Source organism: Kribbella sp. NBC_01484 (assembly GCF_036227145.1).
Classification (GTDB): domain Bacteria; phylum Actinomycetota; class Actinomycetes; order Propionibacteriales; family Kribbellaceae; genus Kribbella.
Genome location: NZ_CP109437.1, coordinates 690,876 through 802,086, shown reverse-complemented (window position 1 = coordinate 802,086; position 111,211 = coordinate 690,876). Strand labels below are relative to the sequence as shown.

Sequence of the window (111,211 nt, the reverse complement as noted above, 5' to 3'; positions counted from 1 at the left end):
GAGACGCCGGATCTACGCGCGACGTCGTAGATCGTCGTCATGCCCGCTCCCCGCTGGAGGTCCGATGGTCGTCCGGATCGCACTCTAGTCCCGATCCAGAGCAGAGCGGTCGGGGTTCAGGGCCAGGGGAGTAGGTCGGGGGTGGGGCCCGTGATCAGGCCGGGGGGTGTGCGGCCGGCGTACCAGGCGGTGAGGTCGGTGAGGGTGCCCGTGAGGACTCGGTCCTCGCCGGTGCCGGTTTCCCAGGTGGGGCCGTCGTCGGGGTGCAGGACGAGGTGGATGGCTTCGGGGGTGCGGGGGCGTAGGAAGTCCAGGAGGTGGAGACAGAAGGCGGGAGACCAACTGGCCGGGGTAATGCCTAGGTCCAGGTCGACGGTGTGGATGGCTAGTTCGCGCCAGGTGGAGTCGAGGCCGGCGGAGAGGTTGCTGTTGCGGTGCAGGATGGGGCGCGTCCAGTCGTCGGGGCCGACCTTGTCCCAGGCGGTGACCAGGGCACTGGTCGCGCGCTCCAGGTGGGTGGTCAGCTCGACAGCGGGGCGGTGGGCGCCGGCTTCGATACCGGCGTTGCGGGCCGGTCGGCCGCCGTCGTACACCTCGACAACGCGGCCTTTCAGAGCCTCTTCGACCTGGCGGGTCATGGCCTCGGAGAAGTTGGCGATGTGGGTGATCACGTGACCGCGGGACCAGCCGGGGAGGCCGGACGCGGCGCGGGCGGTGGCGTCGTCCAGGTAAGTGAGCAAGGTGTTCAGCCGGGCGACAACGGTCTTGACGTCGGTCAGGGCCACAAGCGCTCCTTGATCCAGTGATTCGGTTCGTCCAGGCGGTAGCGGAGGCGAAGGTGCCGGCGGTCCGGATCCGCCTGCCAGAACTCCATTTCGTCGGCCCGCAGCGTGTAGAGCGTCCAGTTCGGCGCTACGAGCCCGGGGTCAGCAGCCAAGCGCTCGGCCTGCTCGGCGTACGCCGTCGCGAGATCGGAGGGATCCTCCAGTACGCCGCTCTGCCGCGCAGCCAACGCCTCGGCGCGAGCCGGCGTCGGGCGAGCCAGGAAGTCGCGTGCGGAGTCCACAGGGTCGGCGGGCGTGACACTGCCCATCACGCGTACCTGGCGACCCAGCGGGATCCAGTAGAACGTCAGCGCGGCGTACGGGCAGGCAGCGAGCTCTTCACCCTTGCGGCTGGCCGCCGACGACGCGAACTGCAGCCCGTCCGCCGTGACGTCCTTCAGGATCAACACCCGGCCGTTGGGCCGCCCGTCCGCACTCACTGTCGACAGGGTCACGGCGCACGGCTCAGGTATCTGCCGATCGACCGCGGTCAGCAGCCAGTCGACAAACAGTTCGTACGGCGAGTCCGGCGCGCGCGTGGGGTCGAACGGGGGCGGAGTGCCAGTCAGCGTGGGGACTGCGCGCAGCCTGGTCCGGAGGTCGGTCACGAATCGAGACCCTAGGCCACTAACTCATATGGCAGCAACCATGTATCCCATTAGACTGTCCGCATGAGCACGTTGGCTTTCGCTCTCGCGGCGACGATCAAGCACGACGGTCAGGGCGGCGTCGCCGACCTGCTGGCGACCCCCGCCGAGACCACTGCCTGGCTTGACCAGCACCACGACCTGGTCACCGAGGTGCTCGGCCGTCCCCTCGAAGCCGTAGACGACAAGGGCTCGGACGACGCGGCCGTGGACGACGGGGGCTTGGACGACGCGGCCGAGGACGACGCGGGCGTGGACGACGAGGGCGTGGATGCGCGGGATGCGCAGGCCGTCGTGCGCGATGAGTTGGTGCGCGTTCGGCGTGCGGTGCGGGCGCTTTTCGCCCGAGCAGTCGCGCCAGAACCGCCGAGTAAGGCGGACGCGGATCGGTTGATGGACGCCGACGCCGCGCTGCGGTTGGTCAATCGCGCCGCCGACCGGCTCGGCACGATGCAGCTGGACTGGCCCGACGACAGCCCGCCCGTCACGCGCTGGGCCGGCCGGACCGAAGACCCGGTCGCGCTGCTGGTCGCTGCGGTCGGGCGGTCCACGATCGACTTCCTGTCCGGCCCGGACCGGGTGCGGCTCCGCGCATGTCCGGCGGCGCGGTGCGTCAAGTACTTCCTGCAGGACGATCCGCGCCAGCTGTGGTGCTCGCCGTCCTGCGGTAACCGTGAGCGCGTCAACCGCCACTACCGCAAGCGTCACGGCCTATAGCCTTTCCGTTATGACCATCGCGCGTTTCAAGGACTTGTGTGTGGATGTGATGTGTCCGAGTCCGATGACGGCGTTCTGGGGGCGGGTGATCGGGCTGACCTCGCCGGCCGACAACCCGAACGTGCTGGTCGGGGACACGCCCGGGAAGACGATCTGGATCAACAAGGTCGACGAACCGCGGACGGTGAAGCAGCGGGTGCACCTGGACGTCCACACCGGCGCGATCGCGGACCTCGAGCGGGAAGGGGCAACGGTCCGATCCCCGATCTCCGCGGATCGGCCCTGGGCGGTGATGGAGGACCCGGAGGGCGGTGAGTTCTGCGGACTCGTCCGCGACACGGTCCCGGCGTACCGGCTGATGGAGCTGGTGGTGGACTCGGCCGACCCGGAGGCGCAGGCGCGATGGTGGCAGGGTGTCGTCGGCGGGGAGCTCGGCAAGGCTCCGGACAACGCCTGGTACTGGCTGGAGAACGTGCCGGGTGTCCCGTTCCCGTACTGGGTCTTCTTACCCGTGCCGGAGCCCAAGACGGTCAAGAACCGGATCCACTGGGACGTTACCGCGCCCGCCCTGCAGCCGGTGCTCGACGCGGGTGCGACACTACTGCGGCCCAAGGACCAGGGAATCGGCTGGCACGTCTGCGCCGACCCCGAGGGCAACGAGTTCTGTCTTTTCCTACCACCGGCAGAGGACGCCTGATGAGCAAGCTCGACCTGACCCTGTCCGGCGCCGATCTGACCGAGGCGCTGGTGAACATTTCCTCGGTCAGCGGGACCGAGGAGAAGCTCGCGGACAAGGTCGAGGCCGCGCTGTCGGCGTACGCGCATCTGAAGGTGTTCCGGCACGGCAACACCGTGGTGGCGCGCACCGACCTCGGCCTGGACGAGCGGATCGTCCTCGCGGGCCATCTCGACACCGTCCCGCTGAACGACAACCTGCCGGCCCGCCGCGCCGACGGCCTGATCCACGGGCTCGGCGCCTGCGACATGAAGGGCGGCGTCGCGGTCGCGCTCCGGCTCGCGGCCACGCTGGCCGAGCCGAACCGGGATGTCACCTACGTCTTCTACGACTGCGAAGAGGTCGAGGCCGCGCGGAACGGCCTGTTCAAGCTGACCCGATCCAACCCGGAGCTGCTCGAGGGCGTGTTCGCGGTCGTGATGGAGCCGTCGAACGCGGTGGTCGAGGCCGGCTGCCAGGGCACCATGCGGATCGAGGTCACCGCCCGCGGTGAGCGCGCGCACTCGGCCCGGTCCTGGATGGGTAGCAACGCCATCCATACGGCGGGCGAGATCCTGGGGCGGCTGACGGCGTACGAGCCGCGGCGGGTGCCGATCGACGGGCTCGAGTACCGCGAGGGGCTGAACGCGGTCGGGATCAGCGGCGGCGTCGCGGGGAACGTCGTACCGGATATGTGCACGGTGACGATCAACTACCGATTCGCGCCGAACCGGTCGGAGGCGGAGGCCGAGGCGCATCTGCGCGAGGTGTTCGAGGGGTACGACGTCGTCGTGATCGACTCCGCGGCGGGTGGGCTGCCGGGGCTGGAGCGGCCGGCCGCGGCCGCGTTCCTGCAGGTGGTCGGGGGTGAGCCGAAGCCGAAGTTCGGGTGGACCGACGTTGCCCGGTTCACGCTCCTCGGCGTACCGGCGGTGAACTACGGGCCGGGTGACCCGCTCTACGCGCACAAGCAGGACGAGTTCGTGCCGGAGGCGGAGATCGCGCTGTGTGAACAGCGCTTGAGGACTTGGTTGACGGATCGCGCCTAGACAGGTCCAGACTCCGGCTAGGTCATAACCTGGAGTCATGGCAGAACCCTCGATCCACCCCGACCGTCCGATCGGCCAGCAGCAGCGCGGGCCGGTCGTGATGCGGCGCAAGCAGGTGCAGCAGTCCACGTCCGAGCAGCGGTTGCTGGACAGCCGCGGGCCGTCGGACTGGGTGCACACCGACCCGTGGCGAGTGCTGCGGATCCAGTCGGAGTTCATCGAGGGATTCGGCATGCTGGCCGAGCTGGGCCCCGCGATCAGCGTGTTCGGCTCCGCCCGGACCAAGCCCGACGACCCGATGTACGCCGCCGCGGAGGAGTGCGGTCGCAAGCTGGTCGAGGCCGGGTACGCGGTGATCACCGGTGGCGGGCCGGGCGTGATGGAGGCGGCGAACAAGGGTGCCTCCGAGGCGGGCGGCGTGTCGGTCGGGCTGGGCATCGAGCTGCCCTTCGAGAACGGCCTGAACGAGTGGGTCGACATCGGCATGAACTTCCGGTACTTCTTCACCCGGAAGACGATGTTCGTGAAGTACGCGCAGGGGTTCGTGGTGATGCCGGGCGGGTTCGGCACGCTCGACGAGCTGTTCGAGGCGCTCACGCTGGCTCAGACGCGGAAGGTCACGTCGTTCCCGGTCGTGCTGTTCGGTACGTCGTATTGGGGTGGGCTGGCGTCCTGGCTGCGGGACACGATGCTCGCGGACGGGAAGATCTCGTCGGCCGATCTGGAGATGTTCACCATCACCGACGACGTGGACGAGGCGATCAGCTACATCGTCAAGGCCGGCGAGGTCGCCGACGCGGCCGCGGAGGAGGCTGCCGCGGCGGCCGCCCGCGAGGTGGCCGAGGCGGACAGCCCGGAGGCGCGGGCGCGGCGCGAGGCGCACCGGCTCGGGTCCGACGGGAGCTGAATCCCCGGGCATCTGTGCGGTTGACTGGTGCGGCATGGCACGATCGGTCCCGTGATGTGGTTCTTCGGGCTGATCGTGGTGCTGTTGATCGGGGCTGTCGCTGTCGTGGCCTCGGGTCGTTGGGGTGCCATGAGTACGGCGTACGACGACCGGCCCGACATGACTGTCCCGGCCCGGCAGGCGCTCACCTCCACCGACATCGAGTCGGCGCGGTTCGGCGTCGGGCTGCGCGGCTACCGGATGGACGAGGTCGACACGCTCCTCGAACGCGTCGCCAAGGAGGTCGCCGAACGCGACCGCCGGATCGCCGACCTCGAACGCGCGGTCGCCCCGATCGTGGAGGCGCCGGACGGGGCCGGCTTCACGTCCCGCGGCACCTACGACCCGGCCGAGTTCGACGACACCGGCGTACAACCGCCCATCCTCGTAGGCGGCGACTTCCCCGAATCCGCCACCGCCGAGCCGGCACCCACGGCCCCAATCACCACCGAACAGCCCGCCCTAGACCAGCCCACCCCGTCCCAGCCTCCCACCGCCGAGCAGCCCACCACGGCTCAGCCGCCGACTGCCGAGCAGTCCACCGCGGGGCAGCCGTCCACAGCCGAGCAGGCCGCCGCGGGGCAGGCGTCCGTACAGCAGTTCGCCGCCCAGCAGCCCGCCGCGGGACAGCCAGCCGCCGGGGAATCCACCGGCAGGCCATCAACCGCCGGGCAGCCCACGCTCGGACACCCGACCGCTGACCCGCTCACCGCGGAGCAATCCGCCGTCGGCCAGTCCGCCCTCGGGCAGCCAACCACCGCGCCGGCCAAGCCCTCCGCCGAAGCCTCGGCCGAGGACGACGACGAGGACACCCGAGAGGTCCCACAGACCAGTCACGCCGCAGCCGCCGACGAATACGAGCGCCTGCAAGCCGAAGCCCGAGCCCTCCTCGAAGCCCAGTCCCACCCCACCACCCCCCGCCGCGCCCCCGCCGACCCGCCACTCCAACAGCCCGAGACTCGTGCCCAGCAGCCAGAGACCAACACTCCCCAGCAGCCGGAGGCGTACGCGCAACAGCAGCCCGAGGCCTACGTGAGCCAGCAGCCTGAGCCGCGCACTCAGCAGCCGGAGGCCAACGCACTGCAGCAGCCGGGGGCGTATCAGCAGCCTGAGGCGTACACCCCGCGGGAGCCTGAGGCTCGTGCCCAGCAGCAGGAGGCCTACTCACCGCAGCAGCCGCAGGGACCCACTTCGGTGGCAGATCCGGCGGAATCTGCGGCGTGGTTCCGCGGGGATGAGCCGCGGGCGGTGCAGGAGCAGGTGGCTCCTCCGGCTGAGGCTCAGCAGCCGAGGCCTTCTGTGCCACCGGTCGAGGCGCAGCCTGCGCCGACCCCGCACTGGGTGCTGCCCACGCCGGCTCCGCAGTGGCAGCAGCCGTCAGCTCCGGACGCACAACCGCCTGCGCAGCAGCCAGCCCAGCCCAGCTACCAGCAGGAGCAGCAACAGCAGGCTGCGCAGCCCGTGTACCAGGAGGAGCAGCCAGCGACGCAGCAGCAGGCAGGACAGCCTGGCTACCAACAGCAGGCGGCCCAGTATCACCAGGGACAACCGACGGCGCCGGAGCAACAGCAGTCGGCTCGTGCCGCACAGCCGCCTGCGCAGCAGGCAACCCAGCCCAGCAACCAGCAGGAACCGCCGGCTGCCGAGCAGCAGGCGGCCCAGCCTAGCTATCAGCAGCAGGCAACCCAGCCCAGCTATCAGCAGCAGGCGGCTCAGTCTGACTACCAGCAGCAGGTGGCGGCCGAGCAGGAGCAGGCCGGCTATCAGCAGGCGGGGCAGCAGCAGGAGGGGTGGCAGTTTTGGCCGCCGGCGGGGGAGCAGGGCGGGCCGGTGTGGCCTCAGGCGGCAGGGAATGGGCAGGCGGGGGACGAGGGCGATGAGGGTTCGCAGGGTCGGCACAGTGGGGCTTCTGATGAAGGTGCTTATCAGCGGCCCAACTGATCTACTCGGGTGATGGGATCCGAGGCTAGCTGTCACGCGGAGGCGTCGATCGAGCTGCGGCTGGAGCCGCAGGCTGCGTGGGACGTGGTGATGGATTGGGAGCGGCAGTCGCGGTGGATGTTGTTGACGCGCGTCTGGGCGACTGAGCAGGGCGGCGCCGGGGTGGGCGGTGGCGTCGCGGCGCGGACTTCTGTCGGTGCCTTGGGGTTCACTGACGACATGGTCATCACACACTGGGAGCCACCGCGCGAGTGCACGGTGAAACACCTGGGCAAACTCGTCCGCGGCACCGGCACCTTTACGATCACCCCCAGCTCCACCACGCCCCACGGATCCACGACGGCCCCCGATTCCGCCACCACCCCCGGGTCCGCCGGGACCTCTGGATCCGCGACGACCACTGGATCCGCCGGGACCTCTGGGTCCGCCGGGACCTCTGGGTCCGCCGGGACCTCTGGGTCCGCCGGGACCTCTGGGTCCGCCGGGACCTCTGGGTCCGGTGCGGCTGGAGCGAGGGCTGGGTTTGGCGGGGCCGGCAGGTGCACGTTTACGTGGGCTGAGGATGTGGTGCCGCCGTTGGGGCGGATCGGGGTGCTTGGCTGGCGTGTTGTGCGGCCGGCTTTTGAGGTGATGATGCGGGTCTCGTTGCGGCGGTTGGTGCGGGAGGTAGAAGGATGACGGTGATCGGGCCGGATGGGCAGCCGCGATGTGGGTGGGCGACGTCGGCGCCGGAGTACGTCGAGTATCACGACAACGAGTGGGGTAAGGAGATCCGCGACGACCTCGCGTTGTTCGAGCGGATGACGCTGGAAGGGTTCCAGTCCGGCCTCTCGTGGATCACCATCCTGCGCAAGCGGGAGAACTTCCGCGCCGCGTTCGCGCACTTCGACCCGACGATCATCGCCAAGTACGACGCCGCCGATTTCGACCGGCTGATGGCCGACCCTGGCATAGTCCGCAACCGGCTGAAGATCAACGCGACGATCACCAACGCCCGCGCCTTGCTCGAGCTCGACGACGGCGAGTTCAGCGACTTCCTCTGGTCCTTCCGGCCCGCCGAGCACAAGGCCCCGAAGACCCTCGGCGACGTGCCTGCCACCACGCCCGAATCGGTGGCCATGTCCAAGGCCCTCAAGAAGAAGGGTTTCGTCTTCGTAGGCCCGACCACCGCCTACGCGCTGATGCAGGCGACGGGCATCGTCAACGACCACCTCTCGACCTGCATCGCCCGCTGATTCGTGGTCGATCGCACGTGCAGACGGGTGCTCTTCGAGCGCCGCGAGCGCCTGCACGTGCAGGTGATTTGTGCATCTGCAAGCGTCCCTGAGAAGTCGCTAAATTGCCCAAACACAAACGGCTGAACGAGTTGTGCTTTGGGCACTGAACGTGATGAAGTGTTCGGCGGGCACCCCCGACTGTCAGGTGGTTGTCCGGCCGTGACTCGCCCGGCCGGAACGCGGTCGGGGGGCCCACCAACGTTTACGGGGACTCGTTCTGACCCGCCGGCGTGAAGGTGGTGTGGAAGACGTCGGTGTTGGTCAGACCGGACAGGTGGACGTGGGTCGGCGTCGCGGCCAGATACACGTTTGCTTCAGCGAACGGATCGGCCGCGTCGTCGTCGGCCGTGCCGAACTGACGTGTCCACATCCGGGTGCGGTCGGGAGAGTACGTCGTGAGTACAGCGTCGAACTTGCCGAGTGGAGTTACCAACGCTCCGTCCGTGAAGCCGGCAACGTAGAGGTTGCCTGACGGGTCTACCGCAACTGCGGCGCCCTTGTCGTTCCCCGGCGTACCGAACTGATCCCGCCAGGTGAGTACGCCGTCCCCGTCGGCGCGCGCGACGAGGAAGTCCTTGTCGCCGGCCAACGTGCCGGAGAAGTCGCCGGCGGTATAGCCGGTCAGGTAGACGCCGCCGGAAGGATCAGCCGTCAGCCCCCACGCCTCGTCGGAAGCAGGTGTGCCGAACTGCCGCATCCACAGGGGTTCACCGGATGGCGAGTAGCGCGTGACGAAGCCGTCGACCCCACCCGCCGACGTACCGAGGGTGCCGGCCGTCATCCCCGCCGCATACACAGCCCCACCTGAGATCGCGACCGCCATCCCCTTGTCCTCGCCCGTGCTCCCGACCTGCCGCAACCAGACCTGCCGGCCGTCACCATCGAGCCGAGCGACGAACACGTCCTTGTCGCCCTGGTTCGCCCCACCCAACGAACCCTTGGTGTAACCAACGACGTAGATCGCGGTCCCGTCGACAGCCACCGAGTAGCTCCGATCGGCCACCCCGGATACGCCGAACTGCGTCAGCCACCGGCGATTCCCGTCACCGTCGAACTGGACCACGAACCCATCATCCGAGGCGTTCCCCGCATGCGCGCCGTCGAGATCACCGGTTGTGTACCCAGTCACGTCGACACGCCCGTCGGCATCGACGGCAACGCCGTACGCGCGTTCCGTCCCACTGGTCCCGAGTGATCGCGTCCACTCGCGCGTCCCGTCCGGTCGCGACTTGATCAGCGCGACGTCCTTCCCGCCGGCGTACGGCTGACCATCCAGCGGCCCCTCCACCGCGACCGCCTGATAAACATTGCCTGAGGCATCAGCCGCGATCCCGCCGGCCCGGTCCTCACCCGCCGTACCGGTGATCGTCGCCTGCATCGGCGTCGCCGGCGGCTTCCCGATGTACTGGAAGATGTACTTCGCTCCGTCCGCGAAGGACGGCCCCCAAACGTCCCAGTCGTGCCCGCCGTTGACGACCCGGAACTCCGACGTAAGGTTCGGCACCCGGACCGCCTGGTTGAACAGGATGTGCGCCTCGAAGTCGAGGTCGTGTGTCGCGTCGACCGCCTTCGGGTTCTTGTACTCGTCGTCGCCGACCGCGATGTACATATGCGACTGCAGCCCAGTCGATGCGAACGACTTCAACGCCGCCGGCCAGTTCAACCGAAGGTACGTCGACTCCGAGAACGGATCCGTACCCTTGCCGAAGGCACCGAAGTCCCGGGTGCTCGAGTCCGCCGGCGGCAACGGGACGTACACCGCCGGGCTGAGTACGATCGACGCACCGAACACGTCCGGATGCGCCAGCGAGTACCGCAGTGCGCCCGCGCCGCCCATCGAGTACCCGGCCACCGCGCGCCCGCTCCGGTCCGCGATCGTCCGGTACGTCGCATCCACGTGCGGCACCAGGTCCCGGAAGAACGCGGTCTCGACCGGCCGCCCCGGGTCCGCGCCGCGATACGCGGAGTCGACGTACCAGCTCGCGCGGCTGCTCCACGGTGCGTCCGGCATGATCGCGATCGTCGGCGGGATCTCGCCGGAGCCGATCAACTCGTCGAGCCGGCTCTTCACCTGCGTCCAGGCCGCCATCGAGTCGCCGCGACCGTGCAGCAGATACAGCACCGGGTAGCGCTGCGTCGAGTCGGCGTACCCGGCCGGCAGGTAGACGTTGTAGTCGATGTCCTCGCCCAGGGTTGCCGACCGCACGGCGGCGGGGGTGATCACTCCGGGCGAGGCGGTCGGTTGAGCACTCGAACCAGGCACGACAAGACTCCCAACCAGCGTGGCGACGGTCAGGGCGGCAGGCAGCAGCAGTTTCCTCACAGCAGCTTTGTAATCGCTTACGTAAACGATTACAAGATCGAGTATGTACCGAAGAACGGGTAGTCCTCGGCGCCGAGACTGACGCCGCGGCGTACCGGCGGCGTGGACGGCGCGGTGGAGGGGACTACTACCCGTCCGTCGGTACGGAGGTCACCGGCCTTCGAAGGTGGGCTTCTGCTTGGCGACGAAGGAGGCGACCGCGTTGCGGTGGTCGTCGGTGTCGCCGGTGAGCTGCATCTTGCCGGCCTCGAACGCCAGCGACTCGGCCAGCGTGTGGGTCGCCGAATACCCGAGCGACTGGCGGACGGCGCCGTACGCGACGGTGGGTCCGGCGGCGAGCTTGCCGGCCAGGTCGGCGACGGCGCTTTCGAAATCAGCGACCGGGACGACCGACGTGGCAAGGCCGAGGTCGAGGGCCTCGGCGGCCGGGACGGTGCGGGGGAAGTACAGCATTTCGAGGGCCCTGGCGTGTCCGATCAGCCGGGGGAGCGTCCACGAGATCCCGGTGTCGCAGGACAGTGCGATCCCGGTAAAGGCGAGATTGAACCCAGCCGTGTCCGCGACCACCCGGAAGTCGCACGCGAACGCCATTGACGCGCCGGCGCCGGCCGCGACCCCGTTCACCGCCGCGATCACCGGCTTGGGCATCTCCGCCAGCGCGAGCGCGATCGGCGCGTAGTGGTCCGGCACCGTGCTCCACAGCGCGGCCGTGTCGTTCGCCTCGAGCAGCCCGATGTGCTCCTTCAGGTCCTGGCCGACGCAGAACGCCCGCCCGGTCCCGGTCAGCACGACCACGCGTACGGCGTCGTCCTCGGCGGCGGCCTGGACGGTGTCGCGGAGCAGGACCTTGGTCGCGATGTCGAGCGAGTTCATCGCGTCCGGCCGGTTCAGTGTGATGGTGGCCACGCCCTCGGCGACGGCGTAGGTGACGGAGTCACTCATCGTGGTCAGCTCCTTGACAGTCGGTGAGAATTTCAGTGCAGTGTCAGGCAGTCGTCGACGAAACGCCCGGCCGCGGGGCTCAGTCGTTCGGCGTGGAAATCGAAGAACGCCGCGGCCCGCGTGCCGGCCCAGTCGTCCGGCAGCAGCTCGGCCGGCAGCCCCGGATCCCGGAACAGGAATTTGCGCCATTCGTGCACGAGCTCGGACCGGACCGCGAAGGCCTGCTCGTCGGTCGTGTCCGAGGTGGGTTCGTGGCCGGCGCCGTCCACCAAGGCCTTGGCCTCGATCAGCCAGGCGTCGTACGACGCGCCGAGCTCGTCCAGCCGCCAGACCCGGCGAGCGAACTCGACGGCACCGTCGTCCACCGGGGCGCGGAACCGGTCCGCGGCGATTCCTTCCACACCGAGGATCTGGTCCACCTCGGCGTCGTTGCGCAGCCCGACCCAGGCGCCGTCGGACAGCGGAGCCCAACCCAGGAAGGCGAGTTGGCTCGCCAGCTGTTCGCGGCGGCGCGCGTTCGGGACCTCGCGGAGGATGCCCAGATGCCAGTGCCGATCCCAGTCGCCGGAGCCCTCCGCACCGGCGCCGACCGGGGTGCCGTCGGGGGCGGTGCGGTAGATCCGGGCGGCCGCGTCGTCGAGCCTGCGACGCGCCCGGGAGGTCAGCGCATAACCGGGCTGGCCGTCGAGCCGGACCGGCTCCAGCCAGCCCTGCCGGACCATCCGGGACACCGCGGTCCGGACCGCCGGCGGATGGACGCCGAGCGGCGCGAGCAGCCGGACCAGGGCCGCGACCGGGGCGCGCGCACCACGCGCGCGCAGGTGGTCGCCGTACAGGTCGAAAAGGGCTGAACGGGCGTGCACAAGACTTGAGTCTGCCGTATGGTGCACGGCTCTGGCCTGCGATCGGGAATAATGGGGTCCGATACACACTGCGATACGCGCCGACGGCGCATCACCGCAACGGCGCCGGCGACGGTTCCCCGCGCGGTGTCGTCGCTCAACACCGAGACTGGGAAGGGGTGCGCGCATGGCGGCGATGAAGCCGCGGACGGGCGATGGTCCGCTCGAGGTCACCAAGGAGGGTCGGGGGATCGTGATGCGGGTTCCGCTCGAGGGCGGCGGCCGGCTCGTCGTCGAGCTGAACGCGGACGAGGCCACCGAGCTCGGCAACGCGCTCAAAGCAGTCGTCGGCTGACCGAATCCTCCGGGGGTGCCCTCGCACCTCAGCCAATCACTTCGACCCCGGTGGGTGCCCTTTTCGGCACCGGCCGGGGTCGTTACGGTTGGCCCGGCCAAATACCACCTTTTGATCAAACCAGTGAGGTCGTCCTAGTGGCTCGCCGCAGCATCACTCCTCCGTTCCCGACTCTTCCGGCCGTGACCTGGCAGCCCGGTCTGCCGGTGCACGGCGCCCCGACCTGGGTGATCGTGGTCGGCGAGGGCGGCCTGCCGGCCGCCGGGAAGGAGGCCGGTGAGCGCCTCGGCGTCGACCTCGGCCGATTGCTCGAAGCCCAGCAGGCGACCGGCTTCACGCCATCCGCCGGCGCGACCGCGGCGTACCCACTGCTGTCCGGTGAGGTGACCGAGATCCTGCTGGTCGGTGCCGGTGACGGCAGTGCCAAGGACCTGCGACACGCCGGTGCGGCCATCGCCCGGTTCGGTCGCGGCAAGGACGAGCTCACCGCGGTCGTTGCCGAGGGCATCGATGATGCGGCACTGCAGGCGTTCGCCGAGGGCGTCGTGCTGGGATCGTTCACGTACACGCTGAAGACGGTCGACGCGGGCAAGCCCGTGCTGACCCGGCTCGTCCTGACCGACGGTTCGGCGACCGCGCGGCAGCCCGTGCTCGACCGCGGCGTGGTGATCGGGCGTACCGGCTGGCTGGCGCGGCAGCTCGCGATCACCCCGTCGAACGAGAAGGACCCGGCCTGGCTGGCCGGACGCGCGACCGAGCTGGCCGCGTCGACGGGGCTGCAGGTGACGGTCTGGGACGAGAAGAAGCTCGCCGCGGACGGGTTCGGCGGCATCCTCGCGGTCGGCCAGGGATCGACCCGGCCGCCGCGGTTCATCCGGCTGGACTATGTGCCGGACGGTGCCACGAAGGACACGCCGTACGTCGTCCTGGTCGGCAAGGGCATCACCTACGACACCGGCGGCCTGTCGCTGAAGCCGCGCGAGGGCATGGTCTCGATGAAGCGCGACATGACCGGCGGCGGCTCGGTGATCGCCACCCTGTCCGCACTGCGTGAGCTCGGAGCGCAGGTCAAGGTGACGGGACTGATCTGCGCGGCCGAGAACATGCCGTCGGGATCGGCGTACCGGCCCGATGACGTGATCCGGCACTACGGCGGCCGCACGACCGAGGTGAAGAACACCGACGCCGAGGGCCGGCTGGTGATGGCCGACGGGCTCGCGTACGCCGTCAAGGAGCTGAAGCCCGATGTGGTCGTCGACATCGCCACGCTGACCGGCGCGATCAAGGTGTCGCTCGGATCGATGCTGTACGGCGGAATGTTCGCGACCGATGACGCCCTCGCCGACAACCTCGCCGACGCGGGCCGGGTCTCCGGTGAGGAACTGTGGCGGATGCCGCTGCCGGCCGAGTACGAGGAGCTGATCGCGACCCCGATCGCCGACTCGGTCAACAGCTCGAAAGGCCCGGGTTCGATCACCGCCGCCCTCTTCCTGAAGGCCTTCACCGGCGGCATCCCCTGGGCCCACCTGGACCTGTCGTCGATCGCGGAGTCCCCGGCCGACCGCTTCGAGTACTCAACCGGCGCCACCGGCGCCGGCGCCCGCCTCCTCACCACCTGGCTGACCTCCGACACCCCAACCTCCGGCATCGGCTGACCCACCCTCCGCCCTCCGCCTCGCCGCCGCGGACCGTGGCCCGTCTGATGGGCTGACCCACCGGTCCGTCCTCCGCCCCGCCCCCGCGCGCCCCCCTCTGATGGGCTGACCCACCGGAGGGTGGGTTGGCCCATGGGAATCCGATTGGCTAACCCACCCTGTGATGGGTCAGCCCATCAGAGGGGGATCGGTCCGCTGCGGAGTGAGTTGTCCACAGGGATGGAAAGTGGGGTGGGCACGGGGTTGTAGTTGCTGGATGCTGGCCGGGTGAATCCAGAGTTGAAGCGGATTGCGGCCGGCCAAGGCGGCGTTGTCAGCACGCGTCAGGCGGTCGATGCCGGATACACCCGCGAGCAGATTCGTGAACGTCTGGCGGACGGCCGGTGGGTGCGAATCCGGTACGGGCAGTACGCCGAGCGCGCAGACCTCGTTGCGATGGAGTCCTGGGATCGGCAGGTGTTCCGCCACCGGGAAACTCGTGCACGCCGCAATGAACTCGATGCAGCCGGGAACGGCGGTCGTCAGTCATCACTCCGCCCTGGTCATGCACGGCGTACCCGTCTGGAACGCCGATCTCGCCGAGGTTCAGTTGACGCGGACCAGCGGTCGCAGCGGTCTCACGGCCGGAGTACGGCACCATCGCGGGGTGCTCGATCACCTGGATCTGACCGAGACCGCCGGCATGGCGGTGACGTCGGTCGCTCGTGCACTGGTCGAGACCGCCGGCCGGGCCACGTTCGAGGCCGCCGTCGTGAGTGCGGATGCGGCGTTGCGCCGTACGGACGTCAGCGTCGAGGACCTCAAGCGCCTTCGGGAGGTGGTCGAGTTCTGGCCAGGCGGTCCGGCGATCCGATCGGCCCTGGACTTCGCCGATCCGCTTGCCGAGTCGGTGGGTGAGTCCCGGCTCCGGGTGCTGATGCGCAACGAAGGGATTCCGGCGCCAGTTCTCCAAGCGGTGTTCGTGGACGACGCAGGGGTGATCGGGCGGACCGATTTCTGGTTTCCGGAGCTGGACACGATCGTCGAGTTCGACGGCATGCTGAAGTATGTCGACGGACGGCGAGAGATCCTGATCCGGGAGAAGCGCCGGGAAGACCGTCTCCGCGCACTCGGCCTGGAGATTGTCCGGACCACGTGGCCCGATCTCGATCACCCGGGCCGTACCGCCCTGCGCATCCGCGAGGCGTTCACCCGCTCCCGCCGTACCCAGCTCGCAGGTTGACCCATCAGGTGGTGGGTTGGCCGCTTGGGTTCCGGCTGGCCGAGCCACCTTCTGTTGGGTCAGCCCAGGGTCAGCCCATCAGGTGGTGGGTTGGCGGCTTGGGTTCCGGCTGGCCAAGCCACCCTCTTCTGGGTCAGCCCATCAGATGGTGGGGGAGTCGGGGCGGCGCTGGGTCGGCCATCGGAGGGTGGTGGCGGAGTCTGGGGCGGTGCTGGGTCAGGTGCTGATTGTGTCCAGGTCGGCGACGGCGTCGGCCGGGAGGAGTAGGTCGGCGGCGGCGACGTTCTCGCGCAGGTGCCCGACTGAGGACGTGCCCGGGATGACGATGCTCGTCGACGAGCGCTGGAGGAGCCAGGCCAGGGCGACCTGTTGCGGTGTGGCGTTCAGACGGGTGGCTACCTTTGCCAGAGTTTCGGATTGGAGTGGTGTGAAGCCGCCGAGGGGGAAGAACGGGGCGAAAGCGATGTTCTGGTCGGCGCAGTAGTCGGCGACGTCATCATCGTGGCGGCGGACGAGGTTGTAGAGGTTCTGCACAGTGACGACCGGGGCGATGGTCTGCGCCTCGTGGATCTGGGTGATCGTCACGCCACTCAGGCCGAGGTGCCGGATCAGGCCCTCCTGCTGCAGTTCGGCCAGCACGGTGAACGACTCGGCGATCGAGTCCTCGCTGCCGCCGTCGTGCGCGGCCGTCCGCAGGTTGACGACATCGAGGACGTCCAGGCCGAGGTGCTCCAGTTCTCGTGGACCTGCGCCTTCAACGAGGCCGGCTCCTCCGAGTGGATCCAGCTCCCGTCGTCGCCGCGGCCGCGACCGCAACCCGTCTGTGCAGGTCCTCGGGGCACTGGCCGACGTACTTCGGCTGGACGCGGACGCGACGGCGTACCTCATCGGCCTCGCCCAGGAGCGTCCGCGCGCTGTCCCGGCACCGCGCCAGCGGGCGAAGACCGAGCCGGTCCCGCCGAGCATCGTCGAACTGATCGACGGGTGGCCGAACGACCCGGCGTACGTGCAGAACAAGTACACCGACGTACTCGCGGTCAACGCACTGTGCGCCGCGTTGTCGCCGAACTATGCGGTCGGGGTCAACCTGCTGACGTCGGTCCTCCTCGACCCGGCGGAGCGGGCGCTGCGGCGGGACTGGGACGACCTGACCGAGGACGGGGTCGGCATCCTGCGGTCCGAGCTCGGGTCGGACGTCGACGACCCGCGCCTGATGGAGCTGGTCGGCGAGCTGTCGGTCCGCAGCGAGCGATTCCGGCAGCTGTGGGCCCGGCATGACGTCCGGCCGCGGCGTGGCCGGGTCAGCTTGCTGCCCCATCCAGAGGTGGGTGACATCGCGCTGCAGAGCGACAAGCTGACCATCGGCGGCACCGACAGCATGACGCTGGTCGTTTTCCACGCCACGCCGGGCAGCCGTGACGCCGAACTGCTCGCCCTACTGGGAAGCCTCACCGCGTCCAGTGATGAGGCGCCGCAGCGGGACGACCGCAGCGCTAGGCCCAGTGACTGAAGGTGCGGACGATCTGCGGGTACGCCGCGAACGCCGTACCGAAGTGGTCGACGGCGCCCATCGAGTGCACGGTGACCTGCGCGCCGCGAGCCCGGAGCCCGGTGGCGCAGGCATCCGCGTTCGCGGCTACGACGTCCGTGTCCTTGGTGCCGCTGTAGAGGTGGATCGGGACGCGCGGGGTCCAGTCGTGGCAGATCTGGTCGGCTGCCTGGAGGGCCCGCAGGAAACGGCCGGTCGGGTGCTGCAGCCGTTGGGCGAACTCTGGCGTGAACAGCTTGTCCGGCGAGTCCGGTAGCGCGGCGGCGATCTCCTCGTCGGGGTGTGAACCGTCGAACAGCCCCTCCACGGTCTTCGCGTACGGCGCCTGGAACGCCTCGCGCGGATCGTTGTACAACCCGACGGTCCGGTTCCAGGCCGTGACGAAGTACGCGAGGTAGAACGCGGCGGTCGCGGGCGCGACGCCGCCGTCGAAGGTCGCGGGCAGTTCGCTGCCGAGCAGGTCGTACGGTCCGGCGACGGCCTGCAGCGCGCCGAGCCGGAACGGCCCGGCCTCACCCCGGCTCAGCGCCCGCCCGAGCGCGATCGAGGCCCGGCCGCCCTGCGAGAAGCCGGTGACCAGGACGTCCCGCTTCAGCGCGACACCGTGCCGCGCCGCGAAGGTCCGGGCCGCGAGCAACATGTCCGCCGAGGCGGTGGTCTCGGTCTTGGTGTCGATGTATGGGTGCGGACCCGGGCCGAGCCCCAGCCCGAGGTAGTCCGGCGCGACGCCGACGAGTCCAGCGCCGGCGAACAGCGCGGTGACGAGCCGGTCGGTCGAGGTGTCGTCGACCGAGGCCGCGTAGGCCTTGGTCGCATTCGTGCCGTGCAGGTACTCCACCGCGGTCAATGCACCCCGGCGCCCGTCCGGCAGCACGACGATGCCGCTTGCGGTCGTCGGCCGGCCATTGTGATCGACCGTCCGATAGATCAAGCGGTACGCCGTGACGCCGTACTTGGCCGGTGGTGTGTCCGGGAAATCGGCCGCGGCGGCGTCCAGTTGAGCCGCCGTCAGGGTGGCGATCGGGACGGCGGAGACGAGCGCGCCGCGGAGGGCGTGGACCCTGGTGACGGCAGCCTCGGACAGCGTCGGTTGGTTGACGGAGGCGTATGCCGACAGTGGGAAGGTGAGCAGAGCAGCGCCGGCGAGCGTCGCCGCGACGGTCTTGACCAGGCGAGATGTCATACCTCAACCCAACCGTCGCGTGACCTCCCCGGCCATGGTGCTCACACCCGGCTCCGGGGTGGGGTTTCCCCTACCCGAGCAGGCTGTTGTAGAGCCGCACGGTCCGGTCCGCGACGGCGTCCCAGCCGAACTCCGACACCGCGCGCTCACGACCGGCCTTGCCCATCGCCTCGGCCTTCGCCGGGTTGTCGACCAGCTCGTTGATGCCCGCGGCCAGACCGCGCTCGAACGTGTCGATGTCGTTCTCGTCGTACGGGACGAGGATGCCGGTCACGCCATCGTCGACCACCTCGGGGATCCCGCCGACCGCGCTGGCCACGACGGCCGTCTCGCACGCCATCGCCTCCAGGTTGACGATGCCGAGCGGCTCGTAGATCGACGGGCAGCAGAACGCCAGCGCGTGCGTCAGGACCTGCCGGACCTCCTCGCGCGGCAGCATCTCGGAGACCACGAACACGCCGTCCCGGGCCAGCTTGAGGTCGTCGATCAACGCGTCGGTCTCCGCCTTCAGCTCGACCGTGTCGGCCGCGCCGGCGAGCAGGACGAGCTGCACGGACGGGTCGAGGCGCAGGCCGGCCCGGAGCAGGTGCGGCACGCCCTTCTGCCGGGTGATCCGGCCGACGAACGTCACGTACGGGCGGCCCGGGTCGACGCCGAGCCGCTCGAGCACGTGGGTCGCCGGGTCCGGCTGGTAGAAGTCGGCGTCGATCCCGTTCGAGATCACGTGCACCTTGGCCGGGTCGATCGCCGGGTAGCAGGCCAGGACGTCGTCGCGCATCCCGCGGCTCACCGCGACCACGGCATCGGCCGCCTCGTACGCCGTCTGCTCGGCCCAGCTGGACAGCCGGTAGCCACCGCCGAGCTGCTCGGCCTTCCACGGACGGCGCGGCTCCAGCGAGTGAGCGGTCACCACGTGCGGTACGTCGTACAGGAGCTTCGCCCAGTGACCGGCCATGTTCGCGTACCAGGTGTGGGAGTGCACGAGGTCCGCGTCGCCGACCCCGGCAGTCATGGTGAGGTCGGTGGACAGGATGCGCAGGGCCGCGTTCGCCTCCGGCATCCGCGGGTCGTCCTCGGAGTGCGCGGTCGCGCCGAGCCGTGGCTCGCCCATGCAGTGCACGTCCACGTCGATCAGGCGACGGAGCTCGCGGACCAGGAAGTCCACGTGCACCCCCGCCCCGCCGTACACATCCGGAGGGAACTCACGCGTCAGGATGGCGACCTTCATGAGCCCGACGATAGGACATCAGGTCATCCGTGTCGGTACCCAGAAGCGGAGCTTTCCGTGTCGTTCGTCTTCCAATTCGCCACCGGCCGACTCGATCACGCGGCGCGAGCCCTCGTTGTCCAGGTCGCAGGTGACCAGTGCGGGATCGATTTCGAGGGCGGCCGCGATCGGCAGTGACTGAGTCAGCATCTGGGTCGCGTGCCCCTGGCGCCGGGCCGACGGGCGGACGTAGTACCCGATGTGGCCGCCGAGCTCGGTCAGGGCAGGGGTCAGGTCGTGCCGGATCGACAACCGGCCGAGCCAGTCGACGCCGTCGACGAACCAGAGCACGGTCTGGTGCACGATGCCCGGCGGCAGCGCGGTCTCCGGGTCCGCCTCCGCCCGGATCGCCTCGATCATCCGGGCGAACTCGGCCGGATCGGCCGCCTGACCGCGGCTCCACTCCTCCTCCGCGCCGGCCACCGACCGGGCTCCCATCCACCGCTCCTCCTGCGGCCCCGCTTCGTCCCAGGCAGCCAGGAACGAACGGTGAACGGCAGCAGTCGGTACGACGAGGATCGGCATCTTCACAGTGTGGCGACACTCGCAAGCGCATATGCACGAGGGTTTCTCGGAGCTAAGGTGCGGACATGGCAAAGGCGCCCAGAGTTCTCGGAATCGTGCTGGCCGGTGGTGAGGGCAAGCGGCTGATGCCGCTGACGGCGGACCGGGCCAAACCGGCCGTCCCGTTCGGGGGCAGTTATCGCCTGATCGACTTCGTGCTGTCGAACCTGGTGAACGCCGGCATCCGGAACCTGTTCGTCCTGACGCAGTACAAGTCGCACTCGCTGGACCGGCACGTCACCGTCACCTGGCGGATGTCGACGCTGCTGGGCAACTTCGTCAGCTGTGTGCCGGCCCAGCAGCGGCTCGGCCCGCAGTGGTACCAGGGCAGCGCGGACGCGATCTACCAGTCGATGAACCTGATCGACGACTTCCAGCCCGACATCATCGTGGTGTTCGGCGCCGACCACGTCTACCGGATGGATGCCTCCCAGATGGTCGCCGCGCACATCCAGCGCGGGAACGGCGTCACCGTGGCCGGGATCCGGGTGCCGCGGGCCGAGGCGTCGGAGTTCGGCGTGATCAAGACCGGCGCGGACGGGCACACCATCGACGAGTTCCTGGAGAAGCCGGCCGATCCGCCGGGCCTGCCGGATTCGCCGGACGAGACGTTCGCCTCGATGGGCAACTACGTGTTCAGCGCCGGCGTCCTGGTCGAGGCGCTGCGCAAGGACGCCGCGAACCCGGCGTCGCGGCACGACATGGGCGGCGACATCGTCCCGATGATGGTTGCCGAGGGCAAGGCGGGAGTCTACGACTTCCAGGAGAACGACGTCCCGGGCGCGCTGGACCGGGATCGCTCGTACTGGCGCGACGTCGGGTCACTCGATTCGTACCACGAGGCACACATGGACCTGGTCTCGATCCAGCCGGTGTTCAACCTGTACAACTCGGACTGGCCGATCTTCACCTCGCACCCGCAGTTGCCGGGCGCGAAGTTCACCGACGACGCGACCGTCGGCGAGTCGATCGTCTGCCAGGGCTCGATCGTGTCCGGTGCGATCGTGGAGCACTCGGTGCTGGGGGCCAACGTGATCGTCAGCGCCGGTGCGAATATCGAGCGAGCCGTCATCATGGACAACTGCAAGATCGGCGCGAACGTCGTGCTGAAGAACGTCATCCTGGACAAGAACGTGGTCGTCCCCGACGGCGTCGAGATCGGCGTCGACCCGGATCTCGACCGGGAGCGGGGGTTCACGGTGTCCAAGGGCGGGGTGAGCGTGCTCGGCAAGGGGCAGGTGATCGAGCCGCCGGCGGTGGCCGCCAAGCCGGAGCACGCCGCGCCGGCGACGTCGGACGAGGTTGCCGAGGCGTGACCGCGGAGGATGACGCGCTGGAGCTGGATGTCGCGGATCCCGGGCACCGCGACCTCTTCGACGTACCCCCGGCCCAGGGTGGCGACTACCCGGACGTGGCGTACTTCGCCGGCAACTCGCTCGGTCTGCGGCCGCGAGCGACCCGGGTCGAGCTGCTCGAGGATCTCGACGCCTGGGCAGCGCTCGGGGTCGAGGGGCATCTCGACGCAGCCCGCCCGTGGCTGCCGTACCACGAACTGCTGACCGGTCCCGCCTCCCGCCTGGTCGGCGCGTTGCCGAGCGAGACCGTGGTGATGAACTCGCTCACCGTCAACCTGCACCTGCTGATGGTCTCGTTCTACCGCCCGACCCGCTCGCGGCACCGGATCGTCATCGAGGACTCGGCCTTCCCCTCGGACAGCTACGCCGTCCGCTCGCAGGCTCGGTTCCATGGGTACGACGCCGACGACACGATCATCCGCCTGCGGCCCCGGCCGGGTGAGGACAGCCTGCGTACGGCGGATGTCGTCGAGCAACTGGGTGGCGATGTGGCCCTGGTGCTGCTCGGTGGGGTGAACTACCTGACCGGTGAACTGATGGACATCCCGATGATCACCAAGGCCGGTCATGCGGCCGGTGCGATCGTCGGGTGGGATCTCGCGCATGCCGCCGGGAATGTCCCGTTGGCGTTGCACGATTGGGGTGTGGACTTCGCTGCGTGGTGTTCGTACAAGTACCTGAACGCGGGCCCTGGTGCGCTCGCGGGCGCCTTTGTGCACGAGCGGCATCTGGGCGGTGACCTGCCGCGGTTCGAGGGGTGGTGGAGCACGGAGGCGTCGACCCGGTTCGAGATGACGCCGGAATCGCGACCGCCCGCCTCCGCGGACGCCTGGCAGGTGTCGAACCCGCCGATCTTCTCGATGAGCCCGGTCCGGACCTCGCTGGAGATCTTCGACAAGATCGGCATCGGGGCGCTGCGTGAGCGCAGTCTCCGGCTGACGGCGTACCTGGAGGAGCTCTTGGCGTCGGTGACAGATGGACGGCCGCTGCGCGTGATCACACCGGCTGACCCGGCCCGGCGCGGCGCGCAGCTGTCCTTGCGGGTCGACGGGATGCGGGCGGGTGAGCTCGCGCGGCGGCTGCGGTTCGAGTACGGCGTCATCGCGGACTCGCGGGAGCCCGACGTACTGCGGCTGGCACCGGTGCCGCTGTACTCGACCTATCACGACTGCTGGCGGGCCGTGTCCGCACTGGCCGGGGTGGTGCCGGCATGAGGGTCGCGATAGTCGGAGCGGGGCTGACGGGGAGTCTGCTGGCGTGTTTCCTGGCACGACGTGGGTTGCCGGTGACGTTGTACGAGCGGCGCCCGGATCCGCGGGCCGGTCAGGCCGAACGCGGGCGGTCGATCAACCTGGCGATCTCCGAGCGTGGGCTGGACGCGCTGCGCCGGATCGGGCTGGTCGATCAGGTGATGGCGGACGCGTTGCCGATGAAGGGCCGGATGATCCATCCGGTCTCCGGGCCGCTGGATTTTCAGGCCTACTCGGCGTCGGGTGATCGGGCGATCAACTCGATCAGCCGGGGCGCGTTGAACAACGCTCTGCTGTCTGCGGCTGCGGATGCTCCGGGGGTGACGGTCGAGTTCGAGCACCGGTTGGTGGAGCTGGACTCGCAGGCGGGGCGGATGGTGTTCGCGACGCCTGCCGGGAAGGTGTCGGCCGCGGCGGACGTGGTGCTGGGGGCCGACGGGGCCGGGTCCGCGGTGCGCGAGCAGTTGCTTGCCGAGGGCATCGTTGCGGAGGACGTGGACTTCCTCGACTACGGCTACAAGGAGCTGTCGATCCCGGCGGTCTCCGGTGACTTCGCGCTGGATGCCGGGGCGCTGCACATCTGGCCGCGCGGGACGTCGATGATGATCGCGCTGCCGAATCCGGATCGGTCCTTCACCTGCACACTCTTCTGGCCGGCCGGATCCTTCGACGCGCTGACCGATCCTTCGGGGATCGAAGCGCATTTCCGGGAGAACTATCCGGATCTGTTGCCGTTGGCGCCGGACCTGGTGGACGACTACCTGCACAACCCGGTCGGCGTACTCGGCACAGTGCACACGCTGCCCTGGCAGGCTCACGGGCGTACGGCGCTGCTCGGCGACGCCGCCCACGCCATCGTCCCGTTCTACGGTCAGGGGGCCAACTGTGCCTTCGAGGACGTGGTCGAGCTGGACCGTTGCCTGGACGACACCGGCGGCTCATGGGCCCGGGCGCTCCCGCTGTTCGAGGCGCGCCGCCGTGAGAACACCGAGGCGATCGCCGACATGGCCCTCGACAACTTCGTCGAGATGCGCGACAAGGTGTCGTCTCCGGTCTTCCGGCTGACCAAACGCGTCGAGCACGCGCTGGAGCGCCTCCTCCCCGGCACCTACGTCTCCCGCTACGAACTCGTCTCCTTCTCGACCACGCCGTACGCCGAGGTCCAGCAGCGGGTACGTCGTCAGCACCAGGTGCTCGGGCTGGGTGCGGTCGCCGCGGCGGGCGTACTGATGGGGCTCTTGCGAAGGAGGGGCCGGCGATGAGCCTGTGGACATCCGAGTTGCTGACCGGGCAGCCCAGTTCGGTCGGGCTCCTGCGGCACTTCATCGACGGCGCGTTCGTGGAGAGTCCGTCGACGTTCGCGAAGATCAGCCCGGTGACAGGTAAGCAGATCTTCGACGTGTGCGAGGCGGACTCCGAGACTGTCGACGCGGCGGTGAACGCTGCCCGGGCGGCGCTGCGTGGCCCGTGGGGACGCATGAGCGAGCAGGAACGGGCGGCGGTGCTGCGGCGGGTCGCGGACGAGTTGGAGCGGCGGTTCGAGGATCTGGTCGCGGCCGAGGTGGGGGACACCGGGAAGTCGATCAGCCAGGCGCGGACGCTCGACATCCCGCGCGGCGCGGCCAACTTCCGGGCGTTCGCCGACTTCGCGACCACGGCGGCAACCGAGTCCTACACCACCGTGCTGCCGGACGGGCGGCGGGCGTTGAACTACGCCGTACGGAAACCGGTCGGTGTGGTGGCGATCGTCGTACCGTGGAATCTGCCGTTGCTGCTGCTCACCTGGAAGGTCGCGCCGGCGCTTGCCTGTGGCAACGCGGTGGTGGTGAAGCCCTCCGAGGAGACGCCGGCGTCGGCGACCGTGCTGGCCGAGGTGATGGCGGCGGCCGGCGTACCGCCCGGTGTCTTCAACCTCGTGCACGGATTCGGTCCGTCGTCGGCGGGGGAGTACCTGACCCGGCATCCCGGCGTCGACGCGATCACGTTCACCGGCGAGTCCGCGACCGGTACGGCGATCGCCAAGGTCGCCGCGGATCGGGTCAAGGCGGTGTCGTTCGAGCTCGGCGGGAAGAACGCCGGGCTGATCTTCGCCGACGCTTCGCTGGATGCCGCGGTCGAGGGGTCGGTGCGGTCGGTCTTCACCAACGGTGGGCAGGTCTGCCTGTGCACCGAGCGGTTGTATGTCGAACGGCCGATCTTCGACGAGTTCTGCTCACGCCTGGCTCAGCGAGCCTCCGAGTTGACCTACGGCTGGCCCGCCGACGAGGCGACGATGAACATGCCGTTGATCTCGAAGCAGCACCGCGACAAGGTCCTGTCGTACTACGACCTCGCGCGGGCCGAGGGCGCGGAAGTCCTCGCAGGTGGCGGCGTACCGTCGTTCGGCGACGCCCGCGATGGTGGTTGCTACGTGCAACCAACCGTGGTTGCGGGGCTGCCGCCGGACGCGCGGACGAACACGGAGGAGATCTTCGGCCCGATCTGCCACATCGCGCCGTTCGACACCGAGGAAGAGGCGTACGGGCTGGCTAACGACAGCGACTACGGTCTCGCGGCAACGGTCTGGACCCGGGACGTCGGCCGCGCCCACCGCGCGGGTCCGGCGCTGGACGTCGGCATCGTCTGGGTCAACACGTGGTTCCTCCGCGACCTGCGTACGCCGTTCGGCGGGATGAAGCTGTCCGGGGTCGGCCGCGAAGGCGGCAGGCACTCGCTCGACTTCTACTCCGAGCCCACCAACGTCTGCGTGGAGCTGACATGAGCCGGGAAAAGAAAGACCCGGCCCACGAGGGACCGGGTGCATTATGCAGAGCAGTCTACAGCATCTCACCAGCCTGGTGGCCGCGTGTAGTTACCTGCAGGGTCAGGGAGTTGATGGTCGAGGAAGTCGGCCGGCGTGAGCTTCCGCCACCAGTGGCCGCCAGCGCCCTCGGTCGGCTCACCGGTCAAGTCACCGGCGAAGTAGCCGCCCCGGGGGTTCACATGGCCGACCGGCACGACCTGCCGTGCACGCCGGACCGGCAGCTTCAGATCCGAGTCGTTCGAGATCACTACTGCGGCGTCCACCGACCTGCTCAGCACATCGGTCAGGAGATGGGTCGCCAGGTTGACATCGGTGCCCTTCTCCTCTTGGTGCAGGGTCGAGACCATGAACACCGCGCCTGGAAGGGGCGAGCCGAGTGTCGACTGGACCATCACCGGCCACTGCGACGTCACCACCTGCGGCGCACTGCGCGGTCGAGGACCCTTCACCGCGAGCGGCCGATTGCGAATGCCGGTCACGTACTTCCCGTACTCCACCAGGTCGACGCTGGCTGTCGTCACCAGCGCCTTCAGGTAGGCGTCCTGTTCGATGAAACCGGACGGGTTCAGACGTTGGTCGATCCGCGCGGTGCAGTAAGCGATCCGTTGCAGCGCCGGCGCGGACCAGCACCGTTGTTCCGCGATCAATGTCGTTACCAGGGCACGGAGATCGAGCCAGCGCCAGCCGGGCGCTTTCCCGAGCTGATGCCGACCTCCGTAGTACAGGTTGTAACCATCGACGTAGACCCCGACACGCATAGCGGTGCAGCCTACGCATGGTCGGTCGTCTCTGCTGGTGGTTCGCTGTTGCCTGTGGATAAGTCATGAGCGGGACCGTCGTGCCGGGCAAGGCGACGCCGCGGGGGCGGTTCCCGCACGTCAAGGTGTCCGGCGGGTTCGCCTTCGTGGCTGGGACGTCGAGCCGGCGGCCGGACAACACCATCGCCGGGGCGTCGGTCGACTCGTTGGGGACGGTGTCGCTGGACATCCGGGAGCAGACGCGGGCGGTGCTGGAGAACATCCGGGACATCCTGGCGGCCGTCGGGGCGGGACTCGGGGATCTCGTGAGTGTGACGACGTACCTGGTGTCGATGAACGACTTCGGGGGGTACAACGAGGTGTACGGCGAATTCTTCGACGAGTCCGGGCCGGCCCGGACGACCGTCGCAGTTCATCAGCTGCCGCATCCCCAGCTGCTGATCGAGATATCCGCTGTTGCGGCCATCCCACAAGGACACAGCCCGCACAAGGAGGAGTAGGCATGGTCAATCTGGAGTCGACGAACTTTCCGCAGTGGATCGAGGAGAACAAGCACCTGCTGAAGCCGCCGGTCGGCAACAAGCAGATGTTCCCGACCGGGGACGACTTCATCACGATGGTGGTCGGCGGGCCGAACCAGCGCACCGACTTCCACGTCGACCCGTACGAGGAGTTCTTCTACCAGATCAAGGGCACCATGCACGTCGACGTGATGACCGACGACGGCCCCGCCCGGGTCGACATCAACGAGGGCGAGATGTGGGTGCTGCCGCGGAGCATGCCGCACTCGCCGCAGCGCGAGGCGGACTCGATCGGCCTGGTGATGGAGCGCGTCCGCGAGCCGGGCACGCTGGAAAAGTTCCGCTGGTACTGCGCGAACTGCAACGGGATCGTGCACGAGGTCGAGCTCCAGGTGACGGACATCGTGGCCGACCTGCCGCCGGTCTTCAACGCGTTCTACGAGAGCGAGGACGCCCGGACCTGCCCGCAGTGCGGCACCGTGCACCCCGGTAGAGGCTGATGACTGTCGATGTCCACACTCACCTGGTGCCGAAGGGCTGGCCGGATCTCTCGGTAGCGTGCGGCGGCGACGGCTGGCCGTGGTTGCGGATCGACTCCGAGCGGGCCGCGATGATCATGGTCGACTCGACCGAGTTCCGGCCGATCGGCCCGCAGGCCTGGGATCGGGACGTCCGGCGGGGCGATATGGATGCCGATGGCATCGACCTGCAAGTGGTCTCGCCGACGCCGGTGTTCTTCGGCTACGACCGGCCGGCGGATCAGGCGGTCAAGCTGGCCAGGATCTTCAACGATCTCACGCTGGAGACGCTTGCCGGCGACGACCGGTTCGTCCCGTTCTGTCAGGTGCCGCTGCAGGATCCGGACGCGGCCTGCGCGGAGCTCGATCGCTGCCGGGCCGCCGGTCATGTCGGGGTCGAGATCGGCAACCACGTCGGCGACAAGGACCTCGACGACGCGGGGATCGTTGCCTTCCTCAACCACTGCGCCGAGACCGGGACGCCGGTGCTGGTGCATCCGTGGGACATGCCCGGTGGTCCGCGCCTGGACCGCTGGATGGCCCGCTGGCTGACCGGGATGCCGGCCGAGACCCATCTGTCCCTGCTGGCGATGATCCTGGGCGGTGCGTTCGACGCGCTCCCGCCGTACCTGCGGATCTGCTTCGCCCATGGTGGCGGGAGTTTCGCGTTCTGGCTCGGGCGGCTGGAGAACGCCTGGCACCGGCGCGGCGACATCGTCCGTGGTTGCTCGCAGCACCCACCGTCGTACTACCTGGACCGGATCCTGGTCGACACGGTGGTGTTCGAATCAGCGCCTTTGCGGCTTCTTGTCGATACCTTGGGGGAAGACCACGTTCTGGTCGGCAGTGATTATCCCTATCCACTGGGTGAGCGGCCGGTCGGGGAGGTGGTACGGACGGCCGGTTTCCTGACCGCGGAGCAGCAGCACAAGCTGCTGTCCACGAACGCTTTGCACTTCCTTGGAATTCAACGCAGTTTCGGGAGGTCTGAATGAGTGAAGACCGATCGGTTCTGTCCCGCGCGGCGCGCGGGCCCGACGAGGAGCTCCGCTACGGCGACGACGCGGACCAGGTGATCGACTACTGGCACGCGAAGGAGTACCGGCCGCTGGTCGTGTTCGTGCACGGTGGTTTCTGGCGGCCGAAGTACGACCGGACGCACGCCCGCCCTCTCGGTGAGGCGCTCTCCGATCTCGGCTGGCCGGTGCTGTCCCTGGAGTACCGCCGCGAGCCCGGTGATCCCGATGTCACCACGACAGACGTCCGTACGGCGCTCGAGGCCTTACCCGACCTTGTCGACGTCCACGCGGGCTACGTGCTGATGGGCCACTCCGCCGGCGGCCAGTTGGCCCTCTGGGCGGCTGCAACCCTCAACCCGGTCCGGCTCCGCGGCCTGATCGCCCTCGCCCCCGTCGCCGACCTCCTGATGGCCGACCGGATGGATCTCGACGGCGGCGCGGTCCAGGCCTTCATCGGCACCGGCGTCCGCAACGACCTCGACCCCGTCCACCTCCCGGCGTCGATCGCCCCGGTCAGCCTCATCCACGGCACCGGCGACACGATCGTCCCGATCAGCGTCACCGAGTCCTACTTCACCGCCCACCCCACCGCCCACTTCATCCGCGCCCAGGACTGCGGCCACTACCAGCTGATAGATCCCTTGACCGAGCCCTTCCACGACGTAACCGCCGAACTGACCCGCCTCACCGGCTGAGGAGGTCAGTCCTCATCGGGGATACGCCGCCACACGGCGCCTCGTCCAGCGCCTTCGGGGCTGACCTTCTGCTCGTTCTTGAGCTCTTCCAGGACGAGCCGAATGGTCTGGTCGCTGACTCCCGGCAGCGCCGTACGGACATCCGCAAGGCGGAATACCGGGGCCGCATGCTTCAGCACGTGGGCACGCACCCGGTCCTGCTTCGTGCCGCCGCTCCGATCGGCAGCCGCACGGCGCGCGAAGGTCCGGTACGCGGAAGCCAGCACGGTGACGAAGTACGACAGCCATGGCCAGGGATTCGCCTGATCGTCGTGCCAGTCATCGGTCGAGCGAAGGAGTGCCGTGTAGTACTCGTCGGCGGAGTCCGCGATGAGCTGCTCCAGGGAGACCCACCGGCAGACCTCGTACCCGGCGTCGACCAGAAGTGCATTGGTCAACGCGCGGGCGACTCGGCCGTTCCCGTCTGCGAACGGACGGATGACGAGCAGGTCGAGGATCATCAAGCCGACCAGCAGGACCGGGTGGTGCCTGGCATCAGCCTGAGCATCCCGGTAGCGAGCGATGAGATCCGTGAGGTACTCAGCCGTCCTCGCCGCCGGAACGGGCACGAACCGCACGGTCGTGCTCCCGTCGGGCGACCGATCCACGACAAGGTTGTCGTCGGTCTTGAGCTGACCACCGGGGTGCGCCGTCTCGGACCAGAGCAGCCGGTGCAGGTGCAGCAGCAGCCCGATGGTCAGCGGGTGCCAGTCCTCCTGGAACAGGTAGTCGAGCGCCTTGCGGTAGCCGACGAGCTCCTGCTCGCTTCTGCTCCGCAAGACCCCAGCACTGCCGTCAATGACGCGCTCTGCCCGCTCGGCGTCGGGGACCACGACCCCCTCGATGGCCGAGGAGGCAGTGATGCTCTGGATCCGGGCACGGTTGGCGAGCTCGGTCAGCAGCGCCGGCAACTGATGCCGGTACAGCGCCTCGCTGCCCCTACCGGTGTCGATCGATCGGAGCCGCATGACGACGTCAGCCGGGACCTGGCCGATCAGGCGGTCAAGGTCTGCGAACGAGCGCACCCGAATCCTCCAAAGAAACCAACAAACATACTAATCACTGTCCATCTTAGTATGATTGTCGGTTTCTTTAGCATGTTTCTACCTCCATGTCGTCACACTCAGTGCCGCCCGCTCACTCGTTGTTCTGGTTCAGCTGAGGCGTTTGGCGGCGGTGAGGAGGCCTTCGGAGGTGGGGAGGAGGGCCGAGACGAGGTCGTCGTCGTCGCGGACGGCGCGGATCAGGTCGCGGAGGGCGGTGGTGTCGGGGTCCCGGCGGGCCGGGTCGGCGACGCGGCCGCCGGTGAGGATGCCGGCGAAGGCGACGATGCCGCCGGGGCGGAGCAGGCGCAGGGCCTCGTGCAGGTACGCCGTGTTCTCGCGCCGGTCGGCGTCGCAGAAGACCAGGTCATAGTGGCCGTCGGTGAGCCGGGTGACCACGTCCAGCCCGGCGCCGGCGATCAGGCGGAACCGGTTCGACGGGACGCCGGCGCTGAGGAACGTCTTGCGGGCCAGCCGCTGGTTCTCGGCGTCGATGTCGACCGTGGTGAGGGTGCCGTCGGTGCGCATCCCGCGCAGCAAGGCCAGCCCGGAGACGCCGGTGCCGGTGCCGATCTCCACTACCGCCTTGGCGCCCACGCCGGCGGCGAGCAGGCTCAGCGCGGCGGCCGCGCCGGGGCCGATCGCGGTGATCCCGCTCTCGTCGGCGCGCGCCCGCGCACCGGTGACGACTTCGTCCTCACCGGTGTAGTCCTCGGCGTACGCCCAGGACGTCGGGTCGATGCCGGTGGCGATGATGCCCTCCCAAGATTCTGCCGCTGCGCTCCTCATGCTGATCCGAAGCCTAGCGGCAAGAGGTCCGCATTCCGTGTCTCCCGCGCGGAGACTGCGCACTCTTGCTCATTACACGCGGCCTTGAATCAGATATGATCGTCACACGAGACAAGACCGGGCCCAGTGAGGGAGGTGCGGAGTGCGGTCAGGCGCGGATGACGTCGATGCCGGCTTCCTTGAAGACGGTCAGCTGGGATTCGTCGGCCTGCGCGTCGGTGACGAGCGTGTCGATCTCGCTCAGCTCGCAGATCCGGGCGAACGCGCGCTGTCCGAGCTTGGAGGAGTCGGCCACCACGACCACCTTCGCGGCCCGGCTGACGATCAGCTGGTTGATGTTCGCCTCGCCCTCGTGATGGGCGGTGGCGCCGGTCTCGTCGATCCCGTCGACGCCGATGAAGGCGATGTCCAGGGACAGGTCGGACAGGATCCGGTGCGACAGCGGCCCGATCATCTCGTAGGACTGCGGCCGCGCGACGCCGCCGGTGAGCACCATCTTCACGTGCGGCCGGACGATCAGCTCGTTGGCGATGTTCAGCGCGTTGGTGACGAGGGTGAACGCCGGCTCGCCGTGCTCGGCGGACAGCTCCGGCCGGGTCGCCAGCGTGCGCGCCACCTCGGAGATGGTGGTGCCGCCGTTCATCCCGATCACCATGCCGCGCCGCACCAGCGTGGCCGCGGCCTGCGCGATCCGCTGCTTCTCGGACGCGAAACGCGCAGTCTTGTAGCGCAGCGGGAGGTCGTACGACACTGCGTTGGCGACCGCGCCGCCGCGGGTCCGGGTGAGGAGCTGCTGCTTGCCGAGGTGGTCGAGATCGCGCCGGATCGTCGCCGCGGACACGTGCAACTGCTCGGCGAGCTCGTCGACGTCGATGGCGCCCTTCTCGGCGAGCGACTCGAGCAAGGTGTTCAGGCGTTCATAACGCTTCACCCGGGGCTCCTCCTTCACACAATCGGTCAGCCGGGTGGCGGCTGGTTGGCACCATTCGATCACGTTCGAGCAGTTTCGACCATGACAAGTGCGGAGACGACATGACGCAGATGCCTTTTGTGAGCACTGAGATCGCCACTCAACCAGACCTCTGGCGACAGGTCGCGGACGGTTTCGCGCAGTACGGCGGTTCGTTGCCGAAGCCCGGTCAGCGGGTCGCGGCCGTCGGCTGCGGCACGTCGTGGTTCATGGCGATGGCGTACGCCGCCCGGCGCGAGGACCTCGGCCAGGGTGAGACCGACGCGTTCGCGGGATCGGAGTTCCCGGCCGGCCGCGCGTACGACGTGGTGGTCGTGATCAGCCGGTCGGGTACGACGACCGAGGTGCTGGACCTGATCCGGGCCACGGACCTGCCGACGGTCGCGATCACCGCGACCCCCGGCTCGCCGATCGTCGAGCTGGCCGACCAGACCATCATGCTCGACTTCGCCGACGAGCAGTCCGTCGTGCAGACCCGCTTCGCGACCACGACGCTGGCGTTGCTGCGCGCGTCGCTGGGCGAGGACCTCACGCAGGCTAGCGCGGACGCTCAGACCGCGCTGACCATCGACGTGGACGATCTCGCGAAGCTCGAGCAGGTCACGTACGTCGGCACCCGGTGGACCGTCGGTCTGGCCCACGAGGCCGCCCTGAAGCAGCGTGAGGCTGCGTCGGCGTGGACCGAGGCCTACCCGGCGATGGACTACCGGCACGGCCCGATCGCGATCGCCCAGGCCGGGCGTGGCGTCTGGGTCTTCGGCGAGGCTCCGGCCGGTCTGCTCGACGACGTCGCCGCTACCGGCGCGACCGTCGTACACCACCCGGACCTCGACCCGATGGCGTCGTTGGTGGTGGCCCAACGAGTCGCCGTCGCCAAGTCCCTCGCCCTCGGCCTGAACCCGGACCAGCCCCGCAGCCTCACCCGCTCCGTCATCCTCGACTGAGGGCGGGCGCGGCGGCCGTCCTCGAGATCGCGGCGACGCGGCCGAGGACTGCCGCCGCGACGAGGCCGGAGGCTACAACCAGCAGGGCTTTGTGGGTGCCGATGGCTGGGACGAGGAGGCCGCCGGCAGCTTGGCCCAAGGCGGCTGCGCCGACGCGGAGGCTGGCGGCTGTGGTGCTGACGCGGCCCTGGAGTGACTCGGGGCTGTAGCGCTGCCGGGCCGCGAACATGGCGGGCAGCGTCGGCCCCTCCAGCAACCCGGACAGCGCAGCCAACAGCAGGAGTACGGGGAAACTCGCGGCAAGCGGCCAGGTGGTCAGAGTGAGGCCATAGGCCGCGACGGACACCATGACGACGTGCTCCGGACGCCAGCGAGTCTGGAGCCGTCCGAGCAGCAGAGCGGTCGTGATGCTGCCGATCTCCAGTGCGGTCCACAGATAGCCCGCAGCGGACCGCGGCATGCCGAGTGCCGCCATGTGCAGCGGCAGAGTGATCAGCAGGAAGCCGGTCACGCCCATGAGCAGTGTTGTGGTCACAGTGGACGCCCTGAGCCGCGGTGTGCGCGCGAGGTGGGTGAGACCGCCGATCACCGATGCCATGAAGGGCTCGCCGCTGGTCCCGGCGGGCGGGAGCGCAGGCAGCCGGGTGATGGCGCAGATGCTGAGTACTGCGGCCGCCGCGATGACCAGGACCGCGGCCTCCACCGACACGGTCGCTGCGATCGTGGCGGCCGTCGCCGGACCGGTGATGGTGGCGGCGCCGAAGCTCGCGGCTTCCAGCGAGTTGGCCCGAGCTAGCCGAGCTCGAGAGACCAGACTCGGCAGCATGCTGGTGAAGCCGCCGCTCACCATCGGCAGCGTCGCGCCGGCGACCGCTGCGAGCGCTGGAGTGATCCAGTGCGCGCTATGGCCGACCACGCCCAGCAGACTGAGCATGACCACGCCCAGCACCGCCTGGTTGAGTACGAGCGCACTCCGGCGGTACGGCGTCCTGTCGAGCCACGCACCGAGGAGCGGGCCGGTCACCACCGCGGGCAGCGCGTAAGCGGCTCCGGTGATCCCAGCCAGCGCGGGACTGTCCGTGCGGTCCAGGACGAGCAGCACCAGCGTGAACGCGACCATCTCGTCGGCAAACCTCGCCAGGGTCGCTGCCAGGTAGTAGCTGGGCACGCCATCCTCCTGTAACGCAATAGTGGCAGTTACGCGTTACGCTATCAAAGGCGTTACCGATGGGAGAGGTCAGTGGAGATTCAGACACCGGACCGGTTGGTGCGGCTCGCGGTCGACTTGGTCAACACCCGCACCCGTGACCCGGAGAAACTGACGACACCGGATGCGGTCCGCGACTTCCTGCTCGCGCATGGCGAGTCCGACCCGATCGAGCTGGACGAAGGCGACCTGGCCGCAGTCCGCGCGGTCCGTGAGCAGATCCGGCCGGTCTTCCATGCCGATCCGGCGGATGCGGCCAGCACGCTCAACGAGTTGCTCACGGAGTACGCCGTACGGCCGTATCTGTCCGAGCATGACGGGGCGCCGTGGCATCTGCATGTGGCGAAGCCGGACGCGACCTGGGCCGAGTGGCTGGCGGCGACAGCGGCGCTCGGGCTGGCGAGTTTCGCGGCCGGCCGTGGGTTCGCCGCGATCGGCTCGTGTGCGGCCGTGGACTGCGAGCGGGTCTTCGTCAATCCGGCCGAGCGACGGCCGCGCAAGTACTGCACCCCAACCTGCGCGAGCCGCACCAGAGTCGCAACGTATCGAGCTCGTCGCGCTTGAGGTCTAGTATTTGCGAAAGCGCTTGCGCTACTCTGCGGAACGGTCGGCTCGCTGACCGCCATCCCCGCTGAGGAGTTCCGATGACCAGAACCGCAATCCGTTCCACCGCAGCGCTTTCGACCTCCGCTCTCCTGCTGGCGGGGCTGGTGGCCTGCTCCAGCAGCCCGTCCTCGGCCGGTGAATCCGGCGCCGGTGGACAGGTGACGATCACGGTCGGTGACCGCCCGACGAGTTCCGATCCGGCCAACCGGGCCCAGTACGACCAGAAGGTGGCCGACTTCCAGAAGGCGAACCCGGACATCAAGCTCAATCCGGTCGAGACGCTCTGGGATCCGACCACGTTCCAGGCCCAGGCGGCCGGCGGGCAGTTGCCCGACGTACTGAATGTGCCGTTCACCGAGCCGCAGGGGATGATCGCCCGCAAGCAGGTCGCGGACCTGACCAAGGCGCTCAAGGACGACGGCCTGCTGGACGAGCTGAACCCGTCGGTGCTGAAGATCGCCCAGGACCAGTCCGGCAACGTGTTCGCCGTCCCGACTGCGGCGTACTCGGTCGGCCTGATCTACAACCGCGACCTGTTCACCAAGGCCGGGCTCGATCCGGACAAGCCGCCGGCGACCTGGGACGAGGTCCGCGCGGACGCGAAGAAGATCACCGCCGCGACCGGCCAGGCCGGGTACGCGCAGATGACCACGAACAACACCGGCGGCTGGATGTTCACCACCCAGACCTACGCGTTCGGCGGCACGATCGAGACCACCGACGGCAGCAAGGCGACCTTCGACGACGCGCCGTCCCGGGCCGCGCTGCAGGCGTTGCACGACATGAAGTGGGTCGACAAGTTGATGGGCCAGGCCGTGCTCTACGACATCGACGGCATCTCCAAGGTGTTCGCGGCCGGCAAGATCGGCATGTACATGTCCGCGCCGGACGCCTACCGCACCCTGGTCACCACCAACGGGCTCAAGGCCTCGGCCTTCGGGATCGGCCCGATGCCGCAGCAGGGCGGCGACCACGGCACCCTCAGCGGCGGCAGCGTCCAGATCGTCAGCCCGACCGCGACGGACGCCGAGAAGGCGGCCGCGATCAAGTGGATCAAGTTCGCTTACCTGAACAAGTACGTGAACCAGGACCTGGCGGTCACCAGCGCCAAGAACGGCGTGGCGGCCAAGCAGCCGGTCGGCGTCCCGGGTCTCCCGGTGGTGGCGGCCGACCAGTACGCGACGTACCAGTCGTGGATCAAGCCGTACGTGAACGTGCCGCTGGCGAACTTCGCGCCGTACACGAAGGTCGCGGCCGACCAGAAGATCGTGCCCGAGCCGCCGGTGAAGGCCCAAGAGGTGTACGCCGCGCTCGACCCGGTGGTGCAGACCGTGCTGGGCAACGAGAAGGCCGACATCCCGGCGCTGCTGACCAAGGCCGCCGGCACGGTGAACGCCAAACTCGGGCGCTGAGTTGCCTACCGCAACCACCACTCGCCCGACCGGTGTCTCGGCGCCTGCCCGGGACACCGGGGTGCGGCGGCGCCTGAACCGGGGGCTGCTGCGACGGGCCCGGAACGGCGTCCCGGCAGTGGTGTTCGCGCTGCCGGTTGTGCTGATCTTCCTGGTCTTCTCCTGGGGCCCGATCGTCCGCGGGCTCGTGATGAGCCTGCAGCAGACCAACCTGATCGATCCGGTGCGCTGGGTCGGACTGGAGAACTTCCGGTACGTCCTGACCGACCCCGCGGTCGGTCAGGCCACCATGAACACGGTCTGGTTCACCCTGCTGGCGCTGCTGTTCGGCTTCCCGCTGCCGATCCTGCTGGCGATGTTCCTGTCCGAGCTGCGCGGCCGGTCCTGGGCCCACACGACACTCGCGTACCTGCCGGTGATCACTCCGCCGGTGGTGGCGATCCTGTTGTGGCGCTTCTTCTACGACCCGTCGCCGAACGGGATGTTCAACAGCATCCTCGGGGTGTTCGGGCTGGGACCGTTCCTCTGGCTGGACAGTCCGTCGTCGGCGATGCCCTCGATCGTGCTGGAGGCGACCTGGGCCGGGGCCGGCAACGCGGTGATCATCTACCTCGCCGCTCTGACCTCGGTGCGGGCCGATCTGTACGAGGCGGCCGAACTGGACGGCGCCGGCGTGGTCCGCCGGGTGTGGCACGTGATGTTGCCGCATCTGCGCGGCGTACTGCTGCTGATGCTGCTCCTGCAGGTGATCGGCACCATGCAGCTGTTCACCGAGCCGCTGCTGTTCACCGGGGGAGGACCGCAGGGAGCGACGACCACCATCCTGCTGCTGATCTACAACTACGCCTTCGTCAACGGTGACTACGGCGCCGCTACCGCGTTGAGCGTGCTGTTGGCGCTGGCACTCGCCGCACTGTCGGCTGTCTTCCAGTTCGCGACGCGTGGCTGGAGTTCCGAGTGAGCGGCGAGCGCGGCGCGCTGTCGGACTCGGACCGCCGGCAGACCCGCATCCGCCTGCCGTTCGTCATCGGTCAGGTCGTGGTGTTCGCCGGTCTGCTGGTGGCAGGCCTCGGCCCGTTCCTGTGGTTGCTCAAGGCAGCGATCTCACCGACCCAGGACAGCATTCGGCAGCCACTCGCGTTCTTCCCGTCCGGCAAGGTGCAGTGGCAGAACCTCGCCACTGCCTGGCAACAGGGTCACATCGGCTACTACCTCGGCAACACCGCCATCATCGCGGCCGGTACGGCGCTGGCGTCGCTCATCATCTGTACGACGGCGGGCTACGTGCTGAGCGTGCTCCGGCCGCGCTGGGGACCGGTGTTGTCCGCGGCGATCCTGGTGACGCTGTTCGTGCCGCACATCGTCTCGCTCGTCCCGCTGTATCTGACCGTGCTGAAGCTCCCAGTGGTGCACAGCAACCTTACCAACACGTTCTGGGCGGTCTGGCTCCCACCCGCGGCCAGTGCGTTCAACGTGCTGATCGTGAAGCGATTCTTCGACGGCATCCCGCGGGAGTACTTCGAGGCGGCCCGGATCGACGGTGCCGGTTCGCTGCGGGTGTTCACCTCACTCGTGCTGCCGCTGTCGCGTCCGATCCTCGGTGTGGTCCTGCTGCTCAGCATCATCTCTTCCTGGAAGGACTATCTGTGGCCTCTGCTGGTGCTGACGAATCCCGATCTGCAACCGGTCTCGGTGGCGTTGCCGAAGATCGCCAAGGTGACGGAGCTCAACATCCAGTTGGCGGGTCTGTTCCTGGCCCTGCTGATCCCGGTGGCGCTGTTCCTGGTCTTCCAGCGAGCGTTCCTGCGTGGCGTGGGCCTGTCCGGGGGAATCAAGGCGTGAGGCATGTTCTCGTCACCGGGGCGGATGGATCGATCGGCCGGGCCGCGGTCGCCGGTCTGGGGACAGCCGGGTACGACGTGACCGGTCTGTCTCTGCGCTACGACCACCCGAGTACGGCGGACCGCCCGCTGGTCGGGGACGCGCGCTCACCGGTCGACGTCTCGGCCGCGCTCGACGGCGTGGACGCCGTACTGCATCTGGCCGCGATCCCGCATCCGAGTCTCGGTACGCCGGAGGAGGTGTTCGAGAACAACGTCGCGGCGACGTTCAACGTGCTCTCGCAGGCCGGGCAGCGGGGGATCGGCCGGGTGGTGATCGCGAGCAGTATCAACGCGTTCGGCATACCGATGAACGTGCATCCGGTGGTGCCGGCGTACTACCCGCTCGACGAGGAGGTCCGGGCCGACATCTCGGATCCGTACTCGCTGTCGAAGAGTGTCGACGAGCAGAGCGCCCGGATGGCGTGGCGGTGCTGGGGCACCAACGTGATCGCCCTGCGCTTCCCACTGGTGAAGACCCGCGAGCAACTACTGCGATTCGCGGCCAATGCCGAACGTGACCCATCGACGATGGCCCGCGAGGGCTGGGCGTATCTGGATCTGCGGGACGGCGTCCGGGCGATCATCGCGGCGCTCGAGTCACCGGTGACCGGAGCCCACGTGGTCGGGCTGGCCGCCGACGACATCCTGATCGACCGTCCCACAGATGAACTGTTGCGCGAGTACGCCCCGACGGTTCCGGTACGGCGGCCGATCGCGGGACGGGACGCATTGGTCGACACGTCACGGGCCCGGGAACTGCTCGGGTTCACCCCGCGCCACTCGATCCACTCCACCCACGAGAACCACCACGACACTCACGCCATTTGAGAGGGTCAACCCCCGAGTTGGTGGGTTGCCCCCACGGAATCTGAGTGGGCAACCCACTATTTCAGGCGGTAACCCCCCAAATGGTTCGGGGGAAAGCAGCGGGCGCTCAAACGGTGTCGGCGATGACCAGTTGAGGTACGACGTACTGGATGCCGGGCTCGGGGTCGGGTTCGAGCAGGCGGCCCGTGAGCCGTGGGCGTGTGGGGCGCGGGCACGGAGGAGGGCCGGTGTACTGACGAACGGGTAGTCGTCAGCTGCGCGGGGACATGGCGGAGGTGTTCAGACTGGAAGCGGGCCGGTTCGGCGGGGGCGACGCCGACTACTACCCGTTCGTCAGTACACCGGCCAACCCAATCAACCAGCCCCGAACCTCGGACACCTCATCGAGACCACGGACACCGGACCCGATGTCCGCAGTCCCCACTGAGTGACCCACCCCCTCGCCCACCTCCAAACCCGGACCGACGGCCCCCACCGGACCTACCCGCTGACCCCCGACCAGCACCCACAACCACACCAGCACCCACAACCACACCAGCACCCACACATCAGGCAAGCCGGAGATGGCGCTCGCCTGCTCACGGTGTGGGTGGTGGCGGTATGCGCGTGTTGGTCGGAGGACGGACCCAGATCCGGTGACCTGGGGCAGCCGGTGGTGTGGCCTGGTGTGGTGCAGGTCGACAGGACGTGTCGGCCAGGCCCTGCCCGGGCCGGCCGGGTTCACGCGGGAATGCCTGCCCCGACCACCACCACCGAACCGACCATCCTGTCGACCTGCACGCCAGCCACCCGAGCCCCACCAGCCAAGCCGCATCCCAGACCCCCTCCCACATCACCCACACAACCAGCAGCAGAGCCCCATTTGAGCGGTTGACCCCTGAGTGGGTGGGTTGCCCCCTCGGAATCTGAGGCGGCAACCCACCACGTCAGGGGTCAACCCCCTGAACTGGCTCGGGTGAGGGAGGTGGGGGTCAGACGGTCTCGGCGATGACCAGTTGAGGTGCGACGTACTGGATGCCGGGCTCGGGGTCGGGTTCGAGGAGGCGGGCCGCGACCTGGCGGCCGATCTCCTCGAGTCCGACCTCGATCGTGGTCAGGTGCCGGCTGACGCGCTGGTCGTGCATCAACTGCTCCCAGTTGTCGACGCCGATCAGCGCCACGTCACCAGGGACCTGCCGGCCACTCGCCCGGACGACGCGCTCGGTGCCCCGGGCGATCGCGTCACTGCCACAGAAGATCGCGTCGACGTCGGGTGCCGCGGCCAGGACCTCGCGGGCGGCTTCCTCGCCCCAGCTCTCCCGCCAGCGGCCGAAGCGGACCGGCGTCACCCAGTCGAGTCCGGCGTCGGCGAGGACCTGGCCGGCGCCCACGGCCCGGCGCTGCGCGGCGTTGTCGTGCGGCTCGGCGGTGATGTGGGCGATCCGGCGGCGGCCGGTCGACAGCAGATGGGTCGCCGCGAGCCGTCCGATCGCGGTGTCGTCCGAGGTGATCGTGACGTCGTCCGGGTCCTCCGTGAAGGTGAAGGCGTAGATCACCGGTACGTCGAACCGGCTGGTGAGCGACGGGGTCGGGAACGACGTGCCGGTGCCGATCACGATCACGCCGTCGATCCGGCGGGCCCGCAGTTGCAGGATGCTCTCGGTGACGTCCTGCTCGTCGATCCGCGCGTCGTAGAGCAGGATGGCCTGCTCCTTGGCGCCGAGCTCGGTGGCGGCGGTGGCCAGCACGACCCGGGTGAACGGGTTCGAGGCGCGGTGGGTGAGCACACCGATGGTCTGGCTCCGGCCGCGGGCGAACGACCGGGCCAGTGCGTTGTGCCGGAAGCCGAGCCGGTCCGCGGTGACGCGGACGTGCTCACGGGTCGCCGCCGAGATCCGGTCGGTGCCGTTGAGTGCCTTCGACGCGGTCGACAGCGACACCCCCGCGGCAGCGGCCACGTCGGACAGGGTGATCAGCTGGTCGGCCATCTCCTCATCGTAGTCAGTGATGAGCCGTTGACAGCGGGCTCACCGAAAGCCAAGGTGTGATGTGCGAAATCGCTTTCGCATCCTGGGATGAGAGCTCCATGATCCGTCGCCGCTCCGGCGCGATCAGTCTTCTCACGGCCGGCCTGTTGCTGGCCGCCGTACTGCAGATCCCCACGGCCCTGCCGGCCGCCGCCGCGGCGCCGACGCTGACCATCGTGCCGAGCACGGTCGGCAACGCGTTCACCGTCGGCCAGCAGGTCAAGCTCGGCTTCACCACCAACGCCGCCACCATCGGCTGGACCGTGCGGGACTCGGCCGGCACCGAGGTTGCCAAAGGCTCGGCCTCGGCCGCCTCGCTCAACGGCCAGCTCCCGCTCTCGATCAGTACGCCGGGCTGGTACCAGGCCGACCTCACCGCGACGGCCTCCGACGGCTGGGTGACGAACGGCGGCACGGACTTCTCCGTACTCACGCCGCACGACTTCTCGACCTCGACCGACACCCGGATCGGCGTCGCCACCGGGCTCGGCTTCAGCAGCGGCGCCAATCCGGGCCTCGGGTCGGTGCCACTGCTGGCGATGAGCGGCATCTCGACCGCGCGCGACGAGGCGTTCTGGGCCAGCGCCGAGACCACGCCCGGCGTGATCCAGTTCCAGCAGAAGGTGAAGGACTACAAGGCCGCGCTGGATGCGAACAACGTCGACTTCCTCAACATCCTCGACTACGGCAACCCGCTCTACTACCCGGACGAGGCGCCGTCGACCGACGAGCAGCGACAGGCCTTCACCCGGTACGCCGTGGCCGCGGTCAACGAGTTCGGTACGGCGCACACGACGTACGAGCTGTGGAACGAGTGGAACTGGCGTGACCTGGACGGCCCTGCTGGTGGTACGGCCGACCAGTACATCGCGCTCCTGAAGACGGTCAGCCCGGCGGTCCGGGCCGCGCATCCCGACGTCAAGCTCACCGGTCCGTCGCTCGCGGTCATCTCGGACTGGCAGGCCTGGTTCACCCGGTTCGCCGACCTCGGCGGCCTGGACTACGTCGACGCGGTCACCATCCACCCGTACGTCCAGCCGAACGACCCGGAGGCGTCGGTCGCCTACGTCAACACCATCCGCAGCATCATGGCGGCGCACGGCTCGACCAAGCCGATCTACATCAGCGAGCAGGGCTGGGCGACCGGCACCAACCCGATGGCGGTCAGCGAGCCGGTCCAGGCGCGCGACCTGGTCCGCGGCGAGCTGCTTGCCTTCGGCAACGGTGTGGCCCGGTACAGCGGCTACAACTTCATGGACTCGGGCACCGACCCGGCCAACGTCGAGCACCGGTTCGGTCTGGTGCGCAACACGCAGGACACGCGGGGTGCGCTGGCGCCCAAGCCGTCGTACGTCGCGACCGCCGTACTGGCCCGGCAGATCGACGAACTGCCGCTGATCGGCCAGACGAAGTTCGGCACCAACGGGTACGACGTCGCCTTCAACGCCGGCGGCGGTCAGAGTGTGCACGCGGTCTGGTCGGCCACCCCCGGTCTGGTGAACGCTGCGGCACCTGCCGGCTCAACCGTCCAGGTGACGAACATGTACGGCGCTGTGACCACGCTGACCGCGGATGCGGGCGGCCACATCTGGGTGAGCGCCGGGCCTGAGCCGGTGTACCTACGCGGCGCCATCAGCGGCGTCGCCCCGTCGAACCGCTTTGCCCTGTCGGTCTCGCCGGAGATCGCCGGTGACCCGGTCAGCGGCAGTCTGACCTTCACGAACCCGGACTCGACCGCACACGCCTTCACTGTCGAGGCCGGCGGCAGCCAGACGAGCGGCAACGTCCCTGCGGCCGGTACGGCGTCCGTGCCGGTCACCTACCCGGCGCAGAACTCGGCCGGCGCCCGAACCTACTCCGCCAGGGTCACTGTGGACGGCGCTCCAGCCGCACTCCTGACCACGAGCGGTACGGCGACCGCACCGCTGACGGTCACCGGGTCACACGTACTCAGCAGCAGCGGACAGGACCTGCTGCGGCTACGAGTCACCAATGCCTCGTCGCACTCGTACACGGTCGCCGGACTCGACTGGGCGTCCGGGAGCGGATCCGGGACGCTGCTGGGCGGCACCACGATCGCAGCCCACGGTACGGCGTCGGCCGACGTACCGCTGACGGTCACGGCAGCCTCGGACTGGGCGGCCAGCTTGCGGATCGCGGGTGTCGCCTTCTTCAAGGCATCAGGCCAACTCCGGCCCGTCGGTACGCCGACAGTCGCGACCGAGCACACCGTGACACTCGACGGGGTGATCGATCCGGAGCTGAGCCAGGTCCCGCCGATCTCCTTGGCCGGCACCGGGACGCCACCGGTGACCGGATGGGGTGGACCCAGCGACCTGTCCGGGTCGCTGTGGCTGACGCATGACAGCCAGAACCTGTACCTGTCCGCCCGGATCATCGACGACGTGTTCTCGCAGCCGAACCGCAACGGCAACATCTGGGGCGGGGACGGCCTCCAGATCGGCATGACGGCCGGTGCACCGGGCGAAGCGACCAGGACGCAGGAGATCGGTGCTGCGCTGACCGACGCGGGCACTGTGGACACGTGGCGGTGGTCTCCGGTGGAGCTGGCCGGGACACCGCCCGGCGTCCAGGCGAAGGTCGTCCGGGACGCGTCGGCCCACACCACGACCTACGAGGTCGCAGTCCCTTGGAGCACGCTGGAGTTCGCGTCCGGTGATCGGCTGCTGTCGGCGACCGTCGTGGTCAACGAGAACGACGGCACCGGCCGCCGTGGCTGGCTGACCTGGGGGACCGGCGTCGCGGAGGCAAAGAATCCAGCCGGCTTCAACGCCATCCGGCTGGACGCGACACCCGCGGCACCAGCCGGCGCGACGGATGCGACGTTCGGCATCACCACGACCGCGCGGCCGCAGTGCTGGAGCGGCGCGGCAGTGCTACCGGTCTACGCCTACAACGCGGGCTCCGCTCCGATGGACGTCCGCTTCACCACTCCGCTCGGCGAACAGAAGATCTCGTCCGTCGGCGCCGGCGAGGGCGCTTACTACGCCTTCCCCGCCGGTGGCTCTTTGGTCGCCGGGTCGCTGACGACAGCGGCGTACCGCTGGAACAACGGCTCACCGCAATACACCCGCCTGACCGTCAACTACCCAGCAATCAACTGCGCCGGATGAGGCCGGTCCGGGGTGGCGCGCCTAGGATCGGGGCGGGACATCCGACCGGAGGAGTACGAGTTGAGTCACACCGTGGTGGCCGAGCTGGTGGCCAATGTGCTGAAGGTCACAGCCAAGGCCGGCGACACGGTGGGGCCGGAGGACACTCTGGTCATCCTGGAGTCGATGAAGATGGAGATCCCGGTGCTGGCCGAGGTGGCCGGCACCATCGTGGAGCTGAGGGTCGTCGAGGGCGAAGTCGTCCGCGACGGCGACCCGATCGCGGTAATAGAAGAGAAGTGATTCAACCGAAATGGCCGCCCACGCGTCTTTACCTATGAGGGCACTGGCCGGGAACTTCCGGCCAGGGCGTCGCGTTGAGCCGTCGTACGACGAATTCAGGGTCCAACCCGGGTTCTCCCGACGTGCGCAGAGGACGGTGACCGCGGCACCATGGCCTTCACGCTTATTGCCGAGAGGACCCTGGGAGGCGTTGCGGTGAAGCCGCTCGACACCCCGACGGTGCCTGCGTTCGAGCCCGTTCCGGACGCGCTGCCGTCGTGGGACGAGATCGTCCGCACCCACTCCGCCCGCGTCTACCGGCTCGCGTACCGGCTGACCGGCAACAAGCACGACGCCGAGGACCTGACCCAGGAGGTCTTCGTCCGGGTCTTCCGCTCGCTGTCGTCGTACACCCCGGGGACCTTCGAGGGCTGGCTCTACCGGATCACCACGAACCTGTTCCTGGACGGCGCCCGCCGCCGGCAGCGGATCCGCTTCGACGGCCTGCCCGACGACGCCCACGACCGGCTTCCGGCCAAGGGCGAGGGCCCGGCCGAGAAGCTCGACTCGGACCTGTTCGACCACGATGTGCAGGACGCGCTGGACGCGCTGCCGGAGGACTTCCGCGCCGCCGTCGTGCTCTGCGACATCGAGGGCATGACGTACGACGAGATCGCCGACGTGCTGGATGTGAAGCTCGGCACCGTCCGCAGCCGGATCCACCGCGGCCGGTCGATGCTGCGCAAGCACCTCGAGCACCGGGCCCCGCGATCCGGGCAGACCCGGGTCGGCGGTCCGCCCGCCGACGGACCGTTGATCGGTGGAGGTGAGCACCGATGACCCTGCAACACCCGTTGGACAAGCTCAGCGCCGTCGTCGACGGCGAACTCGACCACGACTCCCGGGACAAGGTGCTGAGCCACCTGGTCGGCTGCGACACCTGCCGCGCCGAGGTGGACGCGCAGCGCCGGCTCAAGGCCCGGATGGCGGCCCTGGAGTCGCCGGACCCGTCCACCGACCTGATGCAGCGCTTGATGGGCGTCTCGTCGTTCTCCCCAGAGCCGCGTGAGGAGGTCCGTCCGGTGCTCACGCCGGCGGTCACGCTCTTCCCGCAGCGGTCCGCGTTCCCGTCCGGGCGCTCAGGTGGCACCCGGCCGGGCGCACCCCGGACCACGCGCTCCCGGCGGCGCACCGGCGTACTGGGTGCGGCCGGCTCCGCTGCCGCCGTCGCATCCCTGCTCGGTACGGCGTTCGTCGTCGGAGACCCGGCCCGCTCGGAGCAGCCGCCCGCGCTGCAGCCACCGGTCGCGAGCTTCTCGTCCGACCACGCGAGCATGACGGGCGGAGCGCCGTTCGCCGACCCGGTCGCGCTGCTGAACTCCTACAACGGGACTGGGTACGCAGGGCTGAGCCCGACGCTCCAGCCGGTGGCCCTGACAGGACGCTGACCCGTGAGCCTCTCCCGGCTCGCCGTACTGGTCAGCACAGCTCTGATCGGCTTCGGCCTGCCCACGCCCGCCTTCGCGACGCCTGGTGTCTCGCGTGCGGACTCGCCGACGGCGATCAGCTGGCTCAAGAAGGCCGCCGCGGCGCCCAACCGGGTCTCGTACCACGGCACGCAGATCATCACCGCGTGGGGACCACACGGCGCGAGCTCGGCCATGCTCGACATCGTGCACGCGGCCTCGCAGGGCTCCGAGATCAGCGTGGTCGGCTCGTCGTCCGCACCGGGCGCCAAAGCGTTCGTGCAGCGCGCGACGACCACGGGGGCGGCGATCGACGGTGGGCCGCTGACTCTGCTGCAGGCGACGTACCAGCTCGTCTACAAATGCTGCACGGACACCATCGGGCGGACCGCCGTACTGGTGGAGGCCTTGCGGGACGACCAGACGCTGGCGGCCAGGTTCTGGATCGACACGGCGACCGGACTGCTGCTGCAGCGGCAGCTGTTCAGCGTGGACGGCACGACGATGGTCCGGGCGACGGTGTTCACCGAGCTGGAGATCGAGGACTCGGAGTTCCTCGGGCACCTGCCGCCGATGATGCCCAACGGGGTCGAGTCGATGGGCATGGGAAAGGTCGGCGACCTGCGCTCGGCCGGCTGGGTCTGCGCCCCGGAGCTGCCCGCGTCGCTCACGCTGTACGACGTCCACAAGGACACCAGCAACGGGTCACTGCAGTTCTCGTACTCCGACGGGCTGTTCAATGTCTCGCTCTTCGAGCAGCGGGGAGCGCTGGATCCGGCCGCGGTCACCGGGTTCAGCAGCACCGAGAGCCCGGGTGTCTACCTCCGCTACGGGATGCCGTCGTACGTCGTCTGGTCGTCCGGAGGAATCGTCTACACGCTGATCGGGGATCTGCCGCCGGACATGCTCGGCCAGGTGGTCCGCGCGTTCCCGCACGACGTGCCCGTGAAGCTCACCGCCATCCAGCGAATGGGCACCGGGCTGGCCAAAATCGCGACCTGGCTCACTCCGATGGGTGCTCTGTCCGGGAAACTGGGATAATCGAATCTGGAAGTGCCTCTCGGTCACCCCGAGCAGGGGCCTCCGACCGACGACCACGACGATGACGTGAGGCGGGGACCGTGACCAGCGACGACGCCGAGCCGACAGTTCCGAACCCCGCGACCGCGGAGCCGACCGCGATCCTGCCCACCAACGGCACGCCCCCCGCTGGTCCTCCTGCCGGTTCATCACCCCTGACCGCACTCACGCCGCCGACGCCGGCTGCGGGCAACGCACCGATCCCGCCGCCGGGCAGTGACGCGGCGTATCGGCAGACCAACGGACGCTCCGTGACGCAGCGCAGCTTCGGCAAGCCACCCGGACGCGATGAGCTGTCCCAGAACGTACGAGCGCAGGAGCCGACCTTCCGGCCGGTGTACCCGGGTCAGGCGTGGCCGACGCAGCAACCGGCGTACCGGCCGACGTACACCCCGCCGCCACCGCTCGACTGGCACCAGCAGCAGGCCCGTGCGTACACGCCGGCCCCGCCGCCGAAGGCCAACCGGGTGATCATCATCGCGGCGGTGGTCGCGCTGGTGATCGGGGTGATCGCCGGCGCCGGTGCGGCCGCGACCGTCGTCACGCTCGACAACCACGGCACCCCGGTCGCCGATCAGCCCAACACGCCGGTCGGCACCGGCACCGACCCGAAGATCCGGACCGGATCCGTCTCCGCGGTCGCCGCCACCCTGCTGCCGAGTGTCGTCCAGTTGAAGGTCCAGGGCGCCGATGGCTCCGATGCCACCGGGTCCGGCTTCGTGATCGACAACCTCGGGCACATCCTGACCAACAACCACGTCGTCGCGGCCGCGGCGAGCGGCGGCTCGATCCAGGTCGTGACCCAGAGCGGCAAGAACTCGACCGCACGGCTGGTCGGCCGGTCGCCGGCGTACGACCTGGCCGTCGTCCAGGTTGTTGGCCTGGACGCGCCGTCGGTGCAGTTCGGCCGGTCGGACCAGGCCATCGTCGGGCAGGACGTGGTCGCGATCGGCTCGCCGCTCGGGCTGGCCGGCACGGTCACGTCGGGGATCATCTCGGCGAAGAACCGCCCGGTGACCACGGGCGACAGCGTGGACCAGACGTCGTACATCAACGCGCTGCAGACCGACGCGGCGATCAACCCGGGCAACTCCGGCGGCCCGCTGGTCGACATGAACGCGCGGGTGATCGGGGTGAACTCCGCGATCGCGACCGTGCGTGGTTCGGAGGAGCAGAGTGGGAACATCGGGCTCGGGTTCGCGATCCCGATCGACCAGGCCCGGCGGACCGCGCAGCAGTTGATCGCGACCGGCAAGGCGTCGTACCCGGTGATCGGGGCGAGTGTGGACATGACGTTCGAAGGCGGGGCCCGGGTGAGCGCGGTGAGCGCGGGTTCCCCGGCGGCGAAGGCCGGGTTGCGGGTCGGTGACGTGATCACGTCGATCAACAGTCAGACAGTGGACTCCGCCGAGGTGCTGATCGTCGCCATCCGGACGCATCAGCCGGGAGAGAGCGTCCGGATCATCTATGAGCGCGGCGGGAAGGCCCGGCAGGTGAACCTCACCTTGGCTCAGCAGATCGGCTGAGCTTCACTGGTACGGCGAGACGCGTGAGGCTGACCCGGCAGGCGGCGTGACCGGACTGCGGATACCCTTGTCGGCGTTGGGAATGTGGGCTGGAACGACGATGTACAGAGAGGTGGGGACATGTTCGGCATCGGGCCGCTGGAGCTGGTCGTGATCGCGATCGTCGCCGTACTCGTCTTCGGCCCGGACCGGCTGCCGGAGTTCGCCCGGACCGCGGGCCGGCTGTTGCGTCAGGTCCGCCAGATGGTCACCACCGCGCAGAACGACCTGCGCAACGAGCTCGGCCCGGAGTTCGCCGACCTCGACCTGCAGGACCTGAACCCGAAGAACTTCGTCCGCAAGCACCTGCTCGAGGGCTCCGATGACCTCGACGACAAGGCGGTCGCCGACTTCAGCGATTCCGCCCCGCAACGCCTCCCGGCCGGCCAGAAGCCGCCGTACGACCCCGAGTCGACCTGACCGGCTAGGGCGTGTCTGATGGTCCAGCAGACACGCCCTGATCGCGCCGGAAGAGCAGCGCGACGGCGGCGACGCCCGCGACGGCTGGTAGCAGCGCGAGAGTGCCCCAGAGCGGCGGGAAGATGCGGACTCCGTACTCGGAGGACGCCAGCAGGAGCGCGGCGAGGCCTGCGGTGAGCAGGACGACCAGCACGCCCAGGGTCGCGGCGACCCGCCGGTTCGCGCGGGCGACGCCCACCACCAGCAACCACAGCAACGCGTCGACCACGGCAACGCCGTACACGAGGCCGTAGAGCAAGCCCGCGGACGGCTGCTTGCCGTACGACGCGTAGGCGGTGGTGGCGTGGTCGATGAGGGTGCGGCTGCCGGTCTGGTCTGCGATCGCGGCTGCGGCCAGGACGATCGAGAGCACCACGGCGAGCAACGCCGTACGCCGGCCTCCTCTTGCCTGCGTCTCGACTCGGGGATTTTCAGATAGTGACTGTCTCATGCCAGTGACTGTACGAACGCGCCGCCCTCAACGTCAAGAGTTTTAGACAGTGACTTGCTGAAGCGTGGGGCTGTCTCTTAGGGTGCCGCTATGGCTACCGGACTGCGGGAACGCTGGCGTGTGAAGGCGCGGCGCACCATCCAGGAGTGCGCGCTCGACCTGTTCGACGAGCGGGGTTTCGCCGCGGTCACCATCGAGGAGATCGCCGCCGCGGCCGAGGTCTCGCCGTCGTCGGTCTACCGCTACTTCGGTACCAAGGAGGGGATCCTGGTCGCCGACGAGTTCGACAACATGAGCCAGGAGGCGCTGGAGGAGATCCTCGATCTCAACGATCCCGTCGGCAGCCTGGTGCAGATCGTGCTCAGGTACGAAGCGGCACCCGACGACAGTGAGACCTCACGGGCCGAGCGGAGCCCCTGGCGCCGGGTGCGCTACTTCTTCCAGGAGCCATCGGTCCGGATGGCCGCCTGCGCCGCCCTGGACCGCGCCGGCCAACGCATCGCCCCTCTGATGGCGCGCACCGGCGAGTTCACCGAGACCCAGGCCCGCGTGGCCGCCAACGCCTTGGTCTTCGGCTACTTCGCCGCCCTGGAGCAGTGGTACGTCGAGGGCGGCGACCACCCGATCGCCGACTATGTCGAAGACGGGCTGACACCCCTACGCACCATCTGGTCTTCAGCCGGAGAGGTCGGCGGCCAGTAGGTCGTAGGTGACTTTGCCGTCGAGGTGGGTGGAGAGGGGGAAGGCTTCGCGTTCGGTGCCGGTCAGTTGGAAGCCCGCCTTCTCGGCGGTGTGGCGGGCGGCTGTGTTGCTGGCGGCCGTGCGGATGAACAGCCTCCGACCGCCGAAGCCGCCGGCGTCCTCCGCGGCGAAGTACCACTGCGCAACCCGCTCGACAGCCTCGGCCATCACGCCCCGGCCCTGCGCGTCGGGATGCAACCAGTAGCCGAGCTCGCCGTCGCGCACCTGGTCGCGATGGATCCCGAACAGGGTGAGGTTTCCCAGCCCTTGGTCCGTCTCGGCATCGGCCACACACCAGTTGAACCTGCGGCCGGCGGCGGCCTGCTCGGCCATGTCCCTCAACCAGAACCGCGCGTCCTCCGCGGTGAACGGCTGCGGGATGAACAGCAGGAAGTGAGCGGTCGCCTGGTTGGTGCGAGCGGTCGTGATCCGCGGGATCTCGTCCGCACGCCAGGTGCGCAACCGCAAGCGTGGTGTCTCCAGGATCGGGTGCTCGTACCACGGCTGGCGCGGCCTGCGGGGATCGGGCGGCCCGATCCAGGCCGTCCATGCGTCGACCCGGCGGCCGCTTTCCTCGGCCAGCGCGGGGATCGTCTCACCGAGGTGGAACCCGGTCGCCCAGGCGACCCGCCGCGACGGCCAGTTGCCGACCCGCGCCCACCAGTGGACGACGTGAAACCCGCAGGTGGTGAAGCCGAACTCCAGCAGCAGCCGCACCGCCCGGCTCGCCACGCCGGCGCCTCGAGCCCATTCCGACAGGCTGTAGTGGATGCGTGCGTTGCCGTTGCCGTCCGGCTCCAGCGCGGCGGAACCGGCGTACCGGCCCTTGTACTCGACGATGAAGAGGAGCCGCTCGCGCTTCGCCCAGGCTTCGACGATGCCGTAGCCGATCCAGCGCCGCGCGTCGTCCTCGTCGAAGCCGCGGCCCGGGTCCTCGCGTTGGCGGTCGATCTGGCCTTGTAGGTCGTCGGGTCGGGGAGCCCGCAGCGTGACCACGCCGTCGGTCAGGACCGGATGCTCAGCAGGAATCGGCACCCGGCCAGTCAACAACCCCGCAGGGTCTCACCAACCAGGCAAGGGTCAGCGGCCGACGGGGGACAGGCCGAGTTGGCGGCCGAGCAGGCCGCGGGGGCGGCCGCCGAGCTTCGCGGCGATCTGGTCCAGGATCTGCGCTGCCGGGGCCTCCGGATCAGTAGCGACCAGCGGGTTGCCCAGGTCGCCACCACTGCGCAGGCGCTCGTCCAGCGGGATCTCCCCGAGCAGCGGGATGTTGTAGCCAAGCCGCGCCGTCAGTGTCTCCGCGACCCGCGTCCCGCCGCCGGAGCCGAAGATCTCGATCCGGTGCTCGGGACCACAGTGCGGGCAGGGCAGGTACGACATGTTCTCGACGACGCCCGCGACCCGCTGGTGCACCATCTGCGCCATCGTTCCGGCCCGCTCGGCAACCTCGGCGGCGGCCTCCTGCGGCGTCGTCACCACAATCACCTCGGCGCTGGTCAGCCGCTGGCCGACCGAGATGGCGATGTCGCCGGTGCCCGGCGGCAGGTCGAGCAGGAGTACGTCGAGGTCGCCCCAGTACACGTCCGCCAGCATCTGCACCAGCGCGCGGTCCAGGATCGGGCCGCGCCACGCGACCACCTGGTCCCGCTTCGGCTTCAGCATGCCGATCGAGATCACCTTCACGCCGTGCGCGGGCACCGGCATGATCATGTCGTCCACCGCGGTCGGCCGCTCGTCCGCGACACCGAACATGGCCGGCACCGAGTGCCCGTAGATGTCGGCGTCGAGAACGCCGACCGAGAGTCCCTGCTGGGCCATCGCGACCGCGAGGTTGACCGTCACCGACGACTTGCCCACGCCGCCCTTGCCGGACGCGATCGCGAACACCTTGGTCAGCGAGTCCGGCCGGGAGAACGGGATCTCCTTCTCCGCCACGCCGCCGCGCAACTGTGTCTGCAGGGCCGCCCGCTGCTCGGCCGACATCACGCCCAGGTCGATCTCGACCCCGGTGACGCCCTCGAGTTTGCTGACCGCGGCCGTGGTGTCACGCCGGAGCGTGTCCTTCATCGGACAGCCGGCGACGGTCAGCAGGATCCGTACGGCGACCACGCCGTCTTCTCGCACGACGACGGACTCGACCATGCCCAGATCGGTGATCGGCTTTTTGATCTCCGGATCCAGCACACCACCGAGCGCCGTGGTCACCTGATCAGCAGTGGGAGCCATACCCCAAGGCTACGTGCTCCCCCGAACCCACCCGACCACGGTCCGTGTGACGTACCTCCAGGAAGGCAACCCTTACCTCACAGGCCGGGGGCGCCGTAGACGGGGAACCAGCGGGCCAGGTCTTGTTCGAGGCGGAGATCGGTGGCCAGGAGGGACTTGATCTGGAGTTCGGTGGCGTTGTCGCGGCGGTCCTGGCCGGTGGGGGCGAACGGGTACCAGGAGCCGCGTTTGTACAGGTAGACCAGGCCGAGTGACTGGCTGCCGTTGGTGAAGGCGACCAGGGTGCAGAGCAGGGCGGAGCCGAAGCCGGCGTCGACCAGGGAGGTGTTCACGCCGTGCAGGTCGGTGACGAGGCCTTCGATGTTGTCGGGAGTGGTCTCGCGGACCAGCCACGTGAAGCCGTAGGAGTCCGTGTGGCTGGTGAACTTGCCGTCGTCGAGGGCGAGCAGCTTGTCGACCTCCTCGCGCAGCGTCGAGAAGCCACCGCCTTCGGCCGCCTTGAAGCAGACCGAACCGCTTCCGGTCGGACGGAAGCCGGCCGCGGTCTCCAGGGTGATCGCGGCCGACGGAAGCGAGAACAGCTGATCGAGGTTCGGCGGGACGGCTTTGCTCCGGCCGAGCAGGATGTCGAGAAGGCCCATAGGTCGAGGGTATGTCTCTAGGCCTGCTCGCCCAGCTCACGCGACAGCACACCGAGCCGGTCGAGTCGCTTCTCGAGCGGCGGGTGCGTGGAGAACAGCGACGACAGGCTCCCGGCCTTGCCGGAGATCGCCGGCGCGAAGAAGAACGCGTTGAACGCCTCCGCCTGCCGCAGGTCCCGCGACGGTATCCGCGCGATGTCCCCACTGATCTTCGTCAGCGCGGACGCCAGTGCGGACGGTCTCCCGGTCAGCATCGCGCCGGCTCGGTCCGCCGCGAGCTCCCGGTACCGCGAGAGCGCCCGGGTGAGCACGAACGAGATCGCGTAGACGGCGATCGACACCGCGATGATGGTCAGCATGACCAGCGCGGCGTTCTGGTCCCGGTTGCCCCGGCCGAGGCCGCCGTACAGGCCGAAGCGGGTGATCAGTCCGGCCAGTACGCCGAGGAACGACGCGATCGTCATCACGGCGACGTCCCGGTGCGCGACGTGCGAGAGCTCGTGCGACAGCACGCCCTCCAGTTCGTCGGCGTCCAGGCGGCGCATGATGCCGGTCGTCACGCAGACGACCGCCTTGTTCGGGTTGCGGCCGGTGGCGAACGCGTTCGGCAGGTCGACGTCGGCGATGGCGACCCGCGGCTTCGGCATGTCCGCCAGCGCGCACAGCCGGTCGATCGCGCCGTGCAGCTGCGGAGCCTCCTCCGGAGTGACGATCCGTCCGTGCATCGCATACAGAGCGATCCGGTCGGAGAACCAGTACTGCGCGAACAGTGCGCCGCCCGCGATCACGATCGCCAGTACGGCGCTCTTCGTCAGCGCGATCAGCAGCGCCACGAAACCGACGTACAGCAAGCCGAGCAAAAAGCTCGTGATGATCATCCGGCTGGACAGCCCACGATCAGGCGCGAATCGAGTCTTCATCCCACGTCCTTCCTTACCTGACAACGAGCGTAGCTCGGGTCCGAAGGGCTCAAACCCGGTCGTCCTCACGGCTCTTCAGGTCCAGATCGGCCAGCAGCGAGCGGAGCTCGGAGCGGAGGAAGTCCCGGGTCGCGACCTCGCCGACGGCCATCCGCAGCGACGCCATCTCCCGGGCCAGGAACTCCATGTCGGCGCGGGTCCGGGCGTCGACGTCGCGGTCGCGCTCGTACTGGACCCGGTCGCGCGCCTCCTGCCGGTTCTGCGCGAGCAGGATGAGCGGAGCGGCGTACGACGCCTGCAGGCTGAGCGCCAGCGTGAGGAAGATGAACGGGTACTCGTCGAACCGCCAGTTCGCCGGCGCGAAGATGTTCCACACGACCCAGAACAGGATCGTCGCGGTCATGTAGACCAGGAACCGCCCGGTGCCGAGGAAGCGGGCGATCCGCTCCGCGAACCGCCCGAACGCATCCGCGTCGTAGGCGTTGCGCCGGACGATCGTGCGGCGCAGCTCGCGGGGGATGTCCAGGCGGTTGGTGTTCCGGAGCAGGCGGCGGTCGTCGGAGCTACGGTCGTCACGGGGCATCGTGGTCCACCTCCTGCTGTTCTTGCTCACGGTCCGGTTCGTCGCGCCAGTCCTCGGGCAGCAGATGGTCGAGCACGTCGTCGACGGTGACCGCGCCGAGCAGCCGGCCCTCGTCGTCGAGCACCGGTGCCGCGACCAGGTTGTACGTCGCCAGGTACTTGCTGACCGCCGTCAGGCTGTCGTCCGGCCGCAGTCCGTCCAGATCGGTGTCCAGTACGGCGGTCACCAGCTCGGACGGTCGTTCGCGGAGCAGCCGCTGGATATGGCCGACACCGATGAACCGTCCGGTCGGAGTCTCCAGCGGTGGCCTGCAGACATAGATCATCGCGGCCAGCGCCGGACTGAGCTCGGCGTTCCGCACATGGGCGAGTGCGTCCGCCACTGTGGAGTCGGCCGACAGGATGACCGGCTCCGAGGTCATCAGTCCGCCGGCCGTGCGCTCCTCATAGGTCAGCAGTCGCCGTACGTCCTCGGCTTCGTCCGGCTCCATCAGCGTCAGCAGCCGCTCCGCGGTTTCGGTCGGCAGTTCGGCGATCAGGTCGGCAGCGTCGTCCGGTGACATCTCCTCGAGCACGTCCGCGGCGCGCTCGGTGTCCAGACCGGCCAGGATCTCCACCTGGTCGTCGTCGGGCAGCTCCTCCAGTACGTCGGCCAGGCGCTCGTCGTTCAGCGCGGCCGCGATCTCCTTGCGTCGCTTGGGGGACAGGTCGTGCAGTACGCCGGCCAGGTCGGCCGCCTTCATCGACTCGAACGCGGCCAGAATGTGCATCGCGCCCTGACCCTCCTCGACCAGCGCGAAGCCATCCACGTCACTCCAGTCGAGCACATGCGTCTGTCCGCGCCGCCGGAACCGTTTGGCGCCCTCCCGCACCGCAACCTTCGACAGCACCCAGTCCCGCGTCCGCCACTGCTCCATGGCCATGTCGAACACCACTGCGGTCGTACCGGTCTCGCGGATGGTGACAGTGCGGTCCAGCAGTTCGCCGAGCACCAGCACCTCGGTCTGACGCTGCTCGAAGCGCCGCATGTTGACCAGACCGGTCGTGACCACGTGTCCGACGTCCACAGACGTCACCCGGGTCATCGGCAGGAAGATCCGGCGCCTGGTGAACACCTCGATCACCAGCCCGAGCACCCGTGGCGGTTGGTTGCCCTGACGCATCATCGCCACGACGTCGCGGACCTTGCCGACCTGATCCCCGTTCGGGTCGTACACCGGGAGACCAGCCAGCCGGGCCACGTAGACGCGCGACGGTGATCCGCTCATCCACGTCCTCGCTTCGCTGCGGGCGCGGATGAGCGGAAAGCCGCACTGTGCTTGATGATGAACTCGCTGCGCTCGTTCATGCTCGAAGGCTAACCCGCCGCACCCTGAACTCAGCTGAGGCGAGGGCGGCGGCGGATGCGGCGGTGCAGAGTGATCGGCGCCTTGCCCTTGGTTGTCGCCGTAGTGCCCACTGGTGCCTCGGCCCGCGGACGGTCGTCGTACCGTCCGGCTGCCTCGGTGATCTCCCCGGTCGGCTCCAGGACGAGCAGGTCGGCCTCGGTCTTCCAGCGCTCGAGCTGAGTGTCCAGACCGGCCGCGTTCAGCCGCTCTGTCCGCAGCACCTGGGCCGCGGCCGTCCACTCCTCGCTGCCCGGGTCCAGCCGTCGTACCGTCGCCTGCCAGCTCGCCAGCCGGTTGGTGGCCGGCTTGGCCGGTACGACGACCTCCGCCGAGCCGGCCGTGGCCAGTCCGGGCAGCGGCTGCTCGGCGCTGTCGGCCGCGTCCGCGAGTACGACGTACCGGCCGTCGACCGTGGCGAACCACGCGGGAGCCGGCCGACCGCCGTTCCACGACAGCCAGACCAGTCCGGCCTTCTTCATCACGGCCGCGATCTCGGTCACAGCGTCCTCGGTCGTCACGGCACCAGGGTGTCACAGTGAGCGATGTCACCGGGCGCGGCGCGAGGCTTTCGCCGTACGCTGCCGGTGACCGGTGAGTAACCGACGAGAGGGACACGGTGATGGCGGAGCAGGTCTTGCGCAGCAGGCGGTCGTGTCTGGCGACTCCCGGGTCGAACCCGCGGTTCCTGGCCAAGGCGAAGGGACTCGATGCCGACCAGGTGTTCCTCGATCTGGAGGACTCGGTCGCCCCGATCGCCAAGGTGGACGCGCGCAAGAACATCGTCGCCGCTCTGAACGAGGGCGGCTGGGGGAGCAAGGTCCGCGTCGTCCGGGTGAACGACTGGACCACCGAGTGGACCTACGCGGACGTGATCGAGGTTGTCGCCGGCGCGGGCGCGCACCTGGACTGCATCATGCTGCCGAAGGTGCAGACCGCCGAGCAGGTGGTCGCGCTCGACCTCCTGCTGACCCAGCTGGAGAAGGTGCACGGCTACGAGCCGGGCCGGATCGGCATCGAGGCGCAGATCGAGAACGCGCTCGGCCTGACCAACGTGAACGCGATCGCCACCGCGTCGCCGCGGGTGGAGACGATCATCTTCGGGCCGGCCGACTTCATGGCGTCGATCAACATGAAGTCGCTGGTGGTCGGCGAGCAACCGCCCGGGTACGACGTCGGCGACGCGTACCACTACATCCTGATGCAGATCCTGATGGCCGCCCGCGCACACGGGAAGCAGGCGATCGACGGTCCGTACCTGCAGATCAAGGACGTGGACGGGTTCCGACGCGTCGCGGGCCGCTCGGCCGCGCTCGGCTTCGACGGCAAGTGGGTCCTGCACCCCGACCAGATCGCCGCCGCCAACGAGGTCTACTCCCCACGCCAGGAGGACTACGACCACTCCGAGAACATCCTCGACGCCTACGACCACTACACCTCCGCGGCAGGGGGTGCCCGCGGCGCGGTGATGCTCGGCGACGAGATGATCGACGAGGCGTCCCGCAAGATGGCGCTCGTCATCTCCGCCAAGGGCCGCGCCGCCGGCATGACCCGCACCGACGTCTGGCAACCACCGGCGGACTAACCCACCTGCGCCATGATCGCCAGCAGGTGACCGTCGGGGTCGGGGAAGAACGCCATCCATTCCTCGACCCCGTTGTCGTGCTTGTGGATCAGGTGCGGCGCGTTCTCGAATTCCACGCCGCGTCCGCGCAGTTCGTCGTACGCCGTCTGGATGTCGTCCACCTGGAAGTAGAGGATCGACGGGTCGCCGGCCGGCCCGTCGTTCGCGCTGAGGAACAACCGCGTTCCACCGCAGTCGAAGAACGCCAGATCCCCGAACGTGTAGAGATGCGGCAGCCCCAGGACCTTCCCGTAGAAGTCGACCGCGGTCTGAATGTCGCTCACCGGGCGCGCGATCTGCCCGATCGCACCTAGCTGCACAGCCATGTCCGGCACTCCTTGTCGTCGCAGGGCGCTGTCGGCGGGTACGCCGCGCCAGGTCCGGAGCTCGGCCCGGCGCTCCAGGCCGAGCTTCATCAGCGCGTTGGCGACGTGGAACTTCACCGCGTCGACGCTGACTCCCCGCCGCCGCGCGATCTCCCGGTTCGGCATCCCGTGCCGCACCGCGTCCACCACCTGCCACTCGGCGGGCGTCAGTACGTCGGGATGCCGCGGCCGTCCACGTGTACCCACGACCTCAAGCTAGCGCCGAAGACGCCGAATTACCCTCCCCCTCAGAAGGTCCAGACCTTGTAGATCCGGATCGGCTTGACCGGCGGCCCGTCCTGGTCGGGGTCGGCGATGCCGGCCGCGACCATCCGGTCGAAGGTGGACATCCCGGCGATCACGTGGCCGAGGACGGTGTAGTTCGGGGCGATGTTGGCGAACGAGTGCACCACGAAGAACTCGGACCCGTTGGTCCCCGGTCCTTGGTTGCCGTAGGCAACAGTGCCGCGCGGGTAGGTCTCCTGGCCGGTGACCTCGTCGGGGAACTTGTACCCCGGGCCGCCTTCCTCCTGGCGGTAGATGTCACCGCACTGCAGGACGCCCAGCCGGGACGAGTTCGTCAGCCGGAAGCACTGGGTGCGGTCGTAGAACCGGCTCTTCACCAGGTGGACGAAGTTGTGTACGCCGCAGGGCGCGTTGGCGCGGTCCATCCGGACCACGAACGGTCCGTAGTTGGTCAGGAAGTACACGTCGACCGTGCCCTTCGCGCGAGCCGTCGCGGACGGGATCCGGACCGGCTTGGCCGCCGGGTTCTCCGGCGTCGGGGTGAACTCGCACTTCGTCACCGGCCGCGGGTGACCGGTGGGCGCGGCCGAGGCGGTGGTCGTGGTCAGCGTCGCGGCGACCAGGGTGGCCGCGATCAGGGCGGTGAGTGATCGCTTCATGCGCACACGGTAGTACGCCGATCGCTCTGTGCAGAGGTTGTGCAAGCTTTCGGTCCAGAACTCGCTCTCAAACGCATGCGTTGCCTAAGGTGTTGCGGTCCGCTGCGGAAGGTGTGGTGTGTGAACGGCGAGATACTGGCAGGGCGCTACCGCTTGGTGACCCTGCTGGGCAGGGGTGGTGCCGGTGAGGTCTGGCAGGCCGAGGACACGGTTCTCGCCCGCCAGGTGGCGGTCAAGCTGCTGCGCCGGCTCGAAGGCGACCCGATGGACGCGGTCGAGCGGTTCCGGGCCGAGGCCCAGTCGGCCGCACGGCTGACGCACCCGAACGTCGTTGCGACGTACGACGTCGGCAACGAGGGCGAACACGTGTTCCTGGTGATGGAACTCGTTTCCGGGCCGGATCTGGCCCAGCTGATGCGTACTGCGGGCCTGCCGACGGCAGAGCTGGTCACCGACATCGCCACCCAGGGTGCGCGGGCTCTGGACGCGGCTCACGCTGCCGGGATCGTCCACCGCGACGTGAAGCCGGCGAACCTGCTGCTGGCCCCGGACGGCACGCTCAAGATCACCGACTTCGGCATCGCCAAGCGCGCGGGCAACGAGACGACCGCACTGGGCGTCCTGCTCGGTACGGCGTCGTACGTGTCGCCGGAGCAGGTCCGTGGCCAGGCCGCCACCCCCGCCAGTGACTGGTACTCCTTCGGCTGCGTCCTCCATGAGCTCCTCGCCGGTACGCCGCCCTTCACGGGCCCAACCGCCGACGCGGTGATGCGCCAGCACCTCGACGCACCCCCACCGCCTGTGACGCGTACCGACGTACCGCCGGAGCTGGCCAACCTCATCACTCACCTGCTGGCCAAGGAGCCGGCGGACCGCCCGTCGTCCGCGGCCGATGTGGCCCGGCTGCTCACTCCGTCCGCCCAAACGCAGGTGCTGGCCTTCACACCCGCCGCAGCGCCGGAAGACGTGATCGGCGTGGGCACCTGGGAAGACGAGCCGGCCGAGACCGGCACGCACCGGGCGCCGCGGCGACAGTTCCCGTTGGTCAAGGTGGGTGTGGCCGCGGCGGTCGTGCTCGCTGCGATCTCCGGGGGACTGCTGTTGCGTGAGAGTGTGACGAACGACCCGCCGGCGCAGGCCGGTGGGACACCGTCCGCACCGGTGCAGAAGGTCTCGGCCTTGCCCAAGACCACGCCGAAGCCGACACCGACGCCGTCGAAGACTCCGTCCAAGAAGCCGAAGCCGACTCCGAAGGAAACGCAGCAGCAGAACCCGCAGGCCGCGCTGGTGCAGTCGTTGCGGACACTGGCCGCGCAAGTGCGGGCGACCCAGCAGGGGAGCCGGAGCAGGGCTCCGCGGGACGCCGCACGCGAGCTCGACCAGGCCGCGGAGGCGCTGGACCACGGTGACACCGCCTCAGCGGCCAAGCACTTCTACTCCGCCCGGCAGCGGCTGATCGAGGCGCAACAGCACCACCGGTGGCAGGCCACCCCGCAGATCGCCGCTCTGTTCTCCGTCGTCAGCAGCGCGTTGCCCCGGCCGGACGGCAACAACAACGAGTGAGCCACGCGACCTTCGGTAGGTGGCCGGTGTCACAGCGGGTGTCACCCTCGTGCCGGGATGCTGAGAACCGCGATACTCGCGGGTAAGGCCAACCCCAATCGACGCAGGCTGACCGAAGGAGCCGGGATGAGCAGGTTGCAGCAGACCGACGGGCTGACCGACATCCAGGAGGAGATCCTGAAGACGGTCCGCGCGTTCGTCGAGGCGGAGATCCTCCCGGTCGCCACCGAGCTCGAGCACCGCGACGAGTACCCGACCGAGATCGTCGAGGGCCTCAAGGAACTCGGCCTGTTCGGCCTGATGATCCCGGAGGAGTACGGCGGCCTCGGCGAATCGCTGCTCACCTACGCACTGTGCGTCGAGGAGATCGCCCGCGGCTGGATGAGCGTGTCCGGCATCATCAACACCCACTTCATCGTCGCGTACATGCTGCTCCAGCACGGCACCGACGAGCAGAAGCAGAAGTACCTGCCCCGGATGGCGACCGGCGAGGTCCGCGGCGCGTTCTCGATGTCCGAGCCCGGTTGCGGCTCGGACGTGGCCGCGATCAAGACCAAGGCGGTCAAGGACGGTGACGCGTACGTCGTCAACGGCCAGAAGATGTGGCTGACGAACGGCGGCTCGTCGAACCTGGTCGCCGTACTCGTGAAGACCGACGAGGGGCAGGACTCGGTCTACAGGAACATGACCACGTTCCTGGTCGAGAAGGAGCCCGGGTTCGGTGAGGTGGACAAGGGCCTCACGATCCCCGGCAAGATCGAGAAGATGGGTTACAAGGGCGTCGACACCACCGAGCTGATCTTCGACGGCTACCGGATCGACGCCGGCCAGATCCTCGGCGGCGTACCGGGCAAGGGCTTCTACCAGATGATGGACGGTGTCGAGGTCGGCCGGGTGAACGTCGCCGCCCGCGGGTGTGGGGTGGCGCGGCGGGCGTTCGAGCTGGGGATCTCGTACGCGCAGCAGCGGGAGACGTTCGGCAAGAAGATCGCCGAGCACCAGGCGGTGCTGTTCCGGCTGGCCGACATGGCGGTGAAGGTCGAGGCGGCGCACGAGCTGATGGTGAAGGCGGCGCGGAAGAAGGACAGCGGCTCGCGCAACGACTTCGAGGCCGGCGTCGCGAAGTACCTGGCCAGCGAGTACTGCTCGCAGGTGGTGGAGGACTCGTTCCGGATCCATGGGGGCTACGGGTTCTCCAAGGAGTACGAGATCGAGCGGCTGTACCGGGAGGCGCCGATGCTGCTGATCGGCGAGGGTACGGCGGACATCCAGCGGATGATCATCGGCCGCCGGCTGCTCGAGGACTACAAGCTCTAGTGTCCTCAGGACGCTAGACCGGCCGGCACGCTGGGCCGACGGGCGGGGCGGTGCCAGTCGGCGTCCAGCGTGCGGCGGGGCAGGGTCTAGGCCGTCACCCGGGCGGGAGTCTGGCGGGTGTTGCCGGAGCCGTAACCGGACAACAGCCAGATCCCCAGTTGGGTGATCTCGTGGCGGACGGAGGCGCGGCGCGGCGGGTGGTGATCAGCCCGGCCTCGCGCAGCACGGTCGCCTGATGGCTGGCCGCGGCCGGGGAGATGTTGCAGCGCTTGGCCAGCTCCGTCGTCGTACACCCGGACACCGCGGCCTCCAGCGCCACGGCCCGGGTCGAGCCGAGCAGTGACCCCAGCGGGTCACTCCTCGGCGCGGACTCCATCGACGCCTGCCGCAGGATGCCCGGCGCGTGCTGGATCGGGTACACCAGAACCGGTTTGAGCTCTGGGTCCCTCAGCTTCGTCGGCACCTGCCGGCAGAACGCCGACGGCTGTAACTCGATCCCCCTGCCATCGAGGTACAGATCTCGGTCGTTCATATCGAGCACCTGCAGCACTGGGGCCACCCACCGGACCCGCGGGTGCAGTGCGGTGGCGACCGTGACCCGGGCCAGATCACGGGGAGTGAAATGAATACGGAGCACGATCCGGCCCTCCCTCATCTACGAACCGCCCACGACATCCCCAGTGCCGTCGGTCGCAGAATGTGGCGGACTGCTGACCGAACGCGATGGCGGCATTCAATCAAGGGCGCTGTTCGGTCCACAACCGTTGGAACATTCCAAACGAGCGGGACTCGCGGCCATGGCATAAGGTTGCCAACCGACCCATCAGGCGGTAGTGGACGTCCGGGCTCAGAGCCAGTGGTTTCGCTTGAACAGCCGGTAAAGCACAGTGCACGCGGTCAGCATCACGCCGAGGATCACGAAGTACGCGTACTTGATGCGCAACTCCGGCATGTAGTCGAAGTTCATCCCGTAGATCCCGGCGATCACCGTCGGCACCGCCAGAATCGCCACCCAGGCAGAGATCCGCCGCATGTCCTCGTTCTCGGCCACCTGCACCTGGGCCAGCCCGGCCTGCAGGATCGAGCTGAGCAGCTCGTCGAACGAGATCACCTGCTCCTTGACCCGCAGCAGATGGTCGTCGACGTCGCGGAAGTAGTTCCTGGTCTCGTCCGCGATCAAGGGGTGCCGCAGCGTCGACAGCGTCCGCATCGGCCCGGTCAGCGGCGCCACCGCGCGCTTCAGCTCGAGCACCTCGCGCTTGAGCTGGTAGACCCGGTCGATGCTCCGCCAGCCACGTGGGGTGAACATGGCTGTCTCGATCGTGTCGATATCGGCCTGTACGGCGTCCGCGACCTCCAGGTACCGGTCCACCACATGGTCCGCGATGGCATGCAGTACGGCGCCGGGGCCGAGGGACAGGCGTCCCGGCTGCGTCTCCAGGTCCTGCCGCAGGCCGGCCAGCTCGCTGTGCTCACCATGGCGGACCGTGACGACGAAGCCCGGCCCGCAGAACACCATCACCTCGCCGGTCTCGACCACCTCGCTGGTGGCGGTCAGATCCTCGTGCGGGACGTACCGGACCGTCTTCAGTACGGCGAACAGCGTGTCGTCGTACCGCTCGAGCTTGGGGCGCTGGTGCGCCTCGGACGCGTCCTCCAGAGCCAGTGCGTGCAGACCGAACTCTTTACCGATGATGGCCAGCTGGCGATCGTTCGGCTGGAAGAGGCCGATCCACACGAACCCCTGGCCGCGCCGGGCCCGAGCCAGCGCCTCGGTGTAGGAGTTGATCCGGTCGTCGCGGTGTCCGTCGCGGTAGAAGCCCCAGTCGACGAGGGCGCCGTCCAGCTTGCCGCTGGCGACCAGGTCTGCCTGGGCCGGGCCGTCACCGGCCGCACGCCGGGCGAAGACTCGTCCCATCCGGCGTGTCGCGCCCGTGTCCCACCGTCGCCCGGCCATCACGGCGAGGCTATCAAGACGCGGTAACCAGGCGTCGGCAATGATGGGGGTGGACGCACGTGGAGAGGAACGACGATGACCACGCAGGGCATGCCCTCGATGGACCCCCGGCCTAGCGGGCTGACGATCGGGACGTACGACACCTACCGGGAGGCGCAGCGAGCTGTCGACTACCTCTCGGACGAGAAGTTCCCGGTCGAGCACACGACCATCGTCGGCAACAACCTTCGTCAGGTGGAGAAGATCACCGGCCGGCTCACCTGGGGCCGTGCACTGACCGCGGGTCTGGCCAGCGGAGCCTGGTTCGGTCTGTTCGTGGGCCTGCTGCTGGGCCTGTTCACGACTGGTAACTGGCTCGCGGCCCTGCTCACCGGCGTGGTGCTGGGCGCCTTCTTCGGACTGGTGTTCGGTGGCCTCAGCTACTCCCAGTCGGCCGGTCGCCGCGACTTCACTTCCCGGACCGCGGTGGTGGCGACGACGTACGACGTACTGTGCGACTTCAAGTTCGCCGAAGAGGCGCGCAACCACCTGGCCAAGCTGGCGCTCAAGGGTGAGGTGAACCCGCGCGTGCCGGAGCAGCCGATCCAGCAGCCGGTCCAGCAGCAGATGCAGCGCCCGACCGACTGACCCCGGCTGTTGGCGGGAGGTGACCTATCTCTCCTGCCGGTGAGAGCCACACCACGGTCCGGATGCGCCCGGATTCGGCAGCATGGGTATCCACCGCGGAGGAGGAGCCGAGATGCAGTTCGGGCGTAGCTACGAGGAGTTCGAGGTCGGTGCCGTCTACAAGCACTGGCCGGGCAAGACGGTGACGGAGTACGACGACCACCTGTTCTGCCTGCTCACGATGAACCACCATCCGCTGCACCTGGACACGCACTACGCGGAAGAGTCCACCCAGTTCGGCAAGAACGTTGTGGTGGGCAACTACATCTACTCGATCCTGCTCGGCATGTCGGTGCCGGACGTGAGTGGCAAGGCGATCGCGAACCTGGAGATCGAATCACTCCGCCACGTCGCGCCCACCTTCCACGGTGACACGATCTACGGCGAGACCGTGGTGCTGGACAAATGGGAGTCGAAGTCGAAGGACGACCGCGGCGTGGTCTACGTCGAGACCAAGGGCTACAAGCAGGACGGCACCGTCGTCTGCCTGTTCCGCCGCAAGGTGATGGTCCCGAAGAACAGCTACCTCGAAGCTCGTGGCGGCGAACAACCCGGCCGCCCCACCCCCACTTCCTGACCCGCCCCGGGTGGCGCACTGCCCCGCCCGAACTCCCGCCTTGCCCGCCGTTTCAGCGGTCAGCCCCTGAGCTGGTGGGTTGCCCCCTCGGATGCTGAGGGGGCAACCCACTACTTGAGGCGTCAACCCCGTGGTTGGAGGGTCCTCCTCTCGAATGACCGACGACCGATGGTTCAGAGGAAGAGCTCGATGACGGGGACGAGGACGTTCGGCTTCTGGATAGGGAGTTTCAGTGTGAGTACGTCGGCCGAGACGCCACCCATCGTGGTGTTCTGAGCGGTCTGGTGCGGGTCGTTGACGATGCGCTTGATCTCGGACGCGTCGTTCAGCAACTGGGCGTACTTCACCTTGCCGGCCATGCCAGGCAGGTGGATGTGGCCCATCGGCCAGGAGAACAGGTGCAGGTAGAGCCGGTTGCCCTTCTGGGTGAAGCGGCAGTCCGGGGGAGCGGTGTACTCGGCCGGGCGGGCGCCGCGGACGGAGCGCTCGTGCAGCCGCATCCACTCGCCGATCGACGCCAGCGTGGCCAGCGCCCGCGGGTCGAACTCGCCCCGCCCGGTCGGGCCGACGTTCAGCAGCAGGTTGCCGTCCTTGGACACAGAGTCGACCAGCATCTTCACCAGCAGCTCCGGTGACTTCCAATCCAGGTTGTCGCGGTCGTAGCCCCAGCTGCCGTTTAGTGTCTGGCAGGCCTCCCACAGCACCGGCTGCCCGTCACGCTGCATCGGACCGTCCGGCTGGTACTGCTCCGGCGTCACGAAGTCGCCCGGGATGTCCAGCCGGTCGTTGATCAGGATGTCCGGCTGCAGCTCCCGGACCATCGCCATCAGTTCCTCGGACCGCCAGTCGTCGCGGCCCTTCCCGTGGCCGTCCCGGCCGTCGTCGTACGTGCGGCCCGGGTAGGAGAAGTCGAACCACATGATGTCGATCGGACCGTAGTTCGTCAGCAGCTCACGCGTCTGCGCGTGCAGGTAGTCGGCGTACACCTCGATGTCCCGGCCGGCCGCCTTCGCGATCGCCTCCTCGTCGTCGCGCTGCGGGTGCACGAGGTCGATCGGGAACTCCGGGTGGTGCCAGTCGATCAGCGAGTGGTAGAAGCCGACACCGAGCCCTTCGGCCCGGCACGCCTCGACGAACGGGCCGACCAGGTCCTTGCCCCACGCTGTCTTCGCGACTGTGTAGTCCGACACCTCGGAGTCCCACAGACAGAAGCCCTCATGGTGCTTGGTCGTGAGTACGGCGTACTTCATGCCGGCCTCGCGAGCCGCCTTGGCCCACTTGGCCGGGTCGTACAGGTCGGGCTCGAAGTGGTCGAAGTACGGTTGGTAGTCCTCGTCGGTCAGCCGCTCGCGGTTCTTCACCCACTCGTGCCGGGCCGGCAGCGAGTACAGGCCCCAGTGGACGAACAGGCCGAACCGCCAGTCACGGAACTTCTCGACAGAGTGCGCGGGAGGCGCGTCGGTCATCTCAGATCTCCTTAAGAGTTAACGGCCGCCCAGACCTGTGACGAGCAGGCCACGGACAAGGTGTTTCTGCAGCAGGATGACGAGCAGCACGGTCGGGATCATCGCCATGATCGACGCCGCCATCATCAGGTTCCACTGGGTGCCCTGCTGCCCGCTGAACTGCGCCAGGCCGAGCGGCACGGTGCCCTTGGTCTCGACGCTGTTGATGATGATCAGCGGCCACAGGAAGCTGCCCCAGAAGCTGATGAAGGTGAAGACGGTCAGGACGGCGATCGCCGGCCGGGCCAGCGGCAGCATGATCCGCAGGAAGGTGCGGAACGGCCCGCACCCGTCCACCCGGGCCGCTTCCTCCAGCTCGGCCGGGACGGTCAGGAAGAACTGCCGCAGCAGGAAGGTGCCGAACGCGGTGAACGCCCAGGGCAGGATCAGCGCCCAGTAGCTGTCCACCCAGCCGAGCGACTGCATCAGCCAGTACATCGGCACGATCAGCACTTCCTGCGGCACCATCAGGGTGCCCAGGAACAGCACGAACAGTTGCTCACGGCCCCTGAATTTCAGCCGGGCGAACGCGTACGCCGACATGCTCGAGGCGACCACCACGACCAGCGTCCCGGCGATCGCGACGAACAGGCTGTTCGCGAAGTAGCGGCCGAACGGCGCGAACGTGAACGCGTCGGCGTAGTTCTGCCAGCGGATCTCGGTGCCGAACAGGTGCGGGGTCGGCGTGAACACCTCGTCCGCGGGCTTCAGCGAGGTGGACACGGCGTACACCAACGGCGCGAGGAACGCGAGCGCGACGAGCACCAGCAGGATGTGGGACACACTGCTGCGGATGCGCCGGCCGGTGTCTGCGGTAGCGAGTTCAGACGTCATAGTTCACCCACTTGCGCTGCCCGACGAACTGGATCGCGGTGATGCCCATGATGATCACGAACAGCACCCAGCCGGCCGCCGACGCCAGGCCCATGGTCAGGAACTGCCAGCCCTGGTTGTAGACGTACATCACGATCGTCTGGGTGGACACGCCCGGACCGCCCTGGGTCAGGATGAACGGCTGCGCGAACACCTGGAACGAGGTGATCAGCGTCAGCGTGGTGGCGAAGAAGATCGACGGCGTGATCATCGGCCAGGTGACGTACCGGAACCGCTGCAGGACGCCGGCGCCGTCGATCTGCGCCGACTCCAGTTGCGACTGCGGCACCTGGTCGATGGCGGCGGAGAAGACCAGGAAGTTGTAGCCGAAGCCCTGCCAGACCGACATCGCCACGATCGCCGGCATCGCCCAGGTCGACGAGCCGAGGAAGTTCGGTGCGCTGATGCCGAACCAGCTCTGCAGCACGCTGTCGATCAGGCCGCCCGGCTGGAACAGCAGCCGCCAGACCATCGCGTTGGCCACCATCGGCGTCATCACCGGGATGAAGAACAGCACCCGGAACGCCTGCCGGCCCTTGATATGCGGGCCGATCCAGAGCGCGAGCCCGAGCGAGACGACCAGGTTCAGCGGCACGTACAGCACCACGAACAGCACCGTGTTCAGCACGACCCGCCGGAACACCGGGTCGTGCAGCAGGTGGGTGTAGTTGTCGATGCCGAGGAACGTGCGCTGGCCGAACACCGGCCAGTCGAACAGGCTGATCCCCAGCGCCATCGCGGTGGGGAACAGCGTGAACAGGGCCAGCCCGGCAAGGCTCGGAGCCAGGAAGACCCCGGCGTGCCGGGCGTCCCTTCGCAGCGCGGGCCGCCGCCCCGCCCGGGTAGTACCGGGCGGTGCCCCGGGCGGGGCGGCGGTGGTGGTCGTGGTCATGGGGCCTCCCGGCCTGGACTGAGGAGCGCAAGGAGCGAAGCGACTGGAGCGACGAGGGAAGGCCGGGAGCCAAGGCCCCATGACCCTGCCGGCGCCGGAGGCCCGGCCATGAGCGCAGTCGCCATCAGGACCCAGCGCCCGCCTGGTCCTGGATGGTCTTGAGCGCCTGGTCGGGCGGGATCTCGCCGTTCAGCGCCTGGGTGCCGAACCGGCCGAGCAGGTCGGCCACCTGGACCCAGTTCTTCGACGTGACCAGCGGGACCGAGTTCTCGGAGGCGTAGTCCAGCGTCTCCTTCGCGCCGTCGATCCCCGCGGCCGTGAACCAGGCCGGGTGCGCGGCGGTGCGGGCCGGGTACGCGCGGCCGGCCGAGGCCAGCGTGGTCAGCGGCTTCTCACTCGTCATCGACATGATGGCCTGGAAGGCGGCGTCCGGCGTCTTGCAGGACCGGGAGATGCCGAAGCCCGAGCCGGCGGTGTAGGTCTTGGAGCCGTCCGGACCGGCCGGGATGGGCGCGATGCCGAGCTGGAACTTGACCTTGCCCTTGGTGTCGATCAGCGACCACGGACCGTTCAGCTGCATCGCGGCCTTGCCGGACGTGAACTGCGTGGTCTCGAAGTCGGTGTTGCCGGACGGCACCTGCGGGGCGATCTTGTCCGTGCGGACGAAGTCGGTGTAGCTCTGGAAGCCCTGCTCGAACTTCGGGTCGGTGAGGGCGAGCTTGCCGTCGGCGAGCGGCTCGGCACCGGTGAAGGTCCGCACCCACGACGTCACACCCAGGTCGCCGGGTGCCGTCACCAGGCCGGTCCGCCCGGCGGCGGTGAGCTTCTTCGCCGCCGCGTTGAAGTCGTCCATCGTCCAGCCCGGCTTCGGGTCGGCGACGCCTGCGGCCTTGAACATGTCCTTGTTGTAGAAGATCACCATCGGGCCCGAGTCGTACGGGATCGCGATCTGCTTCCCGTCCACCTTGAGGCCGTCCATGATCGGCTTGTCGAAGTCCTCGGCCTTCAGGTTGTACTTCTTCATCAGGTCGTCCAGCGGCAGCATCGCACTCGCGTACGACGCGGTCCGCAGGCTCTGCATGCCGATGATGCACGGCGCCTTCCCACTCGCCAGCAGGGTGCCGATCTTGGACCAGTAGCTGTTCCAGTCCGTGCCCTGGAGCTTGACGGTGATGCCGGAGTGGTCGGTGTGGGCCTGGTCGGCGACCTTCTGCCAGGCGGCCTGGTCCTCGGTGCCTCCGATCCAGAACTGCCAGGTGAGGTCGGCCTGATCGGCCGAACCGGATCCGGCGCTGCTGCCGCCGTTGCCGCCCCCACAAGCGGCCACAGCCGTGAGAGCCAGCGCCGACAGGGCGGCGGTGGCCCAGCGGCGTGCCCGCGCTGGTGTTGCTTTCATCGCTGACCTCCAGGGGATGTGCTATTCATCCGATCTATATGACGAACTCTTGACATGAGTCAACAGTTCGTGTCCTTAATTCAGGGTCGAAACTCACGCTTGAGCCTGAAGAATCGCTCAGACATCCGATGTCTCTGCGACGAACATCGGATGTTTCCGGGAGAACGAGGGGGTGTGTGTGCGGGTCACCGACGAAGCGATCGACCGGATCAAGCAGATGATCGTGACCGGCGAACTGCAACCTGGCGACCGCTTGCCCCGCGAGCCGGACCTGGCCGCGCGCCTCGGTCTGTCCCGGAGCTCACTGCGGGAGGCGGTCAAGGCGCTCGCGCTGATCCGGGTCCTGGAGGTCCGCCAAGGCGACGGGACGTACGTGACCAGTCTCGACCCGTCGCTGCTGATGGAGACGATGGGCTTCGTCCTGGACCTGCATCAGGACGCGTCGGTGCTGGAGTTCTTCGAGGTACGTCGGATCCTCGAGCCGGCCGCGGCCGCCCGGGCCGCGCTGCGGATGGCGGACGAGGACATCGCCGCGCTGCGCAAACTGCTCGACGAGCTAGGCCCGGAGCCGTCCGTGGAGGACCTGCTCTCGAGCGATGTGGAGTTCCACCGGCTGGTCGCGGTCGGCAGCGGCAACCGGGCGCTCGCCTCGATCATCGACAGCCTGCGCCAGCCCACCTACCGGGCCCGGATCTGGCGCGGCCTGACCCAGGACGACGCCGTCGCCCGGACACTGGCCGAGCATCGGGCCATCCTCGACGCGATCGAGGGCCACGAGCCCGAGGTGGCCAGGTCCTGGGCGACGGTGCACATCGCCGGCGTGGAGCGCTGGATCCAGGAGGCGGTCAATCTCGACGAGGAGCGAGCTCCAAGAGGACTGCCGAGGGCATCGGCAAGGTCAGGTCGAGACCTGAGCCGGTCCACTCCAGTGGAGTACTGACCAGCTTGCTCCGCTCGGCCAGCTCGGCGAGTTGCTCATCGGTCGGCCAGTCGCCGAGATCCGTCGCGGCCGAGGCGATGTCGCCGGCACCGGCGGCCAGCGTGGTGGCGGTGGCCTGCCAGGACGGATCCACGCCGGGCAGCTGCACGTGGACCGTCCTGGACAGTTCTGGAGCACCCGCGGCCTTGGTCTGGTCGAGGGTGAGATTCCACAGCAGTACGGCGATCCGGTCGCGGTCCCGTGATGCCCAGGCCTCGACCAGGCTGCCGCCGCCGTCGCCGGTCACGGACACCGGCAGCTCGACCGGCCCCAGCCGGCTGAGCATCGTCATCGCGTGATAGCGCGGTTTCGCCAGTCCACCAACGGTTTGCAGCCCGAACCCGCCGTGCAGCAGACGCGGCGGACGACCCAGCTCCTCGAAGTGGTCCGACGCGACCCAGTACGCGAGCGCGTCGACGCGTCCGGCCGCCGACCGCATCCCGCGCAGCAGGAACACCCCGGAGAACACCGAGTCGTTGATCGGGTTGAAGTGCGTCGGCGTCACACCCCACTCGGTCCAGAGGATCCGCGCGTCACCGAACCCGTGCCGCTCCAGCGACGCCCGGACGTCGAGCGGCGGCGAACCGTAGGTGTGGGTCGACACGAAGTCCACCGCCGTCCCTTCGGCGGCGGCGTGAGCGAGCAGATCGTCCACCCAGCCCGCCGCGGCCGAGGACGGCCCACCGACCGCGAGCCGTTCGTCGACGGACTTCACGGCCGCCGCGGTCACGTCGTACAGGTGCAACCACTCGGCCTTCGTGCCGGACCAGAACACCTCGAGGTTGGCCTCGTTCCAGACCTCGAAGTCCCAGGTCAGCACCTCGTCGGGGCCGTACCGGTCGAGGAGGTGCTGGACCAGTGCGCGAACCAGGTCGTGCCATCGCTCGTACGACTTCGGTGGCGAGATGATCGCGCCGTACGCGAACACCGTCTTGGTTGGATCGCTCGCCAGGTCGCGCGGGATGAAGCCGAGCTCGACCACCGGCCGGAGCCCGGTCGCGAGCAGCTTGTCGTAGATCGCGTCCACGACCTCGAAGTCGTACGACGGTTCGCCGTCGACCTCGGTGTAGACCCGGGTGTCGTCGTGGAAGATCGCGTGCGCCCGGACCGTGCGTACGCCGATCTCGTCGTGCATCCGCCGGAGCGCCTGCTCGAGTTCGGCACCGATCTCGTGCCCGCCGGTGCGGTCGGTGCAGAGCAGCTGACTCAGCCGCTCACTGCCGACCATCGGGACCCACGGCTTCGCCAACTCGATGCCCTGGGCAACGGCATCGACGGTCACGTCGACCTGGGGACCCGTGTCAGCGGCAACCAGGGGGACGGCGCCGACGGTGTGGCTCGGCCGTCCGCTGATCGTCACCTCGGGCACGCTTGCGACGGCATAGCGGTACGGCGTGCCCGGGGTACAGGTCGTGTCGACGTACGGCGGCGCCGGGACGGAGAGGACGTCTCCACTGTGGTGATCGACCGGCTCGAGCTTCCCGTGCTCGCCGGCCGCTCGCAGGATCAGGTAGCCGGCCGCGCCGTCGACGGGTGACCAGTCGATCGTCACCTGGCCGACGCCACCGACCGCTGAGACCTCCTTCGGCGGATCGAGGTCCGGGAAGGAGAACGTGCGCTCCTCGTCACTGCGGAGCGCGATCCGCTCGTCCCAGTCGGTCTTGGCGTCCTGCTGCATGCATCAATCTCTCTCTGGTCGTTACGTCCGAAGAACCGAGGGCTATAGGGCACGAATCTTCGGACGCAACGGGGTGGACAGGGTCAGGCGAGGCCGGATTCGAACTGCTCCATCGCGATCAGCGGCCGGATCCGCTGCTCGACCTGGGGGCTGCTGAAGTTGCGCCGGACCAGGTCGTTGGCAAAGACGTTGCCGATGGCACCCATCACCATCGCCTGGTCGAGGGCGAGGTAGCGCTTGGCGATCAGGCCGGACTTCACCGCGACCGAGTCGTAGAAGCCACCGCGGCTGTAGGCGTGCAGATTCGTCTCGATCCGGCTCAGGTTGTCGATCGCCTGCCGGGGTGCGTACTGCATCGCGAGGAACGCCGCGTGCGGGGTGACCACGCCATCGCCGTACGTCGGGTTGGGATTGGTGCCTTCACGACACCCCTCGAAGCCGGCGTCGTAGTTCGTCGCCTCCAGGTCGGACGGGTAGCCGCCGGGGTCCATCCCGATCGCCTCGACACCGTAGACGGAGTACCCGCCCTTCGGGTTCGAGGCGGGGGAGAAGCCCCAGTAGCCGTACTTGGCGTCGTCCAGCCCGTGCTCGATGTGCGCACGGACGGTCAGCGGGTGGTTGATGCCCCAGCTGCGTGGCGCCCAGGTCGCCTCGGGGATGAACAGGTCGGGCATCAGGGACTCGAACATGTCACCGCCCCAGGACGGAACGAGCCGCATGCCACGGTAGGTGTAGGTGCCTTCGAAGACGTCGAGGCCGAGATACGTCCGGTGCACACCCTTGGGGCGCTGCTCCACCCACGACCAGTCGCAGCTGTCCGGGAAGGTCCGGTAGGTGGCGAAGTACTGCGTGTGTGGGACCTGGCCGAGCGCGAAGCCGATGTATCCGGCGATCCGGGCCTCGGTGTTGCAGGTGTCGTAGTGGAACTTGCGGTAGTACACGTCCGGACCGGTGCCGGCGTGGTTGCCCTTGTCGGTCTCCTCGTCCGGCGGTGGGGTCTCGAAGAAGCCGCCGCGCATCAGTCCGCCGGGCCGGGCCGCGGGGTTGTAGTAGTAGGCGAAGTTCATCTTGTTCAGCAGGGAGTCCGCGAGGGCTCGGGCGCCCGGCTCGGCGTTGCGGACCACCATCAGGGCGCAGGCGAGCCAGCCGTTGTCGACACTCGACACGAACGGCGTGATCGGCCTCGTCCCGTCCGGGTCGACGTACCGGACCTCGCCGGTCGCCTCGTCGTACCAGTTGAAGTACATGCCACTCGGCTCATGGTGGTCGACCCGCGACATCGTGGTGAGCGTCTGCCTGATCCGGCGCAGGGACTCGCCAGGGGAGATGATGCCGAACTCACGGGCGACGATGGTGCTCCACAGGTAGCCGCCGATGTTGGTGGGAGACGTGTAGTTGCTGCGGATCGGGCTCGTCACGGACTCGCCGATGTTGTCGGCGGGCAGGCCGGTCGTCTCGTCGGTCATCGCGACCAGGCTGCGCCAGGTGTCCCGCGCCCAGCGTCCGACCAGGGCACGGTCGGACGTGGTCGGCTTCCAGCCGCCCTTGAGAAGCTGGGCGGGGCTCGCGGCGTACGACGTACTGGTCGAGGAGGCCGTGGCGCCGATGAGAGCGGCGGAACCGGCGGCGGTGAGCAGGGTGCGGCGACTGATGGTGGCGGTCATCTTGTCTCCAGACGGTCTATTTGAGGCCAGTAATGGCAATGCCCTTGGTGACGTGGCGCTGGAAGACCAGGAACATCACCAGCACCGGCAGGACGACCACGACCGCGCCGGCCATCAGCAGGCCGAAGTTCTGCGCGTTCTGTCCGGTCGAGTACAGCGCCAGGGCGACGGGAAGGGTGTACTTGTCCTCGGTCTGGGCGATCACGAGCGGCCAGAGGAAGTTGTTCCAGGAACCGAGGAAGGTGAGGATGCCGAGCGTGGCGAGCGCGGGCCGGGTCAGCGGCAGCATGATCCGGGCGAAGATGCCCAGCTCGCTGGTGCCGTCCACCCGGCCGGCGTCCATCAGGTCGTCCGGCAGCCCGAGGAAGAACTGCCGCATCAGGAACACGCCGAACGGCGAGACCAGGAACGGCAGGATCAGGCCCGGGTAGGTGTTCGCCAGCCCGGCGTTGGTGACGAGCACGAACAGCGGCACGAACGTGACCATGCCCGGGATCATCAGCGTGGCCAGTACCAGCACGAAGAGCGCGTTGCGGCCCTTGAACCGCAGCTTGGCCAGCGCGTAGCCGATCATCGAGCAGAAGGTCAGGTTCCCGGCCGTGACGACCAGCGCGACGATCGCTGAGTTGAGGAAGTAGCGCGGGAAGTTCGCCTTGCTGAACAGGGCGTCGTAGTTCTCGGTGGTGGCGTTCTCCGGCCACCAGGTCGGCGGGACGCGGAGCAGTTCGCCCTGCGTCTTGAAGCTGCCCAGCACCATCCAGAGGAACGGCGCCGCGACGGCGACCAGACCGAGCACCCCGATCAGGTAGATCCACCAGGTGCGGCGCATCACTTCTCCCTCAGCAGCCGGAACTGGATGAACGTGATCACCGCGATGACGACGAACAGGATGTACGCCATCGACGTGGCCAGGCCGTAGTTGCCGAAGCCGAACTGCTGGTAGGTGTACATCGACACCGAGATCGTGCTGTTCAGCGGCCCGCCCTGGGTCATCACGAACGGCTCCTCGAAGAACTGCAGGTAGCCGATGCCGGTGACCACGCTGGTGAAGAGGATCGTTGGCCGCAGCAACGGCAGGATCAGGTACCGGAACCGTTGCCAGGGGCCCGCACCGTCGATGTGGCCGGCCTCCTCGACGGACTGCGGGATGCCTTGCAGCCCGGCCAGGAGGATGATCATCGCCGCGCCGAAGTTCCGCCAGACCGCCATCGCGATCAGCGAGGGCATCGCCCAGGTCTTCGAGGCCAGCCAGTTCGGCCCGTCGATGCCGACCCAGCCGAGCGCGGTGTTCAGCAACCCGGAGTCCGGCGCCAGCACGAACCGCCAGATCACCGCGATCGCGACGATCGACGTCACCACCGGCAGGTAGTACCCGACCTTGAACAGGGCCTGGAACCGCTTCACGCCCCGGTCCAGCAACACCGCGGCCGCCAGCGCGACGACCAGTGTCAGCGGTACGCCGAGGATCACGAAGTACGCCGTGTTGAACGCGGCCTTCCGGAAGGTCTCGTCCGACAACGCCTTCACGTAGTTGTCGAGCCCGACCCCGTTGACGGCGAACGGCGTCCGCAGATCCCGCTGCCGCATGTCGGTGAAGCTCATCCCCAACGACCCGAGCACCGGCCCGGCCGTGAACCCGAGGAAGAGCACGACGAACGGCAACACCAGAATCCACGCGGCCGCGGTCTCGCGGGTGATCCTTCGCCGCGGGCGCCCGGGCGACGGCGTACGCCGTTCCGCCCGGGGCCGCGACTCAGTCAGAGTAGACATCGGCTCAGCTACCGCCGGTGCCGATCGCCGTCGCCTTGGTCTGGATGGCCTTGGCCGTGTCGGCGGGGGACTGGCCGGCCTTCGCCATCTTCTCGACCTCGGCGTCGAACGCGGTCGCGACCTGCTCCCAGTTCACGATCGCCGGCGGCGCCTTGGCGTCCTCGAGCTGCTTGCCGAACACCGGCAGCAGCGGGTCGGCCGCGATGCTCGGGTCCTGCCACGCGCTCTTCACCGCCGGCAGGTCGGACGACAGCTTGAACCAGGAGGCCTGCGTCTTCTGGTCGGACAGGAACTTGACCAGCTTCCAGGCGCTGTCCTTGTTCTTCGACGACTTGAACACGACGAAGTCGGAGCCGCCGACGAACGACGTCGAGGTCTTGTTCTTCGGGATCTGGAACACGCCGATGTTCGGCTTGATCGCCTCACCGCCGGCCTTCGCCACCGACCCGGCCATCCACGGGCCGGAGATGAACATCGGCACCTGCCCGTTGACGAACTGCGCCTCGGTCTGGTTCGGCGGCAGGTCGGTGCCGGCCAGCTTGTCGGTGAAGAAGCTCTGGTAGTACTTCAGCCCCTCCTGCATCTCCGGGGTGTCGAAGGTGAACTCCTTCTGGTCGTCACCGGTGATGTTCGCGCCGGCCGACCAGGCGAACGGCATCACGGTCTGCCAGGAGCCCGCGCCGCCCGGCTGCAGGTTGATCCCGTACTTGGCGCCGGCCTTCTCCTGCATCGCCTTGGCCATCGCCTTCAGCCCGTCCCAGTCGGTCGGCGGCGTGCTGAACCCGGCCTTCGCGGCCAGGTCCTTGCGGTAGAACACCAACCGCGTCTCGACGTACCAGGGAACGCCGTACTGGGTGCCGCCGACCTTGGTGGTGTCGAGCGCGCCCGGGTAGAAGCCGGAGTTGTCGAAGCCCTGCGGGGTCGGGTCGAGTGCGCCGAGGTCGGCGAACTCGCCCATCCAGGTGGTGCCGACCATCGCTGCGTCCGGCAGCGACTGCGCCGTGATCGCGGTGGTGAACTTGTTGTGCGCGGCGTCCCACGGGATCGGGGTGACGGTCACCTTCACGCCCGGGTTGGCCTGCTGGAACTGCTCCATCAGCTTGGGCAGGTTCTCGCCCTCGGTGCCCATCGCCCAGACGGTCAGGTTGCCGGTGGCGGGTCCTTCGCTGACCGTGGTCGTCGCCTGGGCCCCGCCGCTCGGCGTGTCCGCCGATCGGCCACAACCGGCCAGCGCGAGCGCTGTGGCGGTGAGCGCAGCACTGCCGATCACCAGTCGGCGGCGGATGCTGTGGGTGAACATGTGTTGTCTCCTCACTCGGTTACTTCCGCATCCCCCGGTTTCGTGCCGCAGCTGTCCCGCAGCACGAGTTGTGTCGCCAGTACGTCGTTCCGCGCCCGCGACCGATCTCCGGACACGCGCTCGTGCAACCGCTGCGCCGCCATCCGGCCCAACTCGGCCATCGGCTGCCGCACAGTGGTCAGCCCCGGCGACACGTACCGCGCCGCCATCACGTCGTCCCACCCCGTCACCACGATGTCCCCCGGTACGCCGACCCCCGCCGCGCGCAACGTGGCCAGCGCGGCCAACGCGAGCTCGTCGTTCGCGCACACCAGCCCGTCGGGCCGGTTCTTGGTTGCCTTGAGCATCTGTTGGGCGACCTCGACACCGGCGTCCTCGGTCAACGGCACCCGCTCGGGCTTCGGCACCTCGAGGCCGCGTCGCTCGAGCGCCTTGCCGAAACCGGCGTACCGCTCGGAGACGTCGTACGAACTGGCGGGGTCGCCGACGAAGAGCAGGTTGGTCCGGCCGTGGTCGAGCAGCCGCGTGGTGAGTTGCTCGGCACTCGCGGAGCTCTCGCTGCGGACCGAGTCGCACCCGGTGATCGGCGGATGCGCGATCAGCACCAGCGGTACTCCGGCCTTGCGCAGCCCCTGGATCGTGGCCAGGTCGAGAGCGTTGCCATGGACAACGATTCCGTCGACCCGCCCGGCCAGGTCGCGGACGCTGCGGCGGGGATCGGGGTTGCCGTGCGTGACCGTGATGACGACACTCTGGCCGTGCTCGCCGGCCCAGCGTTCGTACCCCATCAACAGATCGCCGTAGAACGGGCCGGCCAGGTCGGGCAGTACGAGCCCATGCGCCTCATGCCGCTGTACCGCCAGGCTGCGGGCGGCGCGCAGCGGTACGTAGTTGAGCTCCTGGGCCGCCTGGTCGACCCGGGCCCTGGCCTTCTCCGAAACCGGTCCAGTCCCTTGCAGGACACGCGAAACCGTCGCGATCGACAGCTTCGCCCGGGCCGCGACATCGTAGATCGTCGCCGGCCGGCCGGTGGTTCCGGATGCCACGTGTCGCTCCTGGAGGTCAGAGTGGAAGCGCTTACAGTTTCCGACCCTGCCCTGTCCGAGGTGCATCGGTCAAGACCTCGGAGCCGATCTGCGACGATGAAGCGGTGACCACACACGAACGCGAGGACCAGCTCTTTCTCGTCCGGCACGGCGAGACCGAGTGGAGCAGGTCGGGCCGGCACACGTCCGTCACCGACCTGCCGCTGACCCCGGAAGGGGAGCGCGTCGCGACGGGTTTGAAGCAGCGGCTGGCGGGGGAGAAGTTCGACCTGGTGCTGACGTCACCCCGGCAACGGGCCCGGCGTACGGCGGAACTCGCCGGCTACCCGGACGCGGAGGTCGACGACGACCTGGTCGAGTGGGACTACGGGGACTACGAGGGCATCACCACCGCGGACATCCGCAAGACCGTGCCCGGCTGGACGGTCTGGGCCGACCCAGTACCCAACGGCGAAACCCCCACCGAGGTCGCCGCCCGCATCGACCGCGTCAACGCCCGCATCGCCGCCGTACCCGGCGACGTCCTCGTCTTCGGCCACTCGCACGCCCTCCGCGCCCTGACCGCCCGCTGGCTGGAACTGGACGTCACCGAGGGCCGCCACTTCGTCCTCAACACCGCCACCATCTCAGTCCTCGGCTGGGAACGAGGCTCCCCCGCCATCCACCACTGGAACGCCTAGCCGCTTTCCGGAACAAAGTTTGCACAGGGTGGCAGTGATGTTCCGGAAACCATCAGCGCACCGGGCAGGACGGGCCGCAGGGCTTGGCCTTTAGGTCGGGCTGGGTGCGGCGGAGGACCCGAAGCACCTGTAGGGCGGCCTCGCACGGTCGGCCGGTGATGTCGATCCATCCGTAGCGCAGGGTCGCCTCGGCGCGCAGAGTCGCGCGGTTGTCCCGGTCGAGGTCGCGCCACCGCCGGTTCGGGACGAGGTGGAAGCGGCCGTCGAGCTCGACCACGAGCTCGAAGCCGGCATAGAAGACGTCGGTGAACTCGCCTTCCACCGCCCGTTGCCGAACGCCGGTCGGCAGTCCGTGCCGACGCTCCACGTCCCGCAGGTAACGGAGCTCGAGCAACGAGTGTGACCCGGCCGCGACATCGGTGAGGATCGGCCGTAGCAGCCGCCGATGGCGCAGCCGCGGACGGTCGGCCAGCGCAGTCGCGATGTCGACGGGACGGACCCGGCCGCTCTGACATGCCTCGGCGATCACGGCGGCTGCCTGGTCCACCGAGCGGCTGAGTCCGACGATGTCCAGTACGGCGTCCGCGGGTGTCCGGCGCGGTGGTACGACCGGGGCGAGACGGTCGGCCCAGCGCTGGTCGCGGTGGATGACGACGTTGGGCCGCGGGCGAACCCGCCGGCGCTCCGGAATCGTCACGTACACGGGACGGTTGCTGTCCGGTTGAGCAGGCCAAGCTGCTCCGCGGCGGTGTAGTGGCTCCAGGCTGCTTCGGGACCGGCATAGAGCAATGCCGCCAGCAGGTGCTCGTCGTACCCGATGGGTCCGGTGTGCGTCGCGTACACGCCTGGGTGAACAGTTTGCCAGCGCCTACTCCGCATCGGCTGCCTGATCTGGGACTCGGTCCAGCCCGCGGCGAACAGTTGGGAGCGTGACACGATCCGCCCTTGGTCGTGGATCAGCCCCTGGAGCCCGTCGTTGGCAAGCTGCGGCTTCCACCACCAGTCCATCCCCCAAGCCTGACCGAATCCCCCGATCCCCGCCGACCCCCTGTGGACAACCGCGAAGGCGCAGGTTTCCGGAACATAGCTGGCGTCAGGTGACCGTTTGTTTCCGGAAAGACGAGCCCGAGGTGAGGAGGGTGGCTAGGAGATCCGCGCGGGCTTGGCGGTGGCTGGGGCGGAGGCGCGCTCCCTGGTTGAGAGTTGCCTGGCCGTGGAGGGCGCTCCAGAAGACCTCGGTCAACGTCTCCGCGTCCCCGCCGGCGAACGGCGTCACGCCGGCCTGGATCTCGCCGAACGCGGCCTTGAGGGCCGCCGGGCTCTCGGCACCCCCGAACGCCAGATCCGTACGCCGCACAAACATCGCCTCATACACAGCCGGATGCTCCTCCGCATAGCCCAGATAGGCCTCCGCCACCGCCCGCAACCCAGCAGCGTCTGCCGCCACTGCGCCATCCCGATCCGAGCCGCTCCGGCCCGCGGCCGGCCCGCTCGCCCCGCCGCCGCTCTCCCCACTCAGCCGCGCCGCGCGGAGGGCGGCTGCCAGCTCCACGAAGCCTTCGAGGGCTACGGCGGCGGCGATGGCGTCCATGTTTTTGAAGTGGCCGTAGAGGACGGGCTGGCTGTAGTCGACGGCTTCGGCGAGGCGGCGGGTGGTGACGGATTCCCAGCCTTCGGTCTCGGCGAGGTCGCGGGCGGTGCGGACGATCAGGTCGCGGCGTTCCTCGCGGGCGCGCTCCCGGCGTGGCTGAGTCGGCATAGACCGGATATTAGCACCGCTAGACAAACTAGCAACGGCAATGTCAGCACTGCTAGAACACTGGAGACCTGAGATGCGCCGCTTCACCACTGTCCTGACCATCCTGCTCGGCCTGTTCCCGCTCTCGTTCGGACTGCGCTTCCTGCTCGACCCGCACGGCGCCGCCGCCGGGTTCGGCATCGACCCGTGGCCGACCGGCGCAGCGGCCGGTTACTTCGCGGTGAAGGGAATCCGCGACATCGTCATCGGACTCAACCTGCTGGCGCTGTTCGCGCTCGGCCAGCGCCGCGCGACCGGCGTACTGATGGCGATCGCCGCGATGATCCCGATCGCCGACATGGTCATCGTGCTCACCCACGGCGGCTCCGTCGCGACCGCGCTCGGCATCCACGGACTGACCGCCGTGATCGTCCTTTTCGACGCCTGGCTGCTCCTCCGCGAGCGCCGTACGGCGGACCTCGCTCAGCCGGTGGGCGTCCACTCGTAGAGCTCGATCGTGCAGTACTCGCGGAACCCGAGCCCGGCGTACACCGACCGACCGGCGGGCGACGACCCCAGTACGCCGTACTCCGCGACCGCCTCGGCCTCACGGAGTGCGGCGTACGTGATCGCGGCCCCGATCCCGCGCCGCCGCGCCTCCGGGACCGTCATCACGAAGTAGACCCCGGCCACGCCGGCAGAAAGAAACACCGTCGTCGTCGCGACCGGCGTACCGTCGAGCAGGCCCAGGTAGTGCCGCCACGGATCGCGGTACCCGAGCTTCCGGTAGACCGACGCGACCCACCGCGCTTCCTTCTCGCCCTCGCCGAACCCGCGCCCGAGCGTCGCCTCCCAGATCGCCAGAGCGTCATCGTGGTCGACGCGGGTGATCTCCAGCCCGGGTACGGCGCTCGGCGCGACCAGCTCGGAGATCCGGACAGCCATCCCCGGCTCACTCCCACCCGCTGCGAACCCGGCCGCGATCAGTCGGTCACCAAGGTCGTCTCGCATCGACGGGCCGACGTGCCAGCTTCCCGGGACGTTGTGTTTCTTCAACAGCACAAGGGATTCCGCCACGGCATCATCGCTGGACGCGGCGACTACAGCGTTGTGATAGTCGATCGGCGAACCACCGATCGTCCAGCGCGCCCCGGCGTCGTCCCGCTGCTCGCCACCACCCGCCGCGCCCATCGCCATCAGCAACTCGGCGGCGTTGTCCTCGATCGCGCGAACCAGCTCAGCGTCCTCCACCGCCTCAGTCTGGCTGATCAGCCGGGCAGGGCGCTCCACTGTTCCAACGTCGACACCAGCAATGTGGTGGTGGCCAGCGACAGGAACTCCGAGCGCGTGACGAACTTCGCGTCGCTTGCGTCGTCACCCGGAGTGAGGGTGCCACCGATCGCGGTCGCCTCGTAGTCACGGATCACGTAGAGCTTGCCCTCCGGAGCCTCGCGTTCGACCTCGCCGACCAGTTCCCCGACCTCGACGACGAGCCCGGTCTCCTCCGCGACTTCCCGGGCCACCGCCGCCGGATCGTCCTCACCGGGCTCCACCCGGCCGCCTGGGAGCGACCACAGTCCCCGTCCGGGCTCGTTCGCCCTGCGGACCACGAGCAGCCGGTGCTGCTCGTCGTACACGAGAGCTCCGACACAGTCGACCCGCCGCGCATCCATGCCACCGCAGAATAGGCACCCTGGGGATAACTGCAAGGTGTCGGGGGTGAACGCGGATAGCATCTGCGGTGACAGAAGGCCTTCGAAGGGATCCGGACCGCTCGTGCGCATCGATCTGCACACTCACTCGAACCGCTCGGACGGCACCGACCCGGTGGCCGTCCTCCTCGCGCACGCGCAGGAGAGCGGTCTCGACGTGATCGCGCTCACGGATCACGACACCGCCGACGGGTGGACCGAGGGCCGGATCGCGGCGGAAGAGCTAGGGATCGGGTTCGTCCCCGGCATCGAGATCTCCTGCAAGCTCAACGGCGTCAGCGTCCACCTGCTCAGCTACCTGCTCGACCCCTCCTACCCGGCGCTCGCCGAGGAGCTGCGGATCGTGCGCGAGGGCCGCACCGACCGGATCCCGTCGATCGTCGCCCGGCTGAACAGCGTCGGCGTCCCGCTGACCGTCGACGAGGTGCTCGCCCAGGCGACCGGTACGCCGTCGGTCGGTCGGCCGCACGTGGCCGACGCGCTGGTCGCCAACGGCACCGTCGCGAACCGCAGCGAGGCCTTCGACCGATTCCTCGCGGACGGCCGCGCCGGGCATGTGCCGCACTACGCGATCGAGCCGGGCCGGGCCATCGACCTGGTCCGCGCGGCCGGCGGCGTACCGATCATCGCCCACCCGTGGGGACGCTCCAGCTACAAGGTGATGAATCAGGACACCATCGCCCGCCTGGTGCAGGACCACGGCCTGGCCGGTATCGAGATCGACCACCAGGACCATTCCGGACCATCCCGTACGGCGCTGCACGCGATCGCCGACGACCTCGGCATCATCGCCACCGGCTCCAGCGACCACCACGGCGCCGGCAAGATCGACCACGACCTCGGCGTGAACACCACCGACCCGGAGCAGTTCGAGCGACTGCTCGAGGTCGCCAAGGAGAACGCGACCGCCGCCCCCGACGCACAGGTCCCCGAGGCCTACCTGCCGTGAACAGTGTCATCAACATCGGGCTGTTCACCGAGGTCCTGGTGACGCTCTTCGTGATCATGGACCCACCGGGCACCGTGCCGGTGTTCATCTCACTCACCGCGGGCCAGTCCCGCGCGGTCCGGAAGAAGGCCGCGTGGCAGGCGGTGCTGGTCGCGTTCGGGGTGATCGTCGTGTTCGCGGCGTTCGGTCAGCAGATCCTGAACCACCTCGGCATCACGCTGCCGGCGCTGCAGTGCGCGGGCGGCCTGCTGCTTCTGCTGATCGCGCTGCAGTTGCTGACCGACACCGCCGAGGACCCGGTCCAGACCAAGGACGTGAACATCGCCTTCGTCCCGCTCGGTACGCCGTTGCTCGCCGGACCGGGCGCGATCGTCGCCACGATGGTGTTCGTCCAGCGCGCCAACGGCTCGCTGCCGGATGTGGTCGCGATCTCGCTCGGCATCATCGCGATCCACCTGGTGATGTGGCTGACGCTGCGGTTCTCCGGGGTGATCATGCGGATCCTGGGGGAGAACGGCGTACTCCTGGTCACCCGGATCGCCGGCCTGCTGCTGAGCGCGATCGCGGTCCAGTTGATCGCCAACGCGGTCAGAGAGTTCATCAAGGCGGGCTGACGTGGACGACATGCTGCCCGGGATGCCGACGCGGTTGTTCGTCGCGACGCCGACCAAGCTGCTCACGTTCGCGGACTGCAAGCGCAAGTACCGCTACACCTACCTGGAGACGCCGCGGCCGCCGAAGGGTCCGCCGTGGGCGCACAACACGGTCGGCGCGATCGTCCACGAGGTGCTCGCCGACTTCTTCGGTCGCTGGCCGGCTGCCCGCCGTACGCCGGACGAAGTCGTGGCCAAGATGCGGTCGAGCTGGCGCAGCGAGGGGTTCCGGGACGAGCAGCAGTCGCTGGACTGGCGGGACCGGTCGACCGACATGGTGCTGGGCTACCTGCGCGATTCCGATCCGTACTACGCACCCCGCGGAGTGGAGCGTACGGTCGCCTTCACCACCGAGCGGGCCTCGTTGCGGGGACGGGTGGACCGGATCGACGAGCGTGCCGCCCGCGACGGGAGCGGCGGCACCGAGCTTGCGATCGTCGACTACAAGACCGGTCGCCGCCCGTTGACGCCGGTGGACGCACGGTCGTCACTCGCGATGGCGCTGTATGTCCTGGGCGCTCGCCGAGTCCTGCACAAGCCGTGCACCCGCGTCGAGTTGCACCACCTCCCGACCAACACGATCGCGGCGGCCGACCACGACGACGAATCCCTCGCCCGCCACCAGCGCCGGGCCGAGTCGATGGCCGACGACGCCGCCGCGGCCGAGGCCCGCTGGCGCGAGGGCCTGACCCCGGCCGAGGCCGACGAAGCCTTCCCACCTGAGCCCTCCGCACTGTGCGGCTGGTGCGATTTCGTCCGCATCTGCCCGCAGGGCCGCCGCGAATCCCCACCCCGCGACCCCTGGGCCGGCCTCGACGACACCGCCCCCATCCCGGTCGAGGACGCCGGCTGAGTCGTCGTACCAGCGCCATGTGCGTGGGGTGCCAGCGGGGGGCTGCAGAGTGGAGGCGACAGAGAGGGGTTGCCTGATGGGCGCGAAGGTTGTGAACAAGCTGGCGGTGGCGGGGGCGACGCTGCACTACGAGGTGACCGGATCCGGTCCGATGCTCCTGCTGATCGCGGGCGGCGGGACCGACGCGGCGGTGTACGACGGGATCGTCGGGCAGCTCGCGGCCGAGTACACCGTGGTGGCCTACGACCCGCGCGGCAATTCCAGGAGCCGGTACGACGGTGAGCCCGCCGACGAGCGGATCGAGCAGTCGGCCGAGGACGCGCTCGCGCTGATCGACGAGGTGGCGGGCGGCGAATCGGCGTACGTGCTCGGCAGCAGTTCGGGCGCGATCACCGGGCTCGAGCTGATCACCCGCCACCCGGAGCGGGTGCGGATGCTGGTCGCGCACGAGCCGCCGTGCAGCGAGGTGCTGCCGGACGCCGCCGACGCGCGGGCGTTCTTCCAAGACGTATACGACACCTACAAGGCCGAGGGGCTCGCGGCCGCCGACGTGCTGTTCATGGTCGGCACCGGGATGGACGCCGACGCGATGCCGCCGATGGAGGACCTGCTGCCGGAGTACCGCGAGCTGGCCGAGCGGATGCAGGCCAACGCGGTCAACTTCTACGAGCACAAGCTGCTGCCGTTCACCCGGTACGAGCCCGACCTCGACACGCTGAAGACGGTCGCGGACCGGATCGTTCCCGCCGCCGGCCTGGAGTCGATCGACCACCTGCCCGGGCGGCCGATCCAGCTGATCGCCGAGCACCTCGACTGGCCGGTGGTCACCTTCCCCGGCGCGCACGCGGGCTACGCCAGTCATCCGGGTCCGTTCGCCACGCACCTCACCGCTCTGCTGAAGGCCGACGCGGTCTGACCAAGGTCACCTGTCCGGGCGCGGGTCTGAGGGGTCCCGCGCCCGGACCGGCTAATTACGGTTGACGCCCGCGCGTGGTGCGGCGTACCGTCCGTCTTCTGCCTTGACAAACCGGCGTGGATCACCCATGCCTTCACAGTGGTGTCCGAACCCCCGGGTCCTGTCGGATTCGGGGCGGTTCTGCGTGCCACTGACCCGGCGGACACCGCTCTCGAGTAGGAGAGGAGGTTGCCGTGGGCGTCTACTGGGCGATCGGCGTACGGTCGTTCCGGCGCTTCTCGACGTACCGGATCGCCACCGCGTCCGGCGCGTTCACCAACACCGTGTTCGGGTTCATCCTGTGCGGTATCTACCTGACCTTGTGGCACGAGCGGCCCGGCCTCGGCGGGTACGACGTATCCGACGCGCTGACGTTCGTGTGGTTGCAGCAGGGGTTGCTCATGCCGATCGGGATCTTCGGCGCGACCACGACGGTCGAGCTGGGCGAGCGGGTCCGCAGCGGTGAGATCGCCGTCGACCTGTATCGGCCGACGCAGCTGTTGCTGTGGTGGTTGTCCGTCGACTTCGGTCGCGCGATCTTCCAGTTGCTCGTGCGGGGCGTCGCTCCGCTGCTCGTCGGTGCGCTGGTGTTCGACCTCAAGTTCCCTTCCGGTGCGCTCACCTGGTGCGCGGTCGCGGCCGGGCTGGTGTTCGCGATCCTGGTGAGCTTCGGACTCCGTTACCTGGTGGCGTTGTCCGGCTTCTGGATCACCGACTCGCGGGGCATGGAGGCCCTCGCGCTGATGCTGTCGTGTTTCTTCAGCGGCATGATCCTGCCGCTGGTGGTCTTCCCCGGCTGGCTCGGCGAGGTCGCCCGGGCGACACCGTGGGCCGCGACGCTGCAGGTGCCGATCGACATCTGGCTCGGGCGGAATCCCGGCGGGACCGGGGCCGCGCTGGTGTTCCAGCTCGGCTGGATCCTGATCCTGCTGCTGAGCTGTCAGCTCGCCACCCTGGTCGCGACCCGGAAGGTGGTGATCCAAGGTGGTTGAGCGGCTCCGCCTGGCTCCGGCGCAGTACTGGATGCTGGTCGTGATGTGGATCCGGTCGGCGCTGGCGTACCCGGCGTCGTTCCTGCTGATGCTGTTCACCGGGATCATGCTCACGGTCCTGGACTTCGTTGCGATCGTGCTGATGTTCAGCCACATCGACAGCTTCGGCGGGTTCACCCTCGCGCAGATGGCGTTGCTCTACGCAACGGCCTCGATGACGCTGGGGCTGGCCGACCTGGTGATCGGGTCGATCGAGCGGATCGGGCAGCGGATCCGGACCGGGTCGCTGGACGTCTACCTGATCAGGCCGGTGCCGACGTTCGTCCAGACCGCCGCGGACGAGTTCGCGCTGCGCCGGATCGGCCGGCCGTTGCAGGCCGGCATCGTGCTCGGGTTCGCGCTCAGTCGGCTCGAGCTCGACTGGACCGTTGCCAAGGGCCTCATGCTGGTGGTGTCGGTGATCGCCGGGTCGGTCATCTTCGGGGCGATCTTCGTCCTCGGTGCCGCGGTGCAGTTCGTCTCGATCGACTCCGCCGAGCTGGCCAACTCGTTCACGTACGGCGGTCAGACGCTGACGCAGTACCCGCTGTCGGTCTTCGGCAAGGAGATCGTCCGGGCGGTCACGTTCGTCGTACCGCTTGCCTTCGTCAACTACTACCCGGTGCTGTACGTGCTGGGTAAGCCGGCCCCACTGGGCCTGCCGTCCTGGATCGGCCTGTTGTCGCCGCTGGTCGCCGTCGCGATGGTCGCGCTGGCGTCACTGGCGTGGCGGGGCGGTCTCCGTCGTTACCGCAGTACAGGGAGCTGAGCAGTGGCAGTCATCGAGTTGTCGAACGTGTCCCGCGCGTTCACCGTGACGACGCGGAACGGGTGGCGTCGTACCCGTCGCGAGGTCCGGGCGGTGGACGGCCTGTCGTTCGCCGTCGAGCCGGGGGAGGTGATGGGGTACATCGGTCCGAACGGGGCCGGGAAGTCGACGACGATCAAGATGCTGACCGGGATCCTGGTCCCGTCGAGCGGCTCGATCCGCGTGGCCGGCGTCGATCCGTCCCGCCATCGGCTGAAGTTGGCGAAGCGCATCGGGGTCGTCTTCGGTCAACGGACGACGCTGTGGTGGGACCTGCCGTTGAAGGACTCGTTCGCCGTACTGCAGAAGATGTACGACGTCCCGATGGCCAGGCACCGGGAGAACCTCGCGACCTTCGTGGAACTGCTGGACCTCGGCGACCTGCTCGACGTACCGGTCCGGCAACTGTCGCTGGGGCAGCGGATGCGCGGCGACATCGCGGCCGCCCTCCTCCACGACCCGGAGATCGTCTACCTCGACGAGCCGACGATCGGTCTCGACGTGATCAGCAAGGCCCGGCTCCGCGAGTTCCTGGCCGAGGTCAACGCTGAGCGCCGTACCACCGTCATCCTCACCACCCACGACCTCGACGACATCGAGGCGCTCTGCACCCGCGTCATGGTCATCGACCACGGCCACCAGATCTACGACGGCACCCTGGCCGGCCTGCGAGCCAGCCAGTCCGCCCCACGCACCCTCGTCGTCGACCTGGCCACCTCCCTGCCACCCATCGAAATCCACGGCGCAACCGTCACCAAGGTCGACGGCCCCCGCCAGCACCTCACCTTCCCCACCACCACCAGCGCCGCACCCCTTCTCTCCCAAATAGCCGCCAACTACCCCTTGGTCGACGTCTCGGTCGCCGAACCCACTATCGAATCGGTAATAACCCAGCTCTACGCCCCCACCCACTAGGGCGAGCCGTCAGCGCGCGATCTCGCCGGACCGGCGGGTGGTGATCGTACGCGGGTCGGTAGACGAGAAGGTCGTTCAACCGCTCCAACTCCGTCAACATCCGATAGGCAGGCGACCCAGAGGCTACAACTCGCAGGGGCCTCGTCCAGGCGCGAGCTGACGATTGTGGATAAGTTGGCAGGAAGGTGTCGATCTCGGGATCCCTTACAGATAAGGCCATTCCGGTACGAAAACTGTCCACGGGCCTGGCTAGAGTCGACGGTATGGAACTCCTGGACGAGCGACCGGTCTGGTCGATGAGCGGCGCCGAGATGCTGACTGCCCTCGACCAGTTGCAGGCCGATCTCACCCGCCGCCAGGTACGCCGCCTCGAACTCCTGGCCGCCCTCGACGCCAACGGCCACGCCCAAGACCTCGGCGCCGGCAACACGATCCACCTGCTGTCCATGCGCCACAACCTCGACCCCGCCGACGTCCGCCGCGACCTCCGCCTCGCCACCGCGCTGCCGAAATACCCGACCGTCACCGCAGCCCTCACCGACGACGCACAACCCGGCCACCCACGGTCCGACGACGACACGCAGGACCCTGCGCACGCCGACCGCCAGGCGACGCCGCTGAACACCGCCCAGGCGCAGGCGATCGTGGCCGCGCTAGAAAAAGTGCCCGCATCCGCGCAGGTGCCGGTCGAGGACCTGCGAGTCGCCGAGGATCAGATGGTGAAAGCCGCCGAGTTCCTGGCTCCCGGCGAACTGCGCAAACTCGGCGTCGAAGTCCGCAATCGCCTCGACACCGACGGCCCCGAACCCACCGGCGACGAGGACACCTCGTCGCAGGAGGCACTGTGGCTCAAACAAGCCGACCACGGCGTCCGGTTCGGCGGCTACCTCGCCGCCCAGAACGCCGAACTCCTCCAGACCCTGATCTTCGCCGGCGCCAAACCGCACAAGACCTACGACGGCCACCGTGACCCGCGCCCCCGCGGCAAACGGCAGGCTGACGCCCTGACCGCGATCCTGGCGACCGCGGCAGGTACCGGCACCGCCGTGCCCGGCCACGGCGACATCAAGCCCCACATCACCGTCACCATCGACCTGGAAGACCTCAAGAGTCGCACCGGCACCGGTCGCCTGATCCACGGCGACACCCTGTCAGCGGCCGCCGTCCGCCGCCTCGCCTGCGACGCCGGCATCATCCCCTGGTCCTCGGCTCGAACTCCGAACCACTCGATGTCGGCACCGAACACCGCTTCGTCACCCGCGCCATCCGCCACGCCCTGAACGCCCGCGACCACGGCTGCATCGTCTGCGGCGCACCCCCGGCCATCTGCGAGGCCCACCACATCATCCACTGGGCCGACGGCGGCACCACCCGCCTCGACAACTTCGCCCTCCTCTGCAAACGCGACCACATCGCCGTCCACAACGGCCACCTGACCATCCAGATAGTCAACGGCCACCCCCACGCCACCCGCCCCACCTGGGCCAACCCCAACCCACCACCGCCACGCCGACAACCACCCCAATCACCACCGCCACCGCCGGAACACCCACCACCCCAGCCATGGGCCGCCCACCCACCTGACGCCGCCACCCGCTGTGCCGGCACCCCACGACGCGCGCTCGGTACCTCGGCCACTCGCTCCATGCCACCACGGCCCAGCACCATTGCGCCGCCCGGCACTGCCCCGCCACGGGCACTCCACTGGGCACTCCACCATGGGCTCGGCACTCGATGGTGCGGTCAGTTCGCCTCCCGAGGAGACAAACGCCGCCTGTGAGCAGCCCATCGCCCACGACGATCTGTCGGCCTGCTCAACCATCACAGAGTCGTGTGCCGTCGTCCGCAACAGTCAGTGCGAACACGACCTCAGCGGTTGTAGCCGGCCGCGATGGAGCACGTCGTCAAGGTCGTGACGCTCAATCGGGTGTCTGGACCGATCACGTGTCTGGGATCGGATCGGGCGAGGCGTCTGCCAGCTCGAGGATGCAGGTGTCGGCCTTCCAGATGGCAAGGTCCGCGGCCGCTTCGACATGACAGGCCGCCCGATCCCTTCGTCGAGCGCCCGGATCGCGGCCCGCAAGGTGCGAGGCATCGTCCGGCGAGCCTCAGCTGGCACGCTCTCGTCGTAGAACCAGCTCTGAGTCCCGCGAAGACATCGGGCAACCGAGCACCGCGGTTCAGGCGAGGTCGGCGGCCATCGAGGCGAAGACCACCTCGGGATCCATGCCATTCGTGTCATCGCCCCACCGCTGAGCCGAGCCCCGGAACTCCTCTCGATCGACAGTCCCCACCCCAGCGCGAATCAGCCGCTGGGCCTCCGCGATCCCGATCTCGACGTACTCCAACTCGTTCACGAAGTAGAAGTCGTGCCGGGCCCCCTCGTTCCGGTGGAACTTCCCGGTGTTCCCGACGTACGTCCAGACATCCTCATCGACAACGCAGCCACCCGCAGTTCCCGCTCCCCGTCCTTCACCAAGTACAGCCGCGTCATCGGGGCCCCTACCGGTTGTAGCCGGCTGCGATGGACAGGACGTCCGCCGGATCCAAAGGCTTGGGGTCTGCGCACCACCCAGCCAGGGCATCCGAGTAATCGTCCTCGTCGAGTGTGCCGACGCCGTCGTCGATCAGGCGCCGAGCCTCGGCCGGTCCGATCTCCTCGTACGTGAACCAGCGATCGATGTAGTAATCGTTGCGCAAGGCATTGTTGTCATGGAACTTGCCGGTGTTGGCAACGTAGGAGTACATCGTCTCGTGCGCCAACGCCGCAACCCACACCAGCCGCTCGTCCCTCTTTGACCACGTAGAGCTGCATCGGCGTTCAGGCGAGGTCCGCGGCCAGGGAGGCGAAGACGATCTCGGGGTCCATGGCCTCGGTGTCTTCACGCCAGCGCTGGGCCGAGTCCGGGAACTCTTCTGCGTCGACCGTTCCGACTCCGTCGCGGATGCGGCCTTGCGCCTCCGCGATGCCGATTTCGACGTACTCCAGTTCGTTCAAGAAGTAGTAGTCGTGCCGGGCGCCTTCGTTGCGATGGAACTTCCCGGTCTCCGCAACGTACGTCCACACATCCTCATCCACCAACGCCGCCACCCACAGCTCTCGCTCGCCGTCCTTGACCAAGAACAACCGCGTCATCGTGCAACCCCGTTCTGTCGATTCTGAATCGGCTGGTGAGTCAGCCGTGGTGCGGAGCCGGCCGCGCCGTTGCCGGTCTGAACTGCTTCGGAGCGGTGCGCCTGACGTTGCTTACCGTAGCTAATCGCCTGTACTGGCGCGCCGCCGAGCTCCCGCAGTTCGTCGATCCCGGCAGGCTGGATCATCTGGTCGGACAACGCTATGCACTCCCGGCGCGCCGCATCACGCGCCGCTGGATCCTGACGACGGTCGCGTTCGATCTCGTACAGCGGAGTCGTGCGCTCCTTCACGTCGATGGACTCGCCCGAGTGCACCTGAAGCTCGATGCGTTCACCGTGGCTGTGCAGGAAGGTGTGCAATCCCTTGTAGCGGCTGCCATCGACGTACGAATGGTGGGCAGACTCCATCCGCCAGTCCCCCCGATCGTTCAGCCGATCGATGGTCCGGACCGCGGCCTCGGTGAGCTCGTCCGGATGTTTCACCGCGGCGGTGTAGCGCAGGACGTCCTCCGGGACCTGCTGAGTGCGGCGGTAATAGTCCTCGAGCGTGGCCAGCTTGCGGGCGAGGGAGTGCGGTGACTTCACCCGGTTCGCGAGGTGGTACGGCGCTGCCTCGTCGCCGATGGACGTGATCATGGCGTCCGTGATGCGTTCCTCGACGGCGGCGGCTTTGGTCAGCAAATGAAGGCTTTCAGTGGCCTTGCGTACGCCGTACTCGGCGGCGAGCTCCGCCTTGGACGGGATCGGGTCACCCCAGTCGAGCGGGCGCCGCCCGGAGAGCCGGGCGTGCAGATCCGCTGGTTCGGGCAGGTCGTTCAGACCGGTTGGCATCTCTCTCCCCAGGTCGTTCGGTCTTTTTGACCGTAGACAAGTGCAGGGAGGCTGTGGGGCGGATTCTGGGATTTGTGGATAACTCGGGTGGGTTACGAATGGGGGTGGGGGTGTGACTTGGGGGTACTGGGGTCGTTGAAATGCGGGTAGGGACCCAACCGGAACCGGGATTCGGGGGTAGACAGGGTATGCCGACGATGACGGATGAGCCTGCGACGGCGGCGGTGGGTCCGCCGGCGGACGGGGCTGGGTTCGTCGAGTGGGTGCGGCCGCATCTAACCGCGATGGCCCGGTTGGCCGGGCGGCTCGCGGTGGGGGCGGACCGGGACGACATCGTGCACGAGTCGCTCGCGCGGGCATGGTCGAAGCGGGGGCAGTACGACGCCACCCGCGGGACCGCGTCGGCCTGGTTGCTCGCGATCACCGCGGACCAGGCCCGGAAGGCGGCCCGGCGGCTGCGGCCGGCCGGCGAGTTCGACGAGCACGAGGGCCCGGTGTCGCGGCCGGATCTGGACGCCCGGATGGACGTCGACCTCGCGCTCACCTCCTTGTCGGCACGACAGCGCCTCGCCGTGGACTGCTACTACTTCGCCGACCTGTCGATCGCCGACACGGCCGCGGTGATGGGCTGCTCCGAAGGCACCGTCAAGTCCACCCTGTCCGACGCGCGGGCCCGCCTGCGCACCCTGCTGGAGGTCAGCGAATGAACCCGACCGACGAGGTCGACGACCTGCTGACGCGAGCCGGCGCGCGCTGGCGCGCGGACCAGCCGTCACCTCCCGAGCCCGACCTGGACCACATCCTCGGCGGCGGCCGCCGCCCCCGCCGCTGGGTTCCCGCCCTCGCCGCCGCGTCCGTCGCGGCGATCGCCGCCGCCGCACTGACCGTTCTCCCGGACGGTGGCAAGCAGCCGGCGCCCCCCAACGGCACCTCCCAGTCGTTCGCTCAAGGCAACAGGGCGCCGTACGACGATCTCCTCGTCCGCGACGGCGACCAGGTGACGGCGACCGGCCGGGTGATCGTCGCGCCGGGCCGGGAGCCGGTGTTCTGTGCAAGGCTGCCGATGACCGACGTCGGCTTCACGGGCGGCAAGGAGCCCGCACCGACCTGCGAACCGCAGTACGCGGTGACGCTGAAGGACCTCGACCCGGCCAGGCTCGCCGATGCCAAGACGATCGAGGGTGTCCGGACCGGGTACGCCGTACTGACCGGCACCTGGGCCGCGCGGACGATCGACGTCCGGGATCAGACGGTGCCGACGCACTCGACCACGGCGCCGCAGATCCCGCCGGACCAGGTGCCGTGTCCGGCGCCGGCGGGCGGCTGGAAGACCGCGCCGAACAACTACGACAAGGTCGCGATCAGCAGGTTCCTCGAGACCCGCCAGGACCAGGCCACCGATCCGCGCGTGCACTACCCGAACGGCCGGGGACCCGGCGCGCCCGAGGTCTATACCATCGGCGTCGCGCACGGTGATCTCGCCACGTTCCGCAGCGCGTTCGAGAAGGTGTACGCCGGCAACCTGTGCGTGCATCAGGTCAAGTTCAGCGAGGCCGAGCTCATGCAGCGCGCGACGGCGGTCGGCAACCTGATCCCGAAGGGAGTCGGGGTGTACATGGGCGGCGGCTCATTCGAGGAAGACAAGGTGGGCGTCTCGGCCCTCGTGTACGACGAGGCGCTGAAGACCGCCCTGACGCCGATCGGCCTGGACGACCTCAAGCTCGAGGTCGCTGTGAAGCCGGTGCGCTGAGGCGACCACCGCGCTCAGACCGTAGGGACGTTGTCCCTGTCGTGGATGAAGTCGACCAGGAGACGGGCGGTGGCCGCGGGCTGGTCGATGGCGGGGGAGTGACCGGCGTCGGGCACGCTCTGGGGCTCCACGCCGAGAGCCTCGGCCATCGCGCGTTGCGTCGTGATCGGCCAGCCGTCGTCGGAGGCGCCGTACAAGACCTGGGTACGGACGCCGGCCTTGGCCAGCCGGTCGGTCTTGTCCTCGGCATCGGTCAGGCGCCGGGTGATCTCCGCGAGGCTGACCGGGACGTTGCTGGTGAAGCGCTTCCGCAGGAACGCCGCGATGTCTTCCGGCGGAGCGACGTACCCAGGGTTCTTGACGTCGTGCTGGAGCTTCAGGTCGTAGACCTGCTCGATCGGCAGGTTGTCCAGCCCGAACGCGAGCATCTGCAGACCCTGCAGCGTCTCTTCGTCCGTGAACGCGGCCGGCCCCGAGCACAGCAACGTGATCGTCGAGAACACCGACGGATCGGTCAGCACCGCCTCCCGCGTGACCAGCCCGCCGAACGAGTGCCCGACCAGCTGGCTGTAGCCGCCCAGCGCCTTGCTCATCGCCACCACGTCGGCACCGAGCTCCGCCAGTGTGTACGCCGAGGGGTCGGCCGGCCCGGCGGTTTCGTACTGACCGCGCAGGTCCACCGCCACAGTGCGCCACCCGTAGCGGCACAGGTGGTCCACCAGCGGAGTGAAGTCCTCCTTGCTGCCGGTCCACCCCGGCACGAGCAGCACCGTGCCGAGCGGCGTACCGATCTGCGGCACCGCCATCAGCGTGGCGAACGAGCCACGGTCGGTCTCGAGGGTCGCGGGGTGCACCCCGTCGGGCAGCGTCAACGTGCGCGGCGTACTCACAAGTAAAGAGAGTATCCACTCTGCCCGCCCGGCGTTGCGCACGGGGTACGGGGCGCGCGGGCCCCGGTGCGGCACAATGGCGGCGTGCCTCGCACCCTTGCGGTTGCCAATCAGAAAGGCGGCGTGGCCAAGACGACCACCGTCGCGACGCTCGGCGCTGCCCTGGCCGAGCTCGGTCAACGGGTGCTGCTGGTCGATCTCGACCCGCAGGCGTGCCTGACGTTCTCGGTCGGCATCGACCCCGAGGACCTGGAGAAGTCGATCCATCACGTCATGCTCGGCGGTGTGACGGCGCAGGAGGTGCTGATCGAGTTCGAGGACGCGCCCGACCTGCTGCCGGCGACGATCGAGCTGGCCACCATGGAGGTGCGGCTCGCTCAGGAGGGTGGCCCGGAGCAGGTACTGCGGACCGCGTTGCGCCCGCTGCTGGCGTCGTACGACTGGATCATCGTGGACTGCCCGCCAACCCTGGGGCTGCTGACTGTGAACGGGTTGTCGGCGGCGTCCGATGTCCTGATTCCCTTGCAGTGCGAGACGTTGGCACATCGTGGCGTAGGGCAACTACTTGACACGATTCACGACGTCCAGGTGCTGACCAACCCGGAGCTGCACGTGCTCGGGGTGCTGCCGACGTTGTACGACGGCCGCACGATCCATGCCCGGGCGGTGCTGGAGACGATCGCGGACACGTATTCTCTGGACGTGCTGGAGCCGGCGATCCCGAAGTCGATCCGGTTCGCGGAGGCGCCGGCAGTCGGGGAGACCATTCTCAGCACGGCGCCGGCCTCGCCCGGTGCGAAGGCCTACCGGGCGTTGGCCGCCGCGCTGCTCTGAGCTACTGCGCGCTGTCCGGAGTCGGCGGGAGGGCGGCAGGCTGACGGCGGATCCGGTGCCGGAACCGCCACAGCGGTGCGCCGATCAGCGCGAGCAGCACCAGGAACGGGAGGACCGCCCCGAGCGCTGTCGCCAGCGCGGAGAATACGGCGGTGAACGCGTTCCAGCCACCCTTCAGACCCGCCAGGAAGCCGCGGTCCGAGTCCTCTGCCGGTGCCGGCGGCTGACCCTTCGCGGTGACGGTCAGCGTGAGGGTGGCGAGATCGGTCTGCAGGGCGAGGTTCTTCTGTTTCGCCAGCAGGGATTCGAGGTCCGACTCGCGCCGGGTGAGTTCGCTCTCGACCGAGACGATCTCGCCGATGGTGTTCGCCTTCGCCATCAAGGCGCGCATCCGGTCGAGGCTGGCGCGCTGGGTCTCGATCCGGCTGGCCACGTCGACCACCTGCTCGGTGACGTCGCTGGACTCCTGGTGGATCTGCAGCTGCTTGCCCAGGTCGGACAGTCGCTGGATCGCGGCGTCGTACGACTTCGTCGGCACCTTGAGCACGAGGTTGGCCTGGGTGATCTTGCCGTCGGCGTCGCTGCCGGTGTCCTCGGACGCTACCTGCCCGTCGAGGCCGGCGATCGCGGTGATCGCCTTCTGCCGGGTGGCGGCGACGTCGTCCGACTCGACGGTGAGCGAACCGGTCTTGATGATCGCGCGCGTGATGGTCGGCTGGGTCTGGGCCGGTGGCTGCCCGGGAACCTGAGGTTCCGCGTTCGATGACTTGCCGCCGGCCGCCGTACCGGAGTCCTGCTTCTGGACCGGCGCCGCTTCGCTCGTGCCGGCGCTGTCGTTGCCACTGGCCCCACACCCCGCCAGCAGCGCCAACCCCAACGCCGCCATCACCACACCGCTGATCGGCCTCATCACCCTTGCCCCTCTCTGGTGGTTTCCGTCCTAGGACGGTCCCCGAGGGGCAGGGTGTTGCAGGCTCAGATCACCATTCGGAAACGGTGCGGGTCACTCCGGGGCGGTGAACAGCGGCATCGTCGGAGGCGTCCCCGACTCAGCGGTCTCGGCCGGCTTCGACTCAGCGGTCTCGGTCGGCTTCGGCTCGGCAGTCTTCCGGGTGCGCGCGCGGGTCCGCTTGACCGGCGCCTCAGCAGGTGCCTCGACGGCCGCGTCCGCAGTCGTGACCTCGGCCTGGACCTCAGGCTTGGTCTCCGCAGTCTTGCGGGTGCGCTTGCGCGGCTTCCGCTCCTGTTGCGGGGCCTCGGCGGCCTCGGTCGAGGACTCCTCGGTCGGCGGCACCTGGGTCTTGCTGGTGACGTCGGCCTCGGACTTCTCGTCGAACACCTGGCCGGAGCGAGTGCGCTTGCGGGTCCGGCTGCGCTTGCGCGCGGTCCGCTCGCCGTCACCCTCGGTGCGTGCCTCGCCACCGCGACGGCTCCGCGCCGGCCGCTCGTCGCGAGCCTCGGCGGTCTCGCGCGGCTCACGGGCCGGCTTGATCCGGCCCTTCGCGTCGGTCGGGATACCCAGATCGTGGTACAGCTCCGGCGACGTCGAGTAGATCTCCTGCGGCTCGTCGTACGGCAGGTCGAGCGCCTTGTTGATCGTCTTCCACCGGGTCACGTCCGGCCAGTCGACGAAGGTGACGGCGATCCCGCTCGCACCGGCCCGTCCGGTCCGGCCGATCCGGTGGATGTAGGCCTTCTCGTCCTCGGGGCAGGTGTTGTTGATGACGTGCGTCACGCCCTCGACGTCGATGCCCCGGGCTGCGACGTCGGTGCAGATCAGTACGTCGATCTTGTCGCCGCGGAACCGGGTCAGCGCGCGCTCACGGGCCTGCTGGTTCAGGTCGCCGTGGATCGCGGCGGCCTTGAAGCCCCGGTCCTGCAGGTCGTCGGTCAGCCGGGAGGCCTCCCGCTTGGTCCGGCAGAAGATCATCACCCGGCCGCGGTCCTCGGCCTGCAGGATCCGCGCGACCACCTCGGGCTTGTCCAGATCGTGCGCCCGGTAGACGAACTGTGCCGTGGTCGGCACCATCTCGGTGTCCTCGTGCGACTCCGCGCGGATGTTCAGCGGGTGCCGCATGTGGGTGCGGGCCAGCGCGATCACCGCAGACGGCATCGTTGCCGAGAACAACATTGTCTGCCGCAGCTCGGGGGTCTTGCGCAGAATGCGTTCCACGTCGGGCAGGAAGCCGAGGTCGAGCATCTCGTCGGCCTCGTCCAGCACCAGCACCTTGATGTGGCCGAGGTCGAGGACGCCCCGGTTCGCCAGGTCCAGCAGGCGTCCCGGCGTACCGACGACGACGTCGACGCCCTTCTTCAGTGCGTCCAGCTGCGGCTCGTACGCGACGCCGCCGTAGATGGTCAGCACGCGCACCGTGCGGACGGTGGACGCGGTCTCCAGGTCCTTGGCGACCTGGATGGTCAGCTCGCGGGTCGGGGTGACGACCAGCGCCTGCGGCTTGCCGGGAGCGGCGAGCTCCTCGTAGTCGGCCTCGCCGGGGGAGATGGTGCGCTGCAGCAACGGGATGCCGAAGCCGAGCGTCTTGCCGGTGCCCGTGCGGGCCTGGCCGATCAGGTCGGTGCCCATCAGGGCGACGGGGAGTGTCATTTCCTGGATCGGAAACGGCTCCACGATGTTGACGCGGTCGAGCGCGTCGCAGATCTCGGGCAGCACGCCGAGCTCTCGGAAGGTGGTCAGGCTGATCGCCTCTCACATGCTTGTACGGACAGGTGTGCTCAGTGGCCGGGCGCCTGGGGCTTCTCAGCCCCGATCGTGAGGCGCGGGGACACTGTGCAAGCACCTCGCACCAGCTTGCCCATCTGGGCGCGTCACCGGCGAATCGCCCTCCAGTGTAGCCGCAACCGCCGTCAAGCCCGCCTCGTGTGGTTTGCGCCACTCGCGCTCCGGTCCAGATAGGGTGCCGGGCATGGAGCAGACGGCCTTTGATGATCCCGCCTACCGGGCCGCGGCGGTGGATCTGCTGGGAGTGCTCGCGTACGGCGAGCTGACGGCGTTCGAGCGAATGGCGGAGGACGCCAAACTGGCGCCGACGCTGAACGACAAGGCGGAGCTGGCGGCGCTGGCGACGACCGAGTTCGGCCACTTCCAGCAACTGCGGGACCGGCTGGTCGCGCTCGGCGTGGACCCGATGGCGGCGATGACGCCGTTCGTCACCCCGCTGGACGCGTTCCACGACCACACCGCGCCGTCGGACTGGCTGGAGGGCCTGGTCAAGGCGTACGTCGGGGACGGCCTGGCCAACGACTTCTACCGCGAGATCGCGTCGTTCGTGGACGCGGAGACCCGGGGCCTGGTGCTCGAGGTGTTCGCGGACTCCGGGCAGGCCGAGTTCGTGGTCGACCGGGTCCGGGCCGCGATCGAGGAGGACCCGAAGCTCGGTGGCCGGCTGGCGCTGTGGGGACGCCGCCTGGTCGGCGAGGCGCTCAGCCAGGCGCAGCGGATCGCCGCGGACCGGGACTCACTGGCCGCGCTGCTGGCCGGATCGGTCGACCGTCCCGGCCTCGACCTGGCCGCGATCGGCCGCATGTTCACCCGCCTCACCGAGGCCCACACCGCCCGGATGACCGCCCTCGGCCTACAGGCCTGACCCCACCCACCAGCCTCCAGACCCGACCCACCCCGCCTACCCCCATTTGAGGGTTAACCGGCTCGTGTGCCGTTTCCGTGGGTTAGTGGCGGCGGGGAGGGGTGGCCGGTAGCCCGGCTGCCCCGTCCGGCTGGCTTGGTCGGTCACTTTGTGCACCAGATCCGTAGGGCGCCGGGGGGCCGGGTACGGATCTGATGCACAAAGTCGATCTCTGCGGTGGCTGAGACCGGTTGGCCAGGGTCGGGGCTCGGTTCCGCGGTGCTGGCGCACGCACCAAGCAGGCGCGGTCCCGGCCGGGGCGGCGTTTGGCGGGCGGGGGTGCGAACATCAGGTCGGGGCTTGGGACAACCCATGACCTGTCCAAGGTCCCTACACCTTGTCCCAGCTCCCTGCTCCTGCCCGAAATCCCCGCTCACCGCTCACCGCCCACCGGCCTGCCACCGGCCTGCCGCCGGCCGCCCTGCCACCGGCCGCCCTGCCGCCGGCCGGCTGGTGGTGGTTGTCGTTCCGCACGGGTTGTCCACCACTCGGGCGTCGCGGCGGGTCGATGCTTGATCGGTGCACAAGGTCAGGCGGGCCGGCGTCCCACGGAACGACAGGAGACGGTTCACCCCTCGAATTGCCGGTTCTCTCGTCGTATCAGAGGGGGAGAAGGGGCACCTTCGGGGGTTCTCCGCTCAAATGGCCGGGGGTGGGATGCACAACGGCCGCCTGCCCGGAAGGGCGGCGGCCGTCGGGATGCGCGGGGAACTCGCCCCGCGGGCCGGTGTGGTCAGGCGGTCTTGGCTTTGCGCGACGAGATGAACGCGATGACGATCGCGGCGCAGATGATCTGGATCAGGTACTGGATCCAGTCCGGGCCGGACGTGTCCTTGACGCCGAGGAAGTAGGCGATCAGACCACCGATGAAGGCGCCGATACCGCCTCCGAGGATGGTCCAGCCGAGGCCGATGTCCTGCTTGCCGGGGAGCACCAGCCGGGCCAGCGGCCCGAAGATGACGCCTGCGATCAGGCTGACGATGAGCATCCAGACCCAATACACGGTTCCTCCTTTGAGGGATGGCTGACCTGCGCCTGGGCCGGCGCCCCGTAGCTACCAGACCACTGCAACGCAGGTCTCACCGCCATCGTGCCCCTTCCGTGGCACTCCGCAACCGGGACACGCGCGACTGTGTCCGGACCGCGATCAGATCGCGCCGAAGCCGACCTTGCGGATCGAGACCTCGCCGATCTCCACGTACGCGAGCCGGTCGGCCGGGATGATCACCCGGCGGCCCTTGTCGTCGGTCAGCTGCAACAGGTTCGCCTTGCCGCTGAGCGCCGCGGCGACCGCCTCCTGGACCTCTTCCGGGGTCTGCTCGCTCTCCAGCACCAATTCACGATTGGCGTGCTGCACGCCGATCTTGACCTCCACGAAACCCTCCGGGCACGTTCCGACCGGCGGCTCTCGCCGGTGACGCTTCGAGCCTATCCGCTGCGAGCCGTCGGCCCTCACCCGTCCGCCGAGAGCAGAACCTCAGCCGTCGGTGCGGGGGAAGCCGCGGATGCCCCGCCAGGCCAGCGAGGCGACCAGGTCGGCGGCCTGCTGCTGGGCCAGCGTCGGGTCGTCGGAGGCCAGCCAGTACCGGGCGCTGACCTGCGCCATGCCGACCAGGCTGACGGCCAGCACCATCGACTGCTCCCGGCTCAGGCCGGCGTCGGCGCTGATCACCTCGGAGACCGCCTCGGCGCAGGCGTGGGTGACGCGGTCCACCCGTTCGCGGACGGCCGTCTCGTTGGTCAGGTCCGACTCGAACACCAGCCGGAAGGCGCCCTGCGCGTTCGCCACGTACTCGAAGAACGCGTGCATCGTGGCCGCGACCCGGAGCTTGTTGTCGTCGGTCGACTTCAGCGCGTCCCGGACGGACGCGATGATCGCGTCGCAGGAGGTGTCCAGCAGCGCCAGGTACAGCTCCAGCTTGCCGGGGAAGTGCTGGTAGAGCACCGGCTTGGAGACGCCGGCGCGATCGGCGATGTCGTCCATCGCGGCGGCGTGGTAGCCGTTCGCGACAAAAACCTCCTGGGCCGCCTCGAGCAGTTGCGCGCGGCGGGCCAGCCGCGGCAGGCGGCTGCCGCGCTTGGGCGCGGTCTCGGGTGTCGTCGACACGTCGGCTCCTTCGGTGGTGCGGCACCGGCGGCTCGGGCTCGACTGCCGGGTCGTAGCCCGAATCCTACCCAGCGGTTGTCCCGGCCAGTAGCTTCCCCGCCGAACCGGGTTCCATCGTGGTACCGCTCAGCGGTAGTCGTCCTCGTCCGCGTCGCCCACTGCGCGGCGCTGCTCCGCCACGTCGACCGGGTCGGCCTCCAGCAGTACGCCGGAATCCTCGGGGCGGTCGTCCACCACGGTGGAGCTCTGGCGTTGCTCCAGTACGTCGGCCTCGGGAGCGTCATCCGGGACACTGCCGACGGCAGGACCCTCGTAGTCGGGTTCACTGGTCATGCGACTGCCTCTCCTCTCGGTGTTCGACGGTTCTGACCCTTACGACGGTAGCGGCTTCGGGTCGTCGTAGAGCCCCTCCAGGACATCGCCGTACTCCTCGATCCGGGCGAGGACGTCGTGGGGGAGGAATCTGAGCTCCTCGGGCGTGGTCGCCGACGCCACCTCGTCCCAGTCGATCGGGGTGGACACCCGCGGCTCGTCGGACCCGCGGAGGGAGTACGGCGCCAGTGTGGTCTTGGCGCTGGCGTTCTGGCTCCAGTCGATGAAGACCTTGCCGGGACGCAGTGCCTTGGTCATGTTCGCGGTGACGTTCTCGGGCAGGGCCTCGGCCAACTGCTCGGCCAGTTGTTTGGCGAACGCACTGGTCTTCCTGGACGACGCCGGCTCGATCGGCACGTACAGGTGCATGCCTTTGTTGCCCGACGTCTTCGGCCAGCCCTCCAGCCCGTAGTGACTCAACAGCTCGCGCAGGGCCAGCGCGACATCGCAGCACTCCACGATGGTCGCCCCCGGCCCCGGGTCGAGGTCGAACACGATCAGGTCGGCCTCTGGCTTCTTGCCGTGGTCAGACAGGCCGATCCGCCACTGCGGCACGTGCAGTTCGAGCGCGGCCAGGTTGGCCAGCCAGACCACGGTCTGGATGTCGTCGGCGACCACGAAGTCCGCTTCGTCGCGGCCGGTCGAGCTGCCGGGCGTCGGGAGTGTCACGGTCCGCACCCAGGCCGGCGTACCTCGCGGGGCGTTCTTCTCGAAGAAGTACGGCGCTTCGGTGCCGTCAGGCCACCGCTTGCGGGTCAGGGGGCGGTCGGACAGATGCGGCAGCAGCAGGTGCGCGACCTGGTGGTAGTAGTCGATCACCTCGGCCTTGGTGAAGCCGGTCTGTGGATACAGCACCTTGCCGAGGTTGGTGAGCTTCATCGTCTGCCCGTCGACCTCGGTCGTCAGCTGCTGCGGCGCGCTTGCCATGTGTCCCAGTGTCCAGCTTGAGAGCGTCTTAACATGGGTTTCGTGGAGAGTTACGGGGCAGTAACCGGCACTGGCGTGCCGTTGGGAGCGCAGGAATGGCCGGCACGCCGGGTGCCGGTCGCTGGGGTGGATCTGCTGGTCAGAGACGTGCCGGGCGCGGCGGCGGACCTACCGCCCGCACTGTTCGTGCACGGCCTTGGCGGGTCCTCGCTGAATTGGACCGCCCTCGGGCTGCTGCTCAACGACACGATCCGCGGTATCGCCCCCGATCTGCCCGGCTTCGGACGTACGCCGCTCGCCGGAGCCGCGGGCATCACCGAGCAGGCCGCCGTACTGATCGAGCTGCTGGAGCGTGAGGTCGATCAGCCGGTGCACCTGTTCGGGAACTCGATGGGTGGCGCCGTCGCGGTGACGCTCGCAGCACAGCGCCCGGACCTGATCGCTTCGCTGACTCTGATCTCTCCCGCCCTGCCGCATCCGCGGGTGTCCGCCAGTGCGATGTGGTTCACCGCGCTCGCGACGCCCCGGCTGGGCCCCGTCGTACTGGAGCGGAGCCGGCGGTTGCCGTTCGATCGGCGGTTCCGGGCGTCGCTGGCGATGGTGTTCGGCGATCCGCGGTCGCTTGCGCCCGAGGTGCTGGCGGCGTACGAGGAAGAGCTGCGGCGGCGCGACACCGACCCGTGGGTGACGCGGGCGACACTGGACGGCGCCCGGAGCATCCTGAGGTCGTCGCTGGCTCCGCCGCGCCGGTCGTTGTGGGCGGATGCGGCGAAGGTGGAGTGCCCGGTGCTGCTGGTGTACGGCGGCAAGGACCGACTCGTCGACGCCCGGATCCGCACCAAGGCCCAGCGCACCTTCCCGAACGCACGGCTGCTCTACCTGCCGCAGTCCGGTCACGTCGCCCAGATGGAACACCCCGAACTGGTCGAGCGCGCCGTCCGTCAGCTGATCTCCTGATCGAGTCGAATCCGCCGCCGGACCGAGACATGACTGAGCGGCGGATCCGGTCAACTTTCCTCTCGCTTGACAAGTCCGACGAACAACCTGCTCGTCGACAACGAGAGGACCACTGTGCGAGTGATCGCCCACGCCATGAGGACGCTGTCGCTGGGGATGGTCGCACTGCTGGGTGTGGGGACGTTGACCGCTGTGGCCGCCCCGCCCGCGCCGCCATCCATTGCTAAAGGCAACAACTGGAACGTTGAACCGGTAGCCGGCGGCTACCGACTGACCGTGCGCCTCGACGCGCCGGCGCCGATGGTCAAGGACGGTACGGCGCTGATCCGCAAGGACTACACCGTCCCGAACGACGACGGCACCGGCCCGGCCATCCGCTCCATCGAGCCCGGCAGACCACCGGCGACCTCTCGGTCAGAATCCTCGACGACAACCTCAAGGAACCCCCCGAGACGTTCACCGCCACCCCCACCCCCCACCCCCACCTCCCCCCCACCGACAACGACTGACCCGACTTTGAGCACCCACCGACCGTTTTCCGCCGCGGATTCTGGTTGGTGGGTGCTCAAAGAGGCGGTGGGGGAGTGAGACGAGGGGACCGGGATGTGGACTGGGCGCGGGGTGGTTTGGGATGTGCGGGAACATGGGGGAGGGACAGATGGTTGAAAACCGGAGATCCCGTCCGACGTCTTCCTGAGGAGCCGACACGTGTCACTGCCACCGCTGGTCGAACCGGCCGACGAGCTGACCATCGACGAGGTGCGCCGGTACTCGCGGCACCTGATCATCCCCGAGGTCGGGATGGCAGGGCAGAAGCGGCTGAAGAACTCCAAGGTGCTGGTGATCGGCGCCGGTGGTCTCGGCAGCCCGGCGCTGTTGTACCTGGCCGCGGCCGGTGTCGGCACGCTCGGCATCGTCGAGTTCGACACCGTCGACGAGTCCAACCTGCAGCGCCAGATCATCCACGGCCAGTCCGACGTGGGCAAGTCCAAGGCCCAGTCGGCCAAGGAGTCGATTCTCGAGACCAACCCGAACACGAACGTCGTCCTGCACGAGACCCGGCTGGACAACGACAACGTGTTCGAGATCTTCGAGCAGTACGACCTGATCGTCGACGGCACCGACAACTTCGCCACCCGGTACCTGGTGAACGACGCCGCGGTGCTGCTCGGCAAGCCGTACGTCTGGGGCTCGATCTTCCGCTTCGACGGCCAGATCAGCGTGTTCTGGGCCGAGCACGGCCCGTGCTACCGCTGCCTGTACCCGGAGCCGCCGCCACCCGGCATGGTCCCGTCCTGCGCGGAAGGCGGCGTACTGGGCGTGCTCTGCGCGTCCGTCGGCGCGGCGCAGGTGACCGAGGCGATCAAGCTGCTCACCGGCATCGGCGACCCGTCGCTCGGCCGGCTGAACATCTACGAGGCGCTCGACCTGAACTGGCGCTCGCTGAAGGTCCGCAAGGACCCGAACTGCGCCATCTGCGGTGAGAACCCGACCGTCACCGAGCTGATCGACTACGAGGACTTCTGCGGCGCGATCACCGAGGAGGCGGCCGACGCGGCCGTCGGCTCGACCATCTCGGTGAAGCAGCTGAGCGAGTGGATCAAGCTGAAGGACAACGGCGAGAAGGACTTCGTACTGATCGACGTCCGCGAGCCGAACGAGTACGAGATCAACCGGATCCCGGGCTCGGTGCTGATCCCGAAGGCCGACTTCCAGACCGGTGTGGCGCTGGAGAACCTGCCGCAGGACAAGCAGCTGGTCTTCCACTGCAAGTCCGGCGTCCGCTCCGCCGAGGTCCTGGCGATCGCGAAGGGCGCGGGCTTCTCCGACGCTGTCCACGTCGGTGGCGGCGTGGTCGCCTGGGTCGACCAGATCGACCCGAGTCAGCCGTCGTACTAGAACTGCTCAGGGGGCTGGATCACTCCAGCCCCCTGATGTCTAGCAGCCCCTGACGTCTAGAAGGCCATCCGGCAGCTGCTGACCGCTTCGACGGCGACCGGATCGCCGGTGACGACGGGATGGTCGTCCCGGCCGGACAGCGTCCGCATGTAGCCGACGGCATCCAGAGCGGCGCGGCCGACCGGCTCGCCCCTCCCCAGCCGGTAGGTCCCACCTCCCTGCCCGGTGAGTTCGAGCAGAACGGCCGGACGGTCACCCCAGAACGGTCCGCTGTCGACGTCGTACATGACCTGCGCGACGATCTCCTCGGCGTACAGTCCCGCGTCGAACTCGCGGCCGAGTGCTTGGCAGACGTCGTCGCGATGCATCCACAGATCACGGGCGAGCAGGATGTCCTGGATATAGCCGAGATCGATCGACTCGAAGCCCGGTACGCCTTCGAGCTTCACCCGGATCCGCCGGACGAGCGCCGGGTTCCGGGCGATCCTGCGCGAGGCCTTCGCCCACACCTTGTCGAACGACGCCCGCACCTCGGCCGGCGGCGTACCCCGGTGTTCGTCGGCCTGGATCATCATGTGCGCGTCGAGCAGTACCGCCTGCGGGTACTTCCGCTTCGCCTTGAGGTCGCGCAGTGGGAACAACCACGGCCGGAGCACGTCCTCTGCCTGGCCGATCAGGTGCCCGGCGACGTCCGCGACATCCCACGCGTCGCAGACGGTACGGCGGTGCCACTCGGCTCCCTCGAGTGACGCGAGCAGGTCGTGCCACGCGTGAATCTCCGCGTCGCGGTGGACCGTGCAGCGTTGCCGGTCGGCCCGGCCGATCTGCTGAGCGAGTACAGCGGTCATCATTTCCCCCTGGTCGGTGCGTAGCGCTGGTAGAACATCTCGAGGACGACGGGCAGCAGCCGGCTGAACCGTCCTTCCTCGTGTGACACATCGGGCTCGTTGGCCATCTGCTGGGACAGCAGACCGGCGGTCATCGAGGTGTAGAGGGCGAGGGCCTCGTCGCTCGTCGCATCCGGGCGCAGGTAACCCGCGTCCACCGTCGCCTGGAGATGGTCCCGGAGATCGTTCAGGGCCTCCTGCGCCGGTGCGTACGCCGCTGGGCTTGGCTCGAAGCCGGGGATCGTCCGCCAGAACAGCAACTGGCAGTAGACCTGGTGACCCAGGCACCAACGGCTGAACGCGGTAGCTGCGATCAGGTTGAGCTCCAGTGGATCGGTGCTGCGCGCCGCGTCCCGGGGCGCTCGGTAGGCGTCCCGCAGCTTCTCGGCGCCGCGCTGGAAGAGCGCGTCGTAGATCGCCATCTTCGACGGGAAGTACTGGTACAGCGACGGCGGTTGCATACCGAGCCGGCGGGCCACCGCGGACAGGCTGAGCGCGGCGACACCCTCGGTCTCCATCAGTTCGATGGCGACGTCCAGGATCTCCGCGATGGTCTCCTGGCGACGGCGGGCACGGCGGTCCAGCCCAGCTGTGCTCATACACTGAGGAAAACCTAAGACCATTAGGGAAGTCAATACCCCGTAGGTTTCGAGTGGGTTTGTCCCCGCGGGCACGTAGTGTCTTGGCATGTGCAGAAACATCACGGTTCTGAGGGGACTCGAGCCGGCCGCGACCTCTGAGGAGATCTACGCGGCCGCGCTGCAGTACGCGCGCAAGGTGAGCGGCGTCGGCTCGCTGAGTGCGACCACCCGCGGCCCGATCGAGCGGGCCGCGACCGAGGTCGCGAAGATCACCGAGCAGTTGCTGGCGGAGATGCCGGAGCGCCGGGTCCCGCCGCAGACGGTGCCGCCGCTGCGGCGTCCCGAGGTGCGTGCCCGGCTCGGTCTCGACTAGAGCCTTCCCATGGGGGAGGAGGCTCGCACCGGCCGGCGGCGCCAGGGGGTGGTGTTCACGCTGATGGTCGTCGGGGTGCTGCTCGCGCTGACGAACTCCAACGCGCAGACCGAGTTGGTGCGCCGGCGTCAGGACACCTGCGACGGCACGTTGGCGTTGCCGGCGGCCGCGTACGTGCTCGGGTTCGCCGGGCTGATCGTCGGTGTGATCGCGCTCTTCCTCCTGGTGCTGTGGTTCCACCGCAGCCGCCAGCCGCTCGCCCTAGTCCTCTTCGCCACCGCGGCCGCCGCCGTCGTCTTCGAGGTCTTCGCCGTGGTCACCGCCTTCCAGGACGGCAGCCCGATCCAGTCCCTCTGCTTCGGTTAGCGCCCGGGGGTAAGGTCACTCGGGGGAAACGGTCACCTAGGGAGGCGCTGGTATGCGGTTCGCGATCAAGACCAGGCCGGAGCACACCACCTGGCAGCAGCTGCGGGACGTGTGGGTCGCCGCGGATCAGTTCGAGATCTTCGAATCCGCCTGGCACTGGGATCACTTCTACCCGCTCAGCGGTGACATGGCCGGCCCGAACCTCGAGGCGTGGACCACGCTGGCTGCGCTGGCGCAGGCGACCGAGCGGATCCGGCTCGGCTGCCAGGTGACCGGGATGATCTACCGGCATCCCGCCGTACTGGCGAACATGGCCGCGACCACCGACATCATCTCCAACGGCCGGCTCGAGCTCGGCATCGGCGCCGGCTGGAACGAGATGGAGACCACCGCCTACGGCATCGACCTCTACCCGCTCAAGGAACGCTTCGACCGGTTCGACGAGGGCACGCAGGCAATCATCGCGCTGCTCACCGAGAAGGTCGCGAACTTCGACGGCAAGTACATCAAGCTCACCGACGCGTACTGCGAGCCGAAGGCCGTGCAGACCCCGCACCCGCCGATCACCATCGGCGGCAAGGGCCCGAAGCGCACGTTGCGAGCGGTCGCCCGGTGGGCCCAGCAGTGGAACGTCATCGTCCAGAGCCCGGAGGAGTGGAAGCAGCTCAAGGACGTGCTGGTCCAGCGCTGCGAGGAGGCCGGTCGCGACGTCAACGAGATCACCTGCTCGGTCAACGTCCGCATCGACCCGGACGTGCCGCTCGACACCGCGGTCGCCGCTGCGGCGGCGTACGCCGAAGCGGGCGTCGACCTGGCCGTGATGAACCTCCCGCTCGACGCCCCGCCGTCCGTCCTCGAGCCGCTCGCGAAGGCGCTCGCCCCGCTCGCCTGAACTGTCCGCGGTCCCCGCTAGGTTTGGGTTCGTGGACAGGGAGGAGTACGTCGAGGCGGTGCTGCGTGCCGTCGAGTCGATCCCGCCGGGCAGCGTCGCGACGTACGGCGACATCGCGGAGTACGTCGGTCAGGGTGGGCCGCGTCAGGTCGGCGCGATCATGCGCGAGTACGGCGGTGGCGTGCCGTGGTGGCGGGTGATCCGGGCCTCCGGCGTAGCCGCGGACGAGGTCGGCGACGAGCAACTGCACAACCTCCGCTCCGACGGCGTCCGTGTCACCAACGGGCGCGTCGACCTCCGCGAGGTCCGCTGGGATCCGGACGTCGACGACGACTGATCTGTCCGCTTTCCGGCTAGTGAAGTCGGTGCTCGGAGTGGGCGATCGGGATTGTCGGTGGGGTCTGCTGGGATGGGGCGATGGTCAGCAGACAGGGGTCCCGGTATCGGCTGGTCCGAGCCGAGGGTCGCAGCGCGGAGGCGCCGGTCCTGGATGCGGATCAGCAAGCGGTCGTTGATCATGCCGGCGGACCCCTGCTGGTGCTGGCCGGGCCGGGGACCGGGAAGACCACGACGTTGGTCGAGGCGGTCGTCGACCGGGTGCGGATTCGCGGGCTGAGTCCCGACCAGGTGCTGGTGCTGACGTTCGGGCGCAAGGCGGCGACCGAGCTGCGCGACCGGATCACCGGCCGGCTCGGGCGGACGACCCGGGTGATGCCGTCGATGACCTTCCATTCCTTCTGTTACGCGTTGCTGCGACGGTTCACACCGGCCGACGCGTTCGACGTACCGCTGCGGCTGCCGTCCGGGCCGGAGCAGTCCCTGCGGTTGAGTGAGGCGCTGTCCGGCAGTCGTGAGGTCGGTGCGGTGTCCTGGCCGGGGAGTCTGCATCCGGCGTTGAAGACGCGCGGGTTCACCGACGAGGTGCAGGCGGTGATCGGCAAGGCACGGCAGCTCGGGCTCGACCCGGAGGACCTGTCCGCGATCGGGCGCTCGGCGGACCGGGCCGAGTGGGTCGCGGTCGGCGACTTCTTCGAGGAGTACCTGCAGATCCTCGACCACGAGCAGGTGCTGGACTACTCCGAGCTGATCCACCGCGCAGTGATCCTGGCCCAGCAGCCGCTCGTCCAGGCCAAGCTGCGGACCGAGTTCAAGGCCGTCTTCGTCGACGAGTACCAGGACACCGATCCCGGTCAGATCAAGCTGCTCCAGGCGATTGCCGGCGACGGCCGCGACCTGGTCGTCGTGGGCGATCCGGACCAGTCGATCTACACGTTCCGCGGCGCCGACGTCCGTGGCCTGCTGCGCTTCACCGACGAGTTCCGAACGTCTGGTGGTGCGGAGGCTGCGCAGATCGCTTTGGGCACGACACGACGCTTCGGTACGACGCTGCAGCGGGTGTCTCGCAATGTCGTCAGTAGGTTGGGCGTGCCGGGGACACTGGACCGCGACACGTTCGAGCGCTTCCGGAATCCAGACGCCGGCGGATGCGTCTACGGCGCCGGCAAGGTCGAGGCGAACCTGTACTCGACCAGCGGTGCCGAGCTCGAACACATCGCGGATCTGCTGCGTCGCGCGCATGTGCAGGACGGGGTCGGCTGGAGCGAGATGGCGGTGCTGGTCCGGTCCGGCAGTCGTTCGATCCCGCCGTTGCGTCGTGCGCTCGCGGCCGCCGGGATCCCGGTCGATGTCGCCGGTGACGAACTGCCGTTGTCCCGGGAGCCCGCCGTACGTCCGATGCTGTTGGCTTTGCGGGCTGTTGCGGATCCGTCGACGCTGACGGTTGACGTCGTACGGGTGCTGGCGTTGTCGCCGTTGGGGGCTATGGATGCCGGACAGTTGCGGCGGCTGGCGCGGGTGTTGCGGCGGCGGGATCGCGAGGCGGCCGGTGGGCAGCGGTTGCCGCGGTCGTCGGACGAGTTGCTGCGCGAGGCGTTGGTGAATCCGCTGCTGCTCGACGAGGAGGCGTCGCCGGCCGAGGCGCGGTTCGCGGCCCTGGGCGAGAGGTTGCTCAAGGCAAGGAATATCGTGACCGCGGGGGCCGCGCCGGACGAGGTGATGTGGTCGCTGTGGTCGGACTCGCCGTGGTTGCGGCGGTTGCGCGGTCAGGCGCACTCCGGTGGGGAGACGGCGCGGGCGGCGAACCGGGATCTGGATTCCCTGTGCGCGTTGTTCGACGCGGCGAGCCGGGCCGAGGAGCAGGTCGGGTTCAAGGGGGTGTCGGCGTTCCTTTCGGAGCTCGAATCGCTCGACATCGCCGCGGACAACCGGTTCGACGGGACGTATCGCGAGGCCGGCGTCCAGCTGATGACGGCGCACCGGTCGAAGGGGTTGCAGTGGCGGCTGGTCGTCGTTGCCGGTGTGCAGGAAGGCCAGTGGCCGGATCTGCGGCGACGGGGTTCGCTGCTCGAGCCCGACCGGCTGGGGCCTGACGGACTTGTCGATCCGTTGTCGGCCGGTGCGTTGCTGGCCGAGGAGAGACGGTTGTTCTACGTCGCGATCACGCGGGCCCGGGAGCGGTTGATCGTGACGGCGGTGCAGGCGCCCGAGGCGGACGGCGACCAACCGTCCAGATTCCTTGCCGAGCTCGACATTCCTTTGAAGCTGGTTGCCGGACGGCCGCGGCGGCCGTTGTCGTTGCACGGTCTGGTTGCTGATCTGCGGTGTGTGCTCGCGGATCCTGCGTCGTCGCCCGCGTTGAAGCGGGTGGCGGCTGATCGGCTGGCCCAGCTGGCCGACGCCGTGGACGGCCGGGAGCATCCCCTGGTACCTACGGCCGATCCGTCGCGGTGGTGGGGTGTGCGGGAGCGCACTCGCTCGGAG

General features: G+C 68.7%; 118 protein-coding genes and 1 pseudogene (2 of these 119 only partly in view). 62 read left to right on the top strand and 57 right to left on the bottom strand.

Going from position 1 to position 111,211, the window contains the following annotated elements; genetic code table 11:
- The 3 genes from OG555_RS03825 to OG555_RS03815 form a co-directional block, all read right to left on the bottom strand.
- Positions 1 to 41: the start of a LacI family DNA-binding transcriptional regulator gene (locus OG555_RS03825; RefSeq protein ID WP_329481228.1), read on the bottom strand. 961 nt of this gene lie to the left of the window's left edge; 41 of the gene's 1,002 nt are visible here — the first part of the coding sequence; the start codon lies at positions 39 to 41; the stop codon falls past the left edge of the window.
- Between the two features lie 75 nt (positions 42 to 116).
- The gene (locus tag OG555_RS03820; protein WP_329481226.1) at positions 117 to 785 is read right to left on the bottom strand and encodes a maleylpyruvate isomerase family mycothiol-dependent enzyme; all 669 of its coding nucleotides are present in this window, start codon (positions 783 to 785) and stop codon (positions 117 to 119) included.
- Positions 776 to 1,432: a pyridoxine/pyridoxamine 5'-phosphate oxidase gene (locus OG555_RS03815; protein ID WP_329481225.1), complete on the bottom strand. Its 657-nt coding sequence runs from the start codon at positions 1,430 to 1,432 to the stop codon at positions 776 to 778. The genes OG555_RS03820 and OG555_RS03815 overlap by 10 nt, the downstream gene beginning before the upstream one ends.
- 63 nt (positions 1,433 to 1,495) lie before the next feature.
- On the opposite strand from OG555_RS03815, the gene OG555_RS03810 reads away from it, so the two are divergent.
- From OG555_RS03810 to OG555_RS03785, 7 genes are read left to right on the top strand one after another with little or no spacing between them, the layout of a single operon-like run.
- A complete protein-coding gene (locus tag OG555_RS03810) occupies positions 1,496 to 2,188 on the top strand; it encodes an ABATE domain-containing protein (protein ID WP_329481223.1) in 693 nt (230 codons plus the stop codon).
- A 10-nt stretch (positions 2,189 to 2,198) separates the two neighbouring features.
- Positions 2,199 to 2,885, top strand: coding sequence for a VOC family protein (locus OG555_RS03805; protein WP_329481220.1), 687 nt, complete (start codon positions 2,199 to 2,201; stop codon positions 2,883 to 2,885).
- The gene (dapE, locus tag OG555_RS03800; RefSeq protein WP_329481218.1) at positions 2,885 to 3,952 is read left to right on the top strand and encodes a succinyl-diaminopimelate desuccinylase; all 1,068 of its coding nucleotides are present in this window, start codon (positions 2,885 to 2,887) and stop codon (positions 3,950 to 3,952) included. The genes OG555_RS03805 and dapE overlap by 1 nt, the downstream gene beginning before the upstream one ends.
- Before the next feature lie 37 nt (positions 3,953 to 3,989).
- A complete protein-coding gene (locus OG555_RS03795; protein ID WP_328526839.1) occupies positions 3,990 to 4,859 on the top strand; it encodes a TIGR00730 family Rossman fold protein in 870 nt (289 codons plus the stop codon).
- 27 nt (positions 4,860 to 4,886) lie between these two features.
- Positions 4,887 to 6,839 carry a DivIVA domain-containing protein gene (locus tag OG555_RS03790; RefSeq protein ID WP_329481216.1) on the top strand — a complete coding sequence of 651 codons (1,953 nt, stop codon included), beginning with the start codon at positions 4,887 to 4,889 and terminating at the stop codon, positions 6,837 to 6,839.
- Positions 6,840 to 6,851: 12 nt separating this feature from the next.
- Positions 6,852 to 7,517, top strand: a complete 666-nt coding sequence (locus OG555_RS42715; protein WP_442914482.1) for an SRPBCC family protein — start codon at positions 6,852 to 6,854, stop codon at positions 7,515 to 7,517.
- Positions 7,514 to 8,074 (top strand): DNA-3-methyladenine glycosylase I, encoded by a 561-nt coding sequence (locus OG555_RS03785; protein ID WP_329481214.1) that lies wholly within the window; start codon positions 7,514 to 7,516, stop codon positions 8,072 to 8,074. Before OG555_RS42715 ends, OG555_RS03785 begins: the two co-directional genes overlap by 4 nt.
- A 244-nt stretch (positions 8,075 to 8,318) precedes the next feature.
- Here OG555_RS03785 and OG555_RS03780 read toward each other — a convergent pair whose 3' ends face one another.
- The 3 genes from OG555_RS03780 to OG555_RS03770 form a co-directional block, all read right to left on the bottom strand.
- Positions 8,319 to 10,439 carry an alpha/beta hydrolase-fold protein gene (locus tag OG555_RS03780; protein ID WP_329481212.1) on the bottom strand — a complete coding sequence of 707 codons (2,121 nt, stop codon included), beginning with the start codon at positions 10,437 to 10,439 and terminating at the stop codon, positions 8,319 to 8,321.
- Positions 10,440 to 10,589: 150 nt separating this feature from the next.
- Complete coding sequence (locus tag OG555_RS03775; protein WP_329481210.1) at positions 10,590 to 11,381, bottom strand: enoyl-CoA hydratase/isomerase family protein; 792 nt, start codon at positions 11,379 to 11,381, stop codon at positions 10,590 to 10,592.
- 32 nt (positions 11,382 to 11,413) lie between these two features.
- Complete coding sequence (locus OG555_RS03770; protein ID WP_329481208.1) at positions 11,414 to 12,244, bottom strand: PaaX family transcriptional regulator; 831 nt, start codon at positions 12,242 to 12,244, stop codon at positions 11,414 to 11,416.
- Positions 12,245 to 12,410: 166 nt separating this feature from the next.
- Between OG555_RS03770 and OG555_RS03765 the strand changes: the two genes are divergently transcribed.
- From OG555_RS03765 to OG555_RS42705, 4 genes are all read left to right on the top strand, one after another.
- Positions 12,411 to 12,578 (top strand): DUF3117 domain-containing protein, encoded by a 168-nt coding sequence (locus OG555_RS03765; protein WP_012923066.1) that lies wholly within the window; start codon positions 12,411 to 12,413, stop codon positions 12,576 to 12,578.
- 182 nt (positions 12,579 to 12,760) lie between these two features.
- Positions 12,761 to 14,233 (top strand): leucyl aminopeptidase family protein, encoded by a 1,473-nt coding sequence (locus tag OG555_RS03760; RefSeq protein WP_329481206.1) that lies wholly within the window; start codon positions 12,761 to 12,763, stop codon positions 14,231 to 14,233.
- 267 nt (positions 14,234 to 14,500) lie between these two features.
- A complete protein-coding gene (locus tag OG555_RS42710) occupies positions 14,501 to 15,130 on the top strand; it encodes a type IV toxin-antitoxin system AbiEi family antitoxin domain-containing protein (RefSeq protein WP_442914481.1) in 630 nt (209 codons plus the stop codon).
- Positions 15,123 to 15,455 carry a hypothetical protein gene (locus OG555_RS42705; protein WP_442914480.1) on the top strand — a complete coding sequence of 111 codons (333 nt, stop codon included), beginning with the start codon at positions 15,123 to 15,125 and terminating at the stop codon, positions 15,453 to 15,455. Before OG555_RS42710 ends, OG555_RS42705 begins: the two co-directional genes overlap by 8 nt.
- 216 nt (positions 15,456 to 15,671) lie before the next feature.
- Here OG555_RS42705 and OG555_RS03750 read toward each other — a convergent pair whose 3' ends face one another.
- A complete protein-coding gene (locus OG555_RS03750) occupies positions 15,672 to 16,271 on the bottom strand; it encodes an aldo/keto reductase (RefSeq protein WP_329481202.1) in 600 nt (199 codons plus the stop codon).
- 7 nt (positions 16,272 to 16,278) lie between these two features.
- Here OG555_RS03750 and OG555_RS03745 point away from each other — a divergent pair, with 7 nt between their 5' ends.
- Entirely contained in the window at positions 16,279 to 16,965 is a 687-nt protein-coding gene (locus tag OG555_RS03745) for an MmyB family transcriptional regulator (protein WP_329481200.1), read from the top strand.
- Here the strand turns inward: OG555_RS03745 and OG555_RS03740 are convergent.
- The 3 genes from OG555_RS03740 to OG555_RS03730 all read right to left on the bottom strand — a co-directional run bounded on the left by OG555_RS03740 (position 16,949) and on the right by OG555_RS03730 (position 19,979).
- Entirely contained in the window at positions 16,949 to 18,187 is a 1,239-nt protein-coding gene (locus OG555_RS03740; protein ID WP_329481198.1) for a hypothetical protein, read from the bottom strand. The two genes, OG555_RS03745 and OG555_RS03740, sit on opposite strands and share 17 nt — an antisense overlap.
- Before the next feature lie 70 nt (positions 18,188 to 18,257).
- Entirely contained in the window at positions 18,258 to 19,415 is a 1,158-nt protein-coding gene (gene glgA / locus OG555_RS03735; protein WP_329481196.1) for a glycogen synthase, read from the bottom strand.
- Between the two features lie 18 nt (positions 19,416 to 19,433).
- Positions 19,434 to 19,979, bottom strand: coding sequence for a GNAT family N-acetyltransferase (locus tag OG555_RS03730; protein ID WP_329481194.1), 546 nt, complete (start codon positions 19,977 to 19,979; stop codon positions 19,434 to 19,436).
- Between the two features lie 65 nt (positions 19,980 to 20,044).
- Here OG555_RS03730 and glgC point away from each other — a divergent pair.
- The 4 genes and pseudogenes from glgC to OG555_RS03710 form a co-directional block, all read left to right on the top strand.
- Positions 20,045 to 21,253 (top strand): annotated as a pseudogene (gene glgC, locus OG555_RS03725) (glucose-1-phosphate adenylyltransferase); the annotation flags it as partial.
- A 77-nt stretch (positions 21,254 to 21,330) separates the two neighbouring features.
- On the top strand, positions 21,331 to 22,587 hold the full coding sequence (gene kynU / locus OG555_RS03720) for a kynureninase (protein ID WP_329481192.1): 1,257 nt from the start codon (positions 21,331 to 21,333) through the stop codon (positions 22,585 to 22,587).
- A complete protein-coding gene (locus OG555_RS03715; protein ID WP_329481190.1) occupies positions 22,584 to 23,885 on the top strand; it encodes an FAD-dependent oxidoreductase in 1,302 nt (433 codons plus the stop codon). The genes kynU and OG555_RS03715 overlap by 4 nt, the downstream gene beginning before the upstream one ends.
- A complete protein-coding gene (locus OG555_RS03710; RefSeq protein ID WP_329481187.1) occupies positions 23,882 to 25,384 on the top strand; it encodes a 2-hydroxymuconic semialdehyde dehydrogenase in 1,503 nt (500 codons plus the stop codon). The genes OG555_RS03715 and OG555_RS03710 overlap by 4 nt, the downstream gene beginning before the upstream one ends.
- A gap of 65 nt (positions 25,385 to 25,449) precedes the next feature.
- Here OG555_RS03710 and OG555_RS03705 read toward each other — a convergent pair whose 3' ends face one another.
- Complete coding sequence (locus OG555_RS03705) at positions 25,450 to 26,184, bottom strand: NYN domain-containing protein (RefSeq protein ID WP_329481185.1); 735 nt, start codon at positions 26,182 to 26,184, stop codon at positions 25,450 to 25,452.
- A 65-nt stretch (positions 26,185 to 26,249) separates the two neighbouring features.
- Between OG555_RS03705 and OG555_RS03700 the strand changes: the two genes are divergently transcribed.
- The 4 genes from OG555_RS03700 to OG555_RS03685 are packed head-to-tail and all read left to right on the top strand — an operon-like array spanning position 26,250 to position 28,937.
- Positions 26,250 to 26,684: a RidA family protein gene (locus tag OG555_RS03700; RefSeq protein ID WP_329481183.1), complete on the top strand. Its 435-nt coding sequence runs from the start codon at positions 26,250 to 26,252 to the stop codon at positions 26,682 to 26,684.
- Between the two features lie 2 nt (positions 26,685 to 26,686).
- Entirely contained in the window at positions 26,687 to 27,205 is a 519-nt protein-coding gene (locus OG555_RS03695) for a 3-hydroxyanthranilate 3,4-dioxygenase (protein ID WP_329481181.1), read from the top strand.
- Positions 27,205 to 28,218, top strand: a complete 1,014-nt coding sequence (locus OG555_RS03690) for an amidohydrolase family protein (RefSeq protein WP_329481179.1) — start codon at positions 27,205 to 27,207, stop codon at positions 28,216 to 28,218. The genes OG555_RS03695 and OG555_RS03690 overlap by 1 nt, the downstream gene beginning before the upstream one ends.
- Positions 28,215 to 28,937 carry an alpha/beta hydrolase family protein gene (locus OG555_RS03685; protein ID WP_329481177.1) on the top strand — a complete coding sequence of 241 codons (723 nt, stop codon included), beginning with the start codon at positions 28,215 to 28,217 and terminating at the stop codon, positions 28,935 to 28,937. Before OG555_RS03690 ends, OG555_RS03685 begins: the two co-directional genes overlap by 4 nt.
- Positions 28,938 to 28,942: 5 nt before the next feature.
- Here the strand turns inward: OG555_RS03685 and OG555_RS03680 are convergent, their stop codons facing one another.
- The 3 genes from OG555_RS03680 to OG555_RS03670 all read right to left on the bottom strand — a co-directional run bounded on the left by OG555_RS03680 (position 28,943) and on the right by OG555_RS03670 (position 31,739).
- Entirely contained in the window at positions 28,943 to 30,001 is a 1,059-nt protein-coding gene (locus tag OG555_RS03680; RefSeq protein ID WP_329481175.1) for a Fic family protein, read from the bottom strand.
- 129 nt (positions 30,002 to 30,130) lie between these two features.
- A complete protein-coding gene (locus OG555_RS03675; protein WP_329481173.1) occupies positions 30,131 to 30,808 on the bottom strand; it encodes an O-methyltransferase in 678 nt (225 codons plus the stop codon).
- A gap of 148 nt (positions 30,809 to 30,956) precedes the next feature.
- Positions 30,957 to 31,739, bottom strand: coding sequence for a DeoR/GlpR family DNA-binding transcription regulator (locus tag OG555_RS03670; RefSeq protein WP_134108530.1), 783 nt, complete (start codon positions 31,737 to 31,739; stop codon positions 30,957 to 30,959).
- A 110-nt stretch (positions 31,740 to 31,849) separates the two neighbouring features.
- On the opposite strand from OG555_RS03670, the gene OG555_RS03665 reads away from it, so the two are divergent.
- On the top strand, positions 31,850 to 32,722 hold the full coding sequence (locus tag OG555_RS03665) for an SIS domain-containing protein (protein ID WP_329484764.1): 873 nt from the start codon (positions 31,850 to 31,852) through the stop codon (positions 32,720 to 32,722).
- Here the strand turns inward: OG555_RS03665 and OG555_RS03660 are convergent.
- Entirely contained in the window at positions 32,709 to 33,890 is a 1,182-nt protein-coding gene (locus tag OG555_RS03660; protein ID WP_329481171.1) for an MFS transporter, read from the bottom strand. The two genes, OG555_RS03665 and OG555_RS03660, sit on opposite strands and share 14 nt — an antisense overlap.
- A 72-nt stretch (positions 33,891 to 33,962) precedes the next feature.
- Here OG555_RS03660 and OG555_RS03655 point away from each other — a divergent pair, with 72 nt between their 5' ends.
- The 5 genes from OG555_RS03655 (at position 33,963) to OG555_RS03635 (ending at position 38,658) form a co-directional block, all read left to right on the top strand.
- Positions 33,963 to 34,493 (top strand): ABATE domain-containing protein, encoded by a 531-nt coding sequence (locus OG555_RS03655; protein WP_329481169.1) that lies wholly within the window; start codon positions 33,963 to 33,965, stop codon positions 34,491 to 34,493.
- Positions 34,494 to 34,573: 80 nt separating this feature from the next.
- Positions 34,574 to 35,947 (top strand): extracellular solute-binding protein, encoded by a 1,374-nt coding sequence (locus tag OG555_RS03650; RefSeq protein ID WP_329481167.1) that lies wholly within the window; start codon positions 34,574 to 34,576, stop codon positions 35,945 to 35,947.
- Positions 35,948 to 36,008: 61 nt separating this feature from the next.
- Positions 36,009 to 36,908, top strand: a complete 900-nt coding sequence (locus OG555_RS03645; protein WP_329481165.1) for a carbohydrate ABC transporter permease — start codon at positions 36,009 to 36,011, stop codon at positions 36,906 to 36,908.
- On the top strand, positions 36,905 to 37,789 hold the full coding sequence (locus tag OG555_RS03640) for a carbohydrate ABC transporter permease (protein ID WP_329481163.1): 885 nt from the start codon (positions 36,905 to 36,907) through the stop codon (positions 37,787 to 37,789). The genes OG555_RS03645 and OG555_RS03640 overlap by 4 nt, the downstream gene beginning before the upstream one ends.
- Positions 37,786 to 38,658, top strand: coding sequence for an NAD-dependent epimerase/dehydratase family protein (locus OG555_RS03635; protein ID WP_329481161.1), 873 nt, complete (start codon positions 37,786 to 37,788; stop codon positions 38,656 to 38,658). The genes OG555_RS03640 and OG555_RS03635 overlap by 4 nt, the downstream gene beginning before the upstream one ends.
- A 971-nt stretch (positions 38,659 to 39,629) precedes the next feature.
- On the opposite strand, the gene OG555_RS03630 is transcribed toward OG555_RS03635, so the two are convergent.
- Entirely contained in the window at positions 39,630 to 40,625 is a 996-nt protein-coding gene (locus OG555_RS03630) for a LacI family DNA-binding transcriptional regulator (protein ID WP_329481159.1), read from the bottom strand.
- A gap of 98 nt (positions 40,626 to 40,723) precedes the next feature.
- Between OG555_RS03630 and OG555_RS03625 the strand changes: the two genes are divergently transcribed.
- The 7 genes from OG555_RS03625 (at position 40,724) to OG555_RS03595 (ending at position 48,590) form a co-directional block, all read left to right on the top strand.
- Entirely contained in the window at positions 40,724 to 43,798 is a 3,075-nt protein-coding gene (locus OG555_RS03625; RefSeq protein WP_329481157.1) for a sugar-binding protein, read from the top strand.
- A gap of 60 nt (positions 43,799 to 43,858) precedes the next feature.
- Positions 43,859 to 44,080: a biotin/lipoyl-binding carrier protein gene (locus OG555_RS03620; RefSeq protein ID WP_329481155.1), complete on the top strand. Its 222-nt coding sequence runs from the start codon at positions 43,859 to 43,861 to the stop codon at positions 44,078 to 44,080.
- A gap of 150 nt (positions 44,081 to 44,230) precedes the next feature.
- Positions 44,231 to 44,899 (top strand): RNA polymerase sigma factor SigE, encoded by a 669-nt coding sequence (gene sigE / locus OG555_RS03615; RefSeq protein WP_329481153.1) that lies wholly within the window; start codon positions 44,231 to 44,233, stop codon positions 44,897 to 44,899.
- Positions 44,896 to 45,507: an anti-sigma factor family protein gene (locus OG555_RS03610; protein WP_329481151.1), complete on the top strand. Its 612-nt coding sequence runs from the start codon at positions 44,896 to 44,898 to the stop codon at positions 45,505 to 45,507. The genes sigE and OG555_RS03610 overlap by 4 nt, the downstream gene beginning before the upstream one ends.
- 3 nt (positions 45,508 to 45,510) lie before the next feature.
- A complete protein-coding gene (locus OG555_RS03605) occupies positions 45,511 to 46,566 on the top strand; it encodes a transcriptional regulator (RefSeq protein WP_329481149.1) in 1,056 nt (351 codons plus the stop codon).
- Between the two features lie 80 nt (positions 46,567 to 46,646).
- A complete protein-coding gene (locus OG555_RS03600; RefSeq protein WP_329481147.1) occupies positions 46,647 to 48,131 on the top strand; it encodes a S1C family serine protease in 1,485 nt (494 codons plus the stop codon).
- A 120-nt stretch (positions 48,132 to 48,251) separates the two neighbouring features.
- A complete protein-coding gene (locus OG555_RS03595) occupies positions 48,252 to 48,590 on the top strand; it encodes a sec-independent translocase (protein WP_329481145.1) in 339 nt (112 codons plus the stop codon).
- Between the two features lie 4 nt (positions 48,591 to 48,594).
- Here the strand turns inward: OG555_RS03595 and OG555_RS03590 are convergent, their stop codons facing one another.
- Complete coding sequence (locus OG555_RS03590; protein ID WP_329481143.1) at positions 48,595 to 49,080, bottom strand: hypothetical protein; 486 nt, start codon at positions 49,078 to 49,080, stop codon at positions 48,595 to 48,597.
- 90 nt (positions 49,081 to 49,170) lie between these two features.
- On the opposite strand from OG555_RS03590, the gene OG555_RS03585 reads away from it, so the two are divergent.
- A complete protein-coding gene (locus OG555_RS03585; protein WP_329481141.1) occupies positions 49,171 to 49,782 on the top strand; it encodes a TetR/AcrR family transcriptional regulator in 612 nt (203 codons plus the stop codon).
- Here OG555_RS03585 and OG555_RS03580 read toward each other — a convergent pair.
- The 7 genes from OG555_RS03580 to OG555_RS03550 all read right to left on the bottom strand — a co-directional run bounded on the left by OG555_RS03580 (position 49,756) and on the right by OG555_RS03550 (position 56,096).
- The gene (locus tag OG555_RS03580; protein ID WP_329481139.1) at positions 49,756 to 50,856 is read right to left on the bottom strand and encodes a GNAT family N-acetyltransferase; all 1,101 of its coding nucleotides are present in this window, start codon (positions 50,854 to 50,856) and stop codon (positions 49,756 to 49,758) included. The two genes, OG555_RS03585 and OG555_RS03580, sit on opposite strands and share 27 nt — an antisense overlap.
- A gap of 45 nt (positions 50,857 to 50,901) precedes the next feature.
- Positions 50,902 to 52,047, bottom strand: a complete 1,146-nt coding sequence (locus OG555_RS03575; protein WP_329481137.1) for an Mrp/NBP35 family ATP-binding protein — start codon at positions 52,045 to 52,047, stop codon at positions 50,902 to 50,904.
- Between the two features lie 77 nt (positions 52,048 to 52,124).
- Positions 52,125 to 52,688, bottom strand: a complete 564-nt coding sequence (pspAB, locus tag OG555_RS03570) for a PspA-associated protein PspAB (protein WP_329481134.1) — start codon at positions 52,686 to 52,688, stop codon at positions 52,125 to 52,127.
- 17 nt (positions 52,689 to 52,705) lie between these two features.
- On the bottom strand, positions 52,706 to 53,608 hold the full coding sequence (gene htpX, locus OG555_RS03565) for a zinc metalloprotease HtpX (protein ID WP_329481132.1): 903 nt from the start codon (positions 53,606 to 53,608) through the stop codon (positions 52,706 to 52,708).
- 49 nt (positions 53,609 to 53,657) lie between these two features.
- Positions 53,658 to 54,191 (bottom strand): DUF1003 domain-containing protein, encoded by a 534-nt coding sequence (locus OG555_RS03560; protein WP_329481130.1) that lies wholly within the window; start codon positions 54,189 to 54,191, stop codon positions 53,658 to 53,660.
- Positions 54,181 to 55,458, bottom strand: a complete 1,278-nt coding sequence (locus OG555_RS03555; RefSeq protein WP_329481128.1) for a magnesium transporter MgtE N-terminal domain-containing protein — start codon at positions 55,456 to 55,458, stop codon at positions 54,181 to 54,183. Before OG555_RS03555 ends, OG555_RS03560 begins: the two co-directional genes overlap by 11 nt.
- 110 nt (positions 55,459 to 55,568) lie before the next feature.
- Positions 55,569 to 56,096: a hypothetical protein gene (locus OG555_RS03550; protein WP_329481126.1), complete on the bottom strand. Its 528-nt coding sequence runs from the start codon at positions 56,094 to 56,096 to the stop codon at positions 55,569 to 55,571.
- 101 nt (positions 56,097 to 56,197) lie between these two features.
- Between OG555_RS03550 and OG555_RS03545 the strand changes: the two genes are divergently transcribed.
- Positions 56,198 to 57,160 carry an HpcH/HpaI aldolase/citrate lyase family protein gene (locus tag OG555_RS03545; protein ID WP_329481124.1) on the top strand — a complete coding sequence of 321 codons (963 nt, stop codon included), beginning with the start codon at positions 56,198 to 56,200 and terminating at the stop codon, positions 57,158 to 57,160.
- On the opposite strand, the gene OG555_RS03540 is transcribed toward OG555_RS03545, so the two are convergent.
- Positions 57,157 to 57,771 carry a VOC family protein gene (locus tag OG555_RS03540; RefSeq protein WP_328518576.1) on the bottom strand — a complete coding sequence of 205 codons (615 nt, stop codon included), beginning with the start codon at positions 57,769 to 57,771 and terminating at the stop codon, positions 57,157 to 57,159. The two genes, OG555_RS03545 and OG555_RS03540, sit on opposite strands and share 4 nt — an antisense overlap.
- Positions 57,772 to 57,812: 41 nt before the next feature.
- A complete protein-coding gene (locus tag OG555_RS03535; protein ID WP_329481122.1) occupies positions 57,813 to 58,469 on the bottom strand; it encodes a peptidylprolyl isomerase in 657 nt (218 codons plus the stop codon).
- Between the two features lie 120 nt (positions 58,470 to 58,589).
- Here OG555_RS03535 and OG555_RS03530 point away from each other — a divergent pair, with 120 nt between their 5' ends.
- Together OG555_RS03530 and OG555_RS03525 are read left to right on the top strand one after the other, a co-directional pair.
- Complete coding sequence (locus OG555_RS03530; protein ID WP_329481120.1) at positions 58,590 to 60,032, top strand: serine/threonine-protein kinase; 1,443 nt, start codon at positions 58,590 to 58,592, stop codon at positions 60,030 to 60,032.
- 126 nt (positions 60,033 to 60,158) lie between these two features.
- Positions 60,159 to 61,349 carry an acyl-CoA dehydrogenase family protein gene (locus OG555_RS03525; RefSeq protein WP_329481118.1) on the top strand — a complete coding sequence of 397 codons (1,191 nt, stop codon included), beginning with the start codon at positions 60,159 to 60,161 and terminating at the stop codon, positions 61,347 to 61,349.
- Positions 61,350 to 61,443: 94 nt separating this feature from the next.
- Here the strand turns inward: OG555_RS03525 and OG555_RS03520 are convergent, their stop codons facing one another.
- Entirely contained in the window at positions 61,444 to 62,004 is a 561-nt protein-coding gene (locus tag OG555_RS03520; RefSeq protein WP_329481116.1) for a winged helix-turn-helix domain-containing protein, read from the bottom strand.
- Positions 62,005 to 62,196: 192 nt separating this feature from the next.
- A complete protein-coding gene (locus OG555_RS03515) occupies positions 62,197 to 63,306 on the bottom strand; it encodes a magnesium and cobalt transport protein CorA (RefSeq protein WP_329481114.1) in 1,110 nt (369 codons plus the stop codon).
- Between the two features lie 75 nt (positions 63,307 to 63,381).
- Here OG555_RS03515 and OG555_RS03510 point away from each other — a divergent pair, with 75 nt between their 5' ends.
- Both OG555_RS03510 and OG555_RS03505 read left to right on the top strand, forming a co-directional pair.
- The gene (locus tag OG555_RS03510; protein ID WP_329481112.1) at positions 63,382 to 63,933 is read left to right on the top strand and encodes a general stress protein; all 552 of its coding nucleotides are present in this window, start codon (positions 63,382 to 63,384) and stop codon (positions 63,931 to 63,933) included.
- Positions 63,934 to 64,045: 112 nt separating this feature from the next.
- Positions 64,046 to 64,549: a MaoC family dehydratase gene (locus tag OG555_RS03505; RefSeq protein ID WP_329481110.1), complete on the top strand. Its 504-nt coding sequence runs from the start codon at positions 64,046 to 64,048 to the stop codon at positions 64,547 to 64,549.
- A gap of 173 nt (positions 64,550 to 64,722) precedes the next feature.
- Here the strand turns inward: OG555_RS03505 and OG555_RS03500 are convergent, their stop codons facing one another.
- The 4 genes from OG555_RS03500 to OG555_RS03485 all read right to left on the bottom strand — a co-directional run bounded on the left by OG555_RS03500 (position 64,723) and on the right by OG555_RS03485 (position 69,215).
- Positions 64,723 to 66,015 carry an alpha-L-fucosidase gene (locus tag OG555_RS03500; RefSeq protein ID WP_329481108.1) on the bottom strand — a complete coding sequence of 431 codons (1,293 nt, stop codon included), beginning with the start codon at positions 66,013 to 66,015 and terminating at the stop codon, positions 64,723 to 64,725.
- Positions 66,016 to 66,033: 18 nt separating this feature from the next.
- Positions 66,034 to 66,888 (bottom strand): carbohydrate ABC transporter permease, encoded by an 855-nt coding sequence (locus OG555_RS03495; RefSeq protein ID WP_329481106.1) that lies wholly within the window; start codon positions 66,886 to 66,888, stop codon positions 66,034 to 66,036.
- Positions 66,878 to 67,819, bottom strand: a complete 942-nt coding sequence (locus OG555_RS03490) for a carbohydrate ABC transporter permease (protein WP_329481104.1) — start codon at positions 67,817 to 67,819, stop codon at positions 66,878 to 66,880. Before OG555_RS03490 ends, OG555_RS03495 begins: the two co-directional genes overlap by 11 nt.
- A gap of 124 nt (positions 67,820 to 67,943) precedes the next feature.
- Positions 67,944 to 69,215 carry an ABC transporter substrate-binding protein gene (locus OG555_RS03485; protein ID WP_329481102.1) on the bottom strand — a complete coding sequence of 424 codons (1,272 nt, stop codon included), beginning with the start codon at positions 69,213 to 69,215 and terminating at the stop codon, positions 67,944 to 67,946.
- Between the two features lie 178 nt (positions 69,216 to 69,393).
- Between OG555_RS03485 and OG555_RS03480 the strand changes: the two genes are divergently transcribed.
- The gene (locus OG555_RS03480) at positions 69,394 to 70,155 is read left to right on the top strand and encodes a FadR/GntR family transcriptional regulator (RefSeq protein WP_329481100.1); all 762 of its coding nucleotides are present in this window, start codon (positions 69,394 to 69,396) and stop codon (positions 70,153 to 70,155) included.
- Here OG555_RS03480 and OG555_RS03475 read toward each other — a convergent pair.
- The 6 genes from OG555_RS03475 to OG555_RS03450 all read right to left on the bottom strand — a co-directional run bounded on the left by OG555_RS03475 (position 70,061) and on the right by OG555_RS03450 (position 77,652).
- Positions 70,061 to 71,872 (bottom strand): GH39 family glycosyl hydrolase, encoded by a 1,812-nt coding sequence (locus OG555_RS03475; protein ID WP_329481098.1) that lies wholly within the window; start codon positions 71,870 to 71,872, stop codon positions 70,061 to 70,063. The two genes, OG555_RS03480 and OG555_RS03475, sit on opposite strands and share 95 nt — an antisense overlap.
- Positions 71,873 to 71,955: 83 nt before the next feature.
- Complete coding sequence (locus OG555_RS03470) at positions 71,956 to 73,536, bottom strand: glucoamylase family protein (protein WP_329481096.1); 1,581 nt, start codon at positions 73,534 to 73,536, stop codon at positions 71,956 to 71,958.
- Positions 73,537 to 73,552: 16 nt separating this feature from the next.
- On the bottom strand, positions 73,553 to 74,365 hold the full coding sequence (locus OG555_RS03465; RefSeq protein WP_329481094.1) for a carbohydrate ABC transporter permease: 813 nt from the start codon (positions 74,363 to 74,365) through the stop codon (positions 73,553 to 73,555).
- Positions 74,365 to 75,306: a carbohydrate ABC transporter permease gene (locus OG555_RS03460; RefSeq protein WP_329481092.1), complete on the bottom strand. Its 942-nt coding sequence runs from the start codon at positions 75,304 to 75,306 to the stop codon at positions 74,365 to 74,367. The genes OG555_RS03465 and OG555_RS03460 overlap by 1 nt, the downstream gene beginning before the upstream one ends.
- 4 nt (positions 75,307 to 75,310) lie before the next feature.
- Positions 75,311 to 76,606 (bottom strand): sugar ABC transporter substrate-binding protein, encoded by a 1,296-nt coding sequence (locus tag OG555_RS03455; protein WP_329481090.1) that lies wholly within the window; start codon positions 76,604 to 76,606, stop codon positions 75,311 to 75,313.
- 11 nt (positions 76,607 to 76,617) lie between these two features.
- On the bottom strand, positions 76,618 to 77,652 hold the full coding sequence (locus OG555_RS03450; protein WP_329481088.1) for a LacI family DNA-binding transcriptional regulator: 1,035 nt from the start codon (positions 77,650 to 77,652) through the stop codon (positions 76,618 to 76,620).
- A 104-nt stretch (positions 77,653 to 77,756) separates the two neighbouring features.
- Between OG555_RS03450 and OG555_RS03445 the strand changes: the two genes are divergently transcribed.
- Complete coding sequence (locus OG555_RS03445; protein WP_329481087.1) at positions 77,757 to 78,332, top strand: histidine phosphatase family protein; 576 nt, start codon at positions 77,757 to 77,759, stop codon at positions 78,330 to 78,332.
- A 52-nt stretch (positions 78,333 to 78,384) separates the two neighbouring features.
- On the opposite strand, the gene OG555_RS03440 is transcribed toward OG555_RS03445, so the two are convergent.
- The 3 genes from OG555_RS03440 to OG555_RS03430 form a co-directional block, all read right to left on the bottom strand.
- Positions 78,385 to 79,035: a hypothetical protein gene (locus OG555_RS03440; protein WP_329481085.1), complete on the bottom strand. Its 651-nt coding sequence runs from the start codon at positions 79,033 to 79,035 to the stop codon at positions 78,385 to 78,387.
- Entirely contained in the window at positions 79,026 to 79,340 is a 315-nt protein-coding gene (locus OG555_RS03435; protein WP_329481083.1) for a type IV toxin-antitoxin system AbiEi family antitoxin domain-containing protein, read from the bottom strand. Before OG555_RS03435 ends, OG555_RS03440 begins: the two co-directional genes overlap by 10 nt.
- Before the next feature lie 85 nt (positions 79,341 to 79,425).
- Positions 79,426 to 80,091: a TetR/AcrR family transcriptional regulator gene (locus OG555_RS03430; protein WP_329481081.1), complete on the bottom strand. Its 666-nt coding sequence runs from the start codon at positions 80,089 to 80,091 to the stop codon at positions 79,426 to 79,428.
- 73 nt (positions 80,092 to 80,164) lie between these two features.
- On the opposite strand from OG555_RS03430, the gene OG555_RS03425 reads away from it, so the two are divergent.
- On the top strand, positions 80,165 to 80,578 hold the full coding sequence (locus tag OG555_RS03425) for a DUF4267 domain-containing protein (protein ID WP_329481079.1): 414 nt from the start codon (positions 80,165 to 80,167) through the stop codon (positions 80,576 to 80,578).
- Here the strand turns inward: OG555_RS03425 and OG555_RS03420 are convergent.
- Together OG555_RS03420 and OG555_RS03415 are read right to left on the bottom strand one after the other, a co-directional pair.
- Positions 80,554 to 81,321, bottom strand: a complete 768-nt coding sequence (locus tag OG555_RS03420) for a GNAT family N-acetyltransferase (protein WP_329481077.1) — start codon at positions 81,319 to 81,321, stop codon at positions 80,554 to 80,556. The two genes, OG555_RS03425 and OG555_RS03420, sit on opposite strands and share 25 nt — an antisense overlap.
- A gap of 17 nt (positions 81,322 to 81,338) precedes the next feature.
- Positions 81,339 to 81,743 (bottom strand): NUDIX hydrolase, encoded by a 405-nt coding sequence (locus tag OG555_RS03415; RefSeq protein WP_329481075.1) that lies wholly within the window; start codon positions 81,741 to 81,743, stop codon positions 81,339 to 81,341.
- A gap of 103 nt (positions 81,744 to 81,846) precedes the next feature.
- On the opposite strand from OG555_RS03415, the gene OG555_RS03410 reads away from it, so the two are divergent.
- The 9 genes from OG555_RS03410 to OG555_RS03370 all read left to right on the top strand — a co-directional run bounded on the left by OG555_RS03410 (position 81,847) and on the right by OG555_RS03370 (position 89,726).
- Entirely contained in the window at positions 81,847 to 82,731 is an 885-nt protein-coding gene (locus tag OG555_RS03410) for a PHP domain-containing protein (RefSeq protein WP_329481073.1), read from the top strand.
- Positions 82,728 to 83,345: a MarC family protein gene (locus OG555_RS03405; RefSeq protein ID WP_329481071.1), complete on the top strand. Its 618-nt coding sequence runs from the start codon at positions 82,728 to 82,730 to the stop codon at positions 83,343 to 83,345. The genes OG555_RS03410 and OG555_RS03405 overlap by 4 nt, the downstream gene beginning before the upstream one ends.
- 10 nt (positions 83,346 to 83,355) lie before the next feature.
- Complete coding sequence (locus tag OG555_RS03400; RefSeq protein ID WP_329484763.1) at positions 83,356 to 84,237, top strand: RecB family exonuclease; 882 nt, start codon at positions 83,356 to 83,358, stop codon at positions 84,235 to 84,237.
- A 76-nt stretch (positions 84,238 to 84,313) separates the two neighbouring features.
- Complete coding sequence (locus OG555_RS03395) at positions 84,314 to 85,153, top strand: alpha/beta fold hydrolase (RefSeq protein ID WP_329481069.1); 840 nt, start codon at positions 84,314 to 84,316, stop codon at positions 85,151 to 85,153.
- Positions 85,154 to 85,386: 233 nt separating this feature from the next.
- Positions 85,387 to 86,184 (top strand): ABC transporter permease, encoded by a 798-nt coding sequence (locus tag OG555_RS03390; protein WP_329481067.1) that lies wholly within the window; start codon positions 85,387 to 85,389, stop codon positions 86,182 to 86,184.
- Positions 86,177 to 86,992 (top strand): ABC transporter permease, encoded by an 816-nt coding sequence (locus tag OG555_RS03385; RefSeq protein ID WP_329481065.1) that lies wholly within the window; start codon positions 86,177 to 86,179, stop codon positions 86,990 to 86,992. The genes OG555_RS03390 and OG555_RS03385 overlap by 8 nt, the downstream gene beginning before the upstream one ends.
- A gap of 3 nt (positions 86,993 to 86,995) precedes the next feature.
- Entirely contained in the window at positions 86,996 to 87,946 is a 951-nt protein-coding gene (locus OG555_RS03380) for an ABC transporter ATP-binding protein (protein WP_329481063.1), read from the top strand.
- A gap of 263 nt (positions 87,947 to 88,209) precedes the next feature.
- On the top strand, positions 88,210 to 89,226 hold the full coding sequence (locus tag OG555_RS03375) for a DUF222 domain-containing protein (RefSeq protein WP_329481061.1): 1,017 nt from the start codon (positions 88,210 to 88,212) through the stop codon (positions 89,224 to 89,226).
- Entirely contained in the window at positions 89,124 to 89,726 is a 603-nt protein-coding gene (locus OG555_RS03370; protein WP_329484762.1) for an HNH endonuclease signature motif containing protein, read from the top strand. Before OG555_RS03375 ends, OG555_RS03370 begins: the two co-directional genes overlap by 103 nt.
- Positions 89,727 to 90,126: 400 nt before the next feature.
- Here the strand turns inward: OG555_RS03370 and OG555_RS03365 are convergent, their stop codons facing one another.
- The 4 genes from OG555_RS03365 to OG555_RS03350 form a co-directional block, all read right to left on the bottom strand.
- Complete coding sequence (locus tag OG555_RS03365) at positions 90,127 to 90,303, bottom strand: hypothetical protein (RefSeq protein ID WP_329481059.1); 177 nt, start codon at positions 90,301 to 90,303, stop codon at positions 90,127 to 90,129.
- Positions 90,304 to 90,448: 145 nt separating this feature from the next.
- Positions 90,449 to 90,724 carry a hypothetical protein gene (locus OG555_RS03360; protein ID WP_329481057.1) on the bottom strand — a complete coding sequence of 92 codons (276 nt, stop codon included), beginning with the start codon at positions 90,722 to 90,724 and terminating at the stop codon, positions 90,449 to 90,451.
- A gap of 43 nt (positions 90,725 to 90,767) precedes the next feature.
- Positions 90,768 to 91,082, bottom strand: a complete 315-nt coding sequence (locus tag OG555_RS03355) for a hypothetical protein (RefSeq protein ID WP_329481055.1) — start codon at positions 91,080 to 91,082, stop codon at positions 90,768 to 90,770.
- A complete protein-coding gene (locus OG555_RS03350; protein ID WP_329481053.1) occupies positions 91,079 to 91,912 on the bottom strand; it encodes a hypothetical protein in 834 nt (277 codons plus the stop codon). Before OG555_RS03350 ends, OG555_RS03355 begins: the two co-directional genes overlap by 4 nt.
- Before the next feature lie 197 nt (positions 91,913 to 92,109).
- Here OG555_RS03350 and OG555_RS03345 point away from each other — a divergent pair, with 197 nt between their 5' ends.
- Both OG555_RS03345 and OG555_RS03340 read left to right on the top strand, forming a co-directional pair.
- Positions 92,110 to 92,619, top strand: coding sequence for an RNA polymerase sigma factor (locus tag OG555_RS03345; RefSeq protein ID WP_329481051.1), 510 nt, complete (start codon positions 92,110 to 92,112; stop codon positions 92,617 to 92,619).
- Positions 92,616 to 93,662: a hypothetical protein gene (locus OG555_RS03340; protein WP_329481049.1), complete on the top strand. Its 1,047-nt coding sequence runs from the start codon at positions 92,616 to 92,618 to the stop codon at positions 93,660 to 93,662. Before OG555_RS03345 ends, OG555_RS03340 begins: the two co-directional genes overlap by 4 nt.
- A 14-nt stretch (positions 93,663 to 93,676) precedes the next feature.
- On the opposite strand, the gene OG555_RS03335 is transcribed toward OG555_RS03340, so the two are convergent.
- Entirely contained in the window at positions 93,677 to 94,552 is an 876-nt protein-coding gene (locus tag OG555_RS03335) for an alpha/beta fold hydrolase (protein WP_329481048.1), read from the bottom strand.
- An 84-nt stretch (positions 94,553 to 94,636) separates the two neighbouring features.
- Between OG555_RS03335 and OG555_RS03330 the strand changes: the two genes are divergently transcribed.
- Complete coding sequence (locus OG555_RS03330; protein ID WP_329481042.1) at positions 94,637 to 95,386, top strand: ParA family protein; 750 nt, start codon at positions 94,637 to 94,639, stop codon at positions 95,384 to 95,386.
- 1 nt (position 95,387) lies between these two features.
- On the opposite strand, the gene OG555_RS03325 is transcribed toward OG555_RS03330, so the two are convergent.
- Together OG555_RS03325 and OG555_RS03320 are read right to left on the bottom strand one after the other, a co-directional pair.
- On the bottom strand, positions 95,388 to 96,296 hold the full coding sequence (locus OG555_RS03325; RefSeq protein WP_329481040.1) for a DUF4349 domain-containing protein: 909 nt from the start codon (positions 96,294 to 96,296) through the stop codon (positions 95,388 to 95,390).
- Positions 96,297 to 96,389: 93 nt separating this feature from the next.
- Positions 96,390 to 98,057, bottom strand: a complete 1,668-nt coding sequence (locus OG555_RS03320) for a DEAD/DEAH box helicase (protein WP_329481038.1) — start codon at positions 98,055 to 98,057, stop codon at positions 96,390 to 96,392.
- Between the two features lie 253 nt (positions 98,058 to 98,310).
- Between OG555_RS03320 and OG555_RS03315 the strand changes: the two genes are divergently transcribed.
- Positions 98,311 to 98,991 carry a ferritin-like fold-containing protein gene (locus tag OG555_RS03315; RefSeq protein WP_329481036.1) on the top strand — a complete coding sequence of 227 codons (681 nt, stop codon included), beginning with the start codon at positions 98,311 to 98,313 and terminating at the stop codon, positions 98,989 to 98,991.
- A gap of 772 nt (positions 98,992 to 99,763) precedes the next feature.
- Here OG555_RS03315 and OG555_RS03310 read toward each other — a convergent pair.
- The 5 genes from OG555_RS03310 to ligD form a co-directional block, all read right to left on the bottom strand.
- Complete coding sequence (locus OG555_RS03310) at positions 99,764 to 100,033, bottom strand: GlsB/YeaQ/YmgE family stress response membrane protein (protein WP_329481034.1); 270 nt, start codon at positions 100,031 to 100,033, stop codon at positions 99,764 to 99,766.
- Between the two features lie 144 nt (positions 100,034 to 100,177).
- Entirely contained in the window at positions 100,178 to 100,405 is a 228-nt protein-coding gene (locus OG555_RS03305) for a DUF3107 domain-containing protein (RefSeq protein ID WP_328518618.1), read from the bottom strand.
- A gap of 102 nt (positions 100,406 to 100,507) precedes the next feature.
- The gene (locus OG555_RS03300) at positions 100,508 to 101,137 is read right to left on the bottom strand and encodes a TetR/AcrR family transcriptional regulator (protein ID WP_329481032.1); all 630 of its coding nucleotides are present in this window, start codon (positions 101,135 to 101,137) and stop codon (positions 100,508 to 100,510) included.
- 126 nt (positions 101,138 to 101,263) lie between these two features.
- Positions 101,264 to 101,470, bottom strand: a complete 207-nt coding sequence (locus OG555_RS03295) for a hypothetical protein (protein ID WP_328518620.1) — start codon at positions 101,468 to 101,470, stop codon at positions 101,264 to 101,266.
- Positions 101,471 to 101,509: 39 nt separating this feature from the next.
- Positions 101,510 to 102,436, bottom strand: a complete 927-nt coding sequence (gene ligD / locus OG555_RS03290; RefSeq protein ID WP_328518621.1) for a non-homologous end-joining DNA ligase — start codon at positions 102,434 to 102,436, stop codon at positions 101,510 to 101,512.
- Positions 102,437 to 102,478: 42 nt separating this feature from the next.
- On the opposite strand from ligD, the gene OG555_RS03285 reads away from it, so the two are divergent.
- Entirely contained in the window at positions 102,479 to 103,393 is a 915-nt protein-coding gene (locus OG555_RS03285) for an alpha/beta fold hydrolase (protein WP_329481030.1), read from the top strand.
- Positions 103,394 to 104,101: 708 nt separating this feature from the next.
- Positions 104,102 to 105,292, top strand: coding sequence for an adenylyltransferase/sulfurtransferase MoeZ (moeZ, locus tag OG555_RS03280; protein WP_329481028.1), 1,191 nt, complete (start codon positions 104,102 to 104,104; stop codon positions 105,290 to 105,292).
- A gap of 56 nt (positions 105,293 to 105,348) precedes the next feature.
- Here the strand turns inward: moeZ and OG555_RS03275 are convergent, their stop codons facing one another.
- The gene (locus tag OG555_RS03275) at positions 105,349 to 106,140 is read right to left on the bottom strand and encodes a maleylpyruvate isomerase family mycothiol-dependent enzyme (protein ID WP_329481026.1); all 792 of its coding nucleotides are present in this window, start codon (positions 106,138 to 106,140) and stop codon (positions 105,349 to 105,351) included.
- Positions 106,140 to 106,778, bottom strand: coding sequence for a TetR/AcrR family transcriptional regulator (locus OG555_RS03270; protein WP_329481024.1), 639 nt, complete (start codon positions 106,776 to 106,778; stop codon positions 106,140 to 106,142). The genes OG555_RS03275 and OG555_RS03270 overlap by 1 nt, the downstream gene beginning before the upstream one ends.
- A gap of 88 nt (positions 106,779 to 106,866) precedes the next feature.
- On the opposite strand from OG555_RS03270, the gene OG555_RS03265 reads away from it, so the two are divergent.
- The 5 genes from OG555_RS03265 to OG555_RS03245 form a co-directional block, all read left to right on the top strand.
- A complete protein-coding gene (locus tag OG555_RS03265; protein WP_329481022.1) occupies positions 106,867 to 107,133 on the top strand; it encodes a DUF2277 domain-containing protein in 267 nt (88 codons plus the stop codon).
- Between the two features lie 9 nt (positions 107,134 to 107,142).
- Positions 107,143 to 107,499, top strand: a complete 357-nt coding sequence (locus tag OG555_RS03260; RefSeq protein WP_329481020.1) for a hypothetical protein — start codon at positions 107,143 to 107,145, stop codon at positions 107,497 to 107,499.
- 52 nt (positions 107,500 to 107,551) lie between these two features.
- Entirely contained in the window at positions 107,552 to 108,391 is an 840-nt protein-coding gene (locus tag OG555_RS03255) for a TIGR03560 family F420-dependent LLM class oxidoreductase (RefSeq protein WP_329481018.1), read from the top strand.
- Between the two features lie 31 nt (positions 108,392 to 108,422).
- Positions 108,423 to 108,728 (top strand): MGMT family protein, encoded by a 306-nt coding sequence (locus OG555_RS03250; RefSeq protein WP_329481016.1) that lies wholly within the window; start codon positions 108,423 to 108,425, stop codon positions 108,726 to 108,728.
- Positions 108,729 to 108,808: 80 nt separating this feature from the next.
- A protein-coding gene (locus OG555_RS03245) for an ATP-dependent helicase (protein ID WP_329481014.1) crosses the window boundary here: on the top strand, positions 108,809 to 111,211 show its 5' portion. Its footprint extends 816 nt past the window's final position; the window shows 2,403 of its 3,219 coding nt (coding positions 1-2,403); it begins with the start codon at positions 108,809 to 108,811; its stop codon lies off the right edge, out of view.

What these genes read in the sequence shown, in the direction of transcription:
- OG555_RS03810 (WP_329481223.1), top strand. Translation starts at nt 1,496, where the DNA reads ATGAGCACGTTGGCTTTCGCTCTCGCGGCGACGATCAAGCACGACGGT.
- OG555_RS03805 (WP_329481220.1), top strand. Translation starts at nt 2,199, where the DNA reads ATGACCATCGCGCGTTTCAAGGACTTGTGTGTGGATGTGATGTGTCCG.
- dapE (WP_329481218.1), top strand. Translation starts at nt 2,885, where the DNA reads ATGAGCAAGCTCGACCTGACCCTGTCCGGCGCCGATCTGACCGAGGCG.
- OG555_RS03795 (WP_328526839.1), top strand. Translation starts at nt 3,990, where the DNA reads ATGGCAGAACCCTCGATCCACCCCGACCGTCCGATCGGCCAGCAGCAG.
- OG555_RS42715 (WP_442914482.1), top strand. Translation starts at nt 6,852, where the DNA reads ATGGGATCCGAGGCTAGCTGTCACGCGGAGGCGTCGATCGAGCTGCGG.
- OG555_RS03785 (WP_329481214.1), top strand. Translation starts at nt 7,514, where the DNA reads ATGACGGTGATCGGGCCGGATGGGCAGCCGCGATGTGGGTGGGCGACG.
- OG555_RS03775 (WP_329481210.1), bottom strand. Translation starts at nt 11,381, where the DNA reads ATGAGTGACTCCGTCACCTACGCCGTCGCCGAGGGCGTGGCCACCATC.
- OG555_RS03765 (WP_012923066.1), top strand. Translation starts at nt 12,411, where the DNA reads ATGGCGGCGATGAAGCCGCGGACGGGCGATGGTCCGCTCGAGGTCACC.
- OG555_RS03740 (WP_329481198.1), bottom strand. Translation starts at nt 18,187, where the DNA reads ATGACATCTCGCCTGGTCAAGACCGTCGCGGCGACGCTCGCCGGCGCT.
- glgA (WP_329481196.1), bottom strand. Translation starts at nt 19,415, where the DNA reads ATGAAGGTCGCCATCCTGACGCGTGAGTTCCCTCCGGATGTGTACGGC.
- OG555_RS03730 (WP_329481194.1), bottom strand. Translation starts at nt 19,979, where the DNA reads ATGCCGATCCTCGTCGTACCGACTGCTGCCGTTCACCGTTCGTTCCTG.
- OG555_RS03715 (WP_329481190.1), top strand. Translation starts at nt 22,584, where the DNA reads ATGAGGGTCGCGATAGTCGGAGCGGGGCTGACGGGGAGTCTGCTGGCG.
- OG555_RS03710 (WP_329481187.1), top strand. Translation starts at nt 23,882, where the DNA reads ATGAGCCTGTGGACATCCGAGTTGCTGACCGGGCAGCCCAGTTCGGTC.
- OG555_RS03705 (WP_329481185.1), bottom strand. Translation starts at nt 26,184, where the DNA reads ATGCGTGTCGGGGTCTACGTCGATGGTTACAACCTGTACTACGGAGGT.
- OG555_RS03700 (WP_329481183.1), top strand. Translation starts at nt 26,250, where the DNA reads ATGAGCGGGACCGTCGTGCCGGGCAAGGCGACGCCGCGGGGGCGGTTC.
- OG555_RS03695 (WP_329481181.1), top strand. Translation starts at nt 26,687, where the DNA reads ATGGTCAATCTGGAGTCGACGAACTTTCCGCAGTGGATCGAGGAGAAC.
- OG555_RS03690 (WP_329481179.1), top strand. Translation starts at nt 27,205, where the DNA reads ATGACTGTCGATGTCCACACTCACCTGGTGCCGAAGGGCTGGCCGGAT.
- OG555_RS03685 (WP_329481177.1), top strand. Translation starts at nt 28,215, where the DNA reads ATGAGTGAAGACCGATCGGTTCTGTCCCGCGCGGCGCGCGGGCCCGAC.
- OG555_RS03675 (WP_329481173.1), bottom strand. Translation starts at nt 30,808, where the DNA reads ATGAGGAGCGCAGCGGCAGAATCTTGGGAGGGCATCATCGCCACCGGC.
- OG555_RS03665 (WP_329484764.1), top strand. Translation starts at nt 31,850, where the DNA reads ATGCCTTTTGTGAGCACTGAGATCGCCACTCAACCAGACCTCTGGCGA.
- OG555_RS03650 (WP_329481167.1), top strand. Translation starts at nt 34,574, where the DNA reads ATGACCAGAACCGCAATCCGTTCCACCGCAGCGCTTTCGACCTCCGCT.
- OG555_RS03630 (WP_329481159.1), bottom strand. Translation starts at nt 40,625, where the DNA reads ATGGCCGACCAGCTGATCACCCTGTCCGACGTGGCCGCTGCCGCGGGG.
- OG555_RS03625 (WP_329481157.1), top strand. Translation starts at nt 40,724, where the DNA reads ATGATCCGTCGCCGCTCCGGCGCGATCAGTCTTCTCACGGCCGGCCTG.
- sigE (WP_329481153.1), top strand. Translation starts at nt 44,231, where the DNA reads ATGGCCTTCACGCTTATTGCCGAGAGGACCCTGGGAGGCGTTGCGGTG.
- OG555_RS03610 (WP_329481151.1), top strand. Translation starts at nt 44,896, where the DNA reads ATGACCCTGCAACACCCGTTGGACAAGCTCAGCGCCGTCGTCGACGGC.
- OG555_RS03595 (WP_329481145.1), top strand. Translation starts at nt 48,252, where the DNA reads ATGTTCGGCATCGGGCCGCTGGAGCTGGTCGTGATCGCGATCGTCGCC.
- OG555_RS03590 (WP_329481143.1), bottom strand. Translation starts at nt 49,080, where the DNA reads ATGAGACAGTCACTATCTGAAAATCCCCGAGTCGAGACGCAGGCAAGA.
- OG555_RS03585 (WP_329481141.1), top strand. Translation starts at nt 49,171, where the DNA reads ATGGCTACCGGACTGCGGGAACGCTGGCGTGTGAAGGCGCGGCGCACC.
- OG555_RS03575 (WP_329481137.1), bottom strand. Translation starts at nt 52,047, where the DNA reads ATGGCTCCCACTGCTGATCAGGTGACCACGGCGCTCGGTGGTGTGCTG.
- pspAB (WP_329481134.1), bottom strand. Translation starts at nt 52,688, where the DNA reads ATGGGCCTTCTCGACATCCTGCTCGGCCGGAGCAAAGCCGTCCCGCCG.
- htpX (WP_329481132.1), bottom strand. Translation starts at nt 53,608, where the DNA reads ATGAAGACTCGATTCGCGCCTGATCGTGGGCTGTCCAGCCGGATGATC.
- OG555_RS03560 (WP_329481130.1), bottom strand. Translation starts at nt 54,191, where the DNA reads ATGCCCCGTGACGACCGTAGCTCCGACGACCGCCGCCTGCTCCGGAAC.
- OG555_RS03555 (WP_329481128.1), bottom strand. Translation starts at nt 55,458, where the DNA reads ATGAGCGGATCACCGTCGCGCGTCTACGTGGCCCGGCTGGCTGGTCTC.
- OG555_RS03545 (WP_329481124.1), top strand. Translation starts at nt 56,198, where the DNA reads ATGGCGGAGCAGGTCTTGCGCAGCAGGCGGTCGTGTCTGGCGACTCCC.
- OG555_RS03535 (WP_329481122.1), bottom strand. Translation starts at nt 58,469, where the DNA reads ATGAAGCGATCACTCACCGCCCTGATCGCGGCCACCCTGGTCGCCGCG.
- OG555_RS03525 (WP_329481118.1), top strand. Translation starts at nt 60,159, where the DNA reads ATGAGCAGGTTGCAGCAGACCGACGGGCTGACCGACATCCAGGAGGAG.
- OG555_RS03520 (WP_329481116.1), bottom strand. Translation starts at nt 62,004, where the DNA reads ATGAGGGAGGGCCGGATCGTGCTCCGTATTCATTTCACTCCCCGTGAT.
- OG555_RS03515 (WP_329481114.1), bottom strand. Translation starts at nt 63,306, where the DNA reads ATGGCCGGGCGACGGTGGGACACGGGCGCGACACGCCGGATGGGACGA.
- OG555_RS03510 (WP_329481112.1), top strand. Translation starts at nt 63,382, where the DNA reads ATGACCACGCAGGGCATGCCCTCGATGGACCCCCGGCCTAGCGGGCTG.
- OG555_RS03505 (WP_329481110.1), top strand. Translation starts at nt 64,046, where the DNA reads ATGCAGTTCGGGCGTAGCTACGAGGAGTTCGAGGTCGGTGCCGTCTAC.
- OG555_RS03500 (WP_329481108.1), bottom strand. Translation starts at nt 66,015, where the DNA reads ATGACCGACGCGCCTCCCGCGCACTCTGTCGAGAAGTTCCGTGACTGG.
- OG555_RS03495 (WP_329481106.1), bottom strand. Translation starts at nt 66,888, where the DNA reads ATGACGTCTGAACTCGCTACCGCAGACACCGGCCGGCGCATCCGCAGC.
- OG555_RS03490 (WP_329481104.1), bottom strand. Translation starts at nt 67,819, where the DNA reads ATGACCACGACCACCACCGCCGCCCCGCCCGGGGCACCGCCCGGTACT.
- OG555_RS03485 (WP_329481102.1), bottom strand. Translation starts at nt 69,215, where the DNA reads ATGAAAGCAACACCAGCGCGGGCACGCCGCTGGGCCACCGCCGCCCTG.
- OG555_RS03475 (WP_329481098.1), bottom strand. Translation starts at nt 71,872, where the DNA reads ATGCAGCAGGACGCCAAGACCGACTGGGACGAGCGGATCGCGCTCCGC.
- OG555_RS03470 (WP_329481096.1), bottom strand. Translation starts at nt 73,536, where the DNA reads ATGACCGCCACCATCAGTCGCCGCACCCTGCTCACCGCCGCCGGTTCC.
- OG555_RS03465 (WP_329481094.1), bottom strand. Translation starts at nt 74,365, where the DNA reads ATGCGCCGCACCTGGTGGATCTACCTGATCGGGGTGCTCGGTCTGGTC.
- OG555_RS03460 (WP_329481092.1), bottom strand. Translation starts at nt 75,306, where the DNA reads ATGTCTACTCTGACTGAGTCGCGGCCCCGGGCGGAACGGCGTACGCCG.
- OG555_RS03455 (WP_329481090.1), bottom strand. Translation starts at nt 76,606, where the DNA reads ATGTTCACCCACAGCATCCGCCGCCGACTGGTGATCGGCAGTGCTGCG.
- OG555_RS03435 (WP_329481083.1), bottom strand. Translation starts at nt 79,340, where the DNA reads ATGGACTGGTGGTGGAAGCCGCAGCTTGCCAACGACGGGCTCCAGGGG.
- OG555_RS03430 (WP_329481081.1), bottom strand. Translation starts at nt 80,091, where the DNA reads ATGCCGACTCAGCCACGCCGGGAGCGCGCCCGCGAGGAACGCCGCGAC.
- OG555_RS03425 (WP_329481079.1), top strand. Translation starts at nt 80,165, where the DNA reads ATGCGCCGCTTCACCACTGTCCTGACCATCCTGCTCGGCCTGTTCCCG.
- OG555_RS03415 (WP_329481075.1), bottom strand. Translation starts at nt 81,743, where the DNA reads ATGGATGCGCGGCGGGTCGACTGTGTCGGAGCTCTCGTGTACGACGAG.
- OG555_RS03400 (WP_329484763.1), top strand. Translation starts at nt 83,356, where the DNA reads ATGCTGCCCGGGATGCCGACGCGGTTGTTCGTCGCGACGCCGACCAAG.
- OG555_RS03395 (WP_329481069.1), top strand. Translation starts at nt 84,314, where the DNA reads ATGGGCGCGAAGGTTGTGAACAAGCTGGCGGTGGCGGGGGCGACGCTG.
- OG555_RS03375 (WP_329481061.1), top strand. Translation starts at nt 88,210, where the DNA reads ATGGAACTCCTGGACGAGCGACCGGTCTGGTCGATGAGCGGCGCCGAG.
- OG555_RS03355 (WP_329481055.1), bottom strand. Translation starts at nt 91,082, where the DNA reads ATGACGCGGTTGTTCTTGGTCAAGGACGGCGAGCGAGAGCTGTGGGTG.
- OG555_RS03350 (WP_329481053.1), bottom strand. Translation starts at nt 91,912, where the DNA reads ATGCCAACCGGTCTGAACGACCTGCCCGAACCAGCGGATCTGCACGCC.
- OG555_RS03345 (WP_329481051.1), top strand. Translation starts at nt 92,110, where the DNA reads ATGACGGATGAGCCTGCGACGGCGGCGGTGGGTCCGCCGGCGGACGGG.
- OG555_RS03340 (WP_329481049.1), top strand. Translation starts at nt 92,616, where the DNA reads ATGAACCCGACCGACGAGGTCGACGACCTGCTGACGCGAGCCGGCGCG.
- OG555_RS03325 (WP_329481040.1), bottom strand. Translation starts at nt 96,296, where the DNA reads ATGAGGCCGATCAGCGGTGTGGTGATGGCGGCGTTGGGGTTGGCGCTG.
- OG555_RS03315 (WP_329481036.1), top strand. Translation starts at nt 98,311, where the DNA reads ATGGAGCAGACGGCCTTTGATGATCCCGCCTACCGGGCCGCGGCGGTG.
- OG555_RS03295 (WP_328518620.1), bottom strand. Translation starts at nt 101,470, where the DNA reads ATGACCAGTGAACCCGACTACGAGGGTCCTGCCGTCGGCAGTGTCCCG.
- ligD (WP_328518621.1), bottom strand. Translation starts at nt 102,436, where the DNA reads ATGGCAAGCGCGCCGCAGCAGCTGACGACCGAGGTCGACGGGCAGACG.
- OG555_RS03275 (WP_329481026.1), bottom strand. Translation starts at nt 106,140, where the DNA reads ATGACCGCTGTACTCGCTCAGCAGATCGGCCGGGCCGACCGGCAACGC.
- OG555_RS03270 (WP_329481024.1), bottom strand. Translation starts at nt 106,778, where the DNA reads ATGAGCACAGCTGGGCTGGACCGCCGTGCCCGCCGTCGCCAGGAGACC.
- OG555_RS03265 (WP_329481022.1), top strand. Translation starts at nt 106,867, where the DNA reads ATGTGCAGAAACATCACGGTTCTGAGGGGACTCGAGCCGGCCGCGACC.
- OG555_RS03260 (WP_329481020.1), top strand. Translation starts at nt 107,143, where the DNA reads ATGGGGGAGGAGGCTCGCACCGGCCGGCGGCGCCAGGGGGTGGTGTTC.
- OG555_RS03255 (WP_329481018.1), top strand. Translation starts at nt 107,552, where the DNA reads ATGCGGTTCGCGATCAAGACCAGGCCGGAGCACACCACCTGGCAGCAG.